Origin of the sequence: Staphylococcus coagulans (genome assembly GCF_022557135.1) — a bacterium.
In the GTDB taxonomy this organism is placed as follows: domain Bacteria; phylum Bacillota; class Bacilli; order Staphylococcales; family Staphylococcaceae; genus Staphylococcus; species Staphylococcus coagulans.
Genome location: NZ_CP092966.1, coordinates 1062833 through 1178175, shown reverse-complemented (window position 1 = coordinate 1178175; position 115343 = coordinate 1062833). Strand labels below are relative to the sequence as shown.

102 protein-coding genes, 2 pseudogenes, 2 riboswitches and 1 other annotated feature (1 of these 107 cut by a window edge) are annotated in these 115343 nt (G+C 35.5%); of the genes and pseudogenes, 30 read left to right on the top strand and 74 right to left on the bottom strand.

Annotated features, from left to right (window positions below; genetic code table 11):
- The 13 genes from polA to KM149_RS05485 form a co-directional block, all read right to left on the bottom strand.
- Window positions 1-113: the beginning of a DNA polymerase I gene (gene polA / locus KM149_RS05545; protein ID WP_214970037.1), read on the bottom strand. 2515 nt of this gene lie to the left of the window's left edge; only the first 113 of its 2628 coding nucleotides appear in the window; the start codon lies at window positions 111-113; its stop codon lies beyond the left edge, outside the window.
- Window positions 114-406: 293 nt separating this feature from the next.
- Entirely contained in the window at window positions 407-2107 is a 1701-nt protein-coding gene (pnpS, locus tag KM149_RS05540) for a two-component system histidine kinase PnpS (RefSeq protein ID WP_165545577.1), read from the bottom strand.
- On the bottom strand, window positions 2108-2812 hold the full coding sequence (locus KM149_RS05535; RefSeq protein WP_050330698.1) for a response regulator transcription factor: 705 nt from the start codon (window positions 2810-2812) through the stop codon (window positions 2108-2110).
- Window positions 2813-3163: 351 nt separating this feature from the next.
- Window positions 3164-4426: an NADP-dependent isocitrate dehydrogenase gene (gene icd / locus KM149_RS05530; protein WP_050345520.1), complete on the bottom strand. Its 1263-nt coding sequence runs from the start codon at window positions 4424-4426 to the stop codon at window positions 3164-3166.
- A 44-nt stretch (window positions 4427-4470) separates the two neighbouring features.
- Window positions 4471-5589: a citrate synthase gene (locus tag KM149_RS05525; RefSeq protein ID WP_165545578.1), complete on the bottom strand. Its 1119-nt coding sequence runs from the start codon at window positions 5587-5589 to the stop codon at window positions 4471-4473.
- 468 nt (window positions 5590-6057) lie between these two features.
- Window positions 6058-7818, bottom strand: coding sequence for a pyruvate kinase (gene pyk, locus KM149_RS05520; RefSeq protein ID WP_060829781.1), 1761 nt, complete (start codon window positions 7816-7818; stop codon window positions 6058-6060).
- Window positions 7819-7837: 19 nt separating this feature from the next.
- Window positions 7838-8806 carry a 6-phosphofructokinase gene (gene pfkA, locus KM149_RS05515; protein ID WP_050330695.1) on the bottom strand — a complete coding sequence of 323 codons (969 nt, stop codon included), beginning with the start codon at window positions 8804-8806 and terminating at the stop codon, window positions 7838-7840.
- Window positions 8807-9476: 670 nt separating this feature from the next.
- A complete protein-coding gene (locus tag KM149_RS05510; protein ID WP_165545579.1) occupies window positions 9477-10421 on the bottom strand; it encodes an acetyl-CoA carboxylase carboxyltransferase subunit alpha in 945 nt (314 codons plus the stop codon).
- Entirely contained in the window at window positions 10421-11281 is an 861-nt protein-coding gene (gene accD / locus KM149_RS05505; RefSeq protein WP_050330693.1) for an acetyl-CoA carboxylase, carboxyltransferase subunit beta, read from the bottom strand. The genes KM149_RS05510 and accD overlap by 1 nt, the downstream gene beginning before the upstream one ends.
- A 38-nt stretch (window positions 11282-11319) precedes the next feature.
- The gene (ystJ, locus tag KM149_RS05500) at window positions 11320-12558 is read right to left on the bottom strand and encodes an NADP-dependent malic enzyme (RefSeq protein WP_214970039.1); all 1239 of its coding nucleotides are present in this window, start codon (window positions 12556-12558) and stop codon (window positions 11320-11322) included.
- A 145-nt stretch (window positions 12559-12703) separates the two neighbouring features.
- The gene (locus KM149_RS05495; protein ID WP_214970041.1) at window positions 12704-15892 is read right to left on the bottom strand and encodes a DNA polymerase III subunit alpha; all 3189 of its coding nucleotides are present in this window, start codon (window positions 15890-15892) and stop codon (window positions 12704-12706) included.
- Window positions 15893-15907: 15 nt separating this feature from the next.
- The gene (locus tag KM149_RS05490; RefSeq protein WP_425353673.1) at window positions 15908-16843 is read right to left on the bottom strand and encodes a DHH family phosphoesterase; all 936 of its coding nucleotides are present in this window, start codon (window positions 16841-16843) and stop codon (window positions 15908-15910) included.
- A 9-nt stretch (window positions 16844-16852) separates the two neighbouring features.
- Entirely contained in the window at window positions 16853-18148 is a 1296-nt protein-coding gene (locus tag KM149_RS05485) for a DRTGG domain-containing protein (protein ID WP_060829778.1), read from the bottom strand.
- A 320-nt stretch (window positions 18149-18468) separates the two neighbouring features.
- Between KM149_RS05485 and KM149_RS05480 the strand changes: the two genes are divergently transcribed.
- Entirely contained in the window at window positions 18469-18882 is a 414-nt protein-coding gene (locus tag KM149_RS05480; protein WP_050330689.1) for a universal stress protein, read from the top strand.
- 152 nt (window positions 18883-19034) lie between these two features.
- On the opposite strand, the gene KM149_RS05475 is transcribed toward KM149_RS05480, so the two are convergent.
- Entirely contained in the window at window positions 19035-19724 is a 690-nt protein-coding gene (locus tag KM149_RS05475) for a metal-dependent hydrolase (protein WP_050330688.1), read from the bottom strand.
- A 218-nt stretch (window positions 19725-19942) separates the two neighbouring features.
- On the opposite strand from KM149_RS05475, the gene KM149_RS05470 reads away from it, so the two are divergent.
- Both KM149_RS05470 and KM149_RS05465 read left to right on the top strand, forming a co-directional pair.
- The gene (locus tag KM149_RS05470) at window positions 19943-20998 is read left to right on the top strand and encodes a M24 family metallopeptidase (protein WP_182280305.1); all 1056 of its coding nucleotides are present in this window, start codon (window positions 19943-19945) and stop codon (window positions 20996-20998) included.
- Window positions 20995-21645, top strand: a complete 651-nt coding sequence (locus tag KM149_RS05465) for a copper homeostasis protein CutC (protein ID WP_214970045.1) — start codon at window positions 20995-20997, stop codon at window positions 21643-21645. The genes KM149_RS05470 and KM149_RS05465 overlap by 4 nt, the downstream gene beginning before the upstream one ends.
- Window positions 21646-21767: 122 nt before the next feature.
- Here KM149_RS05465 and ald read toward each other — a convergent pair whose 3' ends face one another.
- Window positions 21768-22892 (bottom strand): alanine dehydrogenase, encoded by a 1125-nt coding sequence (gene ald / locus KM149_RS05460; RefSeq protein ID WP_182280307.1) that lies wholly within the window; start codon window positions 22890-22892, stop codon window positions 21768-21770.
- A 145-nt stretch (window positions 22893-23037) separates the two neighbouring features.
- Here ald and KM149_RS05455 point away from each other — a divergent pair, with 145 nt between their 5' ends.
- On the top strand, window positions 23038-23541 hold the full coding sequence (locus tag KM149_RS05455) for a universal stress protein (protein ID WP_050330684.1): 504 nt from the start codon (window positions 23038-23040) through the stop codon (window positions 23539-23541).
- 322 nt (window positions 23542-23863) lie between these two features.
- Here KM149_RS05455 and KM149_RS05450 read toward each other — a convergent pair whose 3' ends face one another.
- From KM149_RS05450 to ezrA, 9 genes and pseudogenes are all read right to left on the bottom strand, one after another.
- Entirely contained in the window at window positions 23864-25063 is a 1200-nt protein-coding gene (locus KM149_RS05450; protein WP_050330683.1) for an acetate kinase, read from the bottom strand.
- Window positions 25064-25141: 78 nt separating this feature from the next.
- Complete coding sequence (locus KM149_RS05445) at window positions 25142-26089, bottom strand: class I SAM-dependent methyltransferase (protein ID WP_182280308.1); 948 nt, start codon at window positions 26087-26089, stop codon at window positions 25142-25144.
- Window positions 26090-26196: 107 nt separating this feature from the next.
- Window positions 26197-26690: pseudogene (gene tpx, locus KM149_RS05440) on the bottom strand (thiol peroxidase).
- Between the two features lie 61 nt (window positions 26691-26751).
- The gene (locus KM149_RS05435; RefSeq protein WP_103356062.1) at window positions 26752-27336 is read right to left on the bottom strand and encodes an RDD family protein; all 585 of its coding nucleotides are present in this window, start codon (window positions 27334-27336) and stop codon (window positions 26752-26754) included.
- Between the two features lie 8 nt (window positions 27337-27344).
- The gene (gene sppA / locus KM149_RS05430) at window positions 27345-28334 is read right to left on the bottom strand and encodes a signal peptide peptidase SppA (RefSeq protein WP_182280309.1); all 990 of its coding nucleotides are present in this window, start codon (window positions 28332-28334) and stop codon (window positions 27345-27347) included.
- Window positions 28335-28486: 152 nt separating this feature from the next.
- Complete coding sequence (locus KM149_RS05425; protein WP_214970048.1) at window positions 28487-29263, bottom strand: TSUP family transporter; 777 nt, start codon at window positions 29261-29263, stop codon at window positions 28487-28489.
- Between the two features lie 20 nt (window positions 29264-29283).
- The gene (gene thiI, locus KM149_RS05420; RefSeq protein WP_050345510.1) at window positions 29284-30504 is read right to left on the bottom strand and encodes a tRNA uracil 4-sulfurtransferase ThiI; all 1221 of its coding nucleotides are present in this window, start codon (window positions 30502-30504) and stop codon (window positions 29284-29286) included.
- Window positions 30501-31634: a cysteine desulfurase family protein gene (locus KM149_RS05415; RefSeq protein WP_050345509.1), complete on the bottom strand. Its 1134-nt coding sequence runs from the start codon at window positions 31632-31634 to the stop codon at window positions 30501-30503. The genes thiI and KM149_RS05415 overlap by 4 nt, the downstream gene beginning before the upstream one ends.
- Window positions 31635-31815: 181 nt before the next feature.
- Window positions 31816-33516, bottom strand: a complete 1701-nt coding sequence (ezrA, locus tag KM149_RS05410; protein ID WP_050331953.1) for a septation ring formation regulator EzrA — start codon at window positions 33514-33516, stop codon at window positions 31816-31818.
- A gap of 182 nt (window positions 33517-33698) precedes the next feature.
- Here ezrA and KM149_RS05405 point away from each other — a divergent pair, with 182 nt between their 5' ends.
- The 3 genes from KM149_RS05405 to KM149_RS05395 all read left to right on the top strand — a co-directional run bounded on the left by KM149_RS05405 (window position 33699) and on the right by KM149_RS05395 (window position 36307).
- On the top strand, window positions 33699-34154 hold the full coding sequence (locus KM149_RS05405) for a GAF domain-containing protein (RefSeq protein ID WP_214970051.1): 456 nt from the start codon (window positions 33699-33701) through the stop codon (window positions 34152-34154).
- Between the two features lie 232 nt (window positions 34155-34386).
- On the top strand, window positions 34387-34989 hold the full coding sequence (rpsD, locus tag KM149_RS05400; protein WP_050330675.1) for a 30S ribosomal protein S4: 603 nt from the start codon (window positions 34387-34389) through the stop codon (window positions 34987-34989).
- A gap of 361 nt (window positions 34990-35350) precedes the next feature.
- Window positions 35351-36307 (top strand): ornithine cyclodeaminase family protein, encoded by a 957-nt coding sequence (locus tag KM149_RS05395; protein WP_214970054.1) that lies wholly within the window; start codon window positions 35351-35353, stop codon window positions 36305-36307.
- Between the two features lie 102 nt (window positions 36308-36409).
- On the opposite strand, the gene KM149_RS05390 is transcribed toward KM149_RS05395, so the two are convergent.
- The gene (locus KM149_RS05390) at window positions 36410-37153 is read right to left on the bottom strand and encodes a glycerophosphodiester phosphodiesterase (protein ID WP_165545591.1); all 744 of its coding nucleotides are present in this window, start codon (window positions 37151-37153) and stop codon (window positions 36410-36412) included.
- Window positions 37154-37229: 76 nt separating this feature from the next.
- Between KM149_RS05390 and KM149_RS05385 the strand changes: the two genes are divergently transcribed.
- The 3 genes from KM149_RS05385 (at window position 37230) to serA (ending at window position 40698) form a co-directional block, all read left to right on the top strand.
- Window positions 37230-37715 carry an SACOL1771 family peroxiredoxin gene (locus KM149_RS05385; protein ID WP_182280314.1) on the top strand — a complete coding sequence of 162 codons (486 nt, stop codon included), beginning with the start codon at window positions 37230-37232 and terminating at the stop codon, window positions 37713-37715.
- A 234-nt stretch (window positions 37716-37949) separates the two neighbouring features.
- Window positions 37950-39110: a pyridoxal-phosphate-dependent aminotransferase family protein gene (locus tag KM149_RS05380; RefSeq protein ID WP_241415562.1), complete on the top strand. Its 1161-nt coding sequence runs from the start codon at window positions 37950-37952 to the stop codon at window positions 39108-39110.
- Window positions 39100-40698 carry a phosphoglycerate dehydrogenase gene (serA, locus tag KM149_RS05375; protein ID WP_241415561.1) on the top strand — a complete coding sequence of 533 codons (1599 nt, stop codon included), beginning with the start codon at window positions 39100-39102 and terminating at the stop codon, window positions 40696-40698. The genes KM149_RS05380 and serA overlap by 11 nt, the downstream gene beginning before the upstream one ends.
- A gap of 464 nt (window positions 40699-41162) precedes the next feature.
- On the opposite strand, the gene KM149_RS05370 is transcribed toward serA, so the two are convergent.
- Window positions 41163-42302: an HAD family hydrolase gene (locus KM149_RS05370; RefSeq protein ID WP_214970066.1), complete on the bottom strand. Its 1140-nt coding sequence runs from the start codon at window positions 42300-42302 to the stop codon at window positions 41163-41165.
- A gap of 169 nt (window positions 42303-42471) precedes the next feature.
- Window positions 42472-43089 (bottom strand): lysophospholipid acyltransferase family protein, encoded by a 618-nt coding sequence (locus tag KM149_RS05365; RefSeq protein ID WP_182280316.1) that lies wholly within the window; start codon window positions 43087-43089, stop codon window positions 42472-42474.
- Between the two features lie 154 nt (window positions 43090-43243).
- On the opposite strand from KM149_RS05365, the gene KM149_RS05360 reads away from it, so the two are divergent.
- Entirely contained in the window at window positions 43244-44524 is a 1281-nt protein-coding gene (locus tag KM149_RS05360) for a S1C family serine protease (RefSeq protein WP_050330667.1), read from the top strand.
- A gap of 379 nt (window positions 44525-44903) precedes the next feature.
- Here the strand turns inward: KM149_RS05360 and tyrS are convergent, their stop codons facing one another.
- Window positions 44904-46166: a tyrosine--tRNA ligase gene (gene tyrS / locus KM149_RS05355; RefSeq protein ID WP_050345502.1), complete on the bottom strand. Its 1263-nt coding sequence runs from the start codon at window positions 46164-46166 to the stop codon at window positions 44904-44906.
- Between the two features lie 359 nt (window positions 46167-46525).
- Between tyrS and KM149_RS05350 the strand changes: the two genes are divergently transcribed.
- The gene (locus KM149_RS05350) at window positions 46526-47428 is read left to right on the top strand and encodes a biosynthetic peptidoglycan transglycosylase (protein ID WP_214970072.1); all 903 of its coding nucleotides are present in this window, start codon (window positions 46526-46528) and stop codon (window positions 47426-47428) included.
- Window positions 47429-47507: 79 nt separating this feature from the next.
- Here the strand turns inward: KM149_RS05350 and KM149_RS05345 are convergent, their stop codons facing one another.
- Window positions 47508-49175, bottom strand: a complete 1668-nt coding sequence (locus tag KM149_RS05345; RefSeq protein ID WP_241415560.1) for a formate--tetrahydrofolate ligase — start codon at window positions 49173-49175, stop codon at window positions 47508-47510.
- Window positions 49176-49814: 639 nt separating this feature from the next.
- Entirely contained in the window at window positions 49815-51524 is a 1710-nt protein-coding gene (gene acsA / locus KM149_RS05340) for an acetate--CoA ligase (RefSeq protein WP_241415559.1), read from the bottom strand.
- Window positions 51525-51679: 155 nt separating this feature from the next.
- Between acsA and KM149_RS05335 the strand changes: the two genes are divergently transcribed.
- Together KM149_RS05335 and KM149_RS05330 are read left to right on the top strand one after the other, a co-directional pair.
- A complete protein-coding gene (locus KM149_RS05335; protein ID WP_050330663.1) occupies window positions 51680-52312 on the top strand; it encodes a GNAT family N-acetyltransferase in 633 nt (210 codons plus the stop codon).
- Window positions 52313-52324: 12 nt separating this feature from the next.
- Complete coding sequence (locus KM149_RS05330) at window positions 52325-53479, top strand: acetoin utilization protein AcuC (protein WP_165545600.1); 1155 nt, start codon at window positions 52325-52327, stop codon at window positions 53477-53479.
- Window positions 53480-53561: 82 nt separating this feature from the next.
- Here KM149_RS05330 and ccpA read toward each other — a convergent pair whose 3' ends face one another.
- The 10 genes and pseudogenes from ccpA to KM149_RS05280 form a co-directional block, all read right to left on the bottom strand.
- A complete protein-coding gene (ccpA, locus tag KM149_RS05325; RefSeq protein ID WP_165545601.1) occupies window positions 53562-54551 on the bottom strand; it encodes a catabolite control protein A in 990 nt (329 codons plus the stop codon).
- A gap of 358 nt (window positions 54552-54909) precedes the next feature.
- Window positions 54910-56001, bottom strand: a complete 1092-nt coding sequence (locus tag KM149_RS05320; protein ID WP_016425359.1) for a bifunctional 3-deoxy-7-phosphoheptulonate synthase/chorismate mutase — start codon at window positions 55999-56001, stop codon at window positions 54910-54912.
- A gap of 512 nt (window positions 56002-56513) precedes the next feature.
- Window positions 56514-57395 carry a hypothetical protein gene (locus KM149_RS05315; protein WP_214970081.1) on the bottom strand — a complete coding sequence of 294 codons (882 nt, stop codon included), beginning with the start codon at window positions 57393-57395 and terminating at the stop codon, window positions 56514-56516.
- Between the two features lie 250 nt (window positions 57396-57645).
- Window positions 57646-58107 (bottom strand): annotated as a pseudogene (locus tag KM149_RS05310) (DUF948 domain-containing protein); the annotation flags it as partial.
- Window positions 58108-58184: 77 nt separating this feature from the next.
- The gene (gene murC, locus KM149_RS05305; RefSeq protein WP_050330658.1) at window positions 58185-59498 is read right to left on the bottom strand and encodes a UDP-N-acetylmuramate--L-alanine ligase; all 1314 of its coding nucleotides are present in this window, start codon (window positions 59496-59498) and stop codon (window positions 58185-58187) included.
- Window positions 59499-59528: 30 nt separating this feature from the next.
- Entirely contained in the window at window positions 59529-62729 is a 3201-nt protein-coding gene (locus KM149_RS05300; RefSeq protein ID WP_241415558.1) for a DNA translocase FtsK, read from the bottom strand.
- Window positions 62730-62747: 18 nt separating this feature from the next.
- Window positions 62748-63347: a YtpR family tRNA-binding protein gene (gene ytpR, locus KM149_RS05295; RefSeq protein WP_050330656.1), complete on the bottom strand. Its 600-nt coding sequence runs from the start codon at window positions 63345-63347 to the stop codon at window positions 62748-62750.
- A 5-nt stretch (window positions 63348-63352) separates the two neighbouring features.
- Entirely contained in the window at window positions 63353-64219 is an 867-nt protein-coding gene (locus KM149_RS05290) for a DUF1444 domain-containing protein (RefSeq protein ID WP_214970086.1), read from the bottom strand.
- A gap of 92 nt (window positions 64220-64311) precedes the next feature.
- Complete coding sequence (locus KM149_RS05285; RefSeq protein ID WP_182280323.1) at window positions 64312-64620, bottom strand: thioredoxin family protein; 309 nt, start codon at window positions 64618-64620, stop codon at window positions 64312-64314.
- Window positions 64621-64631: 11 nt separating this feature from the next.
- A complete protein-coding gene (locus KM149_RS05280; RefSeq protein ID WP_214970088.1) occupies window positions 64632-65699 on the bottom strand; it encodes a M42 family metallopeptidase in 1068 nt (355 codons plus the stop codon).
- Window positions 65700-65793: 94 nt separating this feature from the next.
- On the opposite strand from KM149_RS05280, the gene KM149_RS05275 reads away from it, so the two are divergent.
- Window positions 65794-66111 carry a hypothetical protein gene (locus KM149_RS05275; RefSeq protein WP_016425369.1) on the top strand — a complete coding sequence of 106 codons (318 nt, stop codon included), beginning with the start codon at window positions 65794-65796 and terminating at the stop codon, window positions 66109-66111.
- A gap of 40 nt (window positions 66112-66151) precedes the next feature.
- On the opposite strand, the gene KM149_RS05270 is transcribed toward KM149_RS05275, so the two are convergent.
- From KM149_RS05270 to KM149_RS05235, 8 genes are all read right to left on the bottom strand, one after another.
- The gene (locus KM149_RS05270; protein ID WP_060829753.1) at window positions 66152-66973 is read right to left on the bottom strand and encodes a YtnP family quorum-quenching lactonase; all 822 of its coding nucleotides are present in this window, start codon (window positions 66971-66973) and stop codon (window positions 66152-66154) included.
- A 265-nt stretch (window positions 66974-67238) separates the two neighbouring features.
- A complete protein-coding gene (gene trmB, locus KM149_RS05265; protein WP_214970090.1) occupies window positions 67239-67886 on the bottom strand; it encodes a tRNA (guanosine(46)-N7)-methyltransferase TrmB in 648 nt (215 codons plus the stop codon).
- A 12-nt stretch (window positions 67887-67898) separates the two neighbouring features.
- Entirely contained in the window at window positions 67899-68690 is a 792-nt protein-coding gene (locus KM149_RS05260; RefSeq protein ID WP_050330650.1) for a phosphotransferase family protein, read from the bottom strand.
- 233 nt (window positions 68691-68923) lie between these two features.
- Window positions 68924-69772 carry a D-amino-acid transaminase gene (gene dat / locus KM149_RS05255; RefSeq protein WP_103356443.1) on the bottom strand — a complete coding sequence of 283 codons (849 nt, stop codon included), beginning with the start codon at window positions 69770-69772 and terminating at the stop codon, window positions 68924-68926.
- Between the two features lie 2 nt (window positions 69773-69774).
- On the bottom strand, window positions 69775-71184 hold the full coding sequence (pepV, locus tag KM149_RS05250; protein WP_165545608.1) for a dipeptidase PepV: 1410 nt from the start codon (window positions 71182-71184) through the stop codon (window positions 69775-69777).
- 456 nt (window positions 71185-71640) lie between these two features.
- Window positions 71641-72051, bottom strand: a complete 411-nt coding sequence (locus KM149_RS05245) for a YtxH domain-containing protein (RefSeq protein ID WP_241415557.1) — start codon at window positions 72049-72051, stop codon at window positions 71641-71643.
- Window positions 72052-72106: 55 nt separating this feature from the next.
- Window positions 72107-72820, bottom strand: a complete 714-nt coding sequence (locus KM149_RS05240) for a pseudouridine synthase (RefSeq protein WP_165545610.1) — start codon at window positions 72818-72820, stop codon at window positions 72107-72109.
- Entirely contained in the window at window positions 72820-74454 is a 1635-nt protein-coding gene (locus KM149_RS05235) for a putative polysaccharide biosynthesis protein (RefSeq protein ID WP_182280327.1), read from the bottom strand. The genes KM149_RS05240 and KM149_RS05235 overlap by 1 nt, the downstream gene beginning before the upstream one ends.
- A 116-nt stretch (window positions 74455-74570) precedes the next feature.
- Here KM149_RS05235 and KM149_RS05230 point away from each other — a divergent pair, with 116 nt between their 5' ends.
- Window positions 74571-75827, top strand: a complete 1257-nt coding sequence (locus tag KM149_RS05230) for a BaiN/RdsA family NAD(P)/FAD-dependent oxidoreductase (protein WP_214970106.1) — start codon at window positions 74571-74573, stop codon at window positions 75825-75827.
- A gap of 176 nt (window positions 75828-76003) precedes the next feature.
- Here KM149_RS05230 and KM149_RS05225 read toward each other — a convergent pair whose 3' ends face one another.
- The 3 genes from KM149_RS05225 to KM149_RS05215 all read right to left on the bottom strand — a co-directional run bounded on the left by KM149_RS05225 (window position 76004) and on the right by KM149_RS05215 (window position 80302).
- Window positions 76004-76315, bottom strand: coding sequence for a rhodanese-like domain-containing protein (locus tag KM149_RS05225; protein WP_165545613.1), 312 nt, complete (start codon window positions 76313-76315; stop codon window positions 76004-76006).
- An 18-nt stretch (window positions 76316-76333) separates the two neighbouring features.
- Window positions 76334-78745: a leucine--tRNA ligase gene (gene leuS, locus KM149_RS05220; RefSeq protein WP_214970119.1), complete on the bottom strand. Its 2412-nt coding sequence runs from the start codon at window positions 78743-78745 to the stop codon at window positions 76334-76336.
- A gap of 49 nt (window positions 78746-78794) precedes the next feature.
- Window positions 78795-78982 (bottom strand) — a binding site (T-box leader).
- 138 nt (window positions 78983-79120) lie between these two features.
- Window positions 79121-80302: an MDR family MFS transporter gene (locus KM149_RS05215; RefSeq protein ID WP_165545615.1), complete on the bottom strand. Its 1182-nt coding sequence runs from the start codon at window positions 80300-80302 to the stop codon at window positions 79121-79123.
- 144 nt (window positions 80303-80446) lie between these two features.
- Here KM149_RS05215 and mnmL point away from each other — a divergent pair, with 144 nt between their 5' ends.
- Together mnmL and mnmM are read left to right on the top strand one after the other, a co-directional pair.
- The gene (gene mnmL, locus KM149_RS05210; RefSeq protein WP_214970121.1) at window positions 80447-81400 is read left to right on the top strand and encodes a tRNA modification radical SAM protein MnmL/YtqA; all 954 of its coding nucleotides are present in this window, start codon (window positions 80447-80449) and stop codon (window positions 81398-81400) included.
- A complete protein-coding gene (gene mnmM, locus KM149_RS05205; RefSeq protein WP_214970124.1) occupies window positions 81397-81957 on the top strand; it encodes a tRNA 5-(aminomethyl)-2-thiouridylate-methyltransferase MnmM in 561 nt (186 codons plus the stop codon). Before mnmL ends, mnmM begins: the two co-directional genes overlap by 4 nt.
- Before the next feature lie 50 nt (window positions 81958-82007).
- On the opposite strand, the gene KM149_RS05200 is transcribed toward mnmM, so the two are convergent.
- The 4 genes from KM149_RS05200 to KM149_RS05185 all read right to left on the bottom strand — a co-directional run bounded on the left by KM149_RS05200 (window position 82008) and on the right by KM149_RS05185 (window position 85266).
- Window positions 82008-82418: a transcriptional regulator, SarA/Rot family gene (locus KM149_RS05200; protein ID WP_182280330.1), complete on the bottom strand. Its 411-nt coding sequence runs from the start codon at window positions 82416-82418 to the stop codon at window positions 82008-82010.
- A gap of 378 nt (window positions 82419-82796) precedes the next feature.
- Window positions 82797-83750, bottom strand: a complete 954-nt coding sequence (locus tag KM149_RS05195; RefSeq protein WP_165545617.1) for an L-lactate dehydrogenase — start codon at window positions 83748-83750, stop codon at window positions 82797-82799.
- Window positions 83751-83906: 156 nt separating this feature from the next.
- Window positions 83907-84731, bottom strand: a complete 825-nt coding sequence (locus KM149_RS05190; RefSeq protein ID WP_214970127.1) for an alpha/beta fold hydrolase — start codon at window positions 84729-84731, stop codon at window positions 83907-83909.
- Between the two features lie 202 nt (window positions 84732-84933).
- A complete protein-coding gene (locus KM149_RS05185; protein ID WP_050330636.1) occupies window positions 84934-85266 on the bottom strand; it encodes a hypothetical protein in 333 nt (110 codons plus the stop codon).
- Window positions 85267-85483: 217 nt separating this feature from the next.
- On the opposite strand from KM149_RS05185, the gene KM149_RS05180 reads away from it, so the two are divergent.
- Together KM149_RS05180 and KM149_RS05175 are read left to right on the top strand one after the other, a co-directional pair.
- Window positions 85484-85621, top strand: a complete 138-nt coding sequence (locus KM149_RS05180) for a hypothetical protein (RefSeq protein ID WP_165545618.1) — start codon at window positions 85484-85486, stop codon at window positions 85619-85621.
- A gap of 156 nt (window positions 85622-85777) precedes the next feature.
- On the top strand, window positions 85778-86761 hold the full coding sequence (locus tag KM149_RS05175) for a proline dehydrogenase family protein (protein WP_214970130.1): 984 nt from the start codon (window positions 85778-85780) through the stop codon (window positions 86759-86761).
- A gap of 204 nt (window positions 86762-86965) precedes the next feature.
- On the opposite strand, the gene ribH is transcribed toward KM149_RS05175, so the two are convergent.
- From ribH to KM149_RS05150, 5 genes are all read right to left on the bottom strand, one after another.
- Window positions 86966-87424: a 6,7-dimethyl-8-ribityllumazine synthase gene (gene ribH / locus KM149_RS05170; protein WP_050345483.1), complete on the bottom strand. Its 459-nt coding sequence runs from the start codon at window positions 87422-87424 to the stop codon at window positions 86966-86968.
- An 18-nt stretch (window positions 87425-87442) separates the two neighbouring features.
- The gene (ribB, locus tag KM149_RS05165; protein WP_165545620.1) at window positions 87443-88624 is read right to left on the bottom strand and encodes a 3,4-dihydroxy-2-butanone-4-phosphate synthase; all 1182 of its coding nucleotides are present in this window, start codon (window positions 88622-88624) and stop codon (window positions 87443-87445) included.
- Between the two features lie 14 nt (window positions 88625-88638).
- Complete coding sequence (locus KM149_RS05160) at window positions 88639-89268, bottom strand: riboflavin synthase (protein WP_050330632.1); 630 nt, start codon at window positions 89266-89268, stop codon at window positions 88639-88641.
- A 4-nt stretch (window positions 89269-89272) separates the two neighbouring features.
- Window positions 89273-90319 carry a bifunctional diaminohydroxyphosphoribosylaminopyrimidine deaminase/5-amino-6-(5-phosphoribosylamino)uracil reductase RibD gene (gene ribD, locus KM149_RS05155; protein ID WP_214970133.1) on the bottom strand — a complete coding sequence of 349 codons (1047 nt, stop codon included), beginning with the start codon at window positions 90317-90319 and terminating at the stop codon, window positions 89273-89275.
- 140 nt (window positions 90320-90459) lie between these two features.
- Window positions 90460-90592: riboswitch (FMN riboswitch) on the bottom strand.
- A gap of 266 nt (window positions 90593-90858) precedes the next feature.
- Window positions 90859-92424 (bottom strand): FAD/NAD(P)-binding protein, encoded by a 1566-nt coding sequence (locus KM149_RS05150; RefSeq protein WP_165545622.1) that lies wholly within the window; start codon window positions 92422-92424, stop codon window positions 90859-90861.
- 224 nt (window positions 92425-92648) lie between these two features.
- Between KM149_RS05150 and KM149_RS05145 the strand changes: the two genes are divergently transcribed.
- Window positions 92649-93536: an osmoprotectant ABC transporter substrate-binding protein gene (locus KM149_RS05145; RefSeq protein ID WP_241415584.1), complete on the top strand. Its 888-nt coding sequence runs from the start codon at window positions 92649-92651 to the stop codon at window positions 93534-93536.
- 321 nt (window positions 93537-93857) lie between these two features.
- Here the strand turns inward: KM149_RS05145 and sagB are convergent, their stop codons facing one another.
- On the bottom strand, window positions 93858-94721 hold the full coding sequence (gene sagB, locus KM149_RS05140; RefSeq protein WP_214970136.1) for a peptidoglycan release complex glucosaminidase SagB: 864 nt from the start codon (window positions 94719-94721) through the stop codon (window positions 93858-93860).
- A gap of 156 nt (window positions 94722-94877) precedes the next feature.
- A complete protein-coding gene (locus KM149_RS05135; protein ID WP_016425399.1) occupies window positions 94878-95099 on the bottom strand; it encodes a hypothetical protein in 222 nt (73 codons plus the stop codon).
- Window positions 95100-95303: 204 nt separating this feature from the next.
- Here KM149_RS05135 and KM149_RS05130 point away from each other — a divergent pair, with 204 nt between their 5' ends.
- Together KM149_RS05130 and KM149_RS05125 are read left to right on the top strand one after the other, a co-directional pair.
- Window positions 95304-95792, top strand: a complete 489-nt coding sequence (locus tag KM149_RS05130; RefSeq protein WP_082165720.1) for a sigma-70 family RNA polymerase sigma factor — start codon at window positions 95304-95306, stop codon at window positions 95790-95792.
- 2 nt (window positions 95793-95794) lie between these two features.
- Window positions 95795-96223 (top strand): hypothetical protein, encoded by a 429-nt coding sequence (locus KM149_RS05125; RefSeq protein ID WP_165545624.1) that lies wholly within the window; start codon window positions 95795-95797, stop codon window positions 96221-96223.
- Between the two features lie 2 nt (window positions 96224-96225).
- On the opposite strand, the gene KM149_RS05120 is transcribed toward KM149_RS05125, so the two are convergent.
- Together KM149_RS05120 and KM149_RS05115 are read right to left on the bottom strand one after the other, a co-directional pair.
- On the bottom strand, window positions 96226-96675 hold the full coding sequence (locus KM149_RS05120) for a hypothetical protein (protein WP_165545625.1): 450 nt from the start codon (window positions 96673-96675) through the stop codon (window positions 96226-96228).
- A gap of 246 nt (window positions 96676-96921) precedes the next feature.
- Entirely contained in the window at window positions 96922-97632 is a 711-nt protein-coding gene (locus KM149_RS05115) for a transaldolase (RefSeq protein WP_050330625.1), read from the bottom strand.
- 155 nt (window positions 97633-97787) lie between these two features.
- On the opposite strand from KM149_RS05115, the gene KM149_RS05110 reads away from it, so the two are divergent.
- Genes KM149_RS05110 through KM149_RS05100 form a run of 3 tightly spaced genes read left to right on the top strand, consistent with a single transcriptional unit; the run spans window position 97788 to window position 98845 of the window.
- On the top strand, window positions 97788-98090 hold the full coding sequence (locus KM149_RS05110) for a hypothetical protein (RefSeq protein WP_050330624.1): 303 nt from the start codon (window positions 97788-97790) through the stop codon (window positions 98088-98090).
- 36 nt (window positions 98091-98126) lie between these two features.
- The gene (crcB, locus tag KM149_RS05105; protein ID WP_165545627.1) at window positions 98127-98492 is read left to right on the top strand and encodes a fluoride efflux transporter CrcB; all 366 of its coding nucleotides are present in this window, start codon (window positions 98127-98129) and stop codon (window positions 98490-98492) included.
- Window positions 98489-98845 carry a fluoride efflux transporter FluC gene (locus KM149_RS05100; RefSeq protein WP_165545628.1) on the top strand — a complete coding sequence of 119 codons (357 nt, stop codon included), beginning with the start codon at window positions 98489-98491 and terminating at the stop codon, window positions 98843-98845. Before crcB ends, KM149_RS05100 begins: the two co-directional genes overlap by 4 nt.
- Window positions 98846-98984: 139 nt before the next feature.
- Here the strand turns inward: KM149_RS05100 and KM149_RS05095 are convergent, their stop codons facing one another.
- The 3 genes from KM149_RS05095 to metK all read right to left on the bottom strand — a co-directional run bounded on the left by KM149_RS05095 (window position 98985) and on the right by metK (window position 102736).
- The gene (locus tag KM149_RS05095) at window positions 98985-99821 is read right to left on the bottom strand and encodes an aldo/keto reductase (protein WP_165545629.1); all 837 of its coding nucleotides are present in this window, start codon (window positions 99819-99821) and stop codon (window positions 98985-98987) included.
- Between the two features lie 714 nt (window positions 99822-100535).
- Entirely contained in the window at window positions 100536-101447 is a 912-nt protein-coding gene (locus KM149_RS05090; protein ID WP_214970140.1) for an NERD domain-containing protein, read from the bottom strand.
- An 89-nt stretch (window positions 101448-101536) separates the two neighbouring features.
- Window positions 101537-102736: a methionine adenosyltransferase gene (metK, locus tag KM149_RS05085; protein WP_241415556.1), complete on the bottom strand. Its 1200-nt coding sequence runs from the start codon at window positions 102734-102736 to the stop codon at window positions 101537-101539.
- A gap of 106 nt (window positions 102737-102842) precedes the next feature.
- Window positions 102843-102952: riboswitch (SAM riboswitch) on the bottom strand.
- A 331-nt stretch (window positions 102953-103283) separates the two neighbouring features.
- Here metK and pckA point away from each other — a divergent pair.
- Window positions 103284-104867 carry a phosphoenolpyruvate carboxykinase (ATP) gene (gene pckA, locus KM149_RS05080; RefSeq protein WP_182280338.1) on the top strand — a complete coding sequence of 528 codons (1584 nt, stop codon included), beginning with the start codon at window positions 103284-103286 and terminating at the stop codon, window positions 104865-104867.
- Window positions 104868-105000: 133 nt separating this feature from the next.
- Here pckA and KM149_RS05075 read toward each other — a convergent pair whose 3' ends face one another.
- On the bottom strand, window positions 105001-105771 hold the full coding sequence (locus tag KM149_RS05075; RefSeq protein ID WP_214970144.1) for an alpha/beta hydrolase family protein: 771 nt from the start codon (window positions 105769-105771) through the stop codon (window positions 105001-105003).
- Window positions 105752-106222, bottom strand: a complete 471-nt coding sequence (ytkD, locus tag KM149_RS05070; RefSeq protein WP_050330617.1) for an RNA deprotection pyrophosphohydrolase — start codon at window positions 106220-106222, stop codon at window positions 105752-105754. The genes KM149_RS05075 and ytkD overlap by 20 nt, the downstream gene beginning before the upstream one ends.
- A 57-nt stretch (window positions 106223-106279) precedes the next feature.
- On the opposite strand from ytkD, the gene yidD reads away from it, so the two are divergent.
- On the top strand, window positions 106280-106531 hold the full coding sequence (yidD, locus tag KM149_RS05065; protein ID WP_050330616.1) for a membrane protein insertion efficiency factor YidD: 252 nt from the start codon (window positions 106280-106282) through the stop codon (window positions 106529-106531).
- Here the strand turns inward: yidD and menC are convergent.
- Entirely contained in the window at window positions 106507-107496 is a 990-nt protein-coding gene (gene menC, locus KM149_RS05060; RefSeq protein WP_165545633.1) for an o-succinylbenzoate synthase, read from the bottom strand. The genes yidD and menC overlap by 25 nt on opposite strands.
- Window positions 107493-108887 (bottom strand): o-succinylbenzoate--CoA ligase, encoded by a 1395-nt coding sequence (menE, locus tag KM149_RS05055; protein WP_182280341.1) that lies wholly within the window; start codon window positions 108885-108887, stop codon window positions 107493-107495. The genes menC and menE overlap by 4 nt, the downstream gene beginning before the upstream one ends.
- A 294-nt stretch (window positions 108888-109181) precedes the next feature.
- Between menE and KM149_RS05050 the strand changes: the two genes are divergently transcribed.
- Together KM149_RS05050 and KM149_RS05045 are read left to right on the top strand one after the other, a co-directional pair.
- The gene (locus KM149_RS05050) at window positions 109182-109499 is read left to right on the top strand and encodes a magnetosome magnetite crystal formation protein family (RefSeq protein ID WP_214970146.1); all 318 of its coding nucleotides are present in this window, start codon (window positions 109182-109184) and stop codon (window positions 109497-109499) included.
- A gap of 86 nt (window positions 109500-109585) precedes the next feature.
- The gene (locus KM149_RS05045) at window positions 109586-109795 is read left to right on the top strand and encodes a hypothetical protein (protein WP_214970149.1); all 210 of its coding nucleotides are present in this window, start codon (window positions 109586-109588) and stop codon (window positions 109793-109795) included.
- A gap of 85 nt (window positions 109796-109880) precedes the next feature.
- Here KM149_RS05045 and KM149_RS05040 read toward each other — a convergent pair whose 3' ends face one another.
- From KM149_RS05040 to KM149_RS05025, 3 genes are all read right to left on the bottom strand, one after another.
- Window positions 109881-112691 carry an SdrD B-like domain-containing protein gene (locus KM149_RS05040; RefSeq protein ID WP_216341950.1) on the bottom strand — a complete coding sequence of 937 codons (2811 nt, stop codon included), beginning with the start codon at window positions 112689-112691 and terminating at the stop codon, window positions 109881-109883.
- Between the two features lie 240 nt (window positions 112692-112931).
- Window positions 112932-114353 (bottom strand): pyridoxal phosphate-dependent decarboxylase family protein, encoded by a 1422-nt coding sequence (locus tag KM149_RS05030; protein ID WP_214970155.1) that lies wholly within the window; start codon window positions 114351-114353, stop codon window positions 112932-112934.
- A gap of 237 nt (window positions 114354-114590) precedes the next feature.
- Window positions 114591-115016 (bottom strand): hypothetical protein, encoded by a 426-nt coding sequence (locus KM149_RS05025; protein ID WP_214970158.1) that lies wholly within the window; start codon window positions 115014-115016, stop codon window positions 114591-114593.
- Window positions 115017-115343: the final 327 nt, after the last annotated feature.

Here is a 115343-nt window from a genome sequence, read left to right as displayed (position 1 = left end):
GCAAAGCCATAGACGGCATTTGTATGAATGCCAGCTTTATTTTTTAATAATGGCAAGGCATAAAATGCTCTAAAACTTAGACTATTACCATCTATTAATATGAGTTTATCCACGCAATTCCCTCCATTATTGTTTGTCCTTATTTTATCATATTCAGGCATAGAGGTGTCATCTAACTCTTTTATCAGCATACACCACTTTTGATTAAAAAATAGGCTGTTGTGATGATCACATTATCAATCAATACATAAAAAGAATGAGCGATGATAATTAAGATTTCTTTAAACCCTCCATTTGGGGCATTTATGAAATCTAATTGCCACTGTAACGTCAAAATTTAGCTTTGCTGTTTTCATTACAGTTTCATCGTCACATTCTCTTGTGATGCGCTGTCTCTATTTTAATATTACTCAGGCAATACAACTTTAAATTTTGAGCCTTTACCTAATTCTGACTCTACTTCAATACTTCCTTGATAGGATTCAACAATGTGCTTAGTAATCGATAGCCCTAAACCTGTGCCACCGGATTCTCGACTTCGCGCTTTATCCACCCGATAAAATCTTTCGAAAATACGGTATTTTTCTTGTTCATCAATTCCAATACCTTGGTCAATGACTTCGATAACAGGATGCATGTCATCTCGATAGACTAATAATCTCACAGTACTGTCTTTTGGAGAATAATTGACGGCATTTGTCATTAAATTTACAATCACTTGCGAAATTTTACCTTCATCTGCCATCGCAAAAATATGTGGTTCAATTTCATCAACTAAGCGTATCGATTTTTCATTGGCAATATGCTCTATTACAGAAAAAGAAGATTTTGCGACTTCAGAAAGATCAATCCGATGTTTTTCAACCGTCGTATTTTGCTCAATTTTAGACAAATCAAGTAAATCTTCTACTAAAGATTGAATTCGATTTGACTCTTTCAAAATAATATTGAGAAACATATCTAAAGATGCTTCATCATTTTTCGCACCTTCAATCAATGTCTCTGTAAAACCTTTCATAGACGTGATCGGTGTTTTGAGTTCATGAGATACATTGGCTACGAAGTCTCTTCTTAAATTTTCAAGTTTCTTGAGCTGCGTAATATCATGAAGTACAATAACCATCCCTTGTAAATGTTTTTTTGTTCGAGACAATATAGGCACACACGAAGTATCGAAAAATTTTTGATGAATATGATTGATTAAGATTTCAACTTGTTCATATACCGCTTTTTCAGTTCGAAAACCTTCTACAACGAGTTTTTTCAATGTTGGATGTAGATATTTCTCATAATCTTGATTTTCAACATTATGTGACTCGTTAAAAATCGTATAGTAAGTTTGATTGGCTACCACAATTTTCCCACTTTTATCTATCATCAAAACTGCACTTGGGATATTCTCGAGTGTCGTGACTAAACGATTGCGTTGAATCTTTTGTTCGCTATTCAGTTGTTCCAATCTTCGTGCTAAAACATTAATCGTTACATAAAGCTCTCTCATTTCTTTAACACTACTCTCAGGAACTCTCACTCGATAGTTACCGTCAGTGAGAAGTGAGGCAGCATAAGAGACTTCATTTATCGGTTGGATATATGTTCGGTTGATATAACGCACTGTAAAAAAGATAAGTGCGATGATAAACATACCAACTAAAATTAAATACTTCCAAAATTGTAATTGCAATTCGTAAACCATGTCAAAAGAGCCATTAATCAATAACGTCGTATCATCTTTACGATAACCAAACCAATATTTTTTTGTTTTAGCATCCAATTCATATGCATTATTGTCACTTTTTAATTGTTGTAAAACTTGCTTTTCTTTTTGTGATTCTATTTTATCGTGATTCGTCTTAAATTCCGTTCTTTGCCCTTTTTCAATAATAAGCATGTTCGTATCATAAATACGTGCAAGTTCTTGGATGCGTTGGGGGTTATTTTCTTTATTTAAAGTGATAATTTGTGTCGCTTCTTTTATTAAAGACTTTTTCTCATACTCTACTGACTTTAAATAAATGCTATTATGCACGATAAATCCTAATAAAAGAAAACTTACAACAGTGATCGTTGTAAGTATAATTAAAAGCTTGTGATAAAATTTTATCATTTATTTTGGTCGCTCCAATTTATACCCTAAACCACGTACTGTTTTAATCAACTGGGGCTGTTTCGGATTCTCTTCAAGCTTATCTCGTAAATGACTAATATGGACATCAACAATTCTAGAATCACCCGCAAATTCATAATTCCAAACTGAATTCAGCATATGTTCACGTGTAATGACACGGCCTTGTCGTTCGACTAAATATAATAATAATTCAAATTCTTTAGGTGTTAATTCTAGTAATGTATCATTACGATAAACTTCAAAAAAGTCTGGACGAATTCTAATATTGCCAATGACAATATCTTCATCCTCGTCTTCATTTTTTACAGAATCAACGACAGATGAACGACGCAAAATCGCTTTGACACGTGCGACAACTTCTCTTGGTGAAAATGGTTTGGTCATATAATCATCTGCACCTAATTCAAGACCAAGCACACGATCAAATTCGTCATCTTTTGCAGTTAACATTAAAATGGGAACTTGATTTTTATCTGATCGAATCGTTTTGCAGACTTCTATACCGTCTTTTTTTGGTAACATGACATCTAAAACAATTAAATCAGGCTTTGTTTCTTTTTCTTTTTGCAATGCTTCCTCACCATCTTGGGCAATCTCAACTACATACCCCGCTTGCTCAAGATTATATTTTAATAATGTTACGATTGATTGTTCATCATCAACGACAAGCACTCTTTGAGCCATACATCTACCTCCTTATGATATTAATTTCATTATAACTTAAAATGAACCCAAAAATAATATATAGTTAAGTAACTTTACAATAACTTAATGTAACGTTAATAATTTCAATATAAAAGCGGTTCGTTATATATGGATACATTAAATAGAACTTTTTACACTTTATAATAAGCGCGATTAATGAAACTTACTTTCGCTATACAAATACTTTAAGTAAATAATAATGATGGCATTGAAACGAAATAGAGCGTCTCATTAAAGGTTGAATTCGAGTCACTAAAAAAGGAATCAAACGAGATCTTCATTATTAGATTGAAGTCTCGATCTGATTCCCATTGTATATCATCTTATTGATTAAAGATTTTTAATTAATTCGTCTGCAAATTCAGATGTTTTAACTTCAGTTGCACCTTCCATCAAGCGTGCAAAATCATAAGTTACAACTTTAGAAGCAATTGTTTTTTCAACTGCTTGCGTAATCAAATCTGCAGCTTCTTGCCAACCTAAATGTTCTAACATTAATACACCTGATAATAATACAGAAGAAGGGTTAACTTTATCTAAGTCTGCATATTTTGGTGCTGTTCCGTGCGTTGCTTCGAAAATAGCATGACCAGATTCATAGTTAATGTTTGCGCCTGGTGCAATACCGATACCTCCGACTTGTGCAGCAAGGGCATCAGAAATATAGTCACCATTTAAATTCATTGTTGCCACTACATCATGGTCAGCTGGACGTGTTAAAATTTGTTGTAAGAAAATATCCGCAATGGAGTCTTTAATAATAACTTTACCGTCTTTTTCAGCTTGATCTTGAATACGGTTAGCTTCATCTTTACCTTTTTCATCAACTAAACGGTCATATTGTTGCCAAGTGAAGACTTGATCACCAAACTCTTTCTCTGCTAAATCATATCCCCATTGTTTAAAGGCACCTTCAGTAAATTTCATGATATTCCCTTTATGCACAAGCGTTACAGATTTACGTTGATTGTCTAAAGCGTATTGAATCGCAGCACGTACTAATCGTTCAGTCCCTTCTTTCGATACAGGCTTAATACCAATACCAGAAGTTTCAGGGAAGCGAATATTTTTTGCGCCCATTTCATTTTGTAAGAAATCAATTACCTTTTTAACTTCATCTGTACCTTCTTTGAATTCGATGCCTGCATAAATGTCTTCAGTATTTTCACGGAAGATGACCATATCTGTATCTTGTGGTCGTTTCACTGGTGATGGCACACCTTGGAACCAGCGTACTGGACGTAGACATGTAAATAAATCCAATTCTTGGCGTAATGCAACATTCAATGAACGGATACCTCCGCCGATTGGAGTTGTTAAAGGTCCTTTAATCGCTATCAAGTATTCTTTGATTGTATCAAGCGTTTCAGAAGGTAACCATTCACCTGTTTGATCATATGCTTTTTGTCCTGCTAGCACTTCTTTCCATGAAATTGCTTTTTCTCCAGAATATGCTTTTTCAACAGCTGCATCAATAACACGACTCGCTGCTTTCCAAATATCAGGCCCGATACCGTCACCAATAATAAATGGAATGATAGGTTGATTAGGGACTTGTAAACCATTATCCGTTTTTACGATCTTTTCACTCATTGTTATATACCTCCGAATTTTAAATCATCTTAAATGCAATAGGTTTAGCGTTCTTGAATTGGAACATATTTACGATCAACTTCACCCACATAAGTTGCACGTGGACGCATAATTCTATTATCTCTAAGTTGTTCTAAAATATGTGCAGTCCACCCTGAAGTACGACTGACTGCAAAGATAGGTGTAAAGAGATCATGTTCTATCCCCATACTATGATAAACAGTCGCACTATAGAAGTCTACATTAGGGAGTAGGCCTTTTTCTTCTTTCATAATATCAGCAATTTTAACTGACATTTTGTATAGATCACTTTGACCTGTCTCATCCGTAATTTTACGACTCATTTCTTTTAAATATTTGGCGCGTGGATCACCATTTTTATAAACACGATGACCAAATCCCATAATTTTATCTTTGTTTTTAAATGCTTTTTCTAGATAAGGTTCAACATTATCAATAGAGCCGATTTCTGTTAACATCTTCATTACACGTTCATTTGCTCCACCATGTAAAGGCCCTTTAAGTGAACCTACCGCTGCAGTGATACCTGAATACATATCAGATAATGATGATACGGCACATCGTGCTGTGAAAGCAGACGCATTTAATTCATGATCAGCATGTAAAATTAAAGCTTTATTGAAACCTTCAACTTCAACATCTGTCGGTTTTTCGCCACGTAACATATATAAAAAGTTTGCTGCATAGCTTAATGATGCATCCGGTTTTACAGGTTGTTTCCCATCTCTTACTCGAGCAAATGATGCAACAAGTGACGCAATTTTTGCTTGAATTCGAATCGCTCTTTCTTGCAATGCTTCTTCCCCATTATCGTCCGCATTTTCATCAAAATGAGCGAGATAAGAAACTGACGTACGTAACGCCGTCATTGGATGTACCTCATCTGTCGTATATTCTTCAAAATGACTGTACATTCTTGGATTTAAAGTCATATACTTAAATAATTTTTCTTTTAATTCAGATAATTCTTGTTCTGTAGGTAATCGATAATTCCACAATAAGAAAATAACCTCTTCGAATTGTGCATTTTCTGTCAGGTCATCAATATCATAACCTGCATAAGTTAATTGACTGTCAATAATTGAGCTGATTTTAGTTTCAGCAGCGATTACCCCTTCAAGACCTCTCATTAATTCTGCCATATGAATTTCCCCTTTACTTTATATTCGTTCTTTGTAATGGCTTTCATATATTATTATAGCCAATATGAAGCAATTTGTGAACATTTTAAGAACGGTCGTATTTAAAAATAATCTTATTTCAAACTCAGAAATATATATTTCATATTTTTCGAAAACCCTGATATAAAACGTTTTCTTTTGTCTTTTCATCCGTAATCATTACATCAATTTACGATTATTTGCATTCCTTATCATTCATAATAAAAAGATTTGATGACTTGGATTTATTAAAATTTCACGCTTTAAGTGCAATATCACTTTTTATGTAACTCTTAAACAAAAACAAAAGGACGAAACTACGGTCTAAATTTTATATTTAGATACCCTAGTTTCGCCCCCACAAACACTCGAAATAATTAATATCGGTTATCGATTTAAAAAATCATCTCGCTGTGTTCCGTTCTTACTTATTGCGAATTCTATTTAATTTTAAAGTACGTTGGCATAACCTTCATAAACTTTACCTTGCGCTGCATCTACCGTTACTAAAATACCACTTGGGATCGTTTTAGCTACATCTTCAACGCCTACTACAGTTGGAATACCTTTTTCTAACCCTAAAATCGCACTTGAAGATGTTAAACCTGCTTCTTCTGTAACGAGCGCGACTGCTTGATCTAAATAAGGCACCATTTTTTCATCAACTGAAGGTGTTACGATAACAGCTTGCTCAAGATTTTGTCCCTCTAATTCTGATGCATCATTCACAACTACTGTTCTTCCAACAGCTGAGTTACGTCCGATACCTTGCCCGTTTGCTAAATCTTCACCGATGAGATGTAATTTCATTAAGTTTGTAGTTCCTGATTCACCAGTCGGTACACCTGCTGTGATGATGATTAAATCACCTTTTTCAACACGTTCTGTTTCAATTGCTGTTGCAACTGCATTATTTAACAACTCATCTGTTGTGTAGTTACCTTCACGTACAACAGGATAAACGCCCCATACAAGCGTACATTGACGTGCTGTTGTTGCGAATGGTGTCACTGCAATAATGTCTGATTTTGGTCTGTATTTTGAAATAGTACGTGCTGTTGTACCACTTTCAGTAGCAGCAACGATTGCGTTTACTTTTAGGTTCAACGCTGTGTGTGCAGCAGAAACACCAATTGCATTTACAAGTGAAGTTTCTACAAGTTTTGTACGATCTGATAAGAGCTTTTTATAATCTTGTGCTTGCTCAGCAGCGTATGCAATGTTATTCATCGCTTTAACTGCTTCTTCTGGATAAGCACCTGCAGCTGTTTCACCAGATAACATAACCGCATCTGTACCATCGTAAATAGCATTGGCAACGTCTGAAGCTTCAGCTCTTGTCGCACGTGGATTGCGTTGCATTGAATCTAACATTTGCGTTGCAGTGATAACAGGTTTACCTAATTTATTACATTTACGGATTAAATCTTTTTGAACAATTGGTACTGTTTCTGGTGGAATTTCAACGCCCATGTCGCCTCTGGCTACCATTAAACCATCAGAAACTTCAAGAATTTCATCTATGTTGTCAATACCTTCTTGGTTTTCAATTTTAGGAATAATACTGATTGTATCGTTTTTCACTTCTTCTAAAATTCTACGGATTTCTAAAACGTCACTTGAACGTCTTACGAAACTTGCAGCAATAAAGTCAACATCTTGGTCAATACCAAAGCGAATGTCCTCTTCATCTTTTTCAGTAATACCTGGCAAGTTCACACTCACGCCTGGTAAGTTCACACCTTTTTTATTTTTAAGTTCACCAGTGTTAAGAACTTTACAGTGTACTTCACCCGCAGCGTGATCAATTGATTCAACTTCTAATTCAATTAATCCGTCATCTAATAAAATAAATGAACCGATTTCAATATCATTAATTAATTCTTCATATGTGACAGAGAACTTTTCCGGTGTACCTTCTACTTCATGCATACTTACTGTAACATGCGAACCTTTTTCTAATGTAATCACACCATTTTTCATATTGTGCGTACGAATCTCAGGTCCTTTCGTATCAAGTAAAATACCAATGTTTTTTTCTAACTTTTTCGCTACTTTACGAATTGAACGGATACGTGCTGCATGCTCATCATGAGAGCCATGAGAAAAGTTTAAACGCGCCACGTTCATGCCGGCTTTCATTAACTTTTCTAACATATCTTCTGATTCTGATGCTGGTCCAATCGTACAAACGATTTTAGTTTTTTTCATTTGGAAATGCCTCCTAAAATTAAATAGATAATTCTTTAGTTAATTCTAACATGTGTTGATTAATTTGATGCTCGGTTGAATTGAATATCGTATCAAAATCTGTCGCTGTAAGGCGGTTATCTTTAATACCAACGCCCTTCGCTGTTTCACCATCCATAAGAAGCTCAACAGCAAAACCACCTAGTCTAGAAGCGAGTACACGGTCGACACCTGTAGGGCTACCTCCACGTTGAATGTGTCCTAATACAGATACACGTGCGTCTACATTGATGAATTTTGTCAATTCACCAGCACATGCTTGGCCTGTCATACAACCTTCTGCAACAATGATAATGGAATGCTTTTTACCTCTATCGATACCTTTTTGGATTTTTTCAGCAATGTCTTGAATATCAACTTTTGTTTCTGGTAAGATGATTGTTTCAGCCCCTACTGCTAATCCAGACCATAAAGCAAGGTCACCACAATTTCGCCCCATAACTTCTATGATAAATGTACGCGCATGGCTTGAAGCGGTATCACGAATCTTATCGACAGACTCTATAATTGTATTCAGTGCTGTATCAAATCCAATTGTAAAGTCTGTACCATTAATGTCATTATCAATCGTACCTGGAATTCCAATCGTTTGGATTTCTTTACATTCTTCACTAATACGTTGCGCACCACGGTAACTACCATCACCGCCAATGACAACGAGCCCTTCAATGCCTCGTTTTTTAAGATTTTCGATTCCTTTTTGACGTATTTCTTTTTCTTTGAACTCTGGGCAACGTGCTGAATATAAAAATGTTCCTCCACGTTGAATTGTATCACCCACAGTACCAAGCTCTAGTTTGCGAATATCATCATTGATAAGGCCTTGATAACCTTGATAAACACCATAAACTTCAATATCATGATAAATCGCTTTTCTTACTACAGCACGAATTGCTGCGTTCATCCCTGGAGAATCTCCACCACTCGTTAAAACTGCAATTTTTTTCATGTAGACATACCCTTTCTTGCATAGTTGTTAAGTTAAAAATACCATAATTTGATGAAGCATTCCATCAAAAAAAGGTACAAATAAAAATGAAAACGGTTTTTTAATATGAATTCATGAATCCGCCACAAATGGCGTTTTCATAACATTTTCATTTAAAAATTAACCAAGTTATAATTCAATTTTATTTTATATTACGACTCCATTTTTGGTATTGCCAATTTAATGTTTAGTTGATGCAATTAGGTGTAAATTTAATATAAAAACAGTAACAAGTGAACTGTATATATTTACTAAGATAAAAGTGAGTACTTCTTAAAAGGTATTTCAGATTATCTCATTTGCCTCTATTACGTCACCTGTTGTCAAGAACAACTGTACCGTTCAATAGTGTAACTTTTTTAATTGAGCGCTTCAAATAATAAATATAATTAAGCCAAATCAAAATGAGAGATGTGTTCCCTTAAAGTACTTAATCAAGATGAAATTGAAATACAATGGTAAATAACTGCATATTTACTTTAAAAAGTTAAAACCCGAGGTTTCTTTAAAAAATCATCTCGGGTCTTATCTCAGATTTATCCTATTCAAAATTTCTACAATGACACAATAATTATCGTTATACAAACTTCACATTATCTGTATACTTTAAATTCAAAATAAACGATAGATTTTATTCTACAAAAGATCCAATATTTCGGAACTTCTCGAAACGATTCTCTTTAATCGCTTCAGGCGTCATATTTTCAAACGACTTTAAATGGCGCGTGAATTTTTCTTTAATGCTTTTACCTAAAGCTTCCGCATCGTGATGTGCACCACCAAGTGGTTCTTTGACCACTTCATCAATTATATTAAGCTCTAATAAATCATAGGCCGTAATTTTCATAGTTTCCGCCGCAATTTTCGCTAAAGCACTATCTTTCCATAAAATGCCAGCTGCACCTTCAGGAGATATGACAGAGTATGTACTATTTTCTAACATTAATAATCGGTTACTCACACCTAGACCAAGTGCACCACCACTTCCTCCTTCTCCTATAACAATAGAAATCACAGGAACAGTGAGGCCCGCCATATCGACCAGATTACGTGCGATGGATTCACTTTGACCGCGTTCTTCGGCAGCTTTACCTGGATAAGCACCTTTCGTATCGATAAATGTAAAAATCGGACGGTTGAACTTTTCCGCTTCTTTCATCAACCTTAAAGCCTTACGATAGCCTTCTGGATGAGCCATACCGAAGTTACGATAAATATTATCTTTCGTATCTTTCCCGCGTTGATGTCCAATTACTGTTACTGGACGGCCATCTAAATAAGCTAATCCACCGATAATCGCTGGATCATCTCTGAAATTTCGATCACCGTGTAATTCAATGAAATCATCAAATATAAATGGAATATAGTCCAAAACAGTGGGTCTCTCAGGTAATCTTGCTATTTGTACACGATCCCAAGGTTTCAAAGATGTATAAATTTTTTCTTTTTCTGTTTGTAATGCTGCTTCAAGAATCTCAATTTCATCAGACAAATCAACATCATTTTTTGCCTGAGTCTCCTGTAAAGATTCAATTTTGTTCATAATATCTTGAATTGGTTTTTCAAAATCAAGCATTACTTTTTCACCTCACGATGCATATCAAATAATGTAGCAAGTGTTTTTTTCATTTCGCTACGGTGTACAACCTTGTCCAATTGGCCATGTTCCAATAAAAATTCAGCAGTTTGAAAATCATCAGGTAGTTTTTCGTTAATCGTTTGTTCAATCACGCGTCGACCTGCAAAGCCAATCAGAGCTTTTGGCTCAGCTAGATTGATATCTCCAATAGAAGCGAAACTTGCAGAAACCCCACCAGTTGTTGGATGTGTCATATAAGAAATAAATAATAAGCCAGCATTTGAGTGCTTTTCTAAAGATACACTCGTTTTAGCCATTTGCATCAAAGAAATAATACCTTCTTGCATGCGAGCACCGCCAGAAGCCGTGAATAAAACAAACGGCAAACGTTCTTCGGTACAATGGTCAACAATACGACAAATTTTTTCCCCGACAACTGAACCCATACTCCCCATTCTGAATCTTGGGTCCATGACACCTACTCCAAATTTATTCCCATTAAGTTCAGCAGTGCCTGTTACAATTGCTTCATTTAATCCTGTTTTTTCTTGGTCTTTTTCAAGTTTTTCTTCATAGCCAGGAAAGTTTAATGGATTTGCAGAGGTCATCCCCTTATCAAATTCTTCAAAAGTCCCTTCATCCGCAATGGCATCGATTCGATCATATGCAGAAAGTTGTATATGATGATCACAATTAAAACAAACATTTAAGTTTTCAGTTAGCTCTTTTGTATACATAATCTTTTTGCAGTTAGGACATTTTGTCATGATGCCTTCTGGAACTTCATTCTGTTTTGAATCTTGAACCGTAACATATTTCTTCTTTTTAGAATTACGATTAAAAAAATCTTTGAACATCTCTATTACCTCCACATAACCATTGGCTATCAATCAGCTTATTTTGACTTTTTTAAATCAGTAAGTGATAACGTTTTTTCGTATACCACTTCTGGATCAACTTCGATTCTAGCGACACCTGATTCCATTGCAGCGCGTGCAACTTCTCTTGCAACTGAAGGTGCTACACGATAATCGAATGGTCCTGGAATCACATAATCTGCATTTCTTTCTTCATCTGTTATTAAATTTGCAATCGCTTCAACAGCAGCTTGTTTCATATCTTCATTGATATGTGTTGCGCGAACATCTAACGCACCGCGGAATATCCCTGGAAAAGCGAGTACGTTATTGATTTGATTTGGAAAATCAGAACGGCCTGTACCGATGACTTTAGCCCCAGCATTTTTAGCTTTATCTGGTGTGATTTCTGGATTTGGATTAGCCATCGCAAAAATAATAGCATCTTCATTCATTGATTTCACCATGTCTTCTGAAAGCGCATCTGCAACTGATACACCAATGAAGACATCTGAGTCTTTAATGACGTCTTCTAATTGACCTTCTTGCTTGTCTTTATTTGTCCATTTCGCAACAGTTTCTTTAGTAGGGTTCATACCATATGATCTACCTTCGAAAATAGCACCCTTTGAGTCGCACATAATCATATTTCGAACACCATAGGAATATAATAATTTAACAATAGCAATACCTGCTGCGCCTGCACCATTTAAAATCACTTTAATGTCAGCTAAGTCTTTGTTTACAATTCTAAGCGCATTAATAAGCCCAGCAACAGTTACGATTGCTGTTCCATGTTGATCATCATGAAAAACAGGGATTTTTGTTTCTTTTTTCAAACGTGCTTCGATTTCAAAACAACGCGGTGCAGAAATGTCTTCTAAATTGACGCCACCAAAATTAGGTTCTAAAAGTTTAACGGTACGGATAATTTCTTCTGTATCATTCGTTGATAGAGATAACGGAATTGCATCAACACCAGCAAAACTTTTAAATAACACAGCCTTACCTTCCATAACAGGGATACTAGCTTCGGCGCCAATGTTTCCTAATCCTAGAACAGCTGTCCCATCTGAAATGACAGCTACAGTATTACTTTTCATTGTGTAATCATAGACACGGCTTGGTCGTTCATGAATATCTTTACAGGGTTCAGCTACCCCAGGTGAATAGGCCAAACTAAGTTCTTCTTTATTTGTTACTTTAACCTTTGGACAAACAGCTAGTTTACCTTGATTTTCTTTATGCATATGCAATGCATCGTCTCTTAAAGACATTCACCATCATCTCCAATTATAAATTCATTATTTTATGAATAAGTCCTTATTTTATCGCCATTATAATATAGCACATTCTAAAAACATGTCAAAGTGACCTTCTGACACGGAGTACATAGAGGGTACCCTACAAAATTATATACCATTATAACAAACGAATATGTTGTGGTTCAATCGCTTTTAATAACTGGGTCAGTTGCTCAGAGTTCTTTTCAATATGACCTATAGGTTGAAATTGATTCGATGATTCGTTGTAAAAGTAGACGGGCACTGTAGCTTTCGATTGTGTTGAAAACAGTTGATTTTGTATATCTTCCGGTACTTTTTCTCTAATCACGATTTGCTTCACTGCTTTCATCTTTTCCTCTACATATTTTTCAAGCGGACTTATCTTTTGAATTACCATTTGCATCTTTTCATTTCTTTTTTCAAATTTACCCCAAACAATGTAATAAGCATTTTCTTGTATAAGTTGCGCGAAACTTTGAAATACTTTTGGAAAGATGACACCATCTACGGTGTGTTCACCATCATTCAACTCAACAAAGGCCATTTGTTGTCCTTTCTTTGTTCGAATAACACGAATCGCATCCATTGTTACTAAAATAGGTTGATTGATTAATTTGCTATTTAATTGGTAAATTCCGAGATATTGCTTTTTCACAAATTGTTTCTCCACTGGATGCATCGACACGTAAAAGCCAAGATATTGCTTTTCATAGTCACTTAACTGTTGTTCTGGCATTTCTTCCGTTTCTAGGTAATCTCGTTTGATAGTCGCAAACGTATCTACAAAACTTTGATCAATATCACTGTTAGAATCGGTCACTTTATCTATTGACTGTAATAGTGTCGCTCTATTCTTGTCGAAACAATCTAAAGCCCCAGTTAAAATAAGTGCTTCGAGTAATCGTCGCGTACGTATCCGATTAGGAATGCGATCACAAAAATCAAAAAAGTCTTTAAAAGGCCCATGCTCGATGCGCTCTGAAACAATAGCTTGTACACTTTGATATCCAATCCCTTTTATAGCACCTAATGAGATATAGACACCTTTTTGTGTGGCTACATAGCGCCATTGACTCCAGTTAATATGCGGACCATGAATTTTAATCTGCTGTTGTTTAGCTTCTTGAATCATTAATTGTGTCTTTGCTTCGTTTCCAATGACATTACTCAATATGTTGGCATAAAAATAAGTTGGATAGTGTACTTTCAAATAAGTCATGATATAAGCGATTTTTGAATAGCTAACGGCATGGGCTCTAGGAAAACCGTAATCAGCAAATTTCAATATTAAATCAAAAATTTGACTGCTCAACGCATTGGCATATCCTTTCTTCATCGCACCATCCATAAAATGCTGGCGTTCATTTTCTAATACTTCTCTATTCTTTTTGCTCATTGCACGTCTTAAAATATCAGCTTCACCATATGAAAAACCTGCAAATTGACTCGCAATTTGCATAATCTGCTCTTGATATATAATCACGCCGTAAGTCCTTTTTAGAATCGGCTCTAAATCTGGATGTAAATATTGAACTTGAGAAGAATCATGACGTCGCCGAATATATGTTGGAATTTCTTCCATCGGTCCAGGCCGGTATAAAGAGGTCACAGCTACTATATCCTCAAAATGCTCTGGCTGTAGTTTTTGCAACACACGGCGGACCCCGTCTGACTCTAATTGGAAAATACCTGTCGTATCGCCTCTTGAGAGAAGACGAAATACTTCCTTGTCATCAAAAGGAATTTCCTCAATATTTAAGTCAATTTTCATATCATGTTTAATCTGTTTGATGATTTGATGAATGATTGTGAGATTACGTAATCCTAAGAAATCAATTTTTAATAAACCGATTCTTTCAGCCTCAGTCATCGTCCATTGGGTTAAAAGCCCTGTGTCACCTTCAGTAAGTGGAATGGATTCGTATAATGGCTGATCATTGACAATAACACCCGCTGCATGCGTAGATGTGTTTCGAGGTAAACCTTCAAGTTTTTTACAAAATTCGAACCAACGTTCATTTCTATGATTTCGATGCACAAATGCTTTAAAATTCTCTTGTGCATAAGCTTCATCGAGGGTCACACCTAATTTACTGGGAATAAGCTTAGATGCTTCGCTCAGTGTTGCTTCATCAAATCCCATCACTCGCCCCACATCTCTTGCCACTGCTTTGGCAAGCAAATGCCCGAAGGTGACAATACCTGCCACACGATAATCACCATATTTGTTTTGTACATATTGGATGACTTTTTCTCTTTGTGTATCTTCAAAGTCGATATCAATATCTGGCATTGTGACACGATCAGGGTTAAGAAAGCGCTCAAAAAGCAAGTCATACTTCAAGGGATCAATGGTCGTAATATTGAGCAAATAACTGACCAAAGACCCTGCTGATGAACCCCGACCCGGACCTACCATGACACCATTTGATTTGGCATAGCGGATTAAGTCACTCACTATGAGAAAATAATCGGCATAACCCATTTTAGTGATAACTTGATATTCATATTTTAACCGTTCCATATAATTCGGTTTTGATAAATCCTTATTTTGTAATGACTGTTCCAATACACGCCATAAATAATAATCAGCAGAGCTACCATCAGGAGTTTGAAACTCTGGGAGCAACGCTTGATGATACTCAAGTTTTGCTTCACATAAATCTGCGACCTCATCAGTAGATTTCACATATTGTGCATCGATTTCAGCTTCACTCAATTCATTTATAGTAAACATATGACGTGATGGTCCGTCTTCATTGTCTATAAAATTCACCTTTGTGTTGTCACGAATGGCATTTAAGACTTTTAATGTTTCTTTATCTTCGGCTTTCAAATAATACGCACTTTCCAAATAAACCTGAGGTATAGAACGGTCTACAACAGAATGGTGATCCACATAATATGAACTTTCTATAGGCATTTCGTCTAACCAATGCAACGTTTGCTCAGTCATATTTTTAAAAATAACAACATTATGTTGTAGATAAGCTTGAATATCGTAAATTGATACTTGTTCCCGTTGATTGACTTGAATATCTGTTGACAATTGAAAAAGATTTTTCAAACCTTCGTTATTTTTAGCGATGAGGACCACTTCTAAAACGTTCAGCTGGTCTGTTATATAAATCGTCATCCCTAGCAATGGTTTAATGCCTTTTTTAGTACACTCGTCATAAAATTGAGGCACACCATACATGACGTTTAAATCTGTAATCGCTATAGCTGAGTAGCCTATGTCAATCGCACGCGCAATTGCCCCTTTAATTGTTATACTTGAATTTAAAAGCTCATATGAAGTATGAATATTTAAATGGGCAACCATCGTAGACACCTTCTTTTACAATTTATTTTTTAATTCAGTGGCAAGCGTTTCAAATTCATCCCAAGAATGTACAGAAGCACCTGCTGCGTTGGGGTGTCCCCCGCCACCAAAGTGTGCAGCGACATCATTAATCGTTATTTGTTTAGAACGGATGCGACAACGTATTTCTTTACCTTCATCAACTGCAAACACCCATATTTTTAATCCTTTTAGATCTGCAACAGCATTGACATAGAGTGATGCTTCATTCGGTTGGATTTGGTATTTTTCTAATACATCAGCCGTGATTTTAACTTTACAAAAGCCTTTTTCATCTAATTCAAAATTTTGGAGCACGTAACCATGGAATGGCATTAAGCGTGGTTCTTTTTCACCCAATTGGTTGAGTAATTGATCATGACCAATATCATATTTTAAAAGTTTACTTGCAATTTCCATCGTTTTAGGTGAAGTATTACTGAAGAAAAAGCGCCCCGTGTCTCCAACAATTCCAAGATATAACGATGATGCGATGGCTTTATTTAAAATTTCAATGTCTCCAAATTGTCGAATGATATCAAAAATAATTTCGCTCGTAGACGAAGCATTGACATCGACATAATTAATGTCACCATAATCATCTACCGGTGGATGATGATCGATTTTGATAAGCGCCTGGCCTTGACTGTACCGTGCATCATCAATACGTGGTGCATTTGCGGTATCACATACAATAACAAGTGCATCTTGAAATTGTTCACTATCAACTTGGTCTAAATCGCTCATAAACTCAAGTGAAGGCTCTACTTGTCCCACTGCAAAAACCGATTTTCCAGGATATTTTGCTTTCAAATAATATTTTAATCCCATTTGAGATCCCATAGCATCTGGATCAGGTCTCACATGGCGATGAATAATAATGGTATCAAATGTCTGAATTTTATTTTGAATTTCTTCTATTAATTTCATAATTATCACTCCCTAATGGTCTAGTAGTTGACACATAATTAAAGCTTTAGCTACAGGTTGTTTTGCGCTTTCCATTGATACTTCAACTTTAGCAAAATTTCTTCCCATGTCTAAAATGGTATAGAGCACTTCGACTTCGCTTTCAATCTGTACTGTACGTATATAAAAAATGTTTAAACTTTCAATCATAACCTCTAATTTTTTATGTTTTCGCATAACTGACTTAATTGTTTCTTCAATAATCGCCACTGTGACAGATTTACTTAAAGTTCCAAATTGATTGGTTAATTGAGGGGTAATTTCTACTACAATTTGGTGGTTTCTAATTTCGATATGTTTCGCAACTTGATCGTTTATTGTTTCACCCACTTGTGGTTGCCGTCCAACAATTTGCATCGCTTTCAAGACATCTTCCCTTGAAATGACACCTATTAATCGCTTTTGTGCATTAATAACGGGCAGCAATTCTATTCCCTCCCAAATCATTAAATGTGCACAACTTGCAACTGTAGTATTTAATTGTACACTAATCGCTGGCTTTTTCATGACTCTATGTAATTTTTCTTCAGGATTTTTACCAATAATATCCTTACTTGTAATGAGTCCTGCTAATTTTTCATAGCGATCCACTACTGGAAAACGTGAGTGTGAAGACTCGTGAGATTTTTTTCCAACATCGGCAACAGTCATTTCATCATATAAATAGGATGTTTCTTCAATTGGAATCACAATGTCCTCAACAACCATAATTTCTTTCTTTATCATTTGATTATACATTGCTCTATTAATTATATTAGCTACCATAAAAGTATCATAATTTGACGAAATAATAGGCAGATTTTGATCATTCGCCATCGTTTTAATTTCATCTGTCGTATCAAAACCACCTGTAATGAGTATTGCACTACCCTTTTCAAGTGCTGCTTTTTGTACATCGAGACGGTTTCCGACAATGAGCAAAGTGTTTTTCGATACATAATTTACGACATTATCTACTTCCATTGCACCAATCGCAAATTTTGTTAATGAGTTAAATTGACCACCTCTGCCAGCAATCAAATGGCCATCCACAATTTTGGCAATTTCTCTAAACGTCAAATGATCTACTTTTGCTCTTGTTTTTTTCTCTATTCTCACTGTCCCAACACGGTCAATCGTTGCAACCAAACCACGTTGATTTGCATCTTTAATGGCACGATACGCCGTTCCTTCTGAGACATCTAAGTCTTTTGCAATTTTGCGTACGGATATCTTTTGGCCCACTGATAACGATTCTATATGTTTAATAATTTGCTCATGCTTTGTCATGTGTCTCCCTCAATTTGATTAATTTTAATATACTACTACATTTGTCACGGCAATATAAAAAGATTCAACCGGTTTAGACATCTCCTGAATATAAAGCCAAAATTTGATTCTTCATATGTCATCTGAAACCAAAACGAAAGTGTGTTTGTTTTTTACTTTTCGTCTTTATCTTTTAATTTTATTCATACATTTTTGATTACTTGTATATTATAACGTTTTTCAAATCGTATTGCGAAGTAATCTTCGTGCATATTTATACTTATAAAAGATGGCATTTCATTTTAATTTTGTATAGACTAGATATAAGGAGGATGATAGAGATGCATAAAAATATTTTACTCGCAGTTGACACAGATTTAAAAAACACAAAAGCATTGCAAGAAGTTGTGAAACTTTCAGGTGAGACGACAACTGTAACAATGCTCAATATCATCGCAGAACAAGATGCCCAAGCCTCAGTGAAAATGGGGACGCATATCGATGAGCTCAAACATATTCGCCATACGCAAATGGCACCTACACGAGAAACACTAGAAGAACATGGTATTCATTATGAAGAAGTGATTGAACGTGGCAATCCAAAAGAAAAAATCGTGACATACGCGAATAGTGGTCAATATGACATTGTTGTGCTCAGCAATCGCAAAGCAGAAGCGGCTCAAAAATTCGTACTAGGCAGTGTCAGCCATAAAGTGGCAAAGCGTGCTAAAATCCCAGTCCTGATTGTTAAATAATCGTATGTGAACGCAATTGTAGTAACTTTACAAGAAGGAAAAACACCTCATGACTTTAACCACTCTGTGTTACCATTTACAAACAAAAAGACAAGGATATGAGCAATAGAAATCAAAAGTGATTCTACTCTCAAATTCCTTGTCTTTTTTGATTAAAATTCGACTGCTTCACCTGGTTTTAAAATTTGAACTCGACCTTCATAAACCGCTTCCTTAAATTTAACCGGATCTTGTTCAATTAATGGGAATGTATTGTAGTGAATCGGTACCGTGAGTTTCGGTTTAATTAAATGATTGATTGCATAACTTGCATCTTCAATTCCCATTGTAAAATTATCTCCAATAGGTACGAAACAAACATCAACCGGATGGCGTTCAGCAATTAATTTCATATCACTGAATAACCCTGTATCACCTGCATGGTATATCGTTTTTCCATCTAATTCTAAAATCACACCCATTGGCATACCTAAATAGATTGGAATACCTTCATCATTCGTTAGACTTGAACTATGAAAAGCTTGTACAAATTTTAAAACACCAAAATCAAACTCCCATTTTCCACCAATATTCATTGGATGTACATTTTCAATACCTTTTGCCGTAGATAAATAATTAGCTACTTCAGCACTACCGATAACAGTGGCATGATTACGGTTAGCAAGTTCAACCGTGTCACCAAAATGATCTTCATGCCCATGTGTGAGTACAATATAGTCCACTTTTAAATCTTCGACACTTAAATCTGATAAGTCATTACCTGTAATAAAAGGATCTATAATACCTGATTTCCCATTCGCTTCAAAATAAACCGTTGATTGACCATGAAATGATAACTTCATGTTTGTATCCTCCTTTTAACCATCTTTGCCTCTTTATTGCTATACCTCTATATTAACAAGTTAATCCTTTGAAATCTAAATTTTATTATTCTCCCTCGTTTATTTTTTTGTCTTACCTTCACCTGCTTTAATCCATAAGTGAAAAAACGATACCCTCTATTTTGCATTCTTTGAGGAGCTAGAATAAAATAGAAGAAAAGATATAAGGAGGCGCTTTTATGTCAAAATTAGACCAACTCGTACGAGCATTAAAAGAAAATGAAGCGGATGCCGCATGGATTTCACATCCCATCAACATTTTCTATTTTACAGGATATAAATCAGATCCACATGAACGCTTATTTGCACTGCTTGTTAGAAAAGATGGTGAACCTATTTTGTTCTGTCCACAACTCGAAGTGGAAGAAGTTAAAAATTCACCTTTTGAAGGTCAAATTATTGGTTATTTAGATACTGAAAATCCATTCGACAAGCACCAAAATCATTATGACAAATTATTGATAGAAGAAAGTCATTTAACAGTTCAAAGATATCATGCTTTGAAAAAGGCGTTTGGGACAAAAACATTTGCGCCAATTGATCAAACAATCAAACAATTACGGAATGTTAAAACAGATAGTGAAATTAAAGCATTAGCAGAAGCTGCGCAATTAGCTGACAAATGTATGGAAATTGGTAAAGCCTTTTTAAAAGTAGGCGTAACTGAAAGGGAAGTTGTCAATCATATCGAAAACGAGATTAAACGTTACGGTGTATCAGAAATGAGTTTTGATACTATGGTTCTTTTTGGTGATCATGCTGCTGCCCCACATGGTACCCCTGGTGACAGAAAACTAAAAATTGATGAATACGTGTTATTCGATTTAGGTGTCATTTACAAACATTATTGCAGTGATATTACTCGCACGATTCCATTTGGCAACCCAGATCAAAAAGCTCAAGAAATCTATCAAATTGTATTACAAGCTGAGACAGAAGCAATCGAACTGATTCAACCCGGAGTTAAAATTAGCGACCTTGATCGTAAAGCACGTGGAATTATTGAAAATGCAGGATTTGGTGAATACTTCCCGCATCGTCTTGGACATGGTTTAGGTCTTGAAGCACATGAGTATCAAGACATCTCTCATACAAACGATCATTTATTAGAAGCAGGCATGGTTTTAACAATTGAACCAGGCATTTATGTTCCTGGCGTTGCTGGCGTTAGAATTGAAGATGATATTCTCGTTACTGAACATGGTTATGTCCGCTTATCGAATTATCCAAAATGATAAAGGAAGCTGTCGCATCGTCGTTGCGTGAAGTAGAGGCGAAGTTAAAAGCGGGTGCACATCGAATTGAGCTTTGTGATAACATGGCACAGTTAGGAACAACACCAAGTTATGGTATGGTTAAAATTGCAAGTGAAATGTGTCGACTTTATGGTGCAAAACTAGTGGTTATGATTCGACCAAGAGGTGGTGACTTTTGTTACAATTGGTATGAATTTGAAGCGATGCAAGCAGATATTCAACTGTTGAAGTCACTTTCAATCGACGCCTTTGTTTTCGGTTGTTTAACCTCCGATCAAACTTTAAATACATTTCAAATGAAAACACTCATCTCACTTGCGCATCCAATCCCTACTGTCTGTCACATGGCTTTTGATTATATTTATCCAGCAGGACAAACGAAAGCATTACAAGAACTAATAGACCTTGGTGTACAAAGATTACTGACTCATGGCGGACGACCTGAAACTGATTTGTTTGATAATTTGCCGCGCATTGCAAAATTTGTAACACAATCAAAAGGAAGAATAGAGATTATGCCTGGTGGTGGTCTCAACTATCAAAATTTACCCCACCTTTTAGAGCTGTTTCCATTCCAAGAAGTACACGGTAGCGCAATTGTAAATGCAGATCTCGAAACACCATGAGAGCAGTAATCCGTTAAAGCAGATAAATCATAATACGAAAAAACTAAGCGGAAAGATTCATATAAATAAGGAGCGGAACAGCATCGGTTAAATCACTGTTCCGCTTCTCTCTTTTTCAAATATTATACTGTCTCTTTTAATGCATCGCTTACAGACGTATAAGTGTAATTAAATGCATCAGCAACAGCTTTATTTGTAATTTGTCCGGCAAAAACGTTCAATCCGTGTGAGAGTGGTTCATTTTCTATGAGTGCACGTTGATAGCCTTTATTCGCAAGCTGCAACGCATAAGGTAATGTCGCGTTATTTAAGCCAATTGTCGATGTACGCGGTACTGCACCTGGCATATTTGCGACAGCATAATGGACAACATCATGTTTGATATATGTTGGGTTATCATGCGTTGTAATACGATCTGTCGTTTCAAAAATACCACCTTGATCGATGGCAATGTCAACAACAACAGAGCCAGGCTTCATCTTTTTAATCATCGCTTCAGTAACTAACTTAGGTGCTTTTGCCCCTGGAATTAAAACAGCACCAATGACTAAGTCACTTTCGATGACATGTGCCTCGATGTTTAATGGATTCGACATGATGGTTTGAACACGACCATCAAATAAATCTTCAAGCTCTTGCAAACGTTTTGGATTCACGTCTAAAATTGTGACGTCTGCGCCAAGGCCTAATGCGATGCGTGCAGCATTAGTCCCAGCTTGGCCCCCACCAATAATTGTTACCTTACCTTTTTGAACACCAGGGATACCCCCTAATAGAATACCCATGCCACCATTAAAGCGTTGTAAAAATTGTGCCCCAATTTGAGTCGACATCCGTCCTGCCACTTCACTCATTGGCGTAAGAAGTGGTAATGTTCGATCAGCTAGTTGCACTGTTTCATATGCAATGGCTACCACTTTTTTATCGATGAGTGCTTGAGTTAATTCTGGTTCATTTGCTAAATGAAGATAAGTAAACAGAATGAGACCTTCTTTAAAATAAGCATACTCCTCTGATAATGGTTCCTTTACTTTTATAATCATATCCACGTCCCAAACTTGTGATTGACTATCGCTAATTTCAGCCCCCGCTTCAACGTAGTCATTATCCTCGAAATAAGACCCCTCACCAGCATGTGTTTCTACAAGGACTTCATGTCCTGCCTCTACTAACGCATGAACACCACTTGGTGATAAACCTACACGATTTTCATTATTTTTAATTTCTCTTGGAATTCCAATTCTCATACTCCTTACACCTCCAAATTCATGATAACGCATACATTATGTAAGCGCAATCATTAAATTTTTGTAAAATCAATACATTTAAAATCCAATTCATTTTCAAAATTTTATGATATAATAAAAGTGAAATAAGAAAGGGGTTTTCGCTATGTTTATTTACAAAAATATTTTGATTGCTGTTGATGGTTCTCATGAAGCAGAATGGGCGTTCAATAAAGCACTTGCCGTTGCAAAACGTAACGATGCTAAGTTAACAGTAGTGAATGTCATTGATTCTAGAACGTACACATCATTTGAAGTATATGATTCGCATTTTACTGAAAAATCAAAATCATTTGCTGAAAAATTACTGGACGGCTACCGTCAAGTTGCCGAAGATGAAGGGGTTCATAATGTTGAAACACGTTTAGAATTCGGATCTCCAAAATCAATCATTCCTAAGTTAGCAAGTGAAGACGAATCAGGCGTAGACTTAGTCATGTGTGGGACTTCAGGACTTAATGCTGTTGAACGTTTTATCGTCGGCTCAGTATCTGAAGCGATTGTTCGCCATGCAACTTGTGACGTACTTGTCGTTCGTACTGAACAAATCCCAGAAAACTTTGAACCTAAAGTTGCGACTGAAGAATTTTTAAAAGACTTTAGCATTTAAACCTAATCTTAATAAAGTGAATTATATTTAAAGATGTCATTTTTTTAGAGCACATCTTTTATGCAGTGGGCGAATTAATTAATAGTCGCTCACTGTTTTATTTTAATAATTAAATGCATTCAAAAACCTCTTCGCCCCTCCCCCCTAAAACAAAAAAGAGGCAGAGCTAAAATCGTTTTGATTTCAGTTCTACCTCAGTCAGATGACTCGCGTGACTAAACACGTTTCACGAACCCTTACGCCATCCTTTTATATTATTTCATAGTTTGAATTTTTTATAACTTAAGTCGCTTATACGATGTAAAATAATTTTTACAACAAATTAATCTAACTCACCGAATGTCATTACATCTCGTGCAATCATTACTTCTTCATTCGTTGGAATCACTAACACTTTAACCGGTGAATGTGGGTAGTTTAATTCAGCTTCTTTACCACGTAATCCTTCGTTTTTACGAGGATCCCAATAAACGCCCATAAATTCTAATCCTTCTAATACACGCGCACGTACTGTATCAGAGTTTTCACCCACACCAGCAGTGAAGATAATTACATCAACACCATGCATACGTGTCGCATATGATCCCATGTATTTATGGATACGTGAAGCGAATACTTCTAATGCAAGTTCTGCACGTTCGTTGCCTTCTTTTGCATCACCTTCAATATCACGTAAATCAGAAGAAGTGCCTGTAATACCTAATAAACCAGACTCTTTATTTAAAATATTTAATACTTCATCTGCAGTTTTACCTGTTTTTTCCATGATGAATGGAATAAGCGCTGGGTCGATATTACCTGAACGTGTTCCCATTGTCACACCTGCTAATGGCGTGAATCCCATTGATGTATCGATTGATTTTCCACCATCAATCGCAGCAATTGAAGCACCGTTACCAATGTGACATGAAATGATGCGCAATTCTTCAACAGGTTTATTTAAAATTTCTGCTGCACGTTGTGATACATATTTGTGACTTGTACCGTGGAAGCCATATTTACGGATACCATATTTTTTATAGTAATCATAAGGTAAACTATAAAGGTACGCAGATTCAGGCATTGATTGATGGAAAGATGTATCGAACACAGCCACATGCGGAATATTAGGTAAAAGCTTTCTAAAAGCTAAAATACCCATTAAATTCGCTGGATTATGAAGTGGTGCCAAATCTGTTAAGCTTTCAATATCACTTATAACTTGGTCATTAACAAGCGCTGATTGAGGGAAAACTTCTCCACCATGAACCACACGATGACCTGTACCGTCAATGTCGTTAATATCATTGATGATACCATGTTTTTGTAAGCTTTCTAACATAATGTTAACAGCTTGTTCATGGTCTTTAATATCTTCTACCTCTTTAAATTTTTCGCCTTTGAATTCAATGGTAAAAATTGAATCTTTTAAACCAATACGCTCGATTAAACCTTTTGTGATAAGTTTTTCTTCTGGCATTTCAATTAATTGAAATTTCAATGATGAGCTACCAGCGTTAATCGCCAAAATTAACTTTGACATGTAAACGGCCTCCAATATTTTTAATTTATTTAAATCTATTTAACCATTAATACAGTTTGATTTCAAGAGTGCAACAGCTTAATTTTTAGGGTGATTTTGTGACAACCAGGCCGTTAATTCAGATAAAAATTGTTGAAAATTTTGTGGATTTTTAAAATCTGGGATATTTGCGAGTAAAACTTCTACAGGCGTTGTGACGTGTTGTTCCTTACGTTGTAAAATTAAGATTGATTTTTGCGCACGCTCATTTTTGAATAAATTCTTTGGTAAATTAAGAAATGCTTGCATTTCTGTTTCTGTTGCAATGAAATTTTCTAACTGTTTCACATGCTCGCCTTCAAAAATTAGGCTTGGCACAACTAAGAAAACGTAACCTGATGGCTTAACCGCGTGAACCGCTTGCTCAATAAATAGATAATGTGAGAAACTGTGTCCCTCTTCAAAGCCTAACTGTAACTGTGCGCTTCGACTATCATTCGGATAATAACCAATAGGCAAATCTCCTACAACAACATCTGCATCTTCAAAAGGTAAAGGCATGATTGCATCTTGTGGATATACATCAAAAGGAATTTCTAGGAAGTTAGCCAGGTGCACACTGACTCTTGAAAGCACGGGGTCTACTTCAACAAGATGATGCATCAATGTGTAATCCGTCATCACCTCATGAATTGTGGCACTTAGATGACCTGCACCGCTACCTAAATCAGCAATGTGTAACTCGGACTGCTCTTGTTGAAATTGAGAAACTAAGAAACCTAAAATCAATCCAATAGAATCAGGCGTAATCTGATGATTCGCTTGAACTTCTTCTTTTTGCAATTGATTTAAATATGCAAATTGAAAAGCTTTTCTTCTATCTTGTAATGTCGCTTGTTCTAGCAATTCGCGTTGTGATGTATAAATGCGTTCCATCGCTAAACCTAAATTTTCAATAAAGCTTTGACCATTTTCTTCATTTAATTGTTGCGTCAATTCATCGATTTGCTGGAACAATTTTTCCATTATCGATTTTGATTCTGTCATCAAATCATCCTTTCACAAAAACAGGGGACGAATCAGAAGTCTATCCATACAATTGGGACTTCTTCATCTCCCCCAATAATGACTATGATTAGCCTAATAATGCCAGTTTAAACGTTTCGATAAGCTTCAAGTGCCGCTTCGAAATTCGGAAAATCTGTGCCTTCAGGTACAATTTCTTTATAAACGACTTTATTATTTTCATCTAAAACAAACACAGAGCGAGCTAGTAACTGTAAGCCTTCCATGATTAAACCATAATTTTCACCAAATGAATGGTTTTGGTAATCACTTAATGTAATCACATTATCTAAACCCGTCGATGCACACCATCTTTGTTGTGCAAACGGCAGGTCAACAGAAATTGTTAAAACATAACCGTCTTCTGTACTTGCTTCTTCGTTAAATTTACGCGTTTGTTGATCACAAACACCTGTGTCAAGAGAAGGTACGACATTAATCATTTTTTCTTCCCATCATATTGAGAGAGAGACACACCTTGTAAACTGTTATCAACGACAGTAAAATCTGGTGCCTGATCGCCTACGTTAACCTCTTTACCTAATAATTGAATAGGATTTTGTTTAAATGTAATTTGTGTCATTTATTGTGCCTCCTTAAAAGATTACTCTTTTATTATATCGTCTTACTATGATGTTATCACGTCAGACACCTTCATTTTCTTTAATGTACTGAAGATATTTATTCTTTACAACTACCGTATTCGCAAAATAATCATGTATACCAATATGCTTCGGTGTGAATATTACCGCAAAATAAGGTAAACCAAACAAGACATTTGATATTAGTCTGCCAATCCATTCTCTAAATAGAATGTCCGTCCAATTAGGTTTATGAATATCGACCGTATATACTTTTAACCCCATAATCATTTTTCCTACTGTTTGCTGAAAGAAATAGGTCATTAATATGAAGTAACCAAAGTATATTAATGCATCCAAAATATGGCCTATACTAAAATAATCAATCCATAATTTCCATTCATCAATACCCGTCAGGGCATAGAGTGGATTAAGGACGATTTGTGTTATCCCCCATAATATTCCTAAATCTATCAAATAACTGATGAAACGTCTCCAAAACCCTGCATAAAAGAAGGCGTTTAATTCGTATTGATATTGTTCTATCGTTTTTTTAGCACGTTGATTGGCGTGTTGAAACTGCCGACCATTCATATCATGATAGTTTGGTTGCGAAGGATTATAGTTTTGCTGTATTGATCTGTCCATCATACGACCTACCCTTCATATTTATACATCGGTCTCGTTTGGGCTTCATTGTTCAAGATTTGTTTGATATTTTGAACATCTGAGCGTAAACCATTTACAAATGATTTCATACCTAGGAAACTTGTTAAATCACTTGATTCTTGATTAAAAGTAATGATTTGCGGATCATCCACTTTAATGGCTTTCTCTAAATCTTTTAACGCTTGATCTTTATATGCAATTTGATCAATTAGACCATTTGCTTTTGCTTGTTGAGCACTATAAATTCGACCATCAGCGAGCTTTCTCACTTTTGATTCTGACATGTGACGTCCTTTTTTAACAACATCAACAAATTGATCAAAACTGTCTTTATTAATTGACTGAAGAATTTGTCTCTCTTCTTCCGTCATTTTACGTGAACCACTTAAAATATCTTTATGCGCACCTGATTTAATCGTATTGGTCTTAATACCTAAGTCATCCAATAATTTAGAATAATCTTTTGACTCAGAAATCACACCAATAGATCCTGTCAATGTTTGAGGCCCTGCATAAATTTTATCTGCTGGTGCCGAAATATAATAACCACCAGAAGCCGCTAAAGTTTCCATTTGTACGTAAATCTTTTTACCAGCATCTTTAACTGCTTTCAATTTATGATAAAACTCATCACTTTCGTATGTACCGCCACCTGGGCTGTTAACGTTTAACAATACACCTTTTATTGAATCATCATTTTTAATTGTTTCAAGTTGATTTAACGCCACTTGATGATTATACTCACTGCCACCACCAAATAAGCCGGGGGCACCTGTATCTTGTATTGCACCATTGACTGTAATCTCTGCAATTTGATTTGACTTGTCGCCTTCTTTTACAACTGTACTTGGTGCTTCAGCATTAATATTTACCTCTCCATTAAAAAAAGAGGAAACAATTGAGGTCAATGCACTGGTAAGAATTCCTCCTATAATGATGACACTCGCTAAAATAATTGCAACAATTCTTTTCGACATTTTTGACGTCCTTTCCTTTAGGTTACGTTCATCATAACAAATATAAAATTTTTTCGCGATATTTCTCAAAATGTTTATTTGCAATGCTAAATATTTGTAAGACCTTTACTTTCTCTTCACAATTTTCACTTTATTCATGAACGTGTTCTCTTTTATAAAAAACTCTGAAAGTAATCAAATGTATTTTTTAAGATTAAGACGAGTGTAATAACAATAAATAAGACTTTGACATAGCTTACACCTTTTTTAATTGCAAACCACGCACCACAATATGAACCCGCAATCATACTTATCGCCATAATCAAACCATAAACATAATCTACATGGTCAAAAAATATAAAGAGCAATAATGCACCTAAATTGGATGCAAAATTTAACACTTTAGCATTGCCTGCTGCACTTAAGAAATCAAAACCAAATAATAAAAATACAAACAATAAGAAGGACCCTGTTCCGCCTCCTAAAAATCCGTCATAAAAACCAATGATTGTAATGAAACCAATCAGTAGCAGAATTTTGAAGAGCGTTAGCTTTTCGTATGTACGAATACTGCCCCAATCTTTTTTTAATAGTGTGTACAATAAAACAATCGTTAAAATGAAAATAACTAAAGGTTTAAGTAAATTTGCTGGTAAAAATACAGCGAGGTATGCGCCAATAATGGCGGCAATAAATGAAAGGGGAAATAATTTAAGTACAATGTTTAAATCTACTTTTCCAGATCGAATAAAGCGAATCGCACTGGTCAAAGAACCAAATGCGCTCGCCAGCTTGTTCGTTCCAAGGGCCATAGCTGGTGGCATACCAATTGCTAACAAGGCGGGGATTGAAATCAAGCCCCCGCCACCGACGACCGCATCAATAAATGCAGCCAAAAACCCTAATAAAATCACAATTAATATCAGTGTCCCATCCACTTCGAATATCATCGTCAAGCCCCCCCTAGTTACTAGAACAAATCGCCATCCCATGCTTCTTGTTCTGCTTGATATGCATTGTAATTTTTATCGACAACGATTGTCTCAATGTTTTCAACAGCTTTGTTAATCATATCTTCAAAATCAAATCCTGATTCGTATTGAACCACCTTATCAAATTGTGGCTCTGTAATTGGATTTTTAGGCGTGAAAATCGTACAACAATCTTCGTAAGGTTGAATTGAAGTTTCAAAAGTACCAATCGCTTTCGCTTTTTTAATAATTTCTTCTTTGTCTAAAGTGAGCAAAGGTCTCAATATCGGTGTGCTTGTTACCGCGTTAATGGCATACATACTTTTGAGTGTTTGGCTCGCCACTTGACCTAAATTTTCACCATTGACTATCGCATCTGCACCAATGTTATGAACAACTTTATCTGCAATTCTTAACATCATTCTGCGTGTAGAAGTCATCGTATAGCGTTCATTGACGACTTTATGAATTTGTTTTTGTACCTCTGTAAATGGCACGATATGCAATTTAATGGTACCTACCCTTTCAGCCATAATTCTTGTCAATTCAATTACTTTTTCTTTCGCTTTTTCACTTGTAAAAGGCGGACTATGGAAATGGATAGCTTCAATTGTGACACCGCGACGCATCACTTCCATACCTGCAACTGGAGAATCAATCCCCCCCGATAACATCAGTAAGGTTTTGCCACCTGTGCCTACAGGAAGTCCTCCAATAGCGGGGATAATGCGATCATACATATAGATAGCATCTTTCCTGACTTCTATTTTAATTTCATGATTCGGGTTTTTTACATCCACTTTTAATTGCGGTGTACTTTTGAGTACTTCACCGCCGACCATGCGTTGAATTGCAAACGTTTCATGTTCAAACGTTTTATCAGAGCGTTTAACATCAATTTTGAATGTGTCGCCTTCTTGATAACTTTCTGCAAAAAGCTTCGCATGCTGATAAACCGCATCCATTGATTTTTCGATTTTTAAAACAGGGCTGATTGAATGTACACCGAACACTTTAGATATTCTTGACATCATCTCTTCAATATCTGCATTCGGCTCTAATTGTATATACATCCGGTCACGATTCGCTTTAACATCATACCCTTGTAACGGCATGAGTGCACGTTTCACATTTGAACGTAATTGACTTACAAATGTTTTTCGGTTTCCCCCTTTTAATGTTAGCTCACCATATCTAACTAAAATATGATCATAAATCATTTTAACAACTCCTTAACTTCCCGATATACCAAATCAAAAATATATTTAAATTGCTCAATGTCTTCATCACGTGTATATTGATCAAATGACAGACGAATACTTCCTAAAATGCGATCAACAGAAATATTCATCGCTTGTAATACTTCGTTGATATTTGAATGTTTAGAAGAGCAAGCACTTGTCGTTGAAATCATGACACCATGTTTAGAAAATGCGTTCACGAGTACTTCTCCACGTACACCTGGAAAAGCTAAATTCAATATATGAGGAGATGCATCATGAGGTGAATTAATATAGACACCCTCATAATCTTTTAACCAATCTTTTAATGATTGATTCACGCTTTCAAGTCCTTGCATTGTGTCTTGTTGTTTTTCAATAGCTAATCGAATAGCCTTAGCTAAAGCAACATTATTCGCTACATTGACAGTACCGCTTCTCAAACCAAATTCTTGTCCACCACCTTGTATTGTTGGATGAATGTGATGAACATTCTTTAATACAAGTAGCCCTTGTCCTTTAAGTCCATTAAACTTGTGACCACTAATAGAGAGGCTATCAATCCCTTCCATTTGAATAGGATATTTTCCTACCGCTTGAACAGCATCGACGTGAAAATGAACTTTTGGGTAATCTGTTAAAACTTCTATCATTTCTTTAATAGGTTGCACTTGGCCCATGATGTTATTGACTTGCATACATGTCACCAAAATGACGTCACTGGAAAGTAAAGATTTCAAATGTTCAATATTGATTTTACCTTCCTCAGTCACTTTGACATACTTTAAATTAAACCCTTCTTTTTCAAGTTCGCGCATCACTTCTAAAACAGAAGGATGTTCAAGCACTGAAGTAATAATCGTATTGCCAAACGCTCTTTTTTGGTAAGCTGCGCCTTTGAGTGCCATATTATTAGATTCAGTCGCACCACTTGTAAAAATGAGTGCCTCATCTTTTAACTGTAAAGACGCTTTAATTTGTTCTCTCGCATTTTCTAATAAACGACCGGCCTCTAAACCTTTATCATGAGGACTATTGGGATTAAAGTAAAATTGTTCATTGACCTTAACAAAGCTCGACAACACAGAAGCATCGGGTTTCGTCGTTGCTGCGTTATCAAAATATAACATGTTATAAACTCCCTCTCTTTAAATATCATGTTTCATTGTACTACAACTCAACCGTTACATGTAAAATACAATCGCTATTTTCTAAAATTTATTGATTAAGGTCAAGTCCTGCACACAAAAAACCGAGTGACGCTATTTTAAATCGTTCACTCGGTTTTAAATCCTGTTGTTTAATTGCATTTTATGGTTGTTGCTCTAAAACTTCTCTTTCAATATGTTGCGCGATACCTGGCTCTAACAATTCAAGAGCTTGTTCTGAAATCTCACTTGAACGTTTATAACGATTATTTTTAAAGAGCCTTTCTGCTTCGTTAAGACTTTTATCTAAATCGTGATTATCTTTTCGGTAGCGGTTGCCATATTGAATTAAACGTTCAGCATAGACAGCATTGATTAATACATCATTCGCCTCATCTTCAAATTTATTCATTTGAAGAACGACTTTATTCACTTTGTCTTTTAACTGTTGAACATTAATTGGGCGCTCACTAAAGCGTTTGTTAACATCTCTCACTTCGTAATCAATTTCATTTTTCAAAATGATAAAGCGTTCTGGAACACTTGTGAGGTTAGAAGCAAGTAGTCGTCGATAGATTTCTTCCTTTTTACCTTGGACACGTAAAATATGTTCCTCTGCTTCCGCTTCATCTTCACGTAATGAAACTAAGTGATTTTGTAACTTTTCTTGTTTTTCATTAATAACTTCAACGTGGTCTTCGATATATTTCAAGTTATCTTGTACTTCGCTATATCTCACTGCCGATTTAGCCATTTCTGATAAAATCTCATCATAAACTGAAATTAGATTTTGAATTTCATTTTCAAACTGGCGAACACTTTGAACATCGCTCTCATTTATGTAATAGTTTTCGCGCACATATTCTATTTCAGTCTGTAATGTATAGTTCATATCTTTAGCATGAAATAAATCGCTTGTAATACGTTCTTTTGATTCTTCGACTGCATTTTTTGATTTAACTTCATGCTCGATTAAATCATACATTTCATCAAGCTGGTCGTTGATTTCAACGAGTTTATCATTGGCTTCATCAAGTTCTAGTCGGCTTATCATAGGTTCGACAAAGCTCAGCTCAGTTTTCAAACTTTGGAGTGTGCTGTCCACCTTCACATGATCTAAGTCATAACCTTCTACTTTTAAATCACGTACACCATATTTAAGATCTTGAAATTGTCCTGGCAACTCTTTTTGTGCTTCTCTGATTAAATCAGGAATTTCAGCCATATCTTCTTTTAAATAAGAAATATCTTGATCTAATGCTTTAATATGTGAATGGGCTTCTTGATAATTGCCTTCTTCTTTAAGCGATTCATAAACTTCAAATTCAGGTTCAAAAGCTTCAATTTCTTTTTCCAAAAGCCCTGCTGCTTCACCATATTGATGACGATTGGCTAAAACATCTCTTTTTAATTTGCGATGCTCATCTTTCGCTTTCTCATAAATAGTATCGCTTTCTTGATGAGTTTGAAAAACTTTGTCTGCTTTTCCAATCAACTCCTGATGTCTCGCTTCATATTGATCCATTAATGCATGGGCATCATCGATATCAGTTTGAGCCAATGAAAATTTGAATTTATCAAGATTAACTTCCGCTTCATGAATCTTTTCATCTACAGGAACTAAAAATTCAGTCGAACTTTCTGTCCAATTTTGATTTAAAGCATCAAACTGTGTTTTAGTCTCCCCAGATAAATGTAATGTCTGTAATTTTTCTAAACTTTCATCGTAAGACAATGCGTTCAATTTTTCGCGTCGCTCTTCAGCAGACTGAATAATCGATCTTTTATTTGAACGCATATAAAATAAGATTCCGATTGCAATCAAAATAATGATGATAATCGCTAGTATAATATATAGTGCCATGTCCACTCGTCTCCTCCTAAATACATAAAACCATTATAACGTAATTTCATGACGCATTAAAATAAAATCTCAAAATATATAGACATTTTCCAAATTTTTATTTTATTCGTATTAGAAAATTGCGTACTCGCATTGAGATAGCTATAATATTGATAAAATTTGATTGAAAGCGAGTGAAAAAAATGACACAGTCTACTGATTATCAATTGTTATGTAGACAATTGGATGCGCTTCTAGAAGGAGAAACGGATTTAATTGCAAACTTAAGTAATACTTCGGCATTGCTCAATGAAAATTTAGACCAAATCAATTGGGTTGGTTTTTATTTAATGAAAGAAGGCGCACTGATTCTCGGACCATTTCAAGGGAAAACGGCATGCGTCCATATACAAGTAGGACAAGGGGTTTGTGGCACAGCTGTACAAGAAGATAAAACACAACGCGTTGAAGATGTCCATGCTTTTCCAGGACACATTGCATGTGATGCCAATAGCCAGTCAGAAATTGTTATTCCATTGCATAAAAATGGTGAGGTTGTCGGCGTTTTAGATATTGATGCCCCTATTCGAAATCGTTTTAGTGCAGATGATGAAACAGGACTCGAAAACATCGTCCGCGTCTTAGAATCACACTTGTAAATTGATTGAATTTTATGTTTGACATTTCGTATCAAAATGGTACAATAAATTTTGTGTGAATTAACGAAAATAGCAGTTGAATATTAATAGGCACTATAATGTTCCCGAAGCGGACGTGCCGTGTAACCGGAGCTATGAGGCGAGGACACATAAAACATTATATCCTATTGAGCATTCAACACTCTTTTTTGTTTTTTCATAACAACAAAAAAGAAAAAGGAGGAGTCACATTATGGCTCGATTCAGAGGTTCTAGCTGGAAAAAATCTCGTCGTTTAGGTATCTCATTATCAGGTACTGGTAAAGAATTAGAAAAACGTCCTTACGCACCAGGACAACACGGTCCAACTCAACGTAAAAAATTATCTGAGTATGGATTACAATTACGTGAAAAACAAAAATTACGTTATTTATATGGAATGACTGAACGTCAATTCCGTAACACTTTTGAAACTGCTGGTAAACAAGGCGGTATCCATGGTGAAAACTTCATGATCTTACTTGCTAGCCGTTTAGATGCAGTTGTATATGCTTTAGGTTTAGCACGTACACGTCGTCAAGCACGTCAATTAGTTGGTCACGGTCATGTTGAAGTAGATGGTAAACGTGTAGATATTCCATCATATACTTTAAAACCTGGTCAAGTGATTTCAGTACGTGAAAAATCACAAAAACTCGCTATCATCGAAGAATCAGTTGAAATTAACAATTTCGTTCCTGATTACTTAGACTTCGATGCTGATAGCTTAAAAGGTACTTTCGTTCGTCTTCCAGAGCGTAGTGAATTACCTGCAGAAATCAACGAACAATTAATCGTTGAGTACTACTCACGTTAATCGTTAGCTTATATCACACCAAGTATGAATCCATACTTGGTGTTTTTTTATTCAGAGCTTGAGACGACAATTATGACTCCACTTCCCAAGGTGCAAGCCCCAGACTATAAACTTCAGCTCATCCTGTCCCCTCAAACATCTCTTCATCAATACTTCTTTAAGTGGCACCTCATTTTAAAAGTATGGTTTATTCCCCTCTTCTGTTCCACAATCTTGGGCAATTCAAATTTTCATAAAAGAGAGATAAATTTGTTGTTTACTCATACACGTCCTCGTCAAATGATGCTCTTTTATTATTTCACATCGTTCCTTCTTTAATTTATACTTTGAGATAGAACCATAAACTGAGGAGGTACGATTTATGCAAGTTTTTAATGAGGAAGCAGTTAAAAATGCTTATCATATTGGAGATGCGATTCAAGATATTGAAGCGTTGTTTAAAGATATGGAGGGCGTTCGCCAAGCACAAAGAATTGTAATTTCTACTGGTGAAGGTGCCAAATCAATGCTTTATATGCCTTGTATCCACTTGAACAAGCAACTAGGTATTATCAAAATCACTTCTATCACCCCCGAAAATCCAGACCATCATCGTCCAACGACGCAAGGGACAATCATTGTAACGGATTTAAAAACGGGTGAACATGTAGCGAGTATCGATGGAAGTTATTTAACACGTTTAAGAACTGGAGCGTTAAGCGGTATTGCTACGAAATATTTAAGCCGAGAAAATGCACAGACGATTGGCATGATTGGTACAGGTGGCATGGCGTTTGAACAATTAATTTCAAATCTTGAGGTAAGACCCATTCAACGTATTTTGCTTTATAATCAAACCAAAGATAAAGCAGAAGATTTAAAAGCGCGCATTTTGAAAACGTATTCAGATTATGAAGTTGAAATCGTTGATGACGTGGAAACGTTAGTAACACAATCAGATATTATCAATTGTCAAACCTCTTCAGCTGAGCCTGTTTTTGATGCGGATACTGTTAAACCAGGAACACATATTAACGGAATTGGCTCCTATCGGCCAGATATGAAAGAAATTGATAATCGCATCTTACCTAAAGCAGATAAAGTCATCTTTGATGATGTCGAAGGCGTTAAAAAAGAAGCAGGTGAAATCATCGAAGCAAATGAAAAAGGTATTTTTAAATTTGAAGATTATGATGGCGATCTAAAATCATTGTCACTTAATGGTACATTGCAACGCTCAAATGATGAGAGTATCACTGTTTTTAAATGTGTCGGTGCCGCGTACTTTGACCTTGCGGTTGCTTTAGGCGCATATGAACGTCTAACAAAAAATCAATAACTACCGACATTTTCATTTTATCCATGATTAAAAGTACAGGAGAGCAACAAAAGTCAACTCGACCTCTGTCACTCTCCTGTTACTATTTATTTATAAGCATACTCATACTTTAAATAACTCATTAGGCGCATCAGAAATCATCCCATCAACTCCAAGCTGTATCAGTCTTTTTGCATCTTCCATACGATTAACAGTGTAGGGTATAACCTTTAAGTGATGTTGATGTGCTTTTGAAATAAATTTTTTATTTACCAGTTTGAAGTTAGGATTCGCAAAATCTGCAAATTGAGCAAGCTCTTGAAATGATGGTTGTTTTAACCAATACTTCCGCTTACTTAATAACACGCCTAATTGAATGTAAGGCGCTAAGTCATGCAATTTTTGAATACTTTTCTGGTCGAAAGACTGTATGATAATACGATTAAAAGGAAAATTATGATTTTTAATGGTTTGTATGGTTGCTTCTTCAATACCTGGGTACAGATGAGGCTTTTTAATTTCAATCAACAACGTTTTAGAAAAATTTTTAGCAAGTGTCAAGACTTCATCAAACGTCATGATTTCTTCTTTCTTACTCCCCTCTTTCCAACTTCCAAAGTCAAATTCTCGTAATGCATCTAAAGTATAGGATTTAATTTCACCCGTATGATTCGATGTACGATCAATCGTATCATCATGAATAGAGACAAGCACATCGTCTTTTGTCATATGCAAATCAATTTCTAACATTTGAATATGTCTACCAAGTGCCGCTTGATATGCTGATTTCGTATTTTCAGGGTACATTTTTGAAAAACCTCTGTGCGCTACGATTTGAAAATGTTTGGGTGGTTGAATCAATTTCATACAATGAGTCTTCCTTTCAATTCTATCTATATTCTACTACACTTAACTTAACATATTTTTATAAGGAGTGAGACATTTGGCACATCATCAATTTCCAGTACAAGTGAGATGGACTGGTGGACGCGATAGTGTTGGAGAAGTTACAGGGGATTATATCCAACATAAGATTTCTATACCAAGCGAACTTGGAGGCGTCGGTGTTGGCACAAACCCTGATGAACTTTTAGTCAGTGCAGCAGCAAGTTGTATGACAATTTCTTTAGCCGCAACTTTAGAACGTGCGCATCTATCACCGATAGCAATTAATATGCAGAGTTACGGTGAAGCACAATTTGAACAACAACGATTTAAAATGGTCAAAATCGTACATAAACCCGAAATAATTGTTGACCAACTATCTAAAAAAGAGCAAATAAAAAAACGGTTGTCTCAATTGATTAAAATTGCAGATCAAAATTGTATGATTTCAAATAGTGTGAGAGATAACGTCGCGGTTATAACTGAACCAACGATTAAAATCCAACCTTCTAAGTCATCTTCAGATTCTAAAACGTCTATTTAAGAAATTAAAATAGTAAATAAGTTATACAACGGTATGATTAGATAATGTATTACAACTATTAAAACTATATTTTTCAAAACCTCATTTATCCTTGTGGGGATGTGGCAAGAGCTTCCATTTGATCTCATCTCACATCCCCTTTTATTACCAACAATTCCAAAATTTTGTATTGATACCTGTTAATATGTCAGAAAATTTGATAAAATTAGAAAATATTATTAAGGGAGGTTCTCTATGTATACACATCATTCTTTACTATTAACACCCGGCCCTACCCCAGTACCTCATCGCATCCAAGCAAAAATGAACTTACCTATGGTCGGTCACCGGTCAACTGAATTTGAATCCATCGCTGAAGCGGCATTTTCGTCACTTAAGCAAGTATTCGGAAGCACAAATGACGTTATGATTCTAACTTCAAGTGGTACAAGTGCACTTGAAGCAAGCATGTTAAATATTGTAAATCCAGATGATACAGTAGTTGTCATTGTTTCAGGCGCATTTGGTAACCGTTACAAACAAATTGCCGAAACTTATTTTAATCATGTTCACGTCTATGAAGTCAAATGGGGAAAATCATTTGAAGTTGATGGTGTCATCGAATTTATTAAAAATATAGAGACGCCTGTGACTGCCGTTTTTACACAATATTGTGAAACCTCTACCACTGTATTACACCCTGTTGCTGAACTCGGCCATGCCCTTAAAGCACACAATCCAAATTTATACTATGTTGTTGATGGTGTAAGTTGTATCGGTGCAGTCGATGTTGATTTAGCGCGAGATGATATTGATGTCCTCGTTTCAGGAAGCCAAAAAGCGTTAATGTTGCCACCAGGCATTGCTTTTGTCGCTTATAACGATCGCGCATTGGCACGCTTCAAATCAGTAGAAACGCCACGCTTTTATTTGGATTTAGCCAAGCATCACAATGCCCTCGAAAAACATTCCACACCTTTTACACCTAATGTTTCGACATTTAGAGGGGTCATCGAATTTCAAAAAATGATATCAGAAGAGGGCTTTGACAACGTCATTCGTCGTCATTCTATTATTAGAAATGCTGTACGCGCAGCATTGAAAGAATTAGACTTGTCCCTTTTGGTTGAAGATCAATATGCATCACCAACCGTTACCGCTTTTGTACCTAAAGATGAAGCAGAAGTAAAGCACATTAAGACACAATTAGCATCACAGTTTAATATTACGATTGCTGGAAGTCAAGGCCATCTAAAAGGAAAGATTTTACGCGTCGGTCATATGGGCTTCATCTCGCCTTTTGATTTATTACCTTTTATTGCAGGCCTAGAATTGATTTTAACAAAATACCGAAACCAATCTTATATCGGTATAGCAACACAAGCATTTTTGGAGGTTGTTCATAATGAAATATAAAGTTTTAGTTGCAGATCCAATCGCAGAAGAAGGTCTTAAAAGTTTAAATGAAGATCCAGATTTTGAAGTGATACATCATACCGCATTGTCTGAAGAGGCATTGATTAATAAAATCAAAGATTACGATGCTTTAATCGTGCGTAGTCAAACAACAGTAACAGATAAGGTATTAAAAGCTGGATCAAGATTAAAAGTGGTCGCTCGTGCTGGTGTAGGTGTTGATAATATTGATATCGATACCGCAACCAAAGAAGGTATTATCATTATCAACGCCCCTGACGGTAACACGATATCCGCCACTGAACATTCAGTCGCAATGTTGTTAAGTATGGCGCGAAATATCCCACAAGCACATCAGTCATTAAGTCATGGGACGTGGGATAGAAAAACATTCAGAGGAACAGAATTGTATCGAAAAACACTTGGTGTCATTGGAACAGGTCGTATTGGAACAGGTGTTGCGAAACGATTGCAAAGCTTCGGTATGAAAGTTTTGGCTTATGATCCTTATTTAAGTGAAGAAAAAGCAAAAGAGCTTGAATTTACACGCGCATCAATAGACGAAATCGCACAGCAAGCTGACTTTATTACCGTACATACGCCGCTAACAGAAAAAACAAAGGGTATTATCAATCAATCTTTTTTTGATCAAGCAAAACCGAACCTTCAAATTATTAATGTTGCGCGTGGTGGAATCATTGATGAAAAAGCTTTGATTGAAGCATTGGATGACAATAAAATTATGGCAGCAGCGCTTGATGTTTTTGAAAATGAACCTGCGCATCAATCCGAAGTTGTGAAACATCCAAAAATTATTGTGACCCCTCATTTAGGCGCTTCTACAATCGAGGCACAAGAAAAAGTTGCTGTCTCAGTAGCAGAAGAAATTATCGATATTTTGAAAAATGGGAATGTCAAACATTCAGTTAATGCACCTAAAGGCGTCTTTAATGAAGATGAAGAGTTAAAACCTTTTGTAGAACTTGCCAAAATTACAGGTCAAGTCGGTATTCAAATATTGCCTAAAGCGCCAAGAACACTTAAAATAACATACGCTGGCGATATCGCATTAGATGATACGAGTCTCATTACTCGAAATCTTGTCACTGGCGTTTTACAACAAGATATGGGGGATCATGTCAACTTGATAAACGCTTTAGTTTTACTTAATGAACAAAACGTCACTTATACGATTGAAAAGACGAAAAAGAAAAAAGGTTTTAGCAATTATATTGAGCTTGAATTAATTAATAAAGCGGATAGTTTAAAGATTGGTGCCACAGTTTTAAATGGCTTTGGTCCAAGAATTGTTCGTATTAATGATTATCCTGTTGACTTTAAACCTGAACAGTATCAATTAATTATTAATCACTTTGACCGTCCAGGCATCGTTGGTAAAACAGGTCAAATGCTAGGCGAACACGGTGTCAATATTGCTTCTATGCATTTAGGACGTACTCAACTCGGTGGTGACGCAATGATGATTCTCTCTATTGACCATCCGATCAATGATGATGTGCGAAAAGCCTTACTAGAGATTGACGGCTTTCAAAGTGTGGTTCAAGTTATTTTAGATCCTTACAATTGATAATATCCTTATAAATAAAATTTTGGAGCGTTCGGGACATAAAATCTTTGATAGCCTTGCCTAAATGCACATACATGCATTAGGTATAGTCTCAACTCAATGTTGCCTCGATGTTACAAATGCGAACTTGAGCGCATACGAAGTCAGACAACCACTATGCGAAGAATAAGGCATTACTAAGCGAAGTCATACAATACGACGTCTTATAAAAAGAAGTGTTAAGACGATTTTCTGTTGAAAGTCATCTTAGCGCTTTTTATTTTGAAATCAATGACGCAACCTGCCCTTTCATATGCGCTATAACTTCCTCTATTATCTCGATAGTCATAAGCCAAAAAAATTTTATAAAATTTAAAACGAGTCAGGAGAAGTTAACCTGACTCGTTCTTGATTCTTGTGATTATCTAATTAATCTTTGTTATTGTATCTTCAATCGACTTATATCGTATTTTAAGCAATGATTATTAATGTGATGATGTTAATAAATATGGCCGTATATCAAGGATATTGTCAACGAGTATCTCTGCCCCATGTTGTTTGAGTTCATCTGCTGCCTTTTTGCCTTTTAAGCCGGTTAACGTCCCTATAAATCTTGCGTTGAGCACTTTGGCACTCAATAAATCCGCTAAGGAATCACCTACGATTGTGACATAGTCTGGATGCATACGCCCTTCTTGTTGTGTTGCATAGTCAAAATAATTTTCAAGCTGATTCCCTTCATATGTAGTGATATAACTGAAAGGGTTAGGCTTTCCAAGTGGTTTTAAATCAGGGAACATTTTTTCCGCTTCTAATACTTCGCTTGCGGAAACAATATGTTCTGCATCAAATAAATCTAACAAGCCAAGTGCCTCAAAAGGAACAATCGTTTCTGTACGTGGTCGTCCCGTTGCAATTGCAATGAGATAACCTGCTTGTTTCAAATCTGTTAATAATGTTTTAATCGGCTCAATAGGTGCTAGTGCAATTTCGTGGTATATGTATCCTTTTTTATATTGAGTTTTAGGCACTTTATGCTCGACTTTTTCATATAACTCATGACCTAAGTACCATTCTTGATAAAGCTCTTGCGCCAAATGCCACAATGGACTTTTCATATCAAAAAGAGACACTTGATTAGTATTGAGTTGTTTTTTCGCATGACCTTGTAAAGCTTCATAAATATGATTTTTACCAGGCTCAACATTTTCAATAAATTCTAATGGTTGTTTAAAAGAGACGTGGAAATCTGTCTTTATTTTCCCAATAGCACTTAATGTCTCAGCACTCCAAGTCTTAATCTCCAAAAATGCTTCCCTTTCTTTTGGAGCTATTTGTTTAAGATAGTCGATAAGATGAATTGAAAAAACAACAAACAACATATCCCAGTTTGAATTAATACCAAGTGATTTTAATTGATTAAGAATTTGATCATTCCTAAATATGTGAGATCGAATGCTCGATATTGTTTCATCCGTCAATTGACTCAAATCTGTGTTGTGTTCATTTAATCCTAAATATGAAGAATGGTAAAGTAATTCATAGACTGTCAATGCCGAAACATCAAAACAGCGAGATTCATCTAAGAATACACCATCGACATCAAATAATACAGCTTTCACCAATCCTACCCCTCCTCTAACTGAAAATTCTGACAAAACTATTATAACATGATTTTCTTTTAGGAAAATCCCCGTATCTTAATCTGACTATAATTAAACCTGTTAATATACGCTACTTTAAATAGAAACAACAGAAAAGCATCTCTTTATACTTTTCTGTTGAATTTGAAACCTATTTTTGATTAACATATGCGTTTAATTCATCTTGCAATTGTTTCGTACGAGCGCTGATTTGCTGTGTAATATAATCAACCTTTTCTTGGCGATTTAATTCTTTAGGAATATCCGTAGTACTAATCGGTTCACCAAATTTGATATAAGCTTTTTTAGTAAATAACCCTCTAATTTGAGTAGGTCCTACATATGCTGCAGGTAATATAGGCTGTTTAGCAAGCATCGCAATTGTAGAAGCCCCACGTTTTAAAGGTACATCTTCACTAGTGCGGTGACCAGATGGAAAAATTCCAACCGTTTTATTCTCTTTTAATAATTTTACCGGGATTTTTAACGTGCTCGGTCCAGGATTTTCACGATTAACTGGAAATGCATTTAACTGTGTTAAAAACTTACCAAACCATTTATTTTTAAATAGTTCTTGCTTAGCCATAAAGTGAATCTGATTTGGTAATAAAGCTACACCAAGTAAAAGGATTTCATTGTAACTTTCATGATTACACGTCACCACATATTGATTGTTTGCGGGTTGATTTTCTTTTCCTAACACCTCTAAATTTCTCAATACTTTCACAATAATGAAATCAATCACATTACCTATAATTTTATATAACATTCTCACACCTGCTTTATCATTTTTTAACCCTTTAAATTCTATCACTTCGATTGTGATTCAACAACCATTCCATAAGATACATCTAAAGTCTGATAACATCATACTGGTAATATAGATTGAAAACAATCATAATATGAATTAAAGGAGGAATTTTATGCGAGATTTTGATAATGAACAACAAGCTCATGGGACACCACATGAAAACGACAATCTAAATCAAAGAAGCAGTGATCAACGCTTCTCTTCAACTCACAGTTATAATCCACCTCCTCCACGAAAACCGAAACTGCCTTGGCTCAAAATCGTTTTGATTTCTTTAATCGCAGGATTGTTAGGTGGTTTAATAGTATTAGGCGTGGCAGGACTTTTTTCAAACGGTTCACTATTTGAAGGACATAATGGATCGCAAGTGAATGTGGCCAAAAACGATAATGGTGGCAATACGTTAGATGGAAAGAGCAACAAATACAAATCTGTGAATGAAATGATAAAAGATCAATCACCTGCAATTGTAGGTGTGATCAATGAACAGCAAGCACAAAGTCTAGAAGATCTGTTAAGAGGTAAATCGACTAAGGCCGAACCGACAGGAATTGGTTCAGGTGTCATTTATCAAAAAAATAATGGGGATGCATTTATTGTCACTAATAATCACGTGATTGAGGGTGCTTCTTCAATTAAAGTGCAATTACATAATTCTAAACAAGTAGATGCTAAATTAGTTGGAACAGACCCATTAACTGACATTGCTGTGCTTAAAATTAAAGACCGAGATGATATTAAGGCAATCACTTTCGCTGATTCATCAAAAGTTAAAACTGGGGATAGCGTGTTTGCAATGGGTAACCCATTAGGCTTAGAATTTTCAAACACAGTCACTTCAGGTATTATTTCTGCAAATGAACGAACAATTGAAGCTAACACTTCGGCAGGGCCCAATAAAGTTACAGTGCTTCAAACAGATGCGGCGATAAATCCTGGTAACTCTGGTGGTGCACTGGTCGATATTAACGGAAACTTAGTCGGCATTAATTCGATGAAAATTTCTGCACCTCAAGTTGAAGGCATTGGCTTTGCAATCCCAAGTAATGAAGTGAAACTTGTGATTGAAGAATTGGTTAAGCATGGCGAAGTGAAACGACCATCTATTGGTATTGGTATGATTAATATTTCAGAAATACCTCAACAATATCGCAATGGTATCCACTCTGATTCTGGTATTTATGTTGCTGAAGTTCAACGTCGTGATATTGACGTCAAAAAAGGCGATATCATTACAGGAATTGATGGCAAAAAGGTAGATAGTGATACAGATTTAAGATCCTATCTGTATAAAAACAAAAAACCAGGCGAACATATCACATTAAAAATCAATCGTGACGGCAAAACAAAAGATGTGGATGTTAAATTATCTGAGTCAAATAAAACTTCATAAATGAGCAATACCCAGTCTTAACAAAAGGGCTTGGTGTAAAAATAGCTTAATCATCGGCTTCATCCGAGGTTTTCGTAAAACATCACGTAAATCTCGGATTTTTTCTTGAATACTTCTCTATTGATTTTTAAGTTTAATCAAACTTCCTACCCAGAGGATTGAAATGATACAAGCATTGAAGTTGTCTCTCTAAGAAGACCAATCATCCCATTCAACCCAGTAGAAATCAAAAAAGCTCTAAGACGGTTTTTATTAACAATCATCTTAGAGCTATTGAATTTGGATTTTATATCCAAACGCTTATTTATAATGCATCACATAAAAGGCAATTAATAACGGTAGTCATTAGTGAATAATTAGCCTATTTATTTGATCTCAATTATTCAAAATTTACCATAAAGTATTTTTTCTTACCACGGCGAATGATTGTAAATGTATCCTCGTAACGATCTGATTCAGATAATGTATAATCTAAAGATTGCTGTCTTTCGCCATTAATGTAAATTGCACCATTATTAACATCTTCACGTGCTTGACGCTTAGATGGTGAAATTTTAGTTTCTACAAGAGCGTCCACAATGTTTGTTGTTTCACGAGATAAAGTCACTTGAGGCACATCTTTAAACCCGGCTTTGATTTCTTGTGAAGTTAATGCTTTAAGGTCACCTTTAAATAGGGCTTGAGAAATGCGCTTCGCTTCCTTTAATGCATCCTCACCATGAATAAAACGTGTTACACTTTCAGCTAATGTTGTTTGTGCTTTTCTTAAATGAGGTTCTGTTTGAACAGCAACTTCTAAGTCAGCAATTTCATCTTGAGATAAAAATGTAAAATACTTCAGGAACTTGATGACATCTTCATCAGTAGTGTTAATCCAAAATTGATAAAATTCATATGGGCTTGTTTTTTCTTTATCCAACCATACAGTTCCTGATTCAGATTTACCAAATTTTTTCCCATCTGCTTTAGTGACTAATGGGATTGTAAGGCCATATGCATCATTCACACCAAACATACGACGCATTAATTCAATACCACTTGTAATGTTACCCCATTGATCAGAGCCACCAATTTGAATTCGGCAGTCATATTCACGGTTTAAATGACCAAAATCAATTGCTTGAAGAATCGTATATGTGAATTCAGTATATGAAATACCACGTTCGAGTCGTGATTGGATAGAATCTTTAGCAAGCATGTAATTAACACCCACATGTTTACCGTAATCACGTAAAAATGTTAACAATGAAATTTGTCCTAACCAATCTTTATTATTAACTAAAATGGGACCATTTTCAGTATTGAAATCAAACAATTGCTCCATTTGTTTCTTTATTCCTTGAACATTTCGTTCAACTTGTTCTTCAGTTTGTAATAAACGTTCTTCAGATTTACCAGATGGGTCCCCTACCATACCAGTAGCACCACCGACAAGGACAATCGGTCTATGACCCGCATCTTGAAATCGACGTAAAGTAAGATAAGGTAAGAGATGCCCGATATGCAAACTATCAGCAGTTGGATCTGCACCACAATATAATTTGACTTTCTCTTTATTTAAAAGCGCTTCTATGCCTTCTTCATCTGTTTGTTGATAAATTAAACCTCTCCAGCTTAATTCTTCTAATAATGCATTTGTCATAAATATTACCTCCCTAATTAAAATTATCAAAAATAAAAAGCACCACTTACATGCAAAATGTAAGGGCGCTTTGAAGCACGTTACCACCATACTTGGAACTCTTACAATGATACGTTCATTGTCAAACGATGAAATTCAATTAAGAGGTGTATTCATTAATGTATTATAATCAGTTCACACCACCCACTGACTCTCTTAATATAATCACAAAAATTACTTGTCCTCAATTTCAATACGTTATGTAATTTCATTTTATTATATAACCTTCCAAAATCGATGTCAAATACAACTTTAAAATGACCTCGGACACCTTTTTTAAAATATGCTATACTTTGATTAATATATGGAGGTCATGGTGTATGAAGTTAACAACAAATCATCAAAATCAAGCGACTTCATTTCTAGAACGGTATGACTATTATTTTAAAAGAATTAAACAGACCATCTTCTCTTTTATTATATTTTTATTATTAGGGATGATTTTTCTATCCGGTCTCACTTTAGGTTACTTTGCGAGTATTGTCTCAGAGGCAAAGTCAATTAATAACCATGAATTAATGAGTCAAATTACACACCTTCCAGAACTGAACTTGGCGCACCCCGAAAAAGAGAATTTAATTGCAGTCTATAATCAACAAGAGCCGCCTCTAATTGCAGGTCCAGCCGAGGTGTCCCCTTATGTGACAAAAGCATTAGTCGCTTCTGAAGATGCAGATTTTTATACACATAACGGTATTCTACCAAAAGCAATATTACGTGCAATGTATCAAGATATTTTTGATACTAAATTTGCAACAGGTGGGAGCACAATTACCCAGCAACTTGTAAAAAATCAAGTGCTTACGAATGAACGCACCTACGATAGAAAAGCTAAAGAAATAATGTATGCGATGCGCATTGAGCATATCATGACTAAACAAGAAATCATTTATACTTATTTAAACCTTGTTCCCTTTGGCTTAGATACACACGGTCAAAATATTACAGGAATTACATCTGCTTCATACGGTATTTTTGGCAAACCACCTCATGACCTTAACATCGCTGAGTCAGCTTATATTACAGGGTTACTACAAAGTCCTTATGTATATACCCCTTTCACTAAAGACGGCCAGTTGAAAGATAAGCAAGCACTCAATCTTTCTATTAACAGACAACACTATGTACTAAAACGCATGCGTGTTGAAAAAATGATTTCACCTCAACAATATCAACGCGCCCTATCATATGATATATACGACCACCTCTATCAAACACAGTAAAAGGCAGAAATCGAAGTCTAACTCTTCTGATTCCTGCCTTATTTTTTATTTAATTAAACTATTACTTTTGCACATCCATTTAGAACAAGCCAATGGCATGGCCGTCATCTGTCACATCCATATTTAATGCGGCAGGTTTTTTAGGTAATCCCGGCATCGTCATAATCGCACCTGTTAATGCAACAATGAAACCAGCACCTGTTTTCGCCTCTAATTCACGAATTGTAATTTCAAATCCAGTCGGTGCACCTAATTGTGTTTGATCATCTGAGAAAGAATATTGTGTCTTTGCCATACAAACTGGATAATGATCCCAACCATTTTCTTTAAATTGTTGTAATTGTTTTTGCGCTTTTGAAGAAAATGTCACTTTAGAACCACCATAAATTTCTTTGACGATTTTTTCGATTTTTTCTTCAAGCGGTGACTCCAATTCATAAAGTCGTATAAAATCATTTGGTGTATTGACGACTTCTAACACTTTTTCTGCTAAATCAACGCCACCTTTACCGCCTTTTTCCCACACTTCAGTAAGAGAAAGATGTACATTGTTCGATTTAGCCCACTGCTCAACATACTCAAATTCGGCTTCGGTGTCGTGAATAAATGCGTTTAAAGCTACGACTGGTTCTACACCAAATTTTCGAATATTGTTAACATGGCGCTCTAAATTTTGAATACCTGCTTTAACTGCATCTACATTTTCTTCTTTTAGTTGATCTTTCGCTACACCACCATGCATTTTTAATGCACGTATTGTCGCAACAACGACAACTGCATCGGGTTCAAATCCAGCTTTTCTTGATTTAATGTTAATAAATTTTTCAGCACCCAAGTCTGAACCGAAACCTGCTTCTGTTACTACGATATCAGCTAAGTCACGTGCTGTTTCAGTTGCGATAATAGAGTTACAACCATGTGCAATATTCGCAAATGGTCCACCATGTACCAATGCAGGTGTCCCTTCTATTGTTTGAACAAGGTTTGGCTTAATCGCATCTTTTAAAATCATCGCTAAAGCACCTTCAACTTCTAAATCTCTAACAGTGACAGGTTGACGATCACGAGTATAGCCGATTGTAATCTTAGCAATATTTTCTTTTAAATCTTTAATTCCTGTACTTAAGCATAATATTGCCATAATTTCAGAAGCCACCGTAATATTAAAACCATCTTCACGTGGCACCCCTTGCGTTGGACCGCCAAGACCAACAATGACCTGACGTAACGCTCTATCGTTCATGTCTAACACACGTTTCCATTCAATACGTCGTTGATCAATACCTAATGCGTTTCCTTGATGAATGTGATTATCAATAAATGCAGATAAAGCATTATTGGCTGTAGTAATCGCATGAAAATCGCCATTAAAATGAAGGTTAATGTCTTCCATCGGCAACACCTGTGCGTATCCGCCGCCTGTTGCGCCACCTTTAATACCAAATGTTGGACCTAAGGCAGGTTCACGTAAAGCAACCATGACATTTTGATTGATTTGCTTAAATGCATCCGCAAGGCCAACCGTTACAGTTGATTTGCCTTCACCAGCTGGTGTAGGACTCATCGCAGTCACTAAAACCACTTTACCTTTTGTCCCCTTCGTTGTTATTTTAGAAATGTCTATTTTTGCTTTATAATGCCCGTATTGCTCCAAGGCATCCTCAGAAATACCTGCACATTCAGCAATCTCTTGAATTGGTCTTAATGTCGATTGGTTCGCAATTTCCAAATCTGATAAATGACTCACCATAGTCAACCCCTTTAAAAATTTAGTGTTAGTATGTAAATCAATGTTTAGAAACAGAACAGCACGTGAAAAATTGAAGTCAACACGCTATTCAATCTAAATCACTTAACTGCAAGAAAAAGAGTGTGTTTATATTACCCGCCCTTTACCACTCATCATAACGAACAATGATGGCAATGTCGAACAAAATATGAAACATATTTCGGAAAAACTTATCCCTGAATTTCTGTATTTTTATCTGACAATAATGTTTTTTAATCCCTTTTATTGCTAAGCTTAATCAGTGAGTCCCATAAAATATAAAAATAAAATAAATCGTCTTTAAAAAATGAAAATATTTAAAAAGTGCCTTGATAACGAGTGAGTTAACAACACTGATTAATAAACATAAATGTCTCATCTTTAATATTATTATTTAAAAATAACAAGGAACAAGACTAAATCAAGTGGCATCTATCACATCATAAATGGGCAGGACTAACGGCATTATCATTTTATCGTCCTCCCCAAAATAAAGATGACTAGAATTGAGCAGAGCATTAAACATACAGACCCTGAAAAAACTAGGCATCTTTATTAATTTCATGTTGTCATTTATTTGAATTTATAAAGCTTGATGAATTCTTTTCAATAAACACTTTAATCTTCCATTGTGCTTAAATCACCAGTTGGCAAATCTAATTCCCACGCTTTAAGCACACGACGCATAATTTTACCCGAACGCGTTTTAGGCAATTTCTCCTTGAATTCGATTTCTCTCGGCGCAGCATGTGCAGCAAGCCCTTCTTTAACAAATTTTCGAATGTCCTCTTTCAGTGCGTCAGAAGGTTCATATCCTTGACGAAGTGCTACAAAAGCTTTGATAATCTCTCCACGTACAGGGTCCGGCTTCCCAATCACGCCCGCTTCAGCAACAGCTTCATGCTCGACTAACTTAGATTCAACTTCAAATGGACCTACTCTTTCACCAGCTGTCATGATGACATCATCCACACGACCTTGGAACCAGAAATAACCATCTTCATCTTGGTATGCGGAGTCACCCGAAACATACCAATCACCTATAAAGTAAGATCGATATTTCTCAGGATTTTTCCAAATTTCACGCATCATTGACGGCCAACCTTTTCTTATCGCTAAATTCCCCATGCGATTTGGCGGTAAGATATGACCTTCGTTATCGATAATTGCAGCTTCAATACCTGGCAATGGTTTACCCATTGAACCTAATTTAATATCCATATTGCGATAATTAACGATCATGTGCCCGCCAGTCTCTGTCATCCACCATGTATCTAAAACACGTTTATGATAAACTTTTTTAGCCCATTTAATGACCTCTGGATTCAAAGGCTCGCCTACTGATAGAATACTTTTAACAGAGGAAAGATCATATTTTGCCACCAAATCATCCCCAGCACTCATCAACATTCTTAAAGCAGTCGGTGCTGTATACCAAATGGTCACATTGAAATCCTCGATCATGCTGTACCAACCGTCAGGTGAAAAGCGGCCACCAGCAATACAGTTTGTTACCCCATTTAACCACGGTGCAAAAATACCGTAAGATGTACCAGTAACCCAACCGGGATCAGCAGTACACCAATAAATATCATCTTCATGAAAGTCTAAAACATAGCGACCTGAAATATAATGTAACAACATTGCATTCTGAACATGCAATACGCCTTTCGGTTGGCCTGTCGATCCCGATGTATAATGTAATATTAAACCATCTTCACGGTTTAACCATTCGATGTCGAATGATGTATCCGCTTCAGCTAATGCTTGATTAAAATCGACATAATCAGCTTTAACGTGGTCATCTACAACCACAATTGTTTCTAAATGCGGTAGTTGTTCTTTAGGAATTCGCGGTAATAGTTGATTCGTAGTAATAACGACCTTAGCATCACTATTTTCTAGACGATCCTTCACTGCTTTTTCCATAAATGCTTCAAATAACGGACCAACAATTGCACCTATTTTAAGAATACCGAAGAAAGCGAAATAGAGTTCAGGCGTTCTTGGCATAAAAATAAAAACGCGATCTCCTTTTTGAACATGCGCTTGTTCTTTGAGCACATTTGCAGCTTGATTTGTTTTATCTTGCATTTCTTTAAATGAGTAACTTTCTTTCCGATTCTCATCTTTATAATTTAAAGCAATTTTATCTGCTTTACCTTCATTCACATGGCGATCGATACATTCATATGCCATATTGACCTTTCCAGTTTCATACCACGAAAAAGCTTTTTCAACTTCTTTCCAATCGAAATTTTGATATGTTTCTTGATAATTCGTTAGATTGAAATCTCCTTGTTCCCCTTTGTATACTTCGACTTTCATCACGAGTACCCCCTTTTGTAATCGCTTTCAAAAGTATTATAGCGCACTCGACTATTGTTTTCAAAATATTATACTTATTCTGACTACAAGATGAAAATTCACAAAAGTTACATTATAATAAATGTAGTGTAATACGTAAGAAAGGAGCTACCGTCATGTCTCATATAAAAACATACGAATACGAAAGTTACGAAAAAGCTGGTCAAACCTTTGTGATTGAAGGTCCTGTTTCAAAAGAATATTTACAAACAATGACATTTGACGAAGGACTTGATGCGTTTCGTATACCCATTGCACAATTCGAAGCGATCCAAGATATAAGTTCTTTAGACGAAGGTCGCATTTATATCATTCGAAAAGCTAAGCATATTATTGGTTACGTCACTTATTTATATCCTGATCCAATGGAAAGATGGTCAACAGGAAATCTCCCTTATTTACTTGAATTAGGTGCTATAGAAATCAGCCTACCCTATCGTGGTCTGGGATTAGGAAACGCGTTGTTAAAAGTCAGTACACGCAGCCCTGAATTTGAGAATTATATTGTCATTACAACCGAATATTATTGGCATTGGGATTTGAAAAATTCTGGTTTAGATGTTTTTGAATATAAAAAACTGATGCAAGCAATGATGTCACATGGCGGATTAGAAGTATTTGCAACAGATGACCCTGAAATTACGAGTCATCCCGCAAACTGCTTAATGGCTCGAATTGGCAAAAATATAACTGTCGATCAAATGACAGAATTCGACAATATACGGTTTATGAATCGTTTCTTTTTCTAGGGGGTGTGTGGCATGAAAGAACAGTCACAACAAACAGGTTATGTCTATTCAGACGCACTTTTACGGTATCGCTTCCATAATAAACATCCGTTTAATCAAATGCGTGTTAAGTTAACCACCGAATTATTAAAAGCAACAGGTTACTTGTCAGATTCACAGATTATTAAGCCAAGACAAGCCACAACAAACGAGATTGCAACCGTTCATAATTATGACTATATTGAAGCCGTAAAACGTGGGGAAAAGAATATTTTAACTATTGATGAACAACAAAAATATGGTTTAGGGGATGAGGATACACATGTATTTTCAACCATTCACCGTAGCACAGCTACCATTATCGGAGGGGGATTAAATCTGGTTGATGCCATCATGACAGGTCAGTTTAGAAATGGTTGTCATCTTGCTGGAGGGCTTCATCACGCACACGAAGGTCGAGCGAGTGGTTTTTGTGTTTATAACGATGCAGCCATTTACATGAAATATCTCAATGAGCGATACCATCAACGTGTATTGTACATTGATACTGATGCGCACCATGGGGATGGTGTGCAATGGCGTTTTTTTACTTCAAACCAAATTATGAATTATTCAATTCATGAAACAGGGAAATTTTTATTTCCCGGATCAGGACACTACACTGAGAGAGGCACCGATCAAGGTTTTGGCTATTGTATCAACGTACCTTTAGAACCTTATACAGAGCATGATTCTTTTATCGATGTCTTTAAAAAAACAGTAGAAAAGGTCGCAGAAGCATTTCAACCTGATTTTATTGTGAGTGTCAATGGTTCAGATATTCATTATTTAGATCCACTGACACATATGAGTTGCAACTTAAATACACTTTATGAAATCCCCTATATTATTACAGAGTTAGCAGAAAAATATTGTAATGGAAAGCAAATCATGCTAGGCGGTGGTGGTTATAATATTTGGCGTGTCGTACCTAGAGCTTGGAGTCATATTTATTTAAGTTTAATACACCAGCCACCGTTATCAGGAAGATTACCAGAAGTTTGGCTGAACAAGTGGCGTCATTATAGCCCTGTTCCAATTCCTGAATACTGGGAGGAACAGTTTGAAGATTATCAAGAAATTCCAAGAAGAGAAGCCATCACAAAACAGAACGAACAAGTTGCTTCTAACATTTTAAGTTGGTTTTAATAGTCTAAATTTTTAAAAAATAGCTGTGAAGAAATCTATTTTCATAAATTTCTTCACAGCTTATTTGAGTTTGAATTGAATATTAGCGTGTCGTGCCACGATATTGAATTTTATGTGGCAAAATAACGTTATGATCTTCAATTTCTTCGTTATTCATATATTTTGTAAGTAAACGCATACCAACAGCACCAATGTCATATAAAGGTTGAATGACACTTGATAATTGTGGTCGTACCATTTCAACTAAGCGTGTATTGTTAAAACTAACAACTTGAATATCTTTAGGTACTTCTAGTCCATGATCTAAAGCGGCGTGAACAACGCCAATTGCTTGTTCATCACTAATAGACAATACAACATCTGGTCGATATTCACTTAATTTCTCAAATGCACGTAACCCATCTTTATAAGTTTCATTCCCTACATATAACAGATGTTGATCCACTGTTAAATTATGCTTTTCTAACACTTTTTTAAGTCCATCATATGCATCTTCTTGTGCTTTTTTTGAATAGCCTCCACCAACAAAAGCAAATTTCGTTGCACCTGATTGAACAAGCTTTTCAGTGACTTCTTCACTTGCTTTAACAAAATCAATATTAACTGAAGCAATACCGTCGTCTTTACCATTCGTACCAGAAACCACCACTGGTATTGAAGCGCGACTAATTTGTTCTTTAATATCTTCCGTTAAAGTGCCCCCAAGAAAGATAATACCGTCCACTTGTTTACTTAATAAATTATTAAAAATCTCTTTTTCCTTATCAGGATCGTTATCAGAGTTTGATATGATTGTATGATATTTATACATCGTTGCAATATCTTCTAGACCTCGTGCTAATTGAGAGTAATAAATATTAGAAATATCAGGGATAATAACGCCAACTGTCGTCGTACGCTTACTCGCTAAACCTCTCGCAACAGCATTAGGTCTATAGTTTAAACGTTTAATAACTTCATTTACTTTATCTCTTGTTTCAGGTTTTACATTTTGATTCCCATTCACAACTCTTGACACTGTTGCCATCGAGACACGTGCTTCTCGAGCAACATCATAAATGGTTACAGTCATATTGAAAGTCCCTCCTCGAAAACGCTTTATTGTTTATTTTAATACGTTTTCATGTCATTTTCAAAGTTTATCATAATTTGACAAATTTAGAAATCTAAAACGCTTTCTTGTCAAATTTTTGTCATATTTAAAAATAATATTATAACGTAATTATTGTCAAAATGATAGATATACTCATTGTTTTATTGATATCTTATTTACTTTTCTATCAATATATATAATGGAAATAATTATTTTAAATATGAAGCACCAAAAGCGACGAAACTATTCATTAAAAATAGCTCCGCCGCTTAGGAAAAATCATATTGAATTTTAGCTTGGTTTGTTTTGGTTTATTTTAAAGGTTGTTACACAAAAATTATTTAATTTTTTGTTGATTATATAAATCTGACAGTGGTTTGAGTACATTGTAGAATGCATCAAATTCATTTAAATCCATTTGCTGACCACTATCACTTAACGCAACAGAAGGTTCAGGGTGTACCTCAGCCATAACACCATCCGCACCTACAGCTAATGCTGCCTTGGCAGTTGGTAGCATAATATCTTTTCTTCCTGTGCTATGTGTCACGTCAACCATAACGGGTAAATGTGTACCTTGCTTCAAAATTGGAACAGCAGAAATATCTAAAGTGTTACGCGTTGCTTTTTCGTATGTACGAATACCACGTTCACATAAAATAATATTTTGGTTACCTTCTGAAGCAATGTATTCAGCTGCATATACAAATTCTTCGATTGTTGCGGACAATCCTCGTTTTAACAAAATTGGTTTTTTCGTACGCCCTGCTTCTTTCAACAGTTCGAAGTTTTGCATATTTCGTGCACCTATTTGAAATACATCTAAATATTGATCTGCAATTTCAAAATCGTTTGGATGTACAATTTCACTGACAACATTTAAATCATATTTATCTTTAATTTGTTTTAATATTTTAAGGCCTTCCTCTCCTAATCCTTGGAAGTCATATGGAGACGTACGTGGCTTAAAAGCACCACCACGAATGAATTTTTCACCTTTGGCGTGTAAATTCTTAGCAACAGCTTCAACTTGTTCATATGATTCTACAGAACAAGGTCCAAAAACAAATGATTTTACACCTTCTCCTATAATGCCACCATTATCAAAATGAACAATGGTATCTTCAGGTTTCAGTTTACGAGAAACATAGAGGTGCTTTTCATTATCTGACTTTTGTAAATCTGTTGAGGCTTTAAATATTTCTTTAAACAGTTGTTTAATCACATTATCGTTAAATGGACCTTGGTTTTTATCAATTAATGTATTGAGCATTTCTTTTTCACGTTGCGGATCATAAACTACTGTACTTTGTTTACGTTTTTCCTCACCAATTTTTTGAGCGAGCTCTCCACGTTTTGATAATAAATCTAAAATTTGTCCATTGATATCTTCAATCTGCTTTCTGTATGCTTCTAATTTACTTGTCATATCTTTCACCTCAACCAATCATTTTCTAACTTGCTTTAAAGCAATAAAACTTTAAGTGGATATTGAGTATATTATCAATAATATCCTTCAATTTCAACCCATTATCCATAATTATATATAAACATCAACTACTGATTATTAAAACTTTAGAATATATTGCGCATTAAGTCAATGTATTTTGACAGAAAATTTTAAATTTAATATCAATTAAACCATTTTCTAGTTTTATTATAAACTTTTCTTGCGTAAGAGAAAACGAATCGAATCTGTGATTACATTTTAGTAGAGCTGCGTTGAGGAGATTGAACGGGTTAAAAACAATGGGAAATAAGCCTAAATTAAAATAGGATTAACCGAAAACGACAAATTGAGGCCGTTACATCAGAAAACAAAGACATATCATACGTAGTTATATCATAAAAGAAAGCGCTAAAACGATGTTACTATTAAAAATCATCTTAGCGCTATTATTTTTGAGATTAATATCCCATTTTCGTTCTATTAAATTGATGTTATTTATTGTTGAAAGTATGTTTGTCTACTTTACTATTTGTTTTTTTAGCTTCTTCAGATACTGCTTGATTATGTTCAGATGAAAGTTTAAAATCATCTTTTTGATTGTTCTCTTTATGAGAGGTATCATGCGTAATCACACCATTTTCAAATTGTGCTTCACTATGCGGTTGAGGTTTATTTGGTGATTGTGCTGTAGCATGTGCCTGACTATCTGATTTTTGACCTTTATCATCTACTTGTGCTTTACCATTGTTTTGATCAGCAACTTGACCCGCTAATCGATCTGAATCCACTTCTTTACGAATCGCACGTTGTTGTGCAGCAACGGTATCATCTTGTACAGATTGTTTGTTTTGCGTTGTTTTACCTGTTGATGATTGAGAATTTTCTTGTTGAACAGGTGTAGCAGCCGCTGTTGCTACACTGTCTTTTTTATGCTCTTTTTTGTCAGGAGACTTTGTTGATTGATCATGATTGCGAGTGGGTTGTTGTAAACGATCTGAATCGACTTCGCTTCGAATCGCACGACGTTGCGCTTCTAGTTCTGAAGACGTTACTTTCTCTTTATTTTCAGTTTTTTGTGTAGCACTTGCTTTTTCATCTCTAATTTGTCTTGCTTGTGCTTTAAGTGCTTCTGCTTTACGTTGTGCTTCTTCTCTCAATTGTGTAGATTGATCGTTGACGTTCACAGTTTGATTGCGATTTTTATTCTTTCTTTGTGCTGATCCTGGTTTTAAAACAATACCTAACGCACTTCCTAAAATAGCTCCTGCTACAAAACCGAATACGAAATCTAAACCTTTGTTTCCTTCTTCATAATGAGGTACTTCATAACTTTCTAAACCTTTAGTGTATAAGTCTCGATTATATTTTTCCATCCAATCGTCCCCTCCTATTAATAAATGCACTTAAATCAAGTATTAAACTCATTTAAGTGCATTCTGTTTAAAGCCTATTCAAAATCTGAACTTATTATTTGTGTTTAGAATCAGAGTCATTTAAAGTTGTATACTTTGTATTTACTGATTCTGGGTCAGTTGAGAAATCGTTTAAGTCTTTATTTTTATATTCATTATTCACTAATTCATCGTTAGATAAAGAATGTGAATGTTGATGACCTTGGCCACGATTTGCATCATCTGCTACGTTGTTCGTTTTGTAAGCTGCACTTCCACGGCGGCTTTTTCTATTTTGCCATTTATCAGCAATTTCCATTGCAACATTAGACCATTGAACAACTTGAGAAATTTTATCTTCGTTCTGTGAAATGTTATGTGTAATTGAGTGAGTTACACGATCCACTGAACCGTTTAATGTTTGCACTGAATCACCAATACCTTTTACTGCGTCAACCACAGAGTTTAAGCGATTTGCTTTGTCTTGGATATCTTCAGTTAAACGATTTGCTTTGTGTAGCAAGTCAGTTGATTCACGTGTAATCCCTTGAATTTGACCTTCAACACCATCAAGTGTTTTAGCCACATGGTCCAAGTTCTTTTTAACAGAAACCAATACAGCTACGATACCAATACACAAGATTAAAAATGCAATTGCTGCTATGATTCCTGCAATAGGTAAAATCCATTCCATTCGTAAACGCCTCCTAATGACATTAAATAATATGCTATTTATTTTACTTTAATACCCAACCTCTTGAAACTCAAACATTAAAACCCATGTTCAACACTAACTTTTTCCATATATGCTTTGAGAATCTTTTGAATGTCTCCTGCACCCATAAAAAGAAGTACAGCGTCGTCATGTTTCTCTAATTGGTCAACATTATCTTCTGAAATCAAGTGTGCCCCATCAATCCGCTTTAATAAGTCTTCAATTGATAATTCACCTTGATTTTCACGAATGGAGCCAAAAATATCACACAAATAAGTTTGATCTGCATCACTTAACACGTCTGCAAACTCTTGTAAAAATGCTTTTGTTCGAGAGAAAGTATGTGGTTGAAAAATCGCAACCACTTCTTTATTTGGATATTTTTTTCTAGCTGTCTCAATTGTAGCACTAATTTCTCTTGGATGGTGGGCATAATCGTCTACTAATACTTGATTTTGTACAAATGTTTCATTAAAGCGTCGTTTTACACCGCCAAAAGTAATCAGCGCTTCTTTAATATTGTCTACATCTAATTTTTCAAGATAACTTATAGTTAATACAGCCAAAGCATTTAAAATATTGTGATCACCATATTGTGGTGAGACAAAATGATCATAATATTCGCCTTTAATATAGACATCGAACGCTGTTCCTTTATCTGTAACTTCGATATTTTGAGCAGAAACATCCATTGATGGATCGAAACCATAATAATAAACTGGAATATCCACATTAATCTCTTTTACGTAAGGGTCATCACCCCAAGCGATAATCGCTTTTTTAACGTTGTTTGCCATACCTTGGAAAGCATTTATGACATCATCAACATCTTTGAAATAATCTGGATGATCAAAATCGATATTCGTGATAATTGCATAGTCTGGTTGATAACTTAGAAAATGACGTCGGTATTCACAAGCTTCAAAAGCGAAATACTCACTTTGAGGCAGTCCCATACCTGTACCATCACCAATTAAAAATGATGTCTTTTTATCACCATTCATTACATGAGACAACAAACCAGTCGTTGAAGTTTTGCCGTGCGCACCTGTCACTGCAACGGATATGTACTGGTTGATGACTTCGCTTAAAAAATCGTGATAACGAATCACTTTTAAACCGAGTTCATGTGCACGAGCGATTTCTTCATGTGAATCATTAAATGCATTACCTTGAATAATAGTTAACCCCTCAGTAATATTATCCGCAGTAAATGGTAAAATTTTAATCCCCTTATTTTTTAATGCAATTTCAGTAAAAACGTACTGGTCTATATCTGATCCTTGAACATCATAGCCCAAATCATAAATGATTTGCGCTAATGAGCTCATCCCAGCACCTTTAATACCAACAAAATGGTATTTCGTCATTGTTTCATCGCTCCTTTCTCTTTTTCCACACTAAAGCTCATTTAATTCAGACTCTGTAAGATATACATCACGCGGTTTTGATCCATTTGCGCCAGAGATGAAACCCAGTTGTTCTAATTGATCAATGATACGCGCTGCTCGATTATAACCGATTTGAAAATGGCGTTGTATTAAGGAAGTTGAAATATGGTTTTCTCGCACCATAAATGCGCATACGTCATCGAACAATTCATCCTTAACAGGTGCTTCCGTTTTTTGTAATAACTCTTGCTCTTGGAATAAATATTCAGGCTCTCGTTGTGATTTAATAAAATCAACCACAGCATCAATTTCATCATCTGACACAAAAGTGCCTTGAACACGTATTGGCTTATTCATACCACCACCAAGATACAACATGTCTCCATAACCAAGAAGGCGTTCGGCGCCACCACTATCTAAAATGGTTCTAGAATCCACACTCGATGATACCATAAATGCAATTCGAGTTGGAATATTTGCTTTAATCAATCCCGTAATGACATTGACTGAAGGTCTTTGTGTTGCCACTAACATATGGATACCACATGCACGCGCTTTTTGCGCCAAACGCGCAATAGATTGCTCTACATCTTGAGGCGCCATCATCATTAGGTCTGCAAGCTCATCTATGACAATCACAATTTTAGGAATACGCTGGTCATAGGATACTTTTTTGTTGAATGCTGATATGTTACGGACATGTGCTTGTGCAAAAAGCTTATAGCGTCTTTCCATTTCATCCACAGCCCACTTCAAACTTTGCGTCGCAGCTTTGACATCTGTAATCACTGGTGCAACTAAATGTGGTAAGTCATTATAAGGTGCTAGTTCAACCATTTTAGGGTCAATTAAAAGTAGTTTTAATTCTTCTGGATGGTTTCTATATAATAGCGAAATTAAAATACTGTTAATAGAGACAGATTTACCCGATCCAGTCGCACCTGCTATTAAAGCATGTGGTGTTTTAGCAATATCCATAAGTAACGGTTCATTATTGATTCGATTTCCCATTGCAACTGTTAATTTTGATTCCGCATTTTTAAATGCTTGTGTATCGATAATCGATCTTAAATTAACTTTCGTTGCATTTTGATTAGGGACTTCTATACCTACTAAACTTGTACCCGGTATAGGGGCTTCAATACGTATATCTTTCGCTGCAAGCGCCATTTTAATATCATCTTGCAAAGCAGTGATTCTTGAAACCTTGACCCCTTTTTCGACAGATAATTCAAAACGTGTCACACTTGGCCCTTCAATGACATTGACAACTTCTGCTGGAACATTGAAATAATAAAAGGCATCATTTAACTCCTGTTTTTTTTCAGAAATCCATGCTTCATCACGTTCTTGAATTTCAGGCTCATCCAGTAGTTCAATACTTGGCAAATTCAAATTAGGCCCACGGCGAACAACCTTTTCTTCTTGTTTTGATACTGTAGACTGTGTATCTTCAACAAAATTTTGATGATGTAGCCTCGTCATATTTGACTCTGTTTCTCGTTGCTCTGACGTATTAGACATATCGTCCTTAACAGGGGTTTGTTGCGATGGATTATCAGCAATCAACGCACCATGTGTATTTTCATTTGAAGTTGCATCTTCCGCTTGTGATGGTTGTTGACGCCTATCATCTTTTACTTCGTTATGACTTGTATTGAACTGTTGGATTTTCTTTTGTCGATCCATAATTCTTTTTTTATCTGAGGGTGTCATAACGACATTAAAAGGCTTACTTCCTTTACGTATCGGAGTGATGGTCGTTTTCGCTTGCTTTTTATCAGTAGTCGAGTTGACTTTATCGTCATTTGATTGGCTTTCGTCATCATTAGAATCCATCGATTTTTGGACCTCTTTACGATTGAATTCATCAGTTTTATCACGATGAAGCTCTGGTTTTAGCACAGGTTCTAACTGGACGGTATCTTTAGCTTTTATATCTTTATCATCCAAGCTCGCCACAGTGTCTTTTTCTTCAACATCCTCAACTTCAGAGGCATAACTCATATGGGTCGCATCACTATCAATTGCATTATTCTCATTTTCTTGATGCCATTCATGTGCTAAATTGTTTTCATGCTCTTCTAATGCCGTATCCACAGTCGTTCTCTCAGATACTTGCAATTTTGGCGGTTGATGTACTGACGAGTCCTTAGCTATCTCTTCACTTGCAGAAGATGGCTCATCAAATTGTGCCAAATCAACTTCTTCATAGGTATAATCATGATTATGATCTCGTGATTCAGTTTCTTCAACATTTGATTGTGGTGCATCTTCAGCCGTTGAAGGTGCGTCATCACCCGCGTCCTCATCCTCTATAGACGTACCATACTGCTTACCTAATAACTGACGTGCTTGTGCCGTATGCATGTCGTCAATCGCTTTTTGTAACTCATTTTGCGTATCATTTGCTTGATGTTCGCGTTTTTTCTTAAGTTCCTCTTGAAAACGTTTCTTTTGTAGTACTTTTTTCTCGCGTTCACGACGAATTTCTTCGACAATTTGAGAAGCATAAATATTTTCAATGTTAACGGTATTACTTCTTGGACCAGAAGGTGTGCCTTTTTGAGAACTTTTTGCTTTGCTATTTGATTGGGATTCGTTTTTATAGCTTGAACTTGTTGGTTTTACCTTTGATTCTTCATGGGTATCTTCAGCATGACGCGTGTCAGGTGGTTGCTTTAATCCACTATTTTCAATTTTCTTATGTTGTTTTGTTCCAAATATCGCTGAAGGCACCTCACTTGCTCTAAATTCCTTTTGCTGATAATTTGGTTTTTCAGGAAAATGATTTTTAGCATGGCGTGTATATTGTGATCCGACTTGATGACTTTTTTGATAACGCTGATTGTTGGAATATTGTATGTTATCTTGTTTAGATACTTGTTCAGAGGCTTGCGACGGCTGCTGTTGCATACCGCGATGACGACGCTGTTTACGATCCGTAATTAAAGTGTGTGGCGTATATTGTGACACGTTTTCTTTATGTTGTTCAGCCGTTGCAGTATAATCTTGTGTTGTCTCTTTCTGCTGCTCATACATATGAATTGGAAAGCGGAACTTACCTCTTGGTCTTTGGTAAATATCGTTACTTTGCGGTACAAGATTACTTTTAAATTGACTTTTCTGTTGCTCTTTTTTTCTTCGTTTTGAACGTTGTGATGAATAGCTTTTATCATCTTCACCAAATAATTGATCAAACCAGCTCATTGATTTCACAACCTTCCTTTATTCATCGAAAAATGGTTGACCTACTTTATAACTATCTTCTAAAACCATGATTCCCTTCTCTTGTGGTGCATTAGGTAAGTTCAGTTCTTTCATTGAACAAACCATACCACTTGAAGCGACACCTCTTAGTTCAGCGTCTTTAATAATCATACCACTTGGCATTACAGCTCCAACTTTAGCAACAACAACTTTTTGACCTTGCTCAATGTTTGGTGCACCGCAGACGATTTGTAACGTCTCAGAACCTACATCAATTTGACAAACGCTCAATTTATCAGCATCTGGGTGCTTTTCTTTTGATTGCACATAACCTACTACAAATTTCGGTGATAAATCTGCTTCAAGTTGATAATTCAAATCTGTTTCATCAATCATTTTTTGAATGTCATCAATATGTGAAGCCGTCAATTTAATATGTCCTTCTCCTGAAAGGCTCAAGTGATTCGTCGCATTAAAAAGGTTGAAGCCGACGATTTCACCTTCTTTTTTTATTGCAACAACATCTCCATAATTTTCATATTCAAATGGTCCTTCCACTTGGTCAATTTGTAAAAATGCAACGTTTCCAACTCCTGTTGGATTATAAAATAAATTCATATTCATTACTCCTCATTTTGATTATCATTATCTTTAGTTGCGCGTAAGTGATGTACGACATTAGGCTGCGCTTGATTTTTAGGCTTATTATTTTTACCTAAAATGAAAATAGGTTCGAAGTGCCCCTCTTGATAAGCAAACGAAAGTGAGGTTATCGGAACTAATCCTTTAGCAAAAAAGTCCATAGTAATATGTGCCATCACGTCATAACCTGTTTTGTTCCGTATATCTGCAATAATGAGCACATCTTGATGTGGAACGGCGACTAACATTTCACCTTGGCATCGTTCTTCAAATTCACTTAATAGCTTTGCGTTCATGATGCGACTTGCATCATAGCCGTCATTTTGATTAATAAAATAAAAGATATTCCCTTTTACTTCATCCGTCGTAAACGTATTATCAAGTTTACGTACGTTAAACATCGCCATTTCTTTAATTTGTTGTTTGGACAACTTTAATGATGTCATAAGTGTTTCATCAATGAGACGATACGATTTTCCTAAATCTAGTGCAAAATAAATACGTGTTTCAGCAGTATGGGGTTCAGTAATAAACACTTTACCATCATCTGTTTTCTCATTAAAACTTGTCGAACGTATGACAGGCATCACACGTATCTCATCTAATGCTTTATAGGATTCATCTTTCATTTGATGAATGGTTTCTTCAATGTAATAAATAATTTCATCAATAATATTTTCTTGCCCTTTGTTGAATTTAGCAACAATTGGGGAAAGTTTAACTGTTAAGCCTTTATGGTTATCAGTTCGATAAATTCTCAAAGATTCTTCTTTACGATTAAATTGATAATGAACCTCTAAATCTTCTAATCGTGACTTAATCAAATCTCTAATTTTAAAGACATTCATTTTTTCACTCCTAATTTCATGCCTTTTATTAGTTTACAATAAATATACCCTTAGGACTAGAGAAAAACTATGTCCCAAGGGTTAAAATCTATTTAAAATTGACTCAAAAATTGATCGATTTGTTCTACTGTTTTTCGTTCTTTTCCAATATAAGAACCCACTTGTTTACCATTTTGATAAACTAAGAAACTCGGAATGCCCATAATACCATGTTCAATTGCTAAATCAATAAATTGATCTCGGTCCACTTTTACAAAGTCAAATTGTTGATACTTTTCTTCCAGTCCAGGTAAACCCGGCTCAATGACATGACAATCTGGACACCAATCTGCACTAAATAAGAAAACGGTATTTTTTTGAGCAAATGCATTAAATTGTTGTTCACTTTCTAATTGAATCATCACTATCACTCCTATTGATATTGTAATTGTTCTATCGTCTCATCATCTAATTGACGAATAGACGCCGTTAACCACGCTTTCGCTGCTTGATAATCACGAATATCAAAAACAGCATCAACACTATGAATGTATCTTGCACACACACCTATAACAGCAGTTGGTACACCAATATTCGATTTATGAATGACGCCGCCGTCTGTACCTCCGGGTGAGATATAATGTTGATATTGGATGTGGTGTTCAGCTGCAACTTGTTGTAAATAAGATTTAAAGGCTGGTTTGAGTAGCATCGTACCATCTTTAATTCTTAACAACGCACCTTCTCCTAGTACACCCGAAAGACCTTGACGCCCTTTCATATCGTTTGCAGGTGAGCAATCAACGACAAAAGCTACATCTGGATTGATCAGCCGAGCAGCGGCTTCAGCGCCCCGTAAACCTACTTCTTCTTGTACATTCGCGCCAACATATAAATCAAAATCTAAATCAACGTCTTTAAGTTGTTCGAGTAATTCTAGACCGATGACACAGCCATAACGATTATCCCAAGCTTTCGCTGCATATCGATGTTCGGATAACTGCAATAATTCTGTATGTGGCACAATAGGGTCTCCTAATAGTACCCCTCGCTTTAAAACATCCTCTTTAGAACTTTCTCCAATATCTAAAAGTAAATCTTCAATACGTGGTGCGCCTTCTTGCCCTGTTCTAAAGTGACTTGGTATATTCGCCACAACCCCTATGATTTCTTCATTTTGTTGTGTCAAAATTTTAAGACGCTGCCCTTGCCAAATATCGTTTGCCACTCCACCTAGTGCCGTAAATTTAATCAAGCCTTGTGTTGTTACTTCTGTTATCATAAACCCAATCTCATCCATATGAGCTGCGACCATTATACGTTTCGCATTTTTATTTTTACTTTTCTTTACACCGTAAAATCCGCCCATTCGGTCATATACAAATGTATCAACGTAAGGGGTCATACTTGATTTCATATATTCACGTACGCGATGTTCAAAATTAGGAGCACCGTGTAGTTCCGTTAAAGTCTTAATTTTTTCAATCGTACTTGTTGTCATATCGCACACTCCTTATTTTTTTAATCTCTTTATTTAGTATATCATCTCTACTGTGGTAAACTAGAATTAAGTCTTCAACAAGGAGATGTGAATTATGTTATCGAAAAAAAACTGGCCTTTATTGATACCAATCACAATCGGCGTGGTTCTTGCAGGAAGTTATTTTTATGTGCTGAATATGAATAAACAGAAATATATCCCAGCCAATAAAGTGATAGATTCTGTTAAAAGCTATTTTAAGCATGTCACAGGGTCTTATATCCTTTATGAACCGACAACATATCGTAAATTTGGTATCGAATATGAGGTATACAAAGGGGGCATCAGTGCTGAGCGCAATGGTAAAATTTACCACTATGAATTTATCGCTGACGCATATGATGGCCAAATCATTGACATTATAGAAATATAGCAGAGGGGATTGGACACAATTTAATGTCCACCCTTTTTTGTTATCTCAAGATTTGCGCTTGAATGTTTTTTAAGTCATCACTTAATTGTATCGCAAAATATTCAACATCATGATAAAACAAAAACCAATAATGGTTTGCCGCATAATAGCGTGTTAAGCGTTCTTTTTCTCTTATCGATTGCATCGGATAATCATCATAGGCAGTCACCCAAAGCGGATTACGATGTGCCGCTGTGCTAAAAATATCTGCCATGTGTACAGCTTTTTCATTTTCACTTTCTATTTCAATTAAAACATGCCCATAGCTATGTCCACCTGTATGTTTCATCTTTATACCCGGATAGGGTTCAATCGTATCTTCAAACAAAATCATTCGATCTTCATACGTGCCTCTATTACTTGGCCAATATGTTGCTTGGCTTCTAATATTAGGTGCTATAAATTCATGCCACTCGTCTTGTTGTATATAATGGCGTGCATTTGGAAACTGTGCGTTCCCCTCAGCGTCAGTAAGCCCTGTCGCATGATCAAAGTGCATATGTGTCATTAAGACAAGATCTATATCTTCAGGCGTTAATGAAAAATGTGCTAATCCTTCCTTAATACGAGACTCATTGATCACACCATAATTACGTAATTGTTTCTCAGTTAATTTTTGATTGCCAATACCTGCATCAATTAGAATATTACAATCGCCTGTTCGAATTAGAATAGGATGCGTGACTAACGGAACTTGATTTTTATCATTCACTGCATATTGTTTTTCCCATAATGGTTTAGGTACAACACCAAAAATAGCCCCACCATCCATTTGAGTAAAGCCACCATCTAATGCATCAACTTTAAATTTACCAATTTCCATGTTACCACTCCTTAATATATTAATTGTAAGACGCTCAAACAGTTCAATGCAACGAATTGCAAGATAAATTACAACATTTATAAACAAACCAGATGATAGAATTAATCCCGATACCAACTGACAAATCTATCTCGCTCCGTTTAGATATAATATTTGTAGTTAGTATCATCATACGCAACCTCAATTGGTTACCTCTACAAAAAACCAGTAAAAAGCAAAAATCGGATTGATAAACATTGACATGCTTATCAGCCCGATCCTTCATCTATTGGTTTTTATTGTGAAACTTGGCTTCCATACGATAAATTCTAGAGCCTTTTTCAGCAAATTTATGTTCGTATTCTGTAGGTATATTGTTACCTTCATCTTCTTGATGTAGGTTTAAATTGATTTTTGTAAAATACATGCCATTTTGCGACATACTTTCTAAACTATATGCAAATAATCCACGGTTATCGGTTTTGAAATGAAGCTCACCATCATTTTTCAAGATTTGCTCGTATATTTTTAAAAATGTATGGTAAGTTAAACGTCGTTTAGTATGACGTTTTTTGGGCCATGGGTCAGAAAAGTTAAGATAGATTCTATCAACTTCATCATTTTTAAAATAATCTGTTAGCTTTATCGCATCATTGCATAATAATTTGATATTTGTCAGTTTCAACGTATTGACTTTATCTAACACGCGAATCATCACATTTTTATCTCGTTCAATTGCTACATAATTAATATTCGGATTTTGACTTGCAAGTGTCGTGATGAATTTACCCATACCCGAGCCCACTTCGATATGAATAGGCTGTGACTTCTCAAACCAGTTACTGACTTCTTGCGCATGTGAACCGTCCAAATCGACAATATCACTATGCTCAATCAGATAGGACTCAGCCCACGGTTTATTTCTCATTCTCATGATTCGTTCTCCTTATATAAAAACGTTACTTTCCATCACTTGATTTAAAAATTTAAGCCACGTGTTCATATCTTTATAACGTTTATGTTCTTCATTCCACTGTACCATACCGATAGATTGAATGACAGTATACCATTTCATTCGCTTTTTCAAATTTAAGGTCTCTTTAACCTCGTATATATCAAACCATTCAGACCATTGGGTTTCAGGTACGTAGTTGTAGAGCAACATACCGATGTCAATCGCTGGATCAGCAATCATCGCACCTTCCCAGTCAACTAAGAAAAGTTCATCTGTATCTGATAATAACCAGTTATTGTGGTTAACATCACCATGGACCACTGTATAAAAACGCGGATCATATTCAGGCATATGCTCTTCTAAATAAGTCAAAGCTTTACGAATCACATGATGTGTCAATACTTCTCTCGATAAAGAAGCATTAATTTTATTCAGCATGATTTCAGGCGTGATGGGTGCCATTTCCATGCGTTTTAGCATTGTTAATAGTGGTTTTGATTGATGGATTTTTCTTAATAAATAGGCGACTCTATCTTGAGCCATTTCGTCTGAAGTTAATTCACGCCCATTTTTCCAATGTTGCGCAGTGACTACTTCACCTGTTTCAATCCGCTTCGTCCAAACCAATTTTGGAACAATACCTTCAGCTGATAATGCCGCAATAAATGGATTTGAATTCCGTTTCAAAAACAGTTTTTGTCCATCTTGCTCAGCCATATAAGCTTCCCCTGATGCCCCGCCAGCAGAGTCAAGCGTCCATCCTAACTGATAAAACTGCTCCACAACTCACTCACCTCACTTTCCAATTAGAAAAGGCTCATGAAAAATTATTCAAGAGCCATATTTACATCATCAATTTTCAATGATTTTATTTCTGTTCACGTTTTGCACTCAAGTTAAATTTTATAATTATTGGCCTTTTTTTTCAACCAAAAATGGAACACAAAATGTGACTTTTTACCTTTGTGCAACACAAAATTTCATAAAAATATCATAAGTTAAATTAGATTTATTTTTTAATGTGAATGAGAACGGATATAACGTTCGAAACCTTTTTGCAATTGGCGTGTGATTGGGCCGACCTTCCCATCGTTTACAGATTCACCATCTAAAGTGACAATCGGCATTACTTCTACAGAGGTACTTGAAATGATGACTTCATCTGCCTCTTTCAAAAATGCGACTGTGAAAGGTTCCTCTTTCATTGTAATGTTTTCGTCCTCACAAACCCATTTAATCACTTGTCGTGTAATACCATTCAAAATAAGATGGCTTACTGGATGTGTATAAACAACGTTATCTTTAATCGCATACACGTTACTTGATGCACCTTCTGTTACAACGCCATCACGATGTTGAATGGCTTCAGTTGCATTATATTTCGAAGCATATTCCTTAGCTAACACATTACCTAAAAGATTTAAGCTCTTAATATCACATCTTAACCAACGAATATCTTCTGTAGTGACTGCAGAGACACCTTCATCAAGTGCTTCATAGGGACGATCATAGTGTTTAGCAAAACCTGTGATAACAGGTTCAACAGGTGGCGTAGGAAACGCGTGATCACGAGCTGCAACACCACGTGTCACTTGTATATAGATTCCACCATTGACAACTTGATTCACTTCAGCTAATTCACGCACAAGCTCTGTTAAAGATTCAACAGTATGATTTAAATCAAGACCAATTTCAGCTGCACTTCTTAGCAAACGCTCGAAGTGTTCTTTTGAAGTAAATAATTTACCATCATAAACACGGATATATTCATAAATGCCGTCGCCAAAATTGTAACCTCTATCATTAAAAGGTACTTTTGCTTCACTTTCATCGACAAAACTTTGATTCAATAATATTTTTGTCATACTTATCCCTCCACACAAACCGAATAAATAGCCTCTAAATAAATGCTCGTTGCGTTAAATAACTGCTTCTTAGTAATATATTCATTTTTTTGGTGCATTAAATCTTCAGAGTCATCAAACATTGCTCCAAATGCCACACCTTTATCTAAATTACGGGCATATGTTCCGCCACCAATTGTAAATGACGGTTTCATATCGCCTGTTTGGTTACGATATGCTGTTAACAGTTTTTGAATGAATGGATCATCCGGATTAACAAAGTGTGGTGTTTGAACTTTATGCAATTCAAGTTCAAAACCTTTCGATACTAATTCTTTTTCAAATGCTGCAATCGCAGCGTCAAAATCAAAGCCTTCTGGATAACGGAGGTTAATGCCGAAAGTACCTCCATTTTCACGATCATAATGAATCACACCAGGGTTTGTAGTGACATCACCCATTTCCTCAGAATGAAATTGCATATTCATTTTCTCTCCGAAATGTGACTCGAATAAGTATTGATCACTCAATGTGGCCCATGCTTTCGCAGATTGATTTAAATTTAATGTATTTAGGAAATGAATCAAATATAATCCTGCATTGACACCGATAGATGGATCCATTGCATGTACAGCCTTACCGTACACACTTAATTTTAAAATTCCGCTGTCAACTTCATGTTCTCCTGTCAATTGATGCGCTGCTAGAAATGCCTCAAACCGTTGAATCGTATCCGTCATATTTTCTTTAACTAAAATGTGTGCATGTGCTTTATCAGGCACCATGTTGTAACGTTCACCAGATTCAAATTGTTGCAACTCAATTTCAGGTTCATCTTCATCTTGCGCCAATGTTTGTTGTTTAATATCAAAAGTTGTAATTCCTTTTTCACCATGAATTAACGGGAACTCTGCATCTGGTGCAATACCGATTGACGGCATTTCCTCTGTTTTAAAATAGCGCTCTGTACATTTCCAATCAGATTCCTCATCACTTCCAATGATAATATGTATTCTTTTTTTCCAATCCACATTCATATCATTAAGAATTTTAACTGCGTAATATGCGGCAATAGTTGGGCCTTTGTCATCTAATGTACCACGTGCAATAATGCGGTCTTCTGTTTCAACCGGGTCAAATGGATCTGTATCCCATCCGTCTCCAGCAGGTACAACGTCGACATGACCCAAAATTCCGAACAACTCCGCGCCTTTTCCAATCTCAATACGACCTGCTAAGTGATCTGTATCAAATGTGTTAAACCCATCTCTTTCAGCGAGTTGATACATATAATCTAATGCCGCTCTTGGACCAGGTCCAACTGGTGCCTCTGCGGTAGCTGCTGCATCATCACGTACGGATTTAATAGATAAAAGTCCTTTTAAGTCTTCGATCATTTGCGCTTCATATTCTTGTACTTTTTCTCTCCACATGCTGATCATCTCTTCCTTTTTAATAATTGTACTTTCTATTCTACATGAATTATTCAATAAACAACAGTAAAATTGATGGGCTCACATTTTATTTTTCAAACATAATCAATCGTTTGCGACAGACGAAGCGCAATCTGCCCTCATCAGCACGCGTACATTCTTTTTTGGTTTTATTGAATAAAAAAACGAACCAGCTCACTTGATATACACCAAATACTGATTCGTCGACAATTTCAAATTGATATGTCTTCAATTTGAATGAACTAGGGTTGCAGAATTATTAATACAAAGCCATTTGTAGTCAAATTTGTAATAATCCCCCAACCCTAGAAAGTCATTGTAAAACGATTAAATGACGCAATCACTATTGGTCGTTCAGACGTATATGTCACTCAACTTCCAGTTAAATGAATGAAAGTAGATCAAAATGATTTATCGTTTCACAAATCCTTTACTTTATGATTGATTCTTATTATTCAATTCCTCTTCAGTCACAATGCGCAAATTATTTGCTGGATTACCGCCACCTTCATCATCGAATTTGGCTGCTCTTTTATCCGTTGTGTCTGTAGTATCATTATTTAACAACTGTTCTTTTTTATTATTAATAAAACTTTTTGGGTCTTGCTTAGCTTCATTCACGTAAGCTTTTGGATCCTCTTTCACTTTATTAAATTCTTGTGTGGCAGCTTCACCAAGTTGCGAAGCTTTTTCTTGTGCGCGTTTTTTATAATCTTCTGGGTTTTCTTTATATTTGTTATATTCTTTTTTTAATTTGTCACGGTTATCTTTATTAGAAAGTACAACTGCAGCAACAGCGCCTCCAATACCGATAGCCGCTCTTAAAAATTTTCCAGATTTAGCCATGATATCACCTCAATTTGTTTAGTGTAAGGTTACCCGGCTAACAAAGATTTAAACATTAATTTTTTGAATTCAAAGTGGGATAAAGAGCAGTTAGTTCTTCTGCAGTTAACGCCCGACATTCACCTGGCTTAAGCGTCTCATCCAATTGTACATCACCAATGGCTATCCGTTTCAATGCCAACACTTCATTATCAATCGCATGAAACATCCGCTTAACTTGATGATATTTCCCTTCTTGTATCGTAACAAGCGCAGTGTTTTGAGGTTCTAATATTTCTAATTGCGCAGGTTTGAGTAATCCTTCTTTTAAAGTAATCCCTTTTTCAAATGCGGTAATATTCGACATTTCAAGTTGGTTTTTAGCTTCAACCCAATAAGTTTTTGCAACATGCTTGTTCGGACTCATTAATTCATGATTAAATTTCCCATCGTTAGTAATGAATAATAAGCCTTCAGTATCTTTATCTAATCGACCTACAGGAAATAAGTCTAAATGTGAATTGTCCTTTACTAAATCAATAACCGTTTCATGGACTGGGTCTTCGGTTGCTGAGATAACGCCTTTAGGTTTATTCATCATTAAATATTGAAAAGGCTCATATTGAACTTTTTCACCATTAACTTCTATTAAATCGGTATCCGCATCGATTTGAAATTTTGGACTTTTAATACGGTCTTGATTACAAGTTACAACACCTTTTTTAATTAATACTTTGACCTCAGAACGTGTACCGAATCCCATTTGAGAGAGAAACTTATCAATTCTCATTATAAGAAACCAACTTTTTGACGAATTTTATTTGGAATATTACCTAAAAACTTATCTGCAAGTCTCGTTTTTATTGTAATGCCACCGTAGATTAATGCACCAATGACTGCACAAATCATAGTTATAATGAATGCACCTACGTGACTCGCTGGAGAAATAAAGAGTTGTAACACGTAATAGATAGCTTCTACGATAATCATCATTAAAAAGCCATAGAATAAAATTTTACATGTATCCAGTAGCGTGTCATAGAATTTAAAACGTGCATATTTTTTTAATACAACAAAATTACATAAAATCGCAAAGAGTAATGCAATTGCAGTACTTAAAATCGCTCCAGCTGTTTCAAACATAATAATAAGCGGCATGTTTAATAGGAATTTCAATACGACAGAACCTAAAATAATGAAAACAGTAAGTTTCTGTTTATCAATACCTTGAAGCATTGAAGCAGTCACGCTTAATAAAGAAATTAAAATTGCGACTGGTGCATAATAAAACAATAAACGACTACCATCAATACTATATTCATAAAAAACAGTATATAATGGCACAGCTAGAGACATAATCCCTAAACTGGCAGGTACAGTAATATACATTAAGACACCTAAAGCCGTTTGAATTTGGTGATGCATCTCTTCAAAATCACCTTTTTCATACGTTTTCGTAATAAAAGGAATCAAACTAATCGCAAAACCTGCCGCTAAAGACGTAGGAATCATGACAATCTTGTTAGTCGTCATGTTTAACATTGTAAAGAACATATCTTGTAAACGTGTTTCAACACCGGCAATCGCTAAAGCGTGATTGTGTGTTAATTGGTCAACAATCATAAATAATGGGAAATTCAAACTCACAATAACGAAAGGAATACTGTAAGATATAATTTCTTTGTACATATGTTTATACGAAACATCGATTCCTGTCGTATCGGATTCAACCATTTCATGTATTCCTTTACGACGTTTAATCCAGTACCACCATAGTGTCAAAATACCTGCAATCGCCCCAATTGCCGCACCAAAAGTTGCGATACCATTCGCCAATAAGACTGAACCATCAAAAACGTTCAATACAAGATAGCTTCCTAAAAGGATAAAAATAATACGCGCAATTTGTTCTGTCACTTCTGAAAGCGCAGTAGGCCCCATGGATTTATAACCTTGAAACACACCTCGCCAAGTTGCAAGTACAGGTATAAAAATCACCACAAAACTAATTGTTCTAATGATGGAAGTTATTTGATCAACTGTCCATCCTGCTTTTTGATCTGTATTGTTTGCAATTGTTATTGACGCAATTGTTGGAGATAACAAATACAGTGCTAAAAAGCCTAAAATACCGGTGATACTCATCACCACAAAACTCGATTTGTATAACTTTTGACTGACACGATATGCGCCTAATGCGTTATACTTTGCTACATATTTTGATGCTGCAAGCGGAACACCTGCTGTCGCAACCGCTATCGCGATATTGTATGGCCCATACGCATAGTTAAAAGGCGCTAAATTATCGGCGCCACCGATAATTCGATAAAACGGGATAATATAAATGATGCCTAAAACTTTAGTAATGAGGATACTTAATGTGAGTAAAAAAGTCCCTCTTACCAATTCCTTATTTTCACTCATAGCCAACCTACCTACTCTTCAATTTTTCAAACTCAAATTATAACACAATATGGTTATTATACACCGAATAAAGATATGTTAAAATCAAAATATCAACTTTAAGGGGTTTTTACAATATGTATCAATCAATCGTCATCGGCGGTGGACCGAGTGGGCTTATGGCTGCAATATCAGCGAGCCAACATGGTAAGTCCGTCCTATTACTAGAAAAAAAGAAAGGTTTAGGTCGCAAATTAAAAATCTCTGGTGGAGGACGTTGTAATGTAACTAACCGTCTCCCCTATGCTGAGATCATTAAAAACATACCAGGAAACGGTAAATTTTTATATAGTCCCTTTTCTATTTTCGATAATCAATCCATTATAGAATTTTTTGAAACACGGGGTGTGCCTTTAAAAGAAGAAGATCATGGACGCATGTTTCCGGTATCGAATCAATCACAAGATGTTTTAGATGCACTCATCAAAACACTTCATGATCATAATGTCACTATTAAAGAACAACATGTGGTCACATCCGTTGAAAAGCAAAACGAAGGCCATTTTATTGTCAAGTTGCAAGATGGCACAACGTATCAAGGTAAATCCATAATTATTGCAACAGGTGGCACAAGTGTCCCACAAACAGGTTCCACTGGAGATGGTTACCGTTTTGCTACAGTGTTAGGTCATCATATTACACCACTTTTCCCAACTGAAGTCCCTATTAAATCAAATGCCCCTTTTATTAAAAAACAACAATTAAAAGGGCTTAGCTTGAGTAATGTTGAACTTTCAGTTTTAAGAAAAAATGGCAAAAAAAGAATCACTCATCAAATGGATATGATCTTCACTCATTTTGGTATTAGTGGTCCTGCTGCTTTAAGATGTAGTCAATTCGTCTATTATGAACAAAAAGCACAACAACAAACACATATCAAAATGCAAATTGATGCTTTTCCTGATATTAAAGAAAGTACATTAAAACAACAAATTGAACAGAAATTAAAATCTCAACCTGATAAACATATCAAAAATGCGCTCAAAGGTCTTATAGAAGAACGTTACTTATCTTTTATAATAGATGAAGCGAACATTGCACCTCAAATGACTTATCATCATTTAAGTCAACAAAAATTGACTGAACTCACGCATTTGTTCAAGGCCTTTACTTTCGAGGTACATGGAACCCTCCCTATTGAAAAAGCATTTGTTACAGGTGGCGGTGTGGATATTAAAGAAATTGTGCCGAGCACCATGGAATCAAAGATTACACCTGGTTTATTTTTGTGTGGTGAAGTTTTAGATATTCATGGTTACACCGGGGGTTATAATATTACAAGTGCATTAGTAACAGGCTATGTTGCGGGCTACTTCGCAGGATTTGTAGAGTAACCAATGATAAATTGTTAAATAATCAAAAATATAGACGAGGCTGGGAAAAGTATTCCAACCTCGTCTGTCTAACTTCTTTAATACTCATATTGAGTTATATGGGGTAGGAATGAGGATAACATTGGAAAATCCTTCGTTATCCCTCTCCATCATGAAGCGACCTATCTAATACATCATTAGATGCGTTTATATTCTAAGCCCCCATCGCCCCATGCGTGCATACCACCTTCGATATTGACCGCATCAATATCATGTTGATTTAAATAATCTACAACTTTTGCACTTCGAACGCCCCCAGCGCAAACGATATAATATGTTGTATTTTTATTAAAATCATCGAGCTTTTCAGGAATTTGATTCATTGGAATGTGCTCCGCTTCAGGAATCATTCCCATCGCAACCTCTTCATCTTCACGAACATCGACGACATGAACAGGTTCTGAGCTCATAATCATTTCTTTTAATTGATCGACACTGATCTCTCTCACACTTCCTCATCCTTTCAATTATTTCGCAACAATATTAACAAGTTTTTGCGGAACCGCAATCACTTTCTTAATCTCTTTACCCTCAATTGCTGTTTTTACACTGTCATTGGCCAATGCCATTTGTTCCATTTCTTCTTTTGACAGGTCTTTAGGAATTTCCACTTTCGCACGCACTTTGCCATTGACTTGTAACACAATCTCGACAACTGCTGCTTCAAGAAGGGATTCATCATAACTTGGCCATGGTTGATAAGTAATCGTTGTCTCATGTCCTAAAATTGACCACAATTCTTCCCCTAAATGTGGTGCAATCGGTGCTAACATTTTAACAAAACCTTCCACATAAGCACGAGAAATCGTCTCAGCCTTATAACAATCATTGATAAAGACCATTAATTGACTGATTGCTGTATTAAAATTAAGGGATTCAAAGTCTTCCGTTACTTTTTTAACTGTTTGATGATAAACATTTTGTAATGCCGGCGTATCATCATCAACGACTTTATCTGTTAATGTACCATCTTCATTTACAAATAAACGCCAAACGCGATCTAAAAAGCGACGTGAACCATCTAAACCTTTCTCACTCCAAGAGATTGAAGCTTCTAAAGGCCCCATGAACATTTCATAAAGTCGTAAAGTGTCTGCACCATGAGAAACAATAATATCGTCAGGATTTACAACGTTTCCTTTCGATTTACTCATTTTCTCATGACCTTCACCTAAAATCATACCTTGGTTAAATAATTTTTGGAATGGCTCTTTAGTTGGGACCACACCTAAATCATAAAGCACTTTATGCCAAAAACGCGCGTAGAGTAGGTGTAATACCGCATGTTCAACGCCACCAATATATAAATCAACAGGCAACCAATGTTTCAATTTTTCAGGGTCTGCTAACATTTGATCATTTTTAGGATCAATATAGCGTAAATAATACCAGCAACTTCCAGCCCATTGTGGCATTGTATTGGTTTCTCGACGCCCTTTCATCCCTGTTTCAGGATCTGTAACATTCACAAATGCGTCTATATTAGCTAATGGAGATTCACCTGTACCAGAAGGTTTGATTTGATCTGTTTTAGGAAGCAATAATGGTAATTCATTTTCTGGTACAGTTGACATTGAACCATCTTCCCAATGAATAATCGGAATCGGTTCACCCCAATAACGTTGACGACTAAACAACCAATCTCGAAGTTTATAATTAATTTTCTTTTCACCGACGCCTTTTTCTTCAAGGAGTTGAATCGCTTTCGCAATCGCATCTTCATTTTCAAGACCATTTAACGATTCAGAATGAATATGCGGACCATTACCCGTGTAGTAAGGTGTATCAGCGTCATTATCAATAACTGTTTTAACTGGTAAATTAAATGTCTCAGCAAATTCATAGTCACGTTCATCGTGTCCAGGTACAGCCATTACCGCGCCGGTACCATAAGAAGCAAGCACATAATCTGCAATCCAAATTGGAATTTGTTCGCCTGTCATCGGATGAATCGCATAAGCACCTGTAAACACACCCGTCTTTTCTTTTGCTAAATCCGTTCGCTCTAAATCAGATTTTTTACTCGCTTCGTATTGATATTTTTGGACAGCTTGCGATTGTTCAGTCGTTGTTATTTCATTGACTAATGCATGTTCAGGACTTAATACTAGGAAAGTAGCACCGTAAATAGTATCAGGTCGCGTCGTAAACACTTCAATCGCTTTTTCTGATTTCGCTTCTTTATAAATAACTTTGGCACCCTCTGAACGACCAATCCAATTTCGTTGCATGTCTTTAAGGGACTCTGGCCAATCCAGATCATCTAAGTCTTCCAATAAACGATCCGCATATTCTGTAATACGAAGCACCCATTGTTTCATAGGGCGACGTACAACAGGATGTCCGCCACGTTCAGATACGCCATCTACAACTTCTTCGTTTGATAGAACCGTACCTAATGCTTCACACCAGTTTACTGGGATTTCATCGATATAAGCTAAACCTTTTTTATACAATTGAATAAAAATCCATTGCGTCCATTTATAATAGTCTGGATCTGTTGTACTTAACTCACGATCCCAATCGTAACTAAAACCAAGCTCTTGGATTTGTCTTTTAAAAGTTTGGATGTTTGTACGCGTAAATTCTGCTGGATCATTACCCGTATCTAAAGCATATTGCTCTGCAGGTAAGCCAAACGCATCCCACCCCATTGGATGAAGCACATTGTAACCTTGCATTCTTTTATAACGTGACAAAATGTCAGTTGCAGTATAGCCCTCTGGATGCCCTACATGTAAGCCTGCTCCTGAAGGATATGGAAACATATCTAATGCATAAAATTTCTTTTGACCTAAATGATCTTCCGTTTTAAAAGTTTTGTTTTGTAACCAATACGTTTGCCACTTTTTTTCAATTTCTTGATGATTATAATTCACTACTAAATCCTCCTATTCATAAAAAAACATCTCGAACTATTCTTCAATGGTAAGGGACGACTCATGCCGCGGTACCACCCTTATTCACGCTAAACGTGCACTTCATAAAAATAGTTAGAGATGTTAATTATTATTTAATTACATTGGCAAGTTCACTTAATGTTTTCACTAGTTCGCACCACCACTAGCTCTCTTAAGAAATACAGTTAAGTTACTACTCCATTTTAATCACTTGAAAATAGTACAATTACACTCAATACTTCGTTATTAAAGAAACTTTGAGATGAAACCGTTAAAAACTATGCTTCCGATGACTTTAATCATTATCTATATTAAAAAAATTAACACAAATATGCAAGCCTCATTTTAGCATCGTTAATGATATAAAATCTTTGGATCCACTTTTCTATCATAGATAGATAAAAATATCATTGCGATAACTAACAATCCTATCATAGATAAAAACATCACTTGCATATTAAAGAGGTCTACTAATATCCCACCGATTAACGGTCCGAAAGCTTTGCCGACAGTAGAAGCTGAATTGACGATACCTTGATAGACACCTTGACGACCCTTTGGTGCTAACGCATTTGCTATCGTTGGTACAGCTGGCCATACAAACATTTCTGCAAACGTCATAATGACGATACCTACGACAAAAATTGAAAATGATTTGGCAAAGCTCGTCACCAAAAAGGATAATATAAAGACAAACAATCCGAAATATAATTGTTTTTTTAACTGTCCTTTGAAAAATTGAACGATTGGTGTAATTAAAGGTTGACCAATGAGTATCAAGACACCGTTAATAGTCCATAATAAACTATATTGACTCATAGAAATGCCGATACTTTGTGTAAATGAAGCAATCGTTGTTTGCCATTGAACATACGTAATCCAACAACAAGCAAACATGACACACAATAAAAGAAGTGCGTTAAAATGTTTTTTATTCTGCAGATGTGCAATTTCTTCAATCGTATCGTGTTGCTTAACCGTCGCATGATAATCCATGTTGAAATTAAATAGAGCGATGAAGAAAAATACAACATACATCGCAAGGTTTGCCATAAATATATAATTAAAGCTTAGTTCTGCTACGACACCGCCTAAAGCCGCCCCTAAAGCAACACCGATATTTTGGGCTAAATAAATGGCATTAAATGTTTGTCTCCCACCTTGTGGCCAAACAGCACCTGCCATTGCATAAATAGCCGGGATAATCATGCCGCCTCCAAATCCAAGCATAATGAGCCAAACTGCATACCATGGCCATCCGTGAAATAAATTCAATAGTAGGGTTGCACATAAGCTGATAACCGTACCCAACATAATCGTTCGATAGCCACCCAACTTATCAAATAAAGTTCCACCTAACAAATTACCCGCTATCATACCAAATGAATTCACCATTAATACAACACCGGCTGTACTTAACGATTTACCTAAAGCTTGACTCATATAAATCGTGTTGAGTGGCCATAAAAAACTCGCTCCCGTAATATTTATTGCCATACCAATTACAAGCCACCATATTTCTTTTGGCATTTTCATTGATGACACACTCCTTTTCTATCTAAATCACACTATAACACGATTAGTCTAAAATATGTTAAAATCTTGAAATACAGTTAATAAGAATTTTAACACAGTATCAAAAAATCCGTTTTAATTATGAATTTTGAAAGGACGATAATCATGGGGGTTTATTTTCCATATGCATTTGATCAAAAACGCTATCATACATTAAACTATCTTCTAAAAAATAAATTTAATCAAAAAATATTTAAAGTGGCATTCGATGCCGGCTTTGATTGTCCCAACCGAGATGGAACTGTCGCACATGGCGGTTGTACATTTTGTTCTGCTGCGGGTAGCGGAGACTTTGCGGGCAATCGTGTCGATCCAATAGAAGTACAATTCAAAGAAATAAAATCACGCATGCATGAAAAGTGGCGTGAAGGTCAGTATATTGCCTATTTCCAAGCATTTACTAATACACACGCCCCTGTAGATGTGCTCCGTGAAAAATTTGAAAGTGCTCTAAAACAACCGGGCGTCGTTGGTTTATCAATTGGTACACGTCCAGATTGTTTACCAGATGATGTTGTTGAATATTTAGCAGAGTTAAATCAACGTACATATTTATGGGTCGAACTGGGTCTCCAAACGGTCCACCAGTCTACGTCAGACTTAATCAATCGTGCACATGATATGAATTGCTACTATGAAGGTGTCGCTAAACTTAGAAAACATGATATCAATGTCTGCTCTCACATTATTAACGGTCTACCTGGTGAAGACTATGACATGATGATGGAGACTGCTAAAACTGTAGCACAAATGGATGTTCAAGGTATTAAGATTCACCTTCTCCATCTATTAAAAGGGACACCAATGGTAAAACAGTATGAAAAAGGGTTACTAACTTTTATGTCTAAATCAGAATACATTAGTTTAGTATGTGATCAACTTGAGCAACTGCCACCTGAAATGGTCGTTCATCGAATCACAGGCGATGGCCCTATTGATTTAATGATTGGACCAATGTGGAGTGTGAATAAATGGGAAGTATTGAATGATATTGATACTGAACTTGAAAGACGTGGTACAGTGCAAGGTCAATACTATGAAGCACAGGTACAACTATGATAGTTGAACGTATCCTCCCATTCGCAAAATCACTTATCCAAAGTCATATTTCACCAGAAAGCGTTGTGATCGATGCAACTTGTGGAAATGGTTATGACACGCTTTTTTTAGCACAGGCCGTCCCTTCTGGTCATGTATATGGATGTGACATTCAATCAACGGCAATTGAAAACACCGCAAAGAAAGTTGCCGGTTTTAAAAATGTGTCACTTTACCAAACGGGTCATGAAAAAATTACACAATTTATTTCAGAGAAACATCGTGATCGTATTCACGCTGCACTTTTTAATTTAGGTTATCTGCCTAAAGGAGATAAATCTATTGTCACACGGCCTTCAACGACAATTCAAGCGATAGAACATATTTTTGAACTTTTACAACCTCAAGGTATCATCGTGTTAGCAGTGTACCCTGGTCACGATGAAGGTTATGAAGAAAGTCAAGCGCTATTGCAATATTTAACAGCATTTGATCAGCAAAAAGCACATATCTTGAAGTACGAATTCATCAATCAACAAAATCGTCCCCCTTTTATTATAGGTATTGAAAAAAGATAAAACAAAAACTGGATTTAAGTCATTCTTTGGACTCAAATCCAGTTTTTTTATTATATATCGCAACCGTTTATAATAGAATTCAGTAAATCTTTTAAGTTTTGTTCTCGGTTTTCAATTTCGTTACACGCAAAGTTAATCAGTTCTTGTTTATCTTGTTCTTTTTCTTCATTAAAATGAATTATGACTGTTCTCTCATCATCAGATGGTCGTTCTTTTACTAACCATTTCAACTCTACAAGATTGTTGAAAGTTCTTGTCCGTCTGTACGTTTTGACTTTGACATAGTGATCCATATCTTTTAACGTCATTGACCCTTTATCCCAAAGTGTAAGTAAAATCAAAAATTCTTCTTTTGATAAATGATACTTTTCCTCAATCGCTTCAAAAATATATTCAACCTCTTTTTGAAGATTATCTAATAACACAATATCACTTACTTGATAGTTTTTCTTTTTAGCCATGATTAAGCCCCCATTCAATTAGACTGCCTATCATGAATCTTTACCCAAATTATTATAATTCAATCATAATGTATAAAAGTTTGATTTATTGGTAATAAATTAATTTTAAATCTTAAAATACCGACTGACATTTCTAGGTTTGTGGTTAACTTTCTATGATTTCTATCAAACCGAAAATATCATAGATGAATATAAATGTAAATTAAATATGTCATAGCCCAACATGCTTTTAGATGTGCATAAAAAATTTCCCGGTGTCTATGACGTGTTGGATATACAAAATAAGAAAGCACCTCAAAAATCGCTTAAATGATTTTTGGGGTGCTTTCTTTGGAGACTGAGAACTCATGTCCGAGTCTGTCTAATATTTAGTCTTGATTAATCAAAAAGATGTTCTATAGATTGTTGCATATTTTTTAAGATATTAACTGATTTTTCAAATTTTTCTTTTTCTTCTTCATTTAAAGGTGTTTCAACGATGCGTGTTGCACCTTCACCATTAATCACTGTTGGCACACCTGTATACACACCACTATGTCCGTACTCACCTTCTAGGTAGCTTGATACAGTTAAGACTGTATTTTGATTTCTCAATATTGCTTTTGAAATGTGCATTAATCCCATAGCTACACCATAATATGTTGCACCTTTTGCTTTGATAATATCGTATGCAGCATCACGTGTTTGTACGTAAATATCTTCAATTAGATGTGATTTTGAAGGATCCTTTTTCAATTCATCATAAATTGAAACACCTGCAATTGTTGCACTTGACCATACTGGAACTTCAGAATCACCGTGCTCACCAATAATATTCGCATGAACACTGCTTGGCGCTACGTCAAAAGCTTCACTAATTAAATGTTTAAAGCGTGCAGTATCTAAAATTGTGCCTGAACCGATGACTCTATGCTTAGGTAAACCAGAATATCTAAGCGTTACATAAGTTAAAATATCAACAGGATTAGCAGCAATAAGGAAAATACCATCGAAACCACTGTCCATAATGGAAGTGATAATATCTTTATAAATTTTAGCATTTTTCTCTACAAGGTCTAATCGTGTTTCACCGACTTTTTGTGGAGCACCTGCGCAAATCACAATAAGATCAGCGTCACCACAATCGCTATATTCACCTGCTTTAACTTTTACAGGTGATTCAGCATAAGGCGCGCCGTGATTTAAATCAAGTACATCACCAAGTACTTTGTCTTTATTAATGTCGATAATGACTAATTCATCAGCGACGCCTTGACTTACCATTGTAAATGCATAACTCGCGCCAACTGCGCCATTACCAACTAATACGACTTTGTTACTGTTTTTTCCCATTGAAAAACACGCTCCTATTTTGCAAATTTATATTCATCACAATATTTGTGATTCTTTTCACATATAATCTACCATGTTTATCACAATATTTCAATAAAAATTTTTAGTAATGCAAAGAGAAATTATTTTCCATTGTATGTAAAATGTTTAAAATAATTACTTAATACTATTTTCGTCATCGATTAAATATCCTGCTGTAAAAACTTTATTATTTAAAAAGCTAAGGATATAACGCATAACGGCTTCGCGTTCAGGCTCATTATGAATTTCATGCGCTAAACCTTCCCACGCTTTAAAATAAAGTTCATCGTAACTGAGATTATTCACAAATTGATAAGTTACTTTTGTATCTGAAATCACATCTTCTGTACCATACATGACGCACATCGGAATGCGCATGAATTGATCCATATGATCCGCAGTTTCTTTCATTGTTCTGATAACTTCTTTGTACCAATGGTAGCTTACTTTCTTTAACATCATTGCATCATTTAATGTTTCCTCTTGAACTTCAGGATTTCGAGTCAAATCAGTTACTTGAAAACCGAGATCAAATTTTGCACTTTTAGAGACATCACCTATGTTCGCTGTTAAGAAATTTTTACGTGTCTTATTACTATTATGAAAAGCCATTAATGGGGAAATTAAAATCAATCCTTCAATATCAAGTTGCACTTTTTCTAATAGATTGACACAAATGAGTCCACCTAATCCGACCCCAATAATAAATGTAGGAAGATGATACGCTTCTGCAATTTCAATCCACTCAACTACCCGTTCTTGATAGATTTCAAAGCTTTCGATTTGCCCCTTATTCATACGTGACGTTTGTCCTTGCCCAGGTAAATCGCCCATAATCACATGATAACCATTACGCTTTAAATGTGTAATGACATAGGCGTATCTTCCTGTATGTTCTAACATATTATGAACAATAACGATGACGCCTTTAGCTTTACTATCTGTTTCCCATTTCCACATACAACATTACCCTTCCTTTACGTTCTTTTTTTTATTATAGCGTGATTTTATTCGTGTTTGCGAATAAAAAGGAAATCATAAAAACAGGATAGAAATCTACATGAGACGTAAATTTTCTATCCTGTTGATGTGAGTCACTGATGAATATAAAAAAAAGCGCGTGTGACTTTAAATATTTACTATGATGTTGCTCTTTCCATCGTTAAGATAATTTAAAAGTTTTACGTATGAATGGTAAACGTAATAATAAAATTGCTAAAAGTAATTCATAAAAAGTTGGGAAAAATTTTGCGACTAACATTAAGAAAAATTGACCAACCAGTGAGCCATCTCCTTGAGAAACATTAAAATGCGCTATAATGCCAGCATCAATAAGATTTAATCCTATAATTACAACAGCTACTAGCCACATTCGGTGTGTAAGCACCCCCACAATTAATCCAATCAGAACTAAAATAATAAGTTCAAAAACAAAGTACTGTACAAACGTATCTAACTGCGTCCCAAATATATAAAATGCCATATCTCTAAACATGTCATAATCTCCCTTAAAAAGATTTCACTCTTATTTTAACATGCACATACCGATTGAAATTTTAAGATATCGTAAAGTTTCAATTGTGGACTTTACATTACGTTAATATTTGACGCTGTTTACTTTTTAAAGCACATCTTTACAACATATTCACACCTACTTGATAATCGTATGATACGTTTTAGTTGAAAATAAATTTAAATTGAAGGTGTCGTTAATGAAAATCATCGTTAAATGTGTGATTAGTTTATTGTTTTTGCTTATGATGCCCCTCTTTTTAGCACTAGCACAAGAACCGATTGATACTGATTTACAGAAACCACCACTCACCGCTTCACAAAATTTACCATCTTAGCCACAAGAAACAAATAAAAAATTTAAATATTCATAATTCTAAAAGAAAAATACGCGCTAAAATTGTAATTATGCACTATGAAAACGTTTTCTTCCATTATCTGTTCATGATACACTATCATTATGACAATGAACAAAGGATATGGGAGGAATTAAAATGAGCTTAATCAAAAACTTTTTTATTACACTATCAAACAATGCTTATTTAAATTCATTAGCAAAAACTGTAGGACCTTCATTAGGTGCAAATAGAGTTGTTGCTGGTAATACGATAGAAGAGGTTGTCGCTACGATTAAGAAATTAAACGACAAAAATATCGCAGCAACAGTCGATAATCTGGGTGAGTTTGTAAATAATGAGCGAGATGCAATTGCAGCTAAAGAAAATATATTAAAAGTTATGGATGCGATTCACGAAAATCAACTCAACGCGCATATGTCGGTTAAGCTCAGCCAGTTAGGTAGTGAATTTAATCGTGCCTTATGTTTTGAAAACATTGAAGAAATTGTTTCGAAAGCAAATAGCTATGATCATATGCATATTAACATCGATACAGAAAAGTATGATAGCCTTTTCGATATTACACAAACTTTAGATCGATTAAAATCTAATTATTCAAATATTGGAACAGTGATTCAAGCATACTTATTTAAAGCAGATGTACTCATCGATAAATATCCTGAACTCCGCTTACGCCTAGTAAAAGGTGCCTATAAAGAATCACCACATATCGCCTATCAAACTAAGGAAGAAATTGATCAAAATTATATTCGACTTATCGAAAAAAGATTGTTAAATTCTAAAAGTTTCACTTCAATTGCTACTCATGATCACAAAATAATTAACCATGTTAAAAAATTTGTTGAGGACAATCATATTGATAAATCTCAATTCGAATTTCAAATGTTGTATGGATTTAGAAGCGATTTAGCAGAGGCGATTGCAAAGGAAGGATATAATTTTACGATTTATGTCCCTTATGGTGATGATTGGTTTGGTTACTTTATGCGACGATTAGCAGAAAGACCTCAAAACCTAACATTAGCCTTCAAAGAATTTGTTAAACCAAAAGCCCTACTCTCTATAGGGGCAATTGGACTCGCAGTCGGAACATTATTTAAGCTATTAAAAAATAAATAAAATTGTTTGACGCTCATGTCAATTTTAACAAGCCACAACATGCCTTAATCATAGCTGTTGTGGCTTCTATTTATTGATATCACGTTAACAAAACGGTGTGGTCGCCTATATTGATATCGTGTCTTAGCACCACTCCAAATTATCATTTTCAATTATAAAAAATTTGTAATCGCTACGAAATTGAAACACGCGAACTATATTTCATTAAAACTGTTTCAGTAAGTTAGCCATTTCTATTGCGCCTACTGCAACTTCTGCACCTTTGTTACCTGCTTTTGTACCTGCACGTTCAATTGCTTGCTCAATATTTTCAGTTGTTAAAACACCAAATATTACAGGAATACCTGTATCATCTCCCGCTTTAGCTATGCCTTTAGCAGCCTCATTACAAACATAATCATAATGAGATGTTGCACCGCGAATCACGCAGCCAAGCGTAATTACCGCATCATATTTTTGAGTTTGTGCCATTTTTTTGGCCACAATTGGAAGTTCAAATGCCCCCGGTACATAAGCAATATCAATATCGTCAGCTTCGACTTGGTGGCGTTTTAAAGCATCAAGCGCACCTTCAACTAAGCGACCAGTGATAAAATCATTAAAGCGACTTACGACAATTCCTATTTTTAAACCTTTACCTATAAGTTGACCTTCAAATTTCATTTTTTGTACCTCCTATATTTAAATCATATGCCCCATTTGTGTTTTTTTGACATGCATATAATCATGATTGTGTTCATTTTCTTCAGCTATGAGTGGAATTCTCTTACCAATTTGAATACCATAGCGTTTTAATCCATGAAATTTTTCTGGATTATTACTCAATAAATGCACATGATCTACATTAAAGTGTCTTAGCATCTGTGCAGCGATATCGTATTCCCTTAAATCTGGTTCAAAACCTAACGCTTCATTAGCGGAAACCGTATTATAGCCTTGCTCAATCAGTTCATACGCTTTTAATTTATTCATTAAGCCAATGCCTCTACCTTCTTGGGGTAAGTATAAAATCATACCACCATGTTGTTCAATATAGGCCATTGCTGCTTCAAGTTGATCTCCACAATCACAGCGTGCACTATGAAAAATATCTCCTGTAGCACAAGCAGAATGAATACGTACATTCATCGTTGGGTGAATTTCACCCTTAACAATAGCTAAATGTTCGGTACCATCTATATTAGAAGTAAATCCATACATATCAAAAGTACCAAATCGCGTAGGTAACTTAACTTTCGCTTGCTCAGTTATGATTTTGCGATTCACTTTAATGTATCCAACAAGATCCTCAATAGAAATCATTTTCAATTGATGCATCTCTTTGAACTGGTCAAGTTGCGGGCCTTTAGCCATTGTTCCATCTTCATTCATAATTTCACAAATTAATCCTGCAGGTGTGGCACCTGTTAACCGTGCTAAATCAGTTGTGGCTTCTGTATGACCACGACGTTCTAAAACACCATGCTTTTTTGCAATCAACGGAAATAAATGGCCCGGTTGATTAAAGGTATATTGGTCCATTTGTTCATCGATTAAAGCACGCGCAGTATGCATCCTTTCATAAGCGCTAATCCCAGTGGTCGATTGAATATGGTCAATACTTTGTGTAAAAGCAGTGCCATGCGGATCATTATTGTGTTTAACCATTCCATCCAATCCTGCTTTTTCAGCGATTTCTTTTGTGATAGGTGCACATATAAGTCCTCTTCCATGTTTAGTCATAAAATTAATGGTGTCATCGTGCATCCACTCCGTTATAGCAACGAGGTCGCCTTCATTTTCACGATCTTCATCGTCTACAACAATAATCATTTCTCCATTTTTTAAAGCTCTGAGCGCTTCATCAATTGTATCTAATTTCATTACTTACGCCTCCATTAAAATCCTGCTTTCAGCAAATCTTCCATTGATAAGTCTGATTTTTGTGTTGTTATCGATTGGACATATTTAAATAACATGTCCGTCTCTAAATGAACAGGATCTCCTTGTTTCTTCGTAGATAAAGTTGTAGATTTTCTTGTTTCTGGAATTAAATGAATGTCAAAAGCATGAGGGTGCTTTTTAAAAATCGTTAAACTGATACCGTCAACAGCAATAGAGCCTTGTGAAATCATTTGTTCCATTAAATGAGTAGGTGCTTCAATCGTATAAATCCATTCATTTTGTGATGATTGAATTTGTTTGATACGACCTTTCCCGTCTACATGGCCTTGCACAAAGTGACCTCCTAAGCGGCCAGTTGCTAATAACGCGCGCTCAAGATTGACTTTATCTCCTGTCTTAAGTTCAGCAAGATATGTTTTATTTTCAGTACCTAAAATAACTTCCACTGAAAAACTGTGTGCATTAAAAGTAGTTACCGTTAAGCACGTGCCGTTGACACTTATTGAATCACCAATATGCATATCCGTTAATATATGTTGACACTGTATAGTCAGTTCAGTTGTGGGATTTTGCTTTTGAATTTTTTCAATTGTACCTATTTCTTCAACGATACCTGTGAACATGGATTCACTTCCTCTTCATTCGTAATTTCATGTCGGTATCTATTATTTCACTGTGTACAATTTCAAATTGTGGTAGTTGGTCTAAAGGCATTACATCATTTGTTTGATAAAATTGATATTTACCTTGACCACCTATGATTTTCGGGGCTAAATATAGGATGAAGTTTGTCACATCAAGTGACGCTAAAAATTGTGATGTCACGTTCGGTCCGGCTTCAACAAGTATCCGACCGAAACCTTTTTGAAATAAATCTTTTAATATAAAATCAACATTTAATTGATTCGCTTTAATAATATGAATATGGTCTTCTGTCGATGTTAAACTATGGTTTTCGGTATAAATATAAATCGGTGTCGTTTCATCTTTAAAGAGTTGCGCATTCCAATTTACGTCACCAGAACGCGAAAGAATGACCTTTGCCGGATGATGTCCATCTTCGATACGCGTTGTCAAACTTGGATTATCTTTGCGAAGCGTCCCATTACCAGTGATAATAGCATCATGATTATGCCTCAAATTAAAAACATCTTGCTTCACAGCTTTTGAAGTAATCCACTGACTCTCTTCAAGATCTGTAGCTTGTTTGCCATCTAAACTTGCACTGACTTTGACAGTTACAATAGGTCGTCCCTCTGATTTACTTTTGAAAAAGTCAGCATATAAATCCAAGGCTTGTTTCATCGGACGGTATTCTACATCAATACCCGCTTCCACCATCATTTGGTGACCCGCTGTATCTAAAGTGATGTCTTTAGCTGCGTATACCACCTTTTTAATCCCTGTGTCGATGATTCTTTTGGCACAAGGCGGTGTACTTCCATAATGAGAACAAGGCTCTAATGATACATAAATCGATGCATCTTTTACATTTGCTTCACCAGCCATATCAATGGCTTGAATTTCAGCATGTTTGTCGCCTTTTCTCAAATGTGCGCCTAATCCAATGATTCTACCGTTTTTAACAACAACAGCGCCTACAGGAGGATTCGTTCCTGTTTGGCCGTTGACCATTTGTGCGAGTTGTATTGCTTGTTCTAAATAATTTTCCAATCTTTCACCTCAATAAAAAAACCACTCGTTTAAAATCGAGTAGTGGGAATTAGAAATCGCTATCTCTTTAAAGACAGTCGGATTCATATATCATTTGGTACGACAAATAAGCTTCACAATACTTTGTGAAATTGCCATACCTATTCTTCCTCCCATCCAGACTTTAACTGTCGGCTCTAGATTCTCACTAGATCAGCCATATCGCTTTGCAATATGGGTCGCAGGCTTTAATTTACTGCCGGTTGGGAATTTCACCCAGCCCCGAAAGAATATATGAAATTGTATTGAGTATAAAAGATACGCATGGACTGTCAAAGCCCATGCGTCTATATTACCGTAACTTTTTAAATTTTACAATTGTTTGAATATAAAATCAGGAATTAAACTTATTCTATAAAAATCATTTTTACATAATAATATAGCTTTTTAAAACTATGCCCTGCCAATGTATAACAATCATATTGACTCTTTGAAGAAAGTAGACACAATCTTCTTGACAAAACAGACGAATCATATTGTCATCTTTTAAGTTGGACAACTTATTTTTTCTTTTTCTTTTTCTTCTTTTTATCTTTTTTCTTTTTTTGCGCCTTTTTCTGTGCTTTCTTTTTCTCTTTATCAAGTGCTTTTTTAGCTTTATAGGTGTCATATAAATTGTCGACAGCTCTTACTGCTTGTTGAACAATCATTGTGACACCGTTGCGCTCAAAATTGACACCATTGGTAATTTGACCAATTGCTCTTAAATTGCGCAATGTACCATACAATGGACTAATCACTTCATTTGTCGACGGTACAATTTGAATTCCTCCCATTGGATGCGGTTGTATAATTTCTCGATTCGCAACATCCAACAATAAGGCATCGTCATCATCTAACTGACTCAAATGTTTTTTCGGACCCGTAGCATTGATGACAATATCCACTTTTAATTCATCCTCTTTATTTTTAAAGGCAAGTCGGTATTTACCATAATATTGGCGTACATTTTCGAGTCCGGATAATATTTCTAAATCACCAGCTTTAATTGCGTCAATCAACAATAAAGCTGTTTCTCTCGGCATCGGATTTGTATTTTCTTTTAAATATCTATGGTACTTAGATATAAATTGTGTTTGACCTTCACGACTCAAACTGTTCCAAATCCAATCCATATTTTCTTTTAATGCCTCAAACACACTCTGCAAAGCCCCTAATTCTTCAGGGTGATTCAAGTCATAATTTAAATCACGGATCGCATCATACTTTCGACGTTTAAGTAGTTTTTGAAGTGGAATCTCTCGCGCTTCACATTCTTTTTTAAATAATTCCACCGCATCTTCTAATGGAACCACACCCATATTTTCTGCTTTTAACTGGTCAAAATTTTCAAGTGTAAGATATTTGAATTCAATCGTTTGCATCTCACCCCGGACACTTGGCAACTTACCACCGCGACTCGCCATAATAATAGGCTTTTTCTGATGATGAGACAATGTATATCGAATGACGTCTAAACTTGCCAGACCCGTACCGATTATGGCGATTGTGTCATCTTTTTTAACTTCTGACAGTGTTTGATTAGCCGGGTAAGGCGCTTGAATATACCCTTTTTGACCTTTGAGTTGGTATGGATCGTGATATGACATCGTACCAATTGTAAAAAACACATAGTCATAGTCTTTACAAGATTCCACTTCATCATCGGTACATACAATGATTCGCTTAGGAATAATTTCATTGGCTTGCTCTTCAATATACATATGTTTAACTTCTTTTTTAATTACATTTACATTGTCGAATTCATGATCAAATTGTTCTAAATAGCTTTTCATGTAATGACCAAATACATAACGCGGTAAGTAGTCCGCATCACCGTAATTAAAAGTATCTTGTTCGTTATACCATTCTCTAAATTCTAAAATATTATCTATATTCAATGACAACATATCAACTGGTACATTGATGAGCAAATCCTCACTATCATTTTGAAAGGGCTTGCCTTGTCCCATATTTTCCTCGTTATCATAAATATCTAATTGAATTTTCTTAAAATGCTTATATTTAACTAATTGTCTGAGCACACTCACACCTGCTGTGCCCATTCCTATAATGGCTACTCTCATCTTACATCATCCTTATTTTAAGTATCTCACTCAAATTCATTATACCCTTAATAATAAGAAATAATGAAAAAACGTTATTTTTATATCCAATTGTGATAAAGAACAATAAAAAAATTACTATGGTATAATAATCTCACAAGATATTTTTACCCTTTTTGTTTAATTGAAGTATGATATTAATATTCGGAGGCTTTGTCATCGTGTATAAAAAATTGGCTTTATTTATGTTAAGTTTGATTATTTTGTCTGGTTGTTCACTTCCCGGTTTAGGTGGAACTTCAAAAGATAGTGTAAAAATTACGGCTCTATCAACAAGTGAATCACAAATTATGGCTCACATGGTCCGCCTTAAAATCGAGCATGATACAAAAGGAAAAATCAAACCCGCAATCATTAATAATTTGGGCTCTAGTACGATTCAACATAATGCTTTAATCAACGGAGATGGAAATATTTCTTCGACTCGTTATACGGGTACGGATCTTGTCGGTGCATTAGAAATGGATCCAATCAAAAACCCTAAAAAAGCAATGGCGATTACACAAAAAGAATTTGAAAAACGTTTCCATCAAACTTGGTTTGACTCTTACGGATTTGAAAATACATTTGCATTTATGGTCACTAAAGAAACAGCGCGTAAGTATCATCTAAAAAATGTATCAGATTTAAAAAAACATAGCGATGAACTGCGTTTAGGGACAGATAGTACTTGGATTAAACGTGCCGGTGATGGATACCCTGCTTTTACAAAAGCATATGGCTTTGATTTTGATACAATCCGGCCGATGCAAATTGGTTTAGTGTACGATGCTTTAAAAAATAAAAAATTGGATGTTGCATTAGGATATACTACTGATGGTCGAATTTCAGCCTATGATCTTGTTGTTTTGAATGATGATAAACACTTCTTCCCACCTTATGACGCTAGTGTCGTTGCAACGGATCAAATTTTAAAAACACATCCTGAACTGAAAAAGTCTTTAAAAGATTTATCGGGTAAAATCAATACGAAACAAATGCAAAAATTGAATTATGAGGCTGATGGAGAAGGAAAAGAATCTGCTGTCGTCGCAGAAGATTTCTTAAAAGCCCATCATTATTTTGAACATTAATTACGCCAATGTTTAATAACTAAACGGAAAATGAAATTGAACAAACTTATAATAGCGTGAGGTGATTGATTTTGATTAAAAAAATAGGTAAAGTGCTCATTTTAACAATTGCATTCTTTTTTTTATTAGGGCGTCGTAACAAAGCGGAATAATGGGACATCGACCATATAAACACATATATAAAGCAACTTTGAAATTCATATACACTTTCTTCCTAGAGATAGCACATAAATAAAGCGGAACAGAAACCTACACATAAGTGTTCGCGTTCTGTTCCGCTTTATTGTATTGATAATCGTATATTCTGTAATTCTCTATAAACTAGTAATTTTTACCATCTTGATGTTTTTTGTCATCTTTATAAACATACCAGTTAAAATATTTACCTTCTGTTTTCATATCTTTGTAAAAATCTGCCATAATGACGGCGTTACTTTTCGCCCAATTAATATCTGTTGCATATTGATGTTCTCCAGGATTTTTAGGATTCCATCTCATACTGTATAACGTATTCTGATTTGGGTTTGATAAGTAATGATCGTGGATAAATTCTGCGCCACCATAAATCGCTTTTTCTGGCGTATCCCAGCCTTTTTTCTTCGCATATTTAGCGCCCGTTTTAATCGGGTCTTCATCGAGTGCCCCAACACCGTAAAAATTATAATACTTTTTACCGTCAATTTCGACACCATTCGACAGCTCTGACATAACCGAGCCAGTCTCTAACAATGCGTGTGAAATTAAGTAAACTTCATTCACTTGTTTTTCTTTAGCAGCATTTAAAAAATCATCCGTATGTGCCAATAATGTTGGATGATTTCTCAACATTCTTTTAATTCTATTTTTATCAATACCTTGATATTTCGACAAATTTAAAAATTGATACCTCTGTCTCTTGTCGTCCATAAACACCGAACTATCCATCGCATCGCGAATTTCTGAATCAGATGCGTCACGCCAATTCGTATGATTTTTATTTGAAACTTGTTGACTAGTATAGTTGTCAATTTGTTTCTTCGCTGCCTTATCAAGTGTTACATCTAGTTTCTCAACCTGCTCTACTTGATTAACATATTTAAAAAAGATTTGATCTTTAATCATGCTAAAAAAGAAAAAACCTGCAATAACAAAAATAATAAAAGACGCTATTACAGCAATTATCGAGCCATTTTTGTGCTTTCTCATAAACACACCTCTTCAGAATGTTTCATTTTAATTCATATATTTATTTTATCCGCTTGAATTCAAATTTTACCACCTTCAATGCATCTATACAACGAGATACCCTCGTTGTTACACATTCATAAAAAAATAGTAATGAATATGTAAAGTTCTTCATTACTATTCATCGCGATGATAATCCATCATAATGAAACTTGCAGCTTGAGAGCGGTTTTTATAATAATAACGTGCGAGATCAATCGTACCTTCTACTTCGCCATCTCGATACATCATTTGTTTTGTCATATTGTTAATCATTACAAATTCTGAACGATCTCGAATAACATCTAAATCATCATTGCGTGCAAAAAAATGCTCTAAATTTAAATGATCGTAGTCCATAATTTCCTCCTCGAATGTTAACTTATAAATTAAATGTCATTAAAATGCATTCAACAACAAATATACAAAGATTCTAAACCTATTTGTCATTGATAAAACTTGTATTAAACATAAAATAGCACAAATCGTGAAATGCCTCAATCTTTTAGCTGTGTTACAAAGGAAATGACCGGTCAGTTCATTCATTATTGAGGAGTCATGTCCATGCAATTTAATACACTTTATGTCCAATATTATAAGTTAATCCATTTTTTACTGCACAAGTATCATATTGATTATAATTATGATGAGTATTTTCAACTTTTATTAATCAAATTATGGTCTCTATCTTTAAAGTATGATCCTTCCTTTAATCAATGCTTCAAAAAATATATCACCTATCACTTACAATTCTATCTTATTGATTTATTACGTCAATCATCTCAACAGCCCACACCCTTACCTCTAGAAGTGAAGCAAATAGAGCTACGAACAACATCTCTAAATACTACTCATTTGTTGTTAAGTGATTTAACAAAAGCATTAAAACCTCCAGAACAGCAATGGTTCCGTTACTATTTACAAGGCTATCGACAAAAAGAAATTCAACAGTTGATGCAACGTTCTCCGACAACAATAAGGAAATACAAGACGCACGCTTTGAAACACTTGAAACAAGTTCTCACATATGACGATATTAAGAAAGGATTTTAACGATGACGATACAATATGCGCACGAAACTATGCTTTACTTCAAAACTTCTGAAAATATAGAGTATCCACTTTTAATTAAATATGTATCTCATACGCACCATAGCAAGCAATCACTTCCTCGTTTCTTAAACGATTTGGCATTAACGTCACAAAAAGAGCTCCGTACTCAGAAAAATCTCTCTATTCAACTTTTAAATACGTATCATTTATCACCCTTCTATTTGAATCCAAAACTCATCTTATGCCCCATGCAACCTCAACGTGCACCTGTACAGATATACATCAATATGGTTCAAGTCATTGCGGCCTCTTCTTATTTTGAACAAACGAAAGTCCATTTCGAACATAATATCACCCTCATCGTACCTATACCGCTCATACAATTTATAAAAAAATGGAAAGATGCTATGATGCTTTCCAAGTTATTATAGTTTTATTTTGCTTTATTAAATTTATAATCGATGAGTCGCTTTGTAAAATACCCATTCGCTACTTTCATCAAATAGACAATGAGAACTAAAGAAATCAGTGCAGTCAACATAATCGTGATGACTAATCCTACTGATAAATTCATACTCGGTTGGATAAAATAATGGGCTGAACTTAAACATAAGAGTAATGCACCTATAAATAGTCCTAATAGCATCACATTGACAACAAACAAACCAATCAAAGTCATTGTTAAATAACTGGCCGTTTTTAATTCATTCGAAAATATGTGATTTTTTAAATAATAGGAAACAAATCGCTGAGGTGTACGATATTTATTTTGTATATCATCCATCTCGCGCGATTTTAAATATGTGTGCAGTGCTTTTTTCTCACGTTGATTGAGATACCATAAATCTTTTTCAATTTGATGTTGAAATGCTTGATTCTGCATGTGCAACATACGCCCCTTTCATCTTTGCAGCATTTTTTATGTTCACTTTATCATATCACAAGCGCAGATCCTAATAAGAGTTTCGCTCATTAGAAATTAAAAAGTGACTGCGTCTGAGGCATCAACTCATGCTTCAGACACAGTCACTTTTTCACGCTTATACTTGTAATTAACCTTTTCGTAGCTTGACTTCCATAGCGGGACAAGCCATTGAAATTAATTCAAATCTGTCTCACAAGTTAAAAATTATAAGATACTTAATCCAGAAGATTTAATATCTTTCTCAAATCCTTTAACTGTATCTACAGATAATTCATTGATGTCACGTCCAATGTTAGGCACTTTTTTCACAACGTCTGAGGGACATGTAATGATATCTGCGCCAATTTCATCAGCTTGAATGACATTGAATAACTCGCGACAGCTTGCCCATAATAATTGCACGCCTTTTTTACTATGTGTCACTTCAACTGATTCTTTCATTAATGGCATAGGGTCCACACCTGTATCTGCAATACGTCCTGCAAAAACAGACACATATGTTTCTACACCTTCAGTCACAGCTTCAGTGATAGCTTTAACTTGTTCAATCGTATAGACAGCAGTGACATTCAATTTAACGCCTTTAGCTGATAATTTTTCAATTAATGGAATCATTGATTCACCTTTAGTATTTACAACTGGAATTTTAACAAAAATGTTTTCACCAAATTGTTGGATGATTTCTGCTTCTTTTTCCATTGTTTCCATGTCATCAGCAAAAACTTCGAATGAAATCGATGCATCAGGAATTGCCTCTACTGCTTCTTTAGCAAATTCCACATAGTCTTTAACACCAGCTTTTGCCATTAAACTTGGATTTGTAGTAAAACCGTCAACCTCTTTATTTTGATAAGCTTTTTTCATTTGTTCAATATCTGCACCATCTGCAAATACGCGTACTTTCAATTCTGCCATTTTAAATAGCCTCCTTATTGCTGTTAATCCTATTTATAGTTATACCATTTTTAAGTCCTATTCCGCTATTTTAACGCTTTACATATGAACAACATTCGTTCAATTCATAAATAAAATATGATATGATTACTATCGATAAATAAAGGAGGCGCACTATGTCTAAATCAAAAAAATACTTTTACTTATCGGTATTATTAATGCTTATTAGTTTTTATTTTAATACACAAAACCCTATGCTCGAAAAGCATTTTACTTCAATTGTGAAATTGATTTTTGTATGTAGTATTGTAAACTTTGTCATTTTAGTTGCATCCATCGTTTTTGCAGACAAATCAATCAAACATTTGCCAGAGCATCGCAGCTGGATACATAAAGCGTCACGAATACAACCTTGGATTCTTTTAGTGGTGATTTGTATTCATATAGTGAGTTCCCTTTTTACCTTTGGTATTATTTAAATGGCGCATGAAGCCATTTAGGACTCAGGTGATTGCATGAAATATATTTATATCTTTATAGGCGGTGCGATAGGTGCATTGTTGAGATGGCAAGTCAGTTTCATTCCTGTTGACTCACAGTTTCCAATCGGCACCCTTCTTGCTAATTTAATCGGTGCAATGGGTATGGGATATTTTACCCGTCTCTCTACAAAGTGGTTTATCCAACATCCTCAAATCAAACAAGGCATAACAACTGGCTTTCTAGGGGCATTAACCACTTTTTCAACCTTCCAATTTGAACTCGTTTATTTAGCTGAATATGGTCATTTACTTATACTACTGAGTTATGCACTCATCAGTTATTGTTGTGGTATTTTATGCTGTTTTCTAGGTTATCGATTAGGAGGTTATCACAAATGAATGTCCTACTATTATGTGTAGGTGGCGGTTTAGGGGCTGTACTGCGCGCAATGACGACAGCACGCCTATCTAGCTTTGATTTTTTCAAAATACCGATAGCTACCTTATTCATTAATTTGTTAGGTTCTTTTCTAATCGGCTACCTTTTTCAAATCTATACTGCCACACACGCAGCGCAATTATTTTTTGCTGTCGGTATACTTGGCGGTTTTACAACGTTTTCCACATTATCATTAGAGCTATTACAAATGCTTCAACAGTCGAAAAATTGGCTGCTGTTTGCCATATATAGTGTACTGCAATATGGTGCTTGTTTTATCGCTTGTTGGTTAGGTGTGCAATTCCATTTGTAAAATTAGCCATTCAACATAAAAAGTTTGAAAGCAACAAGCTAATAAGAAGAAACTGAGTCACCACTTGTCTATGTATCCATATATAGAGCATAAACCCGAGGTTTCGCTAACGCTAGCGAAATCTCGGGTTTTGATAGTTTTATTGACCATTAAATTGTAGAGGATCTGGTCCAATACGACGATTTTCATTGAGCGCATCTAAGCGATCCATTTGTTCTTGAGAGAGTTCAAAATCAAAAACATTTAAGTTTTCTTCAATACGACTTGGTGTGATTGATTTAGGTATTGTCACTACACCATGCTGCACATTCCAACGAATAATGACTTGTGCAGCTGAGCGGTTTACTTCATCTGCAACACTTTTTACCGTCTCATCGTCTAAAATTTGTGCATTCATTAAAGGTGACCAAGATTCCATAAGAATATTTTGTGCATCAAGATACTCATGTAAAGCTTTTTGTGTCAAATATGGATGGAATTCAACTTGGTTAATCACAGGTTTGATACGTGCATTGGCAAGTAAGCGATCCAAATGTTCAACATTAAAATTACTTACACCAATATTTTTAACTTTTTGATCTTGGTAAAGGTCTTCCATCCCTTTCCACGTATCAATCATTAAATCTTCATCAGTTCCTGGCCAATGTACAAGATATAAATCTAAGTAGTCTAAACCTAAACGCGATAATGAAGCTTGATAAGCTTTTTCTACACTGTCACGACCATAATCACTTAACCAAAGCTTAGACGTGATAAATAAATCCTCACGCTTTAAGCCATTTTCATCTAAAGCTTCACGAATACCTTCGCCCACTTTTTCTTCATTTTTGTAAATCATCGCCGTATCAATACTACGATAACCATGCTTAATCGCATGCTTAACAGCATCCTTCGCAGAATCATCATTTTCTACACGGAAAACACCTAAGCCTACTTGAGGCATACGATTTCCATTATAAAAAGACTTTTCATTCATACAACATCGCTCCTTTATAATATCCACCTTACATGCTAAACCATTTTCAATCGATGTTAAAGCCATTGAACTTGGGAGCGAGACAGAAATCTATTTGATTTCGTCGTCTCGCCCCGGCAAGGATGACTAGGACTGGGCGTGCTAATAAAGCGAAGTACAGTCCAGTCAGCTGCTGCGCTTTCCTTGTTTTTCGTACTCCTATCATGCGAGACAGAAATCTATTTGATTTCGTCGTCTCGCCCTGGCAAGGATGACTAGGACTGGGCGTGCTAATAAAGCGAAGTACAGTCCAGTCAGCTACTGCGCTTTCCTTGTTTTTCGTACTCCTATCATGCGAGACAGAAATCTATTTGATTTCGTCGTCTCGCCCCGGCAAGGATGACTAGGACTGGGCGTGCTAATAAAGCGAAGTACAGTTCAGTCAGCTACTGCGCTTTCCTTGTTTTTCGTACTCCTATCATGCGAGACGACGAAATCTATTTGATTTCGTCGTCTCGTTTGGTAATCAATTTCATATTTATTTCGACCCATCTATACGACTTCTTACTTCAAACAAACCTCGTTTTTAGCTGTATGGTATATCTAAGAATTTTTGATTCGAATTCAACTCGCCCTTTTGATCATTTAATCCTCTAAAAAACAAAAAAGAGGTCAAGACTTCAATATGTCTTAACCTCTAAATATTAAATGCTTCATCAAATGACAATAGACAACTTAATTAAAAGATTCAATTTCATCCATAATACTTTGAAGCGCATTGACATCGTATTGAATACGACCATGGAAAACAAATTTGTTAAAGAACTCATTCAACTGCTCTGGGCCTACTAAAACTTTTGTTGTTCCTTGTGTTGTAAAGCTTGAGATAGTTACATCGCCTTCACGTTTTGGATTAAAATATAAAATCGTAGTTGGTGTATATTTTAAATCCAATTGACGTTGCAATTGTGTTGCAACTTGCTCAATTTGTTTGATTTGTTGTGTATAGTCTTTGATTGAAAGTGCATTTTGTTCACCATCTTGTTGGTCTAACACAACCATCTGTGGTGTTGATGGATCTAAATCTAATATTTTGAAAACTTGCTCTAACATTGGATTTTCTGAAAATTGATTTTGACTAACGCCTTGGTAAACATGACCTTTTAAAAGTTCAGAATCTATAATATAAAGACCTGTGCGTGTCAAAACGAGATGACTCATACGTGTAATATCCTCTAAATCATTAGTGGGTAAAAAGATATTGGCCATGATATGCATATCTTCTGGTCGAATACGTTTTTCTTTGACTAATCTTTCACGTATTCCAAGTAAACGCATATCTGTCACATATTCACTACTATTTTTTGAAAATAATTTTAAAGCATCAATTTCTCTATTTTTTGAAGAAAGCATTGTTTCATATTCTTCTTTATGTTGCGTGTCCGCTTTTTTCTTTTCAATTCGAACTTTTTCAAGCTCTTCTTCATGTTCGTGAGTCAGTTGATCTTGCTTCGATTGATATTGACTTGCGTAACTTTCTTTAGCTTTCTTTTTACTTTTGAGCGCTACCAAAAACAAAATAAAGAATAATGCTGCAATTACAATAGCAGCAATGAGGCCTATTTCGATTGGACCAAATTGTGTCATTTGCAATACCTTCCTTTTATCTACATTTCTACAGTTATTTCTATTATATTAAATAACTATAAAATTAGCGATAGTTAAAGCAATAAAATTTATTGTAAAGCAGAAACCGCTTCTTTTAATAATTCAATTTTATCTGTTTTTTCCCAAGGTAATTGCACATCATTTCGACCAAAGTGGCCATATGCAGCCGTTTGTTTATAAATTGGACGTTGTAAATCAAGCATTTTAATAATTCCAGCAGGCCGTAAATCAAAGTGATCACGTACTGCTTGAATTAAAGTATCCTCACTGACTCTTCCTGTACCAAATGTATCGATGGCGATAGAAACTGGCTGAGCGACACCAATGGCGTAGGCAAGCTGCACTTCACATTTATCTGCAAGTTGAGCAGCTACAATGTTTTTTGCGACATAGCGCGCTGCATAGGCTGCGGAACGGTCTACTTTTGTAGGATCTTTTCCTGAAAACGCGCCCCCACCATGACATGCATAACCGCCGTAAGTATCAACAATAATTTTACGCCCAGTTAAGCCTGCATCGCCTTGTGGACCACCAATGACAAAACGCCCTGTTGGATTAATGAAAAATTTAGTCTCTTCATCTAATAAGCTTGGGTCTACTGTTGGATAAATAACATACTCTTTAATATCATTTTGAATTTTTTCTAATTCAATTTCTTCGTGATGTTGTGAAGAAACAACGATTGTATCGATACGTTTTGGTTGATTTTGTTCATCATATTCAACAGTCACTTGGACTTTACCATCAGGTCGTAAATAATCTAAAGTTCCATTTTTACGGACTTCTGATAAACGTTTCGATAATTTATGTGACAGGTCAATTGGTAATGGCATGAGTGTATCTGTTTCATTTGTCGCAAAACCGAACATCAAGCCTTGATCGCCAGCACCAGTATTTAACTCTTCGTCATTCATTTCATCACGATATTCCAACGCGCGATCGACACCTTGTGCAATATCAGGTGATTGTTCATCTATCGCTGTTAAAACAGACATTGTTTTATAGTCGTAACCATACTTCGCACGTGTATAACCAATCTCTCTAACTGTTTCGCGTACGACTTTTGGAATATCGACATAAGTAGAAGTAGAAATCTCACCCGCGATTAAGGCCATACCTGTCGTCACTGTCGTCTCACAAGCGACACGTGCATTTTTATCTCCTTTCAAAATTTCATCCAAAATTGCATCAGAAATCTGGTCTGCAATCTTATCAGGATGACCTTCTGTTACTGATTCTGAAGTAAATAAGCGTCTGTTGTATGTCATAATAAACTCCTTTATATAATGGATTACGAACATTCTCTCTCTGAGCTCAATAAAAAAAGAGCCTTTCAACACTATAAAATAGAGTGAAGGCCCTAACGTCCATTCGCTCTTATCGTTCAGACCATATTTGTCTGCAAACGGTTTGGCACCTTTCTTCGTTAAAAGAGGTTGCTGGGTTTCATTGGGTCCATGTCCCTCCACCACTCAGGATAAGAGAATCCGTTAGCACTATATTACATAACTTTTATCAGTCTGTCAATTTCGTACTTCTGCACAAATCATTTCTAAAACCTTTCTTATCTAGAAAGATTTATGATAAATGCATCGATATTCATGGAAGAAAACCACTAAAAAATTGGATATGAACGTGAAGCATTTAAGTTTCCGTTTAAGTTATAGCTGAAATCACTAGCAGAATACGTAAAAATAAATATTTAATCTAAATGCTGTTATTTTTTCTTAAATATAGTAGGGATTATTTCTCTAATATGTTATACTCTTAAATTGTAAAGGCTTACATTCAACAAAATTCGGAGGGGATTAGATCATGTCATTTAATACTAGTGCGTTAGAGGCATTAATCGATAAGCCAAGTTCTCATTTTCAACTTACAACAACAGAACTTTATAACAAAATCTTAAAACGTGATGAAGCAGAGTTAACAGAACTCGGTGCCATCAATGCGAAAACAGGTGAATACACGGGGCGCTCACCTAAAGATAAATTTATTGTAGACAATCCACAGGTGAAAGACGATATCGATTGGGGGGCGATTAATCAACCTATATCAGAAGAAAAATTTCTCAATCTCTACCATAAAGTTATTGATTACTTAAACGACAAAGAAGAATTGTTTGTTTTTAATGGCTACGCAGGAAGTGATTCGAATTCGCAACTTAAATTGACAGTGGTTAATGAATTCGCATGGCATAATTTATTTGCGCAAAATATGTTTATTAAACCGACTTCTAAAGAAGAAGCTTCAAAAATCAAAGCAGATTTTACATTAATTTCTGCACCCCACTTTAAGGCAGATCCAAAAATCGATGGTACACGCTCAGAAACTTTTGTTATCATCTCTTTCAAGCATAAAACGATTTTAATTGGTGGCACAGAATATGCGGGTGAAATGAAAAAATCTGTCTTCTCTGTCATGAACTATTTGTTACCACAACATAATATTATGAGCATGCATTGTTCAGCGAATGTTGGAGATAAAGGCGATGTCGCACTCTTCTTTGGACTCTCTGGAACAGGTAAAACAACATTATCAGCAGACCCAAATCGTAAACTCATTGGTGATGACGAGCACGGTTGGAACGAGAACGGTGTTTTCAATATTGAGGGTGGCTGCTATGCTAAAGCGATTAACTTATCAGCTGAAAAAGAGCCACAAATTTTCAATGCAATCCGATATGGTACTGTACTTGAAAATTTAGTTGTTGATGCACATGGATATATTGACTTTGATGATAATCATTATACTGAAAACACACGCGCGGCTTACCCGATTGACCATATCGATAATGTTGTGCTCCCTTCTAAAGCATCTCATCCAAATACAATTATCTTTTTGACAGCTGATGCATTTGGTGTTTTACCACCAATTTCTAAATTAAATAAAGATCAAGCGATGTATCACTTCTTGAGTGGCTTTACTTCAAAATTAGCGGGTACAGAAAGAGGCATTACTGAACCAGTCCCTTCATTCTCAACTTGTTTCGGTGCACCATTCTTACCTCTTAGAGCTGAAGTTTATGCAAATTTACTCGGTGACCTTATCGATAAACATGCCGTTGATGTTTACCTTGTCAACACTGGTTGGACAGGTGGAAAATATGGTGTAGGTAATCGTATTGAATTAAAATATACAAGAAAAATGGTCAATGATGCGATAAATGGTGCGCTTAAAAATACAGGATTCGAAAAAGATGAAGTTTTTGGATTGTCGATTCCTACTGAAATTGAAGGCGTACCGAGCACAATTCTACAACCTAAAAATGCTTGGTCTGATAAAGAAGCCTATACTGATCAAGCACAACTTCTTGTAGAGCGCTTTAAAGATAACTTCAAAAAATTTGGCGCAAATGCGCAAGATTTAGAACTAAACGGTGGATTCAAATCGAATTAAGAATATGATTGATTTATTTAAGCAATTTCATAATCTTATGTAAGCAAAAAGCGCGCTCAGTTCCATTTAACGGGCGCGCTTTTATATTTGTAATAATGATAAAATTTATTTTTTAATAATCGATAAACTTCATTCATGATTGACTGTCATGTCGAAGCATCCAATCCTGTATGAAAGCTAAAACTTTTTTCATGGCTTGTGGTCTAGGCACGTGACCTTCATCACGTTGATAGAATGTTTCATACCGAGCGCCAACCTGTTCTAAATGTTGTGCCAAATCATATGCTTGATGAATACCTACTTGCCGGTCTTGTGCTCCGTGAATAATTAAAATAGGAGGCGATTCAGCATCAATATCAGGAAGTGGATTTCGATTACGATAGGCTTCTATGTCTTTTTTAGGATGCCCTACCATTCTTCTTAACATACCTCTTAAATCTACACGCTCTTCATACATTAACTTTAAATCCGTAACGCCACCCCAAATAATATAGCTATTGGCTTTAACAGTTTGAAATGTAAGTAAACCTTGAATCCCACCTCTAGAAAATCCAACTAGATGCAGTGACGCGTGCGGATACATATTTTTTAACATCGTTGCGGCAACCACAACATCATTTAAATCTTTACCCGCAAATTCATCAAAACCTTGACTTCCGTTACTTCCTCTATAATACGGCGCAAATACTAAAGTATGTGGGCTTATAAATTGAAGTAATCTTGCTAAACGAACTCGCCCTACTTGTCCTTTACCGCCACGTAAGTAGATCACGATTCTGTTGACATAAGAATGGGGCGCCACGCAAAGCCCTTTAACGTTAAGGTCATCAACACGATACGTCCATTCTTCAACTTTATGTGTTATGAATTCGCCAGGCATTCGTTTAGCTTTGATAAAAGCCAAGTTCTTTCATCCTTTCTACACATGCTAATATCGCAGGATCATTTAATAAATAACTTTTTTCATCATCTTGAATAGTATCTAATGACTTTGTAAGAATAGGTCCATACGTTTCATGATAATAAGTTTTATCTTCAATCTGGTCGACAAATACGACATAAACATCTTTTTTGAAACAATGTGATTGCCCTTGCACCTCGTATTGTGCAATATAATAAAATGTGTCTATCGTTGACCCGGTTTCTTCATATAATTCACGTTGCACAGCCTCTTGACTCGATTCATTAATTTCACGTTTACCGCCTGGAAATTCAATCCCTCTATCTTTATGTCGCGTTAACACAAGATTTTGATTGTAAATTGGTAACGCTAAAACGTGTTCACCATTTTGTTCATCGTGATGATTTTTAAATTCAAGCACCACCGTTTGATGATGACTATCGGTAAACTTCACACCCCATACGCCCTTTCTATCTATGTTACAATATAACCAATTGAAGGAGGTTACAACTTGAAAACTTTGTTTATCAAACTGATTCGTTTTTATCAGCGCTTTATCTCACCATTGACGCCACCTTCCTGCCGTTTCTATCCAACGTGCTCCAATTATACGTTAGAAGCGATTCAAGTTCACGGTGCATTAAAAGGAAGCTGGCTCGGCTTAAAACGAATTTTAAAATGCCATCCATTTCATAAAGGGGGCTTTGATCCTGTCCCTTTAAAAACATCTCATACGCATCACCATGCTAATAATAAAGATTGATTCACTTCGGGCGGTTTGAAATATAACCGCCCATTTTTTAAAGTGCCCGAACCTTTTACAATATCTTCATTAAAATAAAAACCTTCTTCAGGAATATCTCCTGCATAATTCCCCTCACGACTTAATAAAGCAGTATAATAGCGACTCAAACCACATTCGTACATACCGCCTAACACAAATTGTACCTCTTCTTTTTTTAGTCTCTCAATGATGGAGAGCACTCGGTCAATCCCTCCTAAACGAAAAGGTTTCAAAACTACGATACGAACGGCTTTACTTTGTATCCATTCCATAATTGCCTCTTCACTTGTCGCATGTTCATCTATCGCTATAGGAGGCAAGGACTGATCATCTATATTGACATCTAAAGATTGGAATGGTTCTTCTATATAAGCAAGTTGATACAATTTTAATTGTTTTAAAGTAACTTCATCTTTTTGAGTTAGTGTTTGGTTAGCGTCTGTAGAAATCGGTATCATCGGATACATCGTTGTGAGCATCTTAACTTGCGACAAAATATCCGTATTCCATTTAACTTTAATTCTCCCCGCTTGATCTAATTTCATAAGCCGCTGATTAAAATCACCATTGATTGTAATCGTCATTGGAATCGAAAAACATTCCAATGGATAAAACATCGGATACAGCGCCATGATAATTGTCGCACGTGCAGTAGGAAATGCATCTAATGTTGAAACGAGTTTTTGACCTTCACTAAAATTACGAATTTCTTGCCCTTTTACATTATCAAACCATTTCTGTAAGGTGTGTTGTACATCCGCAATTGTCTCATGATGATACCAATCCGTTTCAAAAGCATTACATTCACCAAACCATAATTTTCCATGTTCGTCTTGTAATGCAACAAACAACGTACGTCTATGTGTAAGCTTAATTTTTGCTGTCTGAATCGGATGTATAAATCGTGGATTAAAACGGTAAAAATGAATGGCCATTAATTTCATTGAAATCCCTCATTTAACAAACGTCTTTGTAATTTACCAGTACTTGTGTATGGAAGTGCTTTTACAAAATAAATAAATGCAGGTTGCTTATATCTGGCTAAACGCGCTTGTAAATATCCCTCAATATTTTCAATCGCTTGTTGTGCAACTACATATAAAATCGGTCTTTGTCCCCAAACATCATCATCAATGCCCGTACACATCGCATCTTGAACTTCAGGATGTGTTTTAGCTACAGATTCGATTTCAAAAGGATAAATGTTTTCGCCACCGCTAATAATTAAATCTTTGCGTCGATCATAAATGATGACGTCGCCATCTTCGTCCATACTCGCGATATCACCTGTTTTAAAATATCCTTCCGCATCAAAAGCGTTCTCAAGATGCGAAGGATATAAATAACCATTCATCACATTTTGCGCTTTAACATAAAGTTCTCCGTGCCCGTTTTCATCCGGAGATACTACTTTGAGATCAATATTTTCACTTGCATGGCCGACAGTATTCGGTTTGTTTTTCAATAACTGAGGTGAAGCAGTTAAAAATTGTGAACACGTTTCAGTCATACCAAACGAATTATAAATCGGCAACTGATATTGTAGCGCCTGACGAATCAATTGTTCATCTAATTTGGCACCACCTAAGAGTATTTTTTCAAGCTGATAAGGTTGATTGAGCCCGTTTTGCATTAAACGCATCAGCGTTACAGGAACTAAAGAAATATGCGTAATCCCTTTATGCTGAATAGCCTCTAAAATGATTTTTTCATCGAATTTTTCGAGTAAGTACACAGTGAATCCGTATTGCACACTTCTTAATAAAATACTTAAACCCGAAATATGAAATAACGGTAGCACTGCAAGCCACTTAGACGATGGACTAAAACCTAAACTTTCAATACAAGATTCTGCACTAAATTGATGATTTGCGAAAGTTTGCGGAACTGCCTTTTGAGGTCCAGTTGTCCCCGATGTAAACATAATCGATGCAATTTGATTTTCAGATACAGAATGATGGATATGAGGTGCTTCTTCACTGAATAATGTACTTGAATATATGACTTTCGTTTTTGTTGTAAATAGGATATTCTGTGTACTGATGATTAAATCAATACCTATTGCATTCATTTGTTGGTCAATTTCATAAGCAGTTAAGCGATTATTAATCAATGAAATTTCTATCTGATAGAGCCAAGCTGCATGTAAGAGCACAACGCTTTCAATTGTATTATCAATATATAGCCCGAGTCGTTGTCGATTTAAAGCTTTTAATGCAGCCCCTTTTTCAGTCGCTAACTGTAATAATTCTTCAAACGTCAACGACTCTGTTGGGGTCTCTATCGCAATTTTTCTCGGCTGTTGCTTGGCTTGTTGTACGAGCCAATGTTCCATATTCGTCTCCCCCCCGAATAAATCTTAATAATACTATTATAGTCTTAATCGAACTCTCATGCATGATATAAATCTAAAATTATTTTCATGAAGCAGCGAGAAATGAGATTGGGGATTCGTATTATTTTTATAAAAAAAGAACTTTACGTTTTAAAGCACTTAAATAGTGGAATTTTAAAATTATAGTACAAATCAAGAAGGACCCTACAAATTCACTCTGATTTGTAAATATAGATTCATTTTTAATGCGTAAATTTCAATGCGTAAATTATTTCTCAATTGGAGGTGAAGCGTATGACTACGCCTACAGAAAAATTATTGGCTTCTTTTAGTTATTTTAGTGTTTTTTTCGCACCTATTTTATTTCCAATTATCGTATGGATTGCTGCAGGACCACCAGTATCCACACATGCTAAAAAAGCGCTACTTTATCACATTTTACCTTGGATCTTAATCCTCATTGCTGTTATTTGTTTTGGCTTAACTCAATCATACAACCATACTGTAGCAGCCGTTCTATTTATCCTGGGTATTCTTACAGCTTTAGGAAGTGTATTTTATCTTATTTATAATTTATATTGCGGGGTTAAAGTACTTGTGACAGATGAGTAAAATGTTGCTTAATAGAGGCAATTTAAAGAACAAAGCATGTTGTATCGTTTTATGAACAAGTCGCATTATTTATTGGGGGTTTAAACATGAAGCAAAATCAACCTAATTTAGCGATTTTTATTTCGATCTTACCATTACTTGCTTACCTTTACTTACAAGGATTTTATGTTGTAATTTATAAAGAAAGCGCTATTGCTCGTGTTCTTGCAGTATCTGGCATGCTTATATTCACCATATTTTGTTCTATTGCAGTCTATAGTGCTTTTATCTACACGCAAAAAGATAAATCAAAATAATAAAATCCGAGGTTTTCAAACAGATGAATGAAGACCTCGGATTCTATCTTTTATTAAACGCGTTTTATTGATATTTCATCTTTAATTAAATTGTTTTCTCTTTTTTACGTTTTCGACCTATCATCACCGTACCTAATGTAAGTAATAATGTACCCATTAACCAGCCAGCTTGTGATGTGTTAGATGTCCCTGTATTTGGCAATTGTTTTGCAGTCTCGTGCTCACCTTTAGACATTGATTGGTTTTTCTTGTTCGTTGATGATTTCATCTGACCTTTACCTTGTTGTTGATCCGCTGGCGTTTGTACCATTGGTGGTGTTGGCGCTTTTGGTGTTGGTTGTTCAGACATTGGTGGCGTCGGCTTCTCTGGTGTTGGTTGTTTCGGCATTGGTGGTGTCGGTTTCTCTGGTGTTGGTTGTTCTGGCATTGGTGGCGTCGGCTTCTCCGGTGTTGGTTGTTCCGGCATCGGTGGTGTCGGTTTCTCTGGTGTTGGTGGTTCTGGCATTGGTGGCGTCGGCTTCTCTGGTGTTGGTGGTTCTGGCATTGGTGGCTCAGGATTCCAGTTCTTCAATGGGAAAAATCCTGCATCAATACTGTTGTCATCTTGTGTTACGTCGATCTTCGCCACTAAGCCATCGGAATCTTTTTCTGTATTCGCTGTTGTATGCTTACTTGTTGCTTCATAACCTTCAGGCGTTGTAAATACCACTTCGTATTTACCTTTTTTAACATTCGTGAATTGATAGTGACCTTGTGCATCACTTTGCGTTTCTGCCACAACTTCACCTTGTTCATTTTTCAATGTTACAGTGACATTCGCTAATCCTTTTTCACCTTCATTTTGTACACCATTATGGTCACCATCTTCCCATACGAAATCTCCAATTGTGTATGTTGGCTCTTCTGGGTTCCAGTTCTTCAATGGGAAGAAACCTGCATCAATACTGTTATCGTCTTTCGTTACCTCGATTTTCGCCACTAAGCCATCGGAATCTTTTTCTGTATTCGCTGTTGTGTGCTTACTTGTTGCTTCATAACCTTCAGGCGTTGTAAATACCACTTCGTATTTACCTTTTTTAACATTCGTAAACTGGTAGTGACCTTGTGCATCACTTTGCGTTTCTGCCACAACTTCACCTTGTTCATTTTTCAATGTTACAGTGACATTCGCTAGCCCTGTTTCACCTTCATTTTGTACACCATTGTGATCGCCATCTTCCCATACGAAATCTCCAATTGTGTAGGTTGGTTCAACTGTATCTTCTTCAAATGATAGAATACCCATCTGTTGCCCACGTTCGATTTCTTTCGGAAGTTCTGATTCAAGGTAGATTAAATTTCCATGTTCTTCAATTTCAGTATCTACACCTGTATTCATACCATGAATAACATCATTTGGAATTGAATCTTCAACTGTATTAATCACATTTCCGCCTTCTATGATGATTTCAGGTTGTGGTGGTACGGGTACTATAGGTGGAACAGGAATATTTTCGCCATTTCCTTGACCTTTACCAGAATGAAGTTGAATATCATCAATCCAGTTTAAAGTTACAGGGTATCTATCGTAATATCTATGGTTTTCAATAGAATTTTGCGTCACTTTTAAATTGATATCTTGCTTATCATCAAATTGACCATCTAAAACTACAATTAATGGTTGTTTTATGTCATTATTTCGTGGTGTTAAAATTAAAGTATTTTGATTAGATTTAATTGTAAAATTATTTGTAATGTCATCAAATTGTTTATATTCGTTATGCATACTTTGATTTGGTGTTTTCCCATTTGGCACTTGATATATATTTAGTCCAACTTTTAGGAAATCAATCCCACTATTTTTGTCATTTGTGAAAGTGACTTTTTGTAAATTGTATGATTTTGCAAGTGGATTAATATATGTGATATGTGTGAATTTATGATTTGCTTTATCTAATGTGATAAAAGCGCCTTTTAAACTAGAAATATTTGTAGCTGTGACTGGATTTAAATAATTTACATTCAAGTTTTTCTCGGATTTATGTCTTCCTACTTCTGCTTTTACATTGATGTTTTCATTATTTAAAACTTTGCTTGTATCAATAAATAAAGGTAATTCTAAGTTGACGTTCACATTTGATTTATTATTGACAACATCAGTAAACGTATATTTAATCTTATTACCTACTACTTCACTTTGTGCTAATACGTCAGATTGACCTTCTAATAAAATATTTGCTGTTTTTTTATCAACGGATATACCATTCGTGTTGATATTATCTGACAGTTCTACTTCGAAGAAATCACCACTTCTTGTATTTTCAGGTAATTTCGCATTTAATTTTAAGTTTAATCTTTCCGCTTTTTGTGGATTGATAGCTTGTGTATTATTAACATTTGTTAAATCAACTTTCACTTCTTGAAGTTCTGTTGAAATATTTTTTGCTACTTTACTTTGATCTGCCTCTTGTTTGTTGTCAGTTAACTGTGCTGGATTTGCTTGTGCTTCTATTTTTTCTTCATTTTTGACAGGTGCGACTTGTGACTTTAGCGGTTCAGCTTGGACTTTTTCTTCCTTTTTATTGCTTAATACTGCCGCTTCTTCATTTTTAGTTTCAACTGGCTGTGTTGAAACAGCTTGAGGTGTGACTTCTTCTTTTACTGAGTCTACTTTTTCCTCATTTTGAAGAGCGAATTGCGCTTGTTCGTTATTCTCAGTTGCTTTATTTGCGTCAGTGGATTGTGGTGTTGATTCTGCAGTTGACTTCCCAGTTTCAACTGCTATAGCGGGCTTTACTTCTTCTGATGCCTCTGCTTCATTATTTTGACCAATACCAACGATAAACATTGTCCCTAATAATATAGATGCTGCCCCAAATTTATATTTTCTAATTCCAAATTTTTGTTGATTATTCACTTTTTCTCTCCATCTCGTTCTTATTGCGCAATATTACCGATTACACTAAGCGCAATTGTATAACGTGATGATATGAAAGACAATATTATTTGAAATAGTTAATAAAAAGTTTATATTTGCAATAATTTAAGGTGTGTTTATTTGGTTTGTGTTAAATTTTTAGAATTAATTTAGAAATAAAAATTTAGCATACATATCGCTTTTTTTACTTTAACAGTAACGTTCATCAGTCTTACTTTACTACATTCCTAATTTATCCATTGTGTTTTCAATACTTTGATACATGTCTTTAAAATCTTCTAAACTTTCTTCTGGACTAATTGTACAGATTCTTAAAACATTCTCATCATTTAACATTGTCGTAAATATACCTGCAATATTGTATTTTCTTAGCGTTTCTGATAACAATAGATTTTTTCTTTCAGATTCCTCTCGACGCTCAGCTTTTACTTTAAATGTGACAATGCCAAGACTCGCTGCTGTTACAAGTTCTAAACGTTTAGATTGTTTCACTTGTGCTTCAAACCACTCTGCATATGTCATAGATTGATTGATCATTGCAGATATTTTTTCAGTACCAAACGTTTGTAACGTCATCCACAATCGAGGTCCCCGTGCAGGTCTTGTTAATTCAGGCCCCATATCCCACCAATCAGGTTTATCCGTTGTAGACTCTACGTCTTGTAGGTATTCTCCTCCAGCACGATATGTATTTAGCAAATATCGGATATCTTTTACAAGGCAAAACGCAATACCATAGATTTGGTACAACCATTTATGTCCATCCCATACAATCGAATCTGCTTTTTCAATGCCTTTCGCTAAATGACGTTGATCTGAAAGAACGACTGATGCACCATAGGCACCATCAACATGAAACCACAATTGATATTTTTCGCAAATTCGAGCAATTTGATCTAACGGATCTATAGCACCTGTATTGGTCGTTCCACATGTTCCAATGACAATAATCGGGATTAAACCTTTCTCTTGATCAGCCTGTATTTGTCGTTCTAAATCGTCACTTTCCATCCGAAAATTCTCTGTATCAACGTAACGCCAATTTTCTTTGGGTATCCCTAATAAATGTAATGCCTTGTGATTGGCAGTATGTGTTTGTCGCGTCATATATACAGTCGCTTTAGAAATATCATTAACTGAAACTTTAGCATCTCTTGCGGCAGCCAGTGCCGTAAAACCAGCCATCGTTCCTCCTGATTCAAGAATGCCTCCTGCATGCTCACCTTTTAAACCTACTTGCTGAATCGCCCAATGAATGACCTCTTTTTCCATTGCACTTGCACCAGGCGCTAAATGCCATCCACCTACGTGAGAATTGTAAGATGTCGCAATCATATCTCCTAACCACGATACATACTCCGCCGGTCCCGGGATAAAACCATAATATCTAGGGTGTCGTAAATTCGCATCCAATTCTAACGCATCGATTTCTTCTTTCATAACTTCTTCGATTGGTCGACCTTGAGATTGAATCGAGGACAAATTAAAAGGTTTGCGAATCTCTTGGCGATTCAAAAACCCTCTTTTTGCATTAAAATCGCCTTGATTATAATGCTTGAAAATCTTATTCACAAATTGATTGGTTAACTTTAAAATTTCTTCCTCTTGAATTTTATGCATTTGATTTTGTTCTTCATTCATATAAATCCCCCCAAGTTCATCCATAAAAGTTAATCACTAATTATGAAAATAACGATACAATATAAAAAATGTGTTAATTCATAACATTCCTATAGAAATCTACTTCAATGGGTAATATAACACTAAAAACCGTAAAGAGCCACCAGAATCAATATTTATAAAAACCTATACTAAATTTACATAATTAAAAACCGCTCAGTGACATGTATGAGCGGTTAAAGATATTATAAATATAGATTATTGAGTTTTTACTATATCAAAAATTTTTAATGTATCTTTAGTAGGATTAAATTCACTAGTTTGATTACTTAACCCTTCACCTACAACAGGACTTAATCCCCCGTCAGAATTACCAATTTTAGCTCCATCTGCTTTTTCTACATAAAGTTTAAAACTATATTTTGACGGGTCTAAACCTTGTCCTTTAAGCTTATTTGCTATTTCTTCTGCTAATGTTTTAGGTGATAAATTAGTTTTCTCGAATGTATCAGTAAAATCTAAACTTTTTCCATCAACTTCTTTGTGAAAATGACCTGCATTTGGGTTCTCTTGTTGTGCTTTTGCTTCATGTGTTATACCATCACCTACGAATAAAGCACTACCTGTTGCAGTAGCTAATACAGTTACAGCCATTAATGATTTAAGTAGTACGCTATTTTTCATGTGTTTCTCTCCATTCTCTATTTGTTTGGTTTTCAAAATACATGTAGCCTTACTTGTTAATGAACCGTTCATCGACGTCTTTCTTTTCACTTCATCTAGATGCACTTTTATTATAAAGTTAATTTCATAAATATGGAATTAACAGTATATTAAATATCCATTAATTGCAATTTAATATATATAACATTAATATAGAATTACTTTTATTATAAAATTAAATAGTTATTAGTTGTGTAATGCTTTTACATCACTTTAACTTAGTCATTATCAAATTGAATTATACAGCGACAATTTTTGGACTATAAGTTTTTTTAATTTACAAAAAAG

Coding starts and splice junctions, on each gene's coding strand:
- KM149_RS05300 (WP_241415558.1), bottom strand. CDS start 62,729: ATGAGCTGGTTTGATCAATTATTTGGTGAAGATGATAAAAGCTATTCA.
- icd (WP_050345520.1), bottom strand. CDS start 4,426: ATGAGTGAAAAGATCGTAAAAACGGATAATGGTTTACAAGTCCCTAAT.
- rpsD (WP_050330675.1), top strand. CDS start 34,387: ATGGCTCGATTCAGAGGTTCTAGCTGGAAAAAATCTCGTCGTTTAGGT.
- KM149_RS05180 (WP_165545618.1), top strand. CDS start 85,484: ATGAAAATCATCGTTAAATGTGTGATTAGTTTATTGTTTTTGCTTATG.
- KM149_RS05130 (WP_082165720.1), top strand. CDS start 95,304: ATGCAATTTAATACACTTTATGTCCAATATTATAAGTTAATCCATTTT.
- KM149_RS05365 (WP_182280316.1), bottom strand. CDS start 43,089: ATGTTATATAAAATTATAGGTAATGTGATTGATTTCATTATTGTGAAA.
- KM149_RS05455 (WP_050330684.1), top strand. CDS start 23,038: ATGTTTATTTACAAAAATATTTTGATTGCTGTTGATGGTTCTCATGAA.
- KM149_RS05425 (WP_214970048.1), bottom strand. CDS start 29,263: ATGATATTCGAAGTGGATGGGACACTGATATTAATTGTGATTTTATTA.
- KM149_RS05450 (WP_050330683.1), bottom strand. CDS start 25,063: ATGTCAAAGTTAATTTTGGCGATTAACGCTGGTAGCTCATCATTGAAA.
- KM149_RS05115 (WP_050330625.1), bottom strand. CDS start 97,632: ATGGCAGAATTGAAAGTACGCGTATTTGCAGATGGTGCAGATATTGAA.
- ald (WP_182280307.1), bottom strand. CDS start 22,892: ATGAGAATTGGAATTCCAAGAGAAATTAAAAATAATGAAAATCGTGTA.
- KM149_RS05380 (WP_241415562.1), top strand. CDS start 37,950: ATGTATACACATCATTCTTTACTATTAACACCCGGCCCTACCCCAGTA.
- KM149_RS05485 (WP_060829778.1), bottom strand. CDS start 18,148: ATGACAAAGCATGAGCAAATTATTAAACATATAGAATCGTTATCAGTG.
- KM149_RS05045 (WP_214970149.1), top strand. CDS start 109,586: ATGAAGCAAAATCAACCTAATTTAGCGATTTTTATTTCGATCTTACCA.
- KM149_RS05535 (WP_050330698.1), bottom strand. CDS start 2,812: ATGGCTCAAAGAGTGCTTGTCGTTGATGATGAACAATCAATCGTAACA.
- KM149_RS05120 (WP_165545625.1), bottom strand. CDS start 96,675: ATGCAGAATCAAGCATTTCAACATCAAATTGAAAAAGATTTATGGTAT.
- KM149_RS05525 (WP_165545578.1), bottom strand. CDS start 5,589: ATGGCAGAATTAATGAGAGGTCTTGAAGGGGTAATCGCTGCTGAAACT.
- dat (WP_103356443.1), bottom strand. CDS start 69,772: ATGACAAAAATATTATTGAATCAAAGTTTTGTCGATGAAAGTGAAGCA.
- ribB (WP_165545620.1), bottom strand. CDS start 88,624: ATGAAATTAGATACAATTGATGAAGCGCTCAGAGCTTTAAAAAATGGA.
- KM149_RS05215 (WP_165545615.1), bottom strand. CDS start 80,302: ATGAAAATGCCAAAAGAAATATGGTGGCTTGTAATTGGTATGGCAATA.
- trmB (WP_214970090.1), bottom strand. CDS start 67,886: ATGAGAATGAGAAATAAACCGTGGGCTGAGTCCTATCTGATTGAGCAT.
- KM149_RS05190 (WP_214970127.1), bottom strand. CDS start 84,731: ATGTGGAAATGGGAAACAGATAGTAAAGCTAAAGGCGTCATCGTTATT.
- KM149_RS05315 (WP_214970081.1), bottom strand. CDS start 57,395: ATGGAAAAATATAATCGAGACTTATACACTAAAGGTTTAGAAAGTTAT.
- KM149_RS05290 (WP_214970086.1), bottom strand. CDS start 64,219: ATGAATGTCTTTAAAATTAGAGATTTGATTAAGTCACGATTAGAAGAT.
- ccpA (WP_165545601.1), bottom strand. CDS start 54,551: ATGACTGTAACCATTTATGATGTTGCTCGAGAAGCACGTGTCTCGATG.
- KM149_RS05475 (WP_050330688.1), bottom strand. CDS start 19,724: ATGAAGTTATCATTTCATGGTCAATCAACGGTTTATTTTGAAGCGAAT.
- KM149_RS05235 (WP_182280327.1), bottom strand. CDS start 74,454: ATGAGTGAAAATAAGGAATTGGTAAGAGGGACTTTTTTACTCACATTA.
- menE (WP_182280341.1), bottom strand. CDS start 108,887: ATGGAACATTGGCTCGTACAACAAGCCAAGCAACAGCCGAGAAAAATT.
- KM149_RS05095 (WP_165545629.1), bottom strand. CDS start 99,821: ATGAATGAAAAGTCTTTTTATAATGGAAATCGTATGCCTCAAGTAGGC.
- KM149_RS05335 (WP_050330663.1), top strand. CDS start 51,680: ATGTCTCATATAAAAACATACGAATACGAAAGTTACGAAAAAGCTGGT.
- sppA (WP_182280309.1), bottom strand. CDS start 28,334: ATGTCGAAAAGAATTGTTGCAATTATTTTAGCGAGTGTCATCATTATA.
- ytpR (WP_050330656.1), bottom strand. CDS start 63,347: ATGAATTTATTTTATAATCCAACAGGAGTTGGAAACGTTGCATTTTTA.
- pyk (WP_060829781.1), bottom strand. CDS start 7,818: ATGAAAAAAACTAAAATCGTTTGTACGATTGGACCAGCATCAGAATCA.
- KM149_RS05025 (WP_214970158.1), bottom strand. CDS start 115,016: ATGAAAAATAGCGTACTACTTAAATCATTAATGGCTGTAACTGTATTA.
- mnmL (WP_214970121.1), top strand. CDS start 80,447: ATGGGGGTTTATTTTCCATATGCATTTGATCAAAAACGCTATCATACA.
- acsA (WP_241415559.1), bottom strand. CDS start 51,524: ATGAAAGTCGAAGTATACAAAGGGGAACAAGGAGATTTCAATCTAACG.
- KM149_RS05435 (WP_103356062.1), bottom strand. CDS start 27,336: ATGGACAGATCAATACAGCAAAACTATAATCCTTCGCAACCAAACTAT.
- KM149_RS05280 (WP_214970088.1), bottom strand. CDS start 65,699: ATGACAACAAGTACGATTGAAAAAATTAAGACTTTAACGGAACTACAC.
- murC (WP_050330658.1), bottom strand. CDS start 59,498: ATGACGAAATACCATTTTGTTGGTATTAAAGGTGCTGGGATGAGCTCA.
- KM149_RS05160 (WP_050330632.1), bottom strand. CDS start 89,268: ATGTTCACAGGTATCGTTGAAGAAATAGGTACAATTGAAAAAATTCAA.
- ribH (WP_050345483.1), bottom strand. CDS start 87,424: ATGAAATTTGAAGGTCAACTTATAGGTAAAGGTTTAAAAATAGGAATT.
- pckA (WP_182280338.1), top strand. CDS start 103,284: ATGTCATTTAATACTAGTGCGTTAGAGGCATTAATCGATAAGCCAAGT.
- KM149_RS05125 (WP_165545624.1), top strand. CDS start 95,795: ATGACGATACAATATGCGCACGAAACTATGCTTTACTTCAAAACTTCT.
- KM149_RS05330 (WP_165545600.1), top strand. CDS start 52,325: ATGAAAGAACAGTCACAACAAACAGGTTATGTCTATTCAGACGCACTT.
- KM149_RS05230 (WP_214970106.1), top strand. CDS start 74,571: ATGTATCAATCAATCGTCATCGGCGGTGGACCGAGTGGGCTTATGGCT.
- KM149_RS05195 (WP_165545617.1), bottom strand. CDS start 83,750: ATGGGAAAAAACAGTAACAAAGTCGTATTAGTTGGTAATGGCGCAGTT.
- ezrA (WP_050331953.1), bottom strand. CDS start 33,516: ATGGCACTATATATTATACTAGCGATTATCATCATTATTTTGATTGCA.
- KM149_RS05480 (WP_050330689.1), top strand. CDS start 18,469: ATGCATAAAAATATTTTACTCGCAGTTGACACAGATTTAAAAAACACA.
- KM149_RS05030 (WP_214970155.1), bottom strand. CDS start 114,353: ATGAATGAAGAACAAAATCAAATGCATAAAATTCAAGAGGAAGAAATT.
- KM149_RS05285 (WP_182280323.1), bottom strand. CDS start 64,620: ATGATTCAATTAGAAAGTGAACAACAATTTAATGCATTTGCTCAAAAA.
- KM149_RS05145 (WP_241415584.1), top strand. CDS start 92,649: ATGTTAAGTTTGATTATTTTGTCTGGTTGTTCACTTCCCGGTTTAGGT.
- pfkA (WP_050330695.1), bottom strand. CDS start 8,806: ATGAAAAAAATTGCAGTTTTAACGAGTGGTGGAGATTCTCCAGGGATG.
- KM149_RS05135 (WP_016425399.1), bottom strand. CDS start 95,099: ATGGACTACGATCATTTAAATTTAGAGCATTTTTTTGCACGCAATGAT.
- KM149_RS05175 (WP_214970130.1), top strand. CDS start 85,778: ATGAGCTTAATCAAAAACTTTTTTATTACACTATCAAACAATGCTTAT.
- KM149_RS05100 (WP_165545628.1), top strand. CDS start 98,489: ATGAATGTCCTACTATTATGTGTAGGTGGCGGTTTAGGGGCTGTACTG.
- menC (WP_165545633.1), bottom strand. CDS start 107,496: ATGAAATTAATGGCCATTCATTTTTACCGTTTTAATCCACGATTTATA.
- KM149_RS05390 (WP_165545591.1), bottom strand. CDS start 37,153: ATGAAATTGATTCAACCACCCAAACATTTTCAAATCGTAGCGCACAGA.
- KM149_RS05200 (WP_182280330.1), bottom strand. CDS start 82,418: ATGGCTAAAAAGAAAAACTATCAAGTAAGTGATATTGTGTTATTAGAT.
- KM149_RS05360 (WP_050330667.1), top strand. CDS start 43,244: ATGCGAGATTTTGATAATGAACAACAAGCTCATGGGACACCACATGAA.
- KM149_RS05150 (WP_165545622.1), bottom strand. CDS start 92,424: ATGAGAGTAGCCATTATAGGAATGGGCACAGCAGGTGTGAGTGTGCTC.
- KM149_RS05110 (WP_050330624.1), top strand. CDS start 97,788: ATGTCTAAATCAAAAAAATACTTTTACTTATCGGTATTATTAATGCTT.
- KM149_RS05245 (WP_241415557.1), bottom strand. CDS start 72,051: ATGGCTAAATCTGGAAAATTTTTAAGAGCGGCTATCGGTATTGGAGGC.
- KM149_RS05395 (WP_214970054.1), top strand. CDS start 35,351: ATGCAAGTTTTTAATGAGGAAGCAGTTAAAAATGCTTATCATATTGGA.
- pepV (WP_165545608.1), bottom strand. CDS start 71,184: ATGTGGAGAGAAAAAGTACAAGAATATGAAGCGCAAATGATCGAAGAC.
- KM149_RS05465 (WP_214970045.1), top strand. CDS start 20,995: ATGATAAAGGAAGCTGTCGCATCGTCGTTGCGTGAAGTAGAGGCGAAG.
- KM149_RS05185 (WP_050330636.1), bottom strand. CDS start 85,266: ATGTTTAGAGATATGGCATTTTATATATTTGGGACGCAGTTAGATACG.
- serA (WP_241415561.1), top strand. CDS start 39,100: ATGAAATATAAAGTTTTAGTTGCAGATCCAATCGCAGAAGAAGGTCTT.
- ystJ (WP_214970039.1), bottom strand. CDS start 12,558: ATGTCTTTAAGAGACGATGCATTGCATATGCATAAAGAAAATCAAGGT.
- KM149_RS05240 (WP_165545610.1), bottom strand. CDS start 72,820: ATGAGAATTGATAAGTTTCTCTCTCAAATGGGATTCGGTACACGTTCT.
- accD (WP_050330693.1), bottom strand. CDS start 11,281: ATGTTCAAAGATTTTTTTAATCGTAATTCTAAAAAGAAGAAATATGTT.
- pnpS (WP_165545577.1), bottom strand. CDS start 2,107: ATGATAAAATTTTATCACAAGCTTTTAATTATACTTACAACGATCACT.
- mnmM (WP_214970124.1), top strand. CDS start 81,397: ATGATAGTTGAACGTATCCTCCCATTCGCAAAATCACTTATCCAAAGT.
- KM149_RS05495 (WP_214970041.1), bottom strand. CDS start 15,892: ATGGTTGCCCATTTAAATATTCATACTTCATATGAGCTTTTAAATTCA.
- KM149_RS05510 (WP_165545579.1), bottom strand. CDS start 10,421: ATGCTTGATTTTGAAAAACCAATTCAAGATATTATGAACAAAATTGAA.
- KM149_RS05090 (WP_214970140.1), bottom strand. CDS start 101,447: ATGACACAATTTGGTCCAATCGAAATAGGCCTCATTGCTGCTATTGTA.
- KM149_RS05320 (WP_016425359.1), bottom strand. CDS start 56,001: ATGACAAGTAAATTAGAAGCATACAGAAAGCAGATTGAAGATATCAAT.
- KM149_RS05275 (WP_016425369.1), top strand. CDS start 65,794: ATGTTATCGAAAAAAAACTGGCCTTTATTGATACCAATCACAATCGGC.
- KM149_RS05415 (WP_050345509.1), bottom strand. CDS start 31,634: ATGTTATATTTTGATAACGCAGCAACGACGAAACCCGATGCTTCTGTG.
- KM149_RS05270 (WP_060829753.1), bottom strand. CDS start 66,973: ATGGAAATTGGTAAATTTAAAGTTGATGCATTAGATGGTGGCTTTACT.
- sagB (WP_214970136.1), bottom strand. CDS start 94,721: ATGAGAAAGCACAAAAATGGCTCGATAATTGCTGTAATAGCGTCTTTT.
- metK (WP_241415556.1), bottom strand. CDS start 102,736: ATGACATACAACAGACGCTTATTTACTTCAGAATCAGTAACAGAAGGT.
- KM149_RS05350 (WP_214970072.1), top strand. CDS start 46,526: ATGAAGTTAACAACAAATCATCAAAATCAAGCGACTTCATTTCTAGAA.
- KM149_RS05445 (WP_182280308.1), bottom strand. CDS start 26,089: ATGACAGAATCAAAATCGATAATGGAAAAATTGTTCCAGCAAATCGAT.
- KM149_RS05405 (WP_214970051.1), top strand. CDS start 33,699: ATGACACAGTCTACTGATTATCAATTGTTATGTAGACAATTGGATGCG.
- thiI (WP_050345510.1), bottom strand. CDS start 30,504: ATGATTTATGATCATATTTTAGTTAGATATGGTGAGCTAACATTAAAA.
- KM149_RS05470 (WP_182280305.1), top strand. CDS start 19,943: ATGTCAAAATTAGACCAACTCGTACGAGCATTAAAAGAAAATGAAGCG.
- KM149_RS05050 (WP_214970146.1), top strand. CDS start 109,182: ATGACTACGCCTACAGAAAAATTATTGGCTTCTTTTAGTTATTTTAGT.
- tyrS (WP_050345502.1), bottom strand. CDS start 46,166: ATGACAAATGCATTATTAGAAGAATTAAGCTGGAGAGGTTTAATTTAT.
- crcB (WP_165545627.1), top strand. CDS start 98,127: ATGAAATATATTTATATCTTTATAGGCGGTGCGATAGGTGCATTGTTG.